Source organism: Paenibacillus sp. J31R34, assembly GCF_059383715.1.
The window spans coordinates 1-115343 of record NZ_JBXENU010000012.1; the positions used below are offsets into that span (position 1 = coordinate 1).

The 115343-nt window shown below is 48.5% G+C and carries 85 protein-coding genes and 2 pseudogenes (1 of these 87 running past the window's edge); 72 read left to right on the forward strand and 15 right to left on the reverse strand.

Annotated elements, in window-relative coordinates; translation table 11 throughout:
- The 3 genes and pseudogenes from AC50YG_RS26755 to AC50YG_RS26765 form a co-directional block, all read left to right on the forward strand.
- Positions 1 to 101 (forward strand): annotated as a pseudogene (locus tag AC50YG_RS26755) (IS30 family transposase); the annotation flags it as partial.
- Positions 79 to 1569 carry a DUF8426 domain-containing protein gene (locus AC50YG_RS26760; protein WP_494831348.1) on the forward strand — a complete coding sequence of 497 codons (1491 nt, stop codon included), beginning with the start codon at positions 79 to 81 and terminating at the stop codon, positions 1567 to 1569. The pseudogene AC50YG_RS26755 and the gene AC50YG_RS26760, both read left to right, overlap by 23 nt.
- Positions 1570 to 1573: 4 nt before the next feature.
- Entirely contained in the window at positions 1574 to 2869 is a 1296-nt protein-coding gene (locus tag AC50YG_RS26765) for an McrC family protein (RefSeq protein ID WP_494831350.1), read from the forward strand.
- Positions 2870 to 3067: 198 nt separating this feature from the next.
- On the opposite strand, the gene AC50YG_RS26770 is transcribed toward AC50YG_RS26765, so the two are convergent.
- Both AC50YG_RS26770 and AC50YG_RS26775 read right to left on the reverse strand, forming a co-directional pair.
- Positions 3068 to 6013, reverse strand: coding sequence for a hypothetical protein (locus tag AC50YG_RS26770; RefSeq protein WP_494831352.1), 2946 nt, complete (start codon positions 6011 to 6013; stop codon positions 3068 to 3070).
- A gap of 19 nt (positions 6014 to 6032) precedes the next feature.
- Entirely contained in the window at positions 6033 to 6998 is a 966-nt protein-coding gene (locus tag AC50YG_RS26775; RefSeq protein WP_494831354.1) for an RNA-dependent RNA polymerase family protein, read from the reverse strand.
- 405 nt (positions 6999 to 7403) lie between these two features.
- On the opposite strand from AC50YG_RS26775, the pseudogene AC50YG_RS26780 reads away from it, so the two are divergent.
- Positions 7404 to 7580, forward strand: a pseudogene (locus tag AC50YG_RS26780) (hypothetical protein); the annotation flags it as partial.
- A gap of 33 nt (positions 7581 to 7613) precedes the next feature.
- On the opposite strand, the gene AC50YG_RS26785 reads toward AC50YG_RS26780, so the two are convergent.
- A complete protein-coding gene (locus tag AC50YG_RS26785) occupies positions 7614 to 8390 on the reverse strand; it encodes an arylamine N-acetyltransferase family protein (RefSeq protein ID WP_494831356.1) in 777 nt (258 codons plus the stop codon).
- A 225-nt stretch (positions 8391 to 8615) separates the two neighbouring features.
- Here AC50YG_RS26785 and AC50YG_RS26790 point away from each other — a divergent pair, with 225 nt between their 5' ends.
- The gene (locus AC50YG_RS26790; protein WP_494831358.1) at positions 8616 to 9515 is read left to right on the forward strand and encodes a LysR substrate-binding domain-containing protein; all 900 of its coding nucleotides are present in this window, start codon (positions 8616 to 8618) and stop codon (positions 9513 to 9515) included.
- Positions 9516 to 9620: 105 nt separating this feature from the next.
- Here the strand turns inward: AC50YG_RS26790 and AC50YG_RS26795 are convergent, their stop codons facing one another.
- Positions 9621 to 10610 carry an aldo/keto reductase family protein gene (locus tag AC50YG_RS26795; RefSeq protein ID WP_494831360.1) on the reverse strand — a complete coding sequence of 330 codons (990 nt, stop codon included), beginning with the start codon at positions 10608 to 10610 and terminating at the stop codon, positions 9621 to 9623.
- 234 nt (positions 10611 to 10844) lie between these two features.
- On the opposite strand from AC50YG_RS26795, the gene AC50YG_RS26800 reads away from it, so the two are divergent.
- From AC50YG_RS26800 to AC50YG_RS26830, 7 genes are all read left to right on the forward strand, one after another.
- Positions 10845 to 13463, forward strand: a complete 2619-nt coding sequence (locus tag AC50YG_RS26800) for a winged helix-turn-helix domain-containing protein (RefSeq protein ID WP_494831362.1) — start codon at positions 10845 to 10847, stop codon at positions 13461 to 13463.
- A 32-nt stretch (positions 13464 to 13495) separates the two neighbouring features.
- Complete coding sequence (locus tag AC50YG_RS26805; protein WP_494831364.1) at positions 13496 to 14314, forward strand: helix-turn-helix transcriptional regulator; 819 nt, start codon at positions 13496 to 13498, stop codon at positions 14312 to 14314.
- Between the two features lie 119 nt (positions 14315 to 14433).
- Positions 14434 to 15387 (forward strand): aldo/keto reductase, encoded by a 954-nt coding sequence (locus tag AC50YG_RS26810; protein WP_494831366.1) that lies wholly within the window; start codon positions 14434 to 14436, stop codon positions 15385 to 15387.
- A 220-nt stretch (positions 15388 to 15607) separates the two neighbouring features.
- Complete coding sequence (locus AC50YG_RS26815) at positions 15608 to 16519, forward strand: NAD(P)-dependent alcohol dehydrogenase (protein ID WP_494831555.1); 912 nt, start codon at positions 15608 to 15610, stop codon at positions 16517 to 16519.
- A 99-nt stretch (positions 16520 to 16618) separates the two neighbouring features.
- Positions 16619 to 18235 (forward strand): helix-turn-helix domain-containing protein, encoded by a 1617-nt coding sequence (locus tag AC50YG_RS26820; protein ID WP_494831368.1) that lies wholly within the window; start codon positions 16619 to 16621, stop codon positions 18233 to 18235.
- A gap of 122 nt (positions 18236 to 18357) precedes the next feature.
- Positions 18358 to 19347, forward strand: a complete 990-nt coding sequence (locus AC50YG_RS26825) for an ABC transporter substrate-binding protein (protein WP_494831370.1) — start codon at positions 18358 to 18360, stop codon at positions 19345 to 19347.
- Positions 19344 to 20396, forward strand: coding sequence for an NAD(P)/FAD-dependent oxidoreductase (locus AC50YG_RS26830; protein WP_473761217.1), 1053 nt, complete (start codon positions 19344 to 19346; stop codon positions 20394 to 20396). Before AC50YG_RS26825 ends, AC50YG_RS26830 begins: the two co-directional genes overlap by 4 nt.
- A 176-nt stretch (positions 20397 to 20572) precedes the next feature.
- On the opposite strand, the gene AC50YG_RS26835 is transcribed toward AC50YG_RS26830, so the two are convergent.
- Together AC50YG_RS26835 and AC50YG_RS26840 are read right to left on the reverse strand one after the other, a co-directional pair.
- The gene (locus AC50YG_RS26835) at positions 20573 to 22033 is read right to left on the reverse strand and encodes an MFS transporter (protein ID WP_494831372.1); all 1461 of its coding nucleotides are present in this window, start codon (positions 22031 to 22033) and stop codon (positions 20573 to 20575) included.
- 128 nt (positions 22034 to 22161) lie between these two features.
- Positions 22162 to 22506, reverse strand: a complete 345-nt coding sequence (locus tag AC50YG_RS26840; protein ID WP_494831374.1) for a ribosomal protein L7/L12 — start codon at positions 22504 to 22506, stop codon at positions 22162 to 22164.
- Between the two features lie 318 nt (positions 22507 to 22824).
- Between AC50YG_RS26840 and AC50YG_RS26845 the strand changes: the two genes are divergently transcribed.
- The 6 genes from AC50YG_RS26845 (at position 22825) to AC50YG_RS26870 (ending at position 30933) form a co-directional block, all read left to right on the forward strand.
- Entirely contained in the window at positions 22825 to 26259 is a 3435-nt protein-coding gene (locus AC50YG_RS26845; RefSeq protein WP_494831376.1) for an S-layer homology domain-containing protein, read from the forward strand.
- Positions 26260 to 26577: 318 nt separating this feature from the next.
- Complete coding sequence (locus AC50YG_RS26850; protein ID WP_494831378.1) at positions 26578 to 28242, forward strand: AAA family ATPase; 1665 nt, start codon at positions 26578 to 26580, stop codon at positions 28240 to 28242.
- Positions 28243 to 28269: 27 nt separating this feature from the next.
- Positions 28270 to 28485 (forward strand): DUF2997 domain-containing protein, encoded by a 216-nt coding sequence (locus AC50YG_RS26855; protein ID WP_494831380.1) that lies wholly within the window; start codon positions 28270 to 28272, stop codon positions 28483 to 28485.
- Positions 28486 to 28506: 21 nt separating this feature from the next.
- The gene (locus AC50YG_RS26860; RefSeq protein WP_494831382.1) at positions 28507 to 29253 is read left to right on the forward strand and encodes a hypothetical protein; all 747 of its coding nucleotides are present in this window, start codon (positions 28507 to 28509) and stop codon (positions 29251 to 29253) included.
- A gap of 5 nt (positions 29254 to 29258) precedes the next feature.
- Complete coding sequence (locus AC50YG_RS26865) at positions 29259 to 30263, forward strand: helix-hairpin-helix domain-containing protein (RefSeq protein ID WP_494831384.1); 1005 nt, start codon at positions 29259 to 29261, stop codon at positions 30261 to 30263.
- A gap of 79 nt (positions 30264 to 30342) precedes the next feature.
- Entirely contained in the window at positions 30343 to 30933 is a 591-nt protein-coding gene (locus AC50YG_RS26870) for a 4Fe-4S single cluster domain-containing protein (protein ID WP_494831386.1), read from the forward strand.
- Positions 30934 to 31324: 391 nt separating this feature from the next.
- Here the strand turns inward: AC50YG_RS26870 and AC50YG_RS26875 are convergent, their stop codons facing one another.
- Genes AC50YG_RS26875 through AC50YG_RS26885 form a run of 3 tightly spaced genes read right to left on the reverse strand, consistent with a single transcriptional unit; the run spans position 31325 to position 36336 of the window.
- The gene (locus AC50YG_RS26875) at positions 31325 to 31666 is read right to left on the reverse strand and encodes an alpha/beta fold hydrolase (RefSeq protein WP_494831388.1); all 342 of its coding nucleotides are present in this window, start codon (positions 31664 to 31666) and stop codon (positions 31325 to 31327) included.
- A gap of 3 nt (positions 31667 to 31669) precedes the next feature.
- Positions 31670 to 31792, reverse strand: a complete 123-nt coding sequence (locus AC50YG_RS26880; protein WP_494831390.1) for a hypothetical protein — start codon at positions 31790 to 31792, stop codon at positions 31670 to 31672.
- Between the two features lie 53 nt (positions 31793 to 31845).
- Positions 31846 to 36336: a helix-turn-helix transcriptional regulator gene (locus AC50YG_RS26885; protein ID WP_494831392.1), complete on the reverse strand. Its 4491-nt coding sequence runs from the start codon at positions 36334 to 36336 to the stop codon at positions 31846 to 31848.
- Between the two features lie 201 nt (positions 36337 to 36537).
- On the opposite strand from AC50YG_RS26885, the gene AC50YG_RS26890 reads away from it, so the two are divergent.
- Positions 36538 to 39840 (forward strand): invasin domain 3-containing protein, encoded by a 3303-nt coding sequence (locus tag AC50YG_RS26890; RefSeq protein ID WP_494831394.1) that lies wholly within the window; start codon positions 36538 to 36540, stop codon positions 39838 to 39840.
- Between the two features lie 163 nt (positions 39841 to 40003).
- Here AC50YG_RS26890 and AC50YG_RS26895 read toward each other — a convergent pair whose 3' ends face one another.
- Positions 40004 to 40723 (reverse strand): response regulator transcription factor, encoded by a 720-nt coding sequence (locus AC50YG_RS26895; protein WP_494831396.1) that lies wholly within the window; start codon positions 40721 to 40723, stop codon positions 40004 to 40006.
- Between the two features lie 283 nt (positions 40724 to 41006).
- Here AC50YG_RS26895 and AC50YG_RS26900 point away from each other — a divergent pair, with 283 nt between their 5' ends.
- From AC50YG_RS26900 to AC50YG_RS26980, 17 genes are all read left to right on the forward strand, one after another.
- Entirely contained in the window at positions 41007 to 42197 is a 1191-nt protein-coding gene (locus tag AC50YG_RS26900) for an ABC transporter substrate-binding protein (RefSeq protein ID WP_494831398.1), read from the forward strand.
- A gap of 41 nt (positions 42198 to 42238) precedes the next feature.
- The gene (locus tag AC50YG_RS26905; RefSeq protein ID WP_494831400.1) at positions 42239 to 43198 is read left to right on the forward strand and encodes an NHLP bacteriocin system secretion protein; all 960 of its coding nucleotides are present in this window, start codon (positions 42239 to 42241) and stop codon (positions 43196 to 43198) included.
- Between the two features lie 195 nt (positions 43199 to 43393).
- A complete protein-coding gene (locus tag AC50YG_RS26910) occupies positions 43394 to 45550 on the forward strand; it encodes an NHLP family bacteriocin export ABC transporter peptidase/permease/ATPase subunit (RefSeq protein ID WP_494831402.1) in 2157 nt (718 codons plus the stop codon).
- A 26-nt stretch (positions 45551 to 45576) separates the two neighbouring features.
- On the forward strand, positions 45577 to 48495 hold the full coding sequence (locus AC50YG_RS26915) for an NHLP bacteriocin export ABC transporter permease/ATPase subunit (RefSeq protein WP_494831404.1): 2919 nt from the start codon (positions 45577 to 45579) through the stop codon (positions 48493 to 48495).
- A gap of 100 nt (positions 48496 to 48595) precedes the next feature.
- A complete protein-coding gene (locus tag AC50YG_RS26920; RefSeq protein WP_494831406.1) occupies positions 48596 to 48973 on the forward strand; it encodes a hypothetical protein in 378 nt (125 codons plus the stop codon).
- 110 nt (positions 48974 to 49083) lie between these two features.
- Positions 49084 to 49467, forward strand: a complete 384-nt coding sequence (locus AC50YG_RS26925) for a hypothetical protein (protein WP_494831408.1) — start codon at positions 49084 to 49086, stop codon at positions 49465 to 49467.
- 169 nt (positions 49468 to 49636) lie between these two features.
- Positions 49637 to 50920 carry a dicarboxylate/amino acid:cation symporter gene (locus tag AC50YG_RS26930; protein WP_494831410.1) on the forward strand — a complete coding sequence of 428 codons (1284 nt, stop codon included), beginning with the start codon at positions 49637 to 49639 and terminating at the stop codon, positions 50918 to 50920.
- Positions 50892 to 51782, forward strand: coding sequence for a GNAT family N-acetyltransferase (locus AC50YG_RS26935; RefSeq protein ID WP_494831412.1), 891 nt, complete (start codon positions 50892 to 50894; stop codon positions 51780 to 51782). The genes AC50YG_RS26930 and AC50YG_RS26935 overlap by 29 nt, the downstream gene beginning before the upstream one ends.
- An 18-nt stretch (positions 51783 to 51800) precedes the next feature.
- The gene (locus tag AC50YG_RS26940) at positions 51801 to 54182 is read left to right on the forward strand and encodes a beta-ketoacyl synthase N-terminal-like domain-containing protein (protein WP_494831414.1); all 2382 of its coding nucleotides are present in this window, start codon (positions 51801 to 51803) and stop codon (positions 54180 to 54182) included.
- A gap of 66 nt (positions 54183 to 54248) precedes the next feature.
- Positions 54249 to 54554: a phosphopantetheine-binding protein gene (locus AC50YG_RS26945; protein WP_494831416.1), complete on the forward strand. Its 306-nt coding sequence runs from the start codon at positions 54249 to 54251 to the stop codon at positions 54552 to 54554.
- The gene (locus tag AC50YG_RS26950) at positions 54551 to 55294 is read left to right on the forward strand and encodes an SDR family NAD(P)-dependent oxidoreductase (protein ID WP_494831418.1); all 744 of its coding nucleotides are present in this window, start codon (positions 54551 to 54553) and stop codon (positions 55292 to 55294) included. The genes AC50YG_RS26945 and AC50YG_RS26950 overlap by 4 nt, the downstream gene beginning before the upstream one ends.
- A gap of 29 nt (positions 55295 to 55323) precedes the next feature.
- A complete protein-coding gene (locus tag AC50YG_RS26955) occupies positions 55324 to 56055 on the forward strand; it encodes an SDR family NAD(P)-dependent oxidoreductase (RefSeq protein ID WP_494831420.1) in 732 nt (243 codons plus the stop codon).
- A gap of 57 nt (positions 56056 to 56112) precedes the next feature.
- Entirely contained in the window at positions 56113 to 56334 is a 222-nt protein-coding gene (locus AC50YG_RS26960) for a hypothetical protein (RefSeq protein WP_341279226.1), read from the forward strand.
- Positions 56331 to 57293 carry an ABC transporter substrate-binding protein gene (locus AC50YG_RS26965; protein ID WP_473761184.1) on the forward strand — a complete coding sequence of 321 codons (963 nt, stop codon included), beginning with the start codon at positions 56331 to 56333 and terminating at the stop codon, positions 57291 to 57293. The genes AC50YG_RS26960 and AC50YG_RS26965 overlap by 4 nt, the downstream gene beginning before the upstream one ends.
- Positions 57294 to 57434: 141 nt before the next feature.
- A complete protein-coding gene (locus tag AC50YG_RS26970; RefSeq protein WP_494831423.1) occupies positions 57435 to 60788 on the forward strand; it encodes an ATP-binding protein in 3354 nt (1117 codons plus the stop codon).
- Positions 60789 to 60982: 194 nt separating this feature from the next.
- Entirely contained in the window at positions 60983 to 61963 is a 981-nt protein-coding gene (locus tag AC50YG_RS26975; RefSeq protein WP_494831425.1) for a cell wall hydrolase, read from the forward strand.
- A gap of 222 nt (positions 61964 to 62185) precedes the next feature.
- Positions 62186 to 62563 carry a VOC family protein gene (locus AC50YG_RS26980; protein ID WP_494831427.1) on the forward strand — a complete coding sequence of 126 codons (378 nt, stop codon included), beginning with the start codon at positions 62186 to 62188 and terminating at the stop codon, positions 62561 to 62563.
- A 114-nt stretch (positions 62564 to 62677) separates the two neighbouring features.
- On the opposite strand, the gene AC50YG_RS26985 is transcribed toward AC50YG_RS26980, so the two are convergent.
- Positions 62678 to 63715, reverse strand: a complete 1038-nt coding sequence (locus AC50YG_RS26985) for an NAD(P)/FAD-dependent oxidoreductase (RefSeq protein WP_494831429.1) — start codon at positions 63713 to 63715, stop codon at positions 62678 to 62680.
- A gap of 199 nt (positions 63716 to 63914) precedes the next feature.
- Between AC50YG_RS26985 and AC50YG_RS26990 the strand changes: the two genes are divergently transcribed.
- Positions 63915 to 64403: a SitI3 family protein gene (locus tag AC50YG_RS26990; protein WP_494831431.1), complete on the forward strand. Its 489-nt coding sequence runs from the start codon at positions 63915 to 63917 to the stop codon at positions 64401 to 64403.
- Positions 64404 to 64507: 104 nt separating this feature from the next.
- On the opposite strand, the gene AC50YG_RS26995 is transcribed toward AC50YG_RS26990, so the two are convergent.
- Entirely contained in the window at positions 64508 to 66019 is a 1512-nt protein-coding gene (locus AC50YG_RS26995) for a methyl-accepting chemotaxis protein (protein WP_494831433.1), read from the reverse strand.
- Between the two features lie 279 nt (positions 66020 to 66298).
- Here AC50YG_RS26995 and AC50YG_RS27000 point away from each other — a divergent pair, with 279 nt between their 5' ends.
- From AC50YG_RS27000 to AC50YG_RS27050, 11 genes are all read left to right on the forward strand, one after another.
- Complete coding sequence (locus tag AC50YG_RS27000) at positions 66299 to 68062, forward strand: sensor histidine kinase (protein WP_494831435.1); 1764 nt, start codon at positions 66299 to 66301, stop codon at positions 68060 to 68062.
- Positions 68055 to 69662, forward strand: a complete 1608-nt coding sequence (locus tag AC50YG_RS27005) for a helix-turn-helix domain-containing protein (RefSeq protein ID WP_341279217.1) — start codon at positions 68055 to 68057, stop codon at positions 69660 to 69662. Before AC50YG_RS27000 ends, AC50YG_RS27005 begins: the two co-directional genes overlap by 8 nt.
- Before the next feature lie 275 nt (positions 69663 to 69937).
- Positions 69938 to 70852, forward strand: a complete 915-nt coding sequence (locus AC50YG_RS27010; protein ID WP_046232877.1) for an ABC transporter permease — start codon at positions 69938 to 69940, stop codon at positions 70850 to 70852.
- A gap of 32 nt (positions 70853 to 70884) precedes the next feature.
- Entirely contained in the window at positions 70885 to 71814 is a 930-nt protein-coding gene (locus tag AC50YG_RS27015; protein ID WP_341279216.1) for a carbohydrate ABC transporter permease, read from the forward strand.
- 88 nt (positions 71815 to 71902) lie between these two features.
- Entirely contained in the window at positions 71903 to 73471 is a 1569-nt protein-coding gene (locus AC50YG_RS27020; protein ID WP_494831443.1) for an ABC transporter substrate-binding protein, read from the forward strand.
- Between the two features lie 391 nt (positions 73472 to 73862).
- Positions 73863 to 74159 carry a LiaF transmembrane domain-containing protein gene (locus AC50YG_RS27025; RefSeq protein ID WP_341279214.1) on the forward strand — a complete coding sequence of 99 codons (297 nt, stop codon included), beginning with the start codon at positions 73863 to 73865 and terminating at the stop codon, positions 74157 to 74159.
- Between the two features lie 33 nt (positions 74160 to 74192).
- On the forward strand, positions 74193 to 74867 hold the full coding sequence (locus tag AC50YG_RS27030; protein ID WP_046232873.1) for a PspA/IM30 family protein: 675 nt from the start codon (positions 74193 to 74195) through the stop codon (positions 74865 to 74867).
- A gap of 5 nt (positions 74868 to 74872) precedes the next feature.
- On the forward strand, positions 74873 to 75379 hold the full coding sequence (locus AC50YG_RS27035) for a PspC domain-containing protein (RefSeq protein WP_494831448.1): 507 nt from the start codon (positions 74873 to 74875) through the stop codon (positions 75377 to 75379).
- Positions 75380 to 75381: 2 nt separating this feature from the next.
- Positions 75382 to 76074 carry a PspA/IM30 family protein gene (locus AC50YG_RS27040; protein WP_473761164.1) on the forward strand — a complete coding sequence of 231 codons (693 nt, stop codon included), beginning with the start codon at positions 75382 to 75384 and terminating at the stop codon, positions 76072 to 76074.
- A gap of 80 nt (positions 76075 to 76154) precedes the next feature.
- A complete protein-coding gene (locus AC50YG_RS27045; protein WP_494831452.1) occupies positions 76155 to 77234 on the forward strand; it encodes a sensor histidine kinase in 1080 nt (359 codons plus the stop codon).
- Positions 77235 to 77273: 39 nt separating this feature from the next.
- Positions 77274 to 77933, forward strand: a complete 660-nt coding sequence (locus AC50YG_RS27050; protein ID WP_473761269.1) for a response regulator — start codon at positions 77274 to 77276, stop codon at positions 77931 to 77933.
- A 65-nt stretch (positions 77934 to 77998) separates the two neighbouring features.
- On the opposite strand, the gene AC50YG_RS27055 is transcribed toward AC50YG_RS27050, so the two are convergent.
- On the reverse strand, positions 77999 to 78682 hold the full coding sequence (locus tag AC50YG_RS27055; RefSeq protein WP_494831455.1) for a hypothetical protein: 684 nt from the start codon (positions 78680 to 78682) through the stop codon (positions 77999 to 78001).
- Between the two features lie 90 nt (positions 78683 to 78772).
- Positions 78773 to 79144 carry a hypothetical protein gene (locus tag AC50YG_RS27060; RefSeq protein WP_494831457.1) on the reverse strand — a complete coding sequence of 124 codons (372 nt, stop codon included), beginning with the start codon at positions 79142 to 79144 and terminating at the stop codon, positions 78773 to 78775.
- A 308-nt stretch (positions 79145 to 79452) separates the two neighbouring features.
- Here AC50YG_RS27060 and AC50YG_RS27065 point away from each other — a divergent pair, with 308 nt between their 5' ends.
- The 10 genes from AC50YG_RS27065 (at position 79453) to AC50YG_RS27110 (ending at position 91602) form a co-directional block, all read left to right on the forward strand.
- Positions 79453 to 80223 (forward strand): YwmB family TATA-box binding protein, encoded by a 771-nt coding sequence (locus tag AC50YG_RS27065; protein WP_494831459.1) that lies wholly within the window; start codon positions 79453 to 79455, stop codon positions 80221 to 80223.
- A 143-nt stretch (positions 80224 to 80366) separates the two neighbouring features.
- Positions 80367 to 81923 (forward strand): glucose-6-phosphate dehydrogenase, encoded by a 1557-nt coding sequence (gene zwf, locus AC50YG_RS27070; RefSeq protein WP_494831463.1) that lies wholly within the window; start codon positions 80367 to 80369, stop codon positions 81921 to 81923.
- A gap of 100 nt (positions 81924 to 82023) precedes the next feature.
- Positions 82024 to 83610, forward strand: coding sequence for a peptide chain release factor 3 (locus tag AC50YG_RS27075; RefSeq protein WP_473761157.1), 1587 nt, complete (start codon positions 82024 to 82026; stop codon positions 83608 to 83610).
- A 268-nt stretch (positions 83611 to 83878) separates the two neighbouring features.
- Complete coding sequence (locus AC50YG_RS27080) at positions 83879 to 84211, forward strand: hypothetical protein (RefSeq protein WP_494831468.1); 333 nt, start codon at positions 83879 to 83881, stop codon at positions 84209 to 84211.
- 217 nt (positions 84212 to 84428) lie between these two features.
- Positions 84429 to 85457: a LacI family DNA-binding transcriptional regulator gene (locus tag AC50YG_RS27085; protein ID WP_494831470.1), complete on the forward strand. Its 1029-nt coding sequence runs from the start codon at positions 84429 to 84431 to the stop codon at positions 85455 to 85457.
- A 21-nt stretch (positions 85458 to 85478) separates the two neighbouring features.
- Positions 85479 to 86648: a Gfo/Idh/MocA family protein gene (locus tag AC50YG_RS27090; RefSeq protein WP_494831472.1), complete on the forward strand. Its 1170-nt coding sequence runs from the start codon at positions 85479 to 85481 to the stop codon at positions 86646 to 86648.
- A gap of 18 nt (positions 86649 to 86666) precedes the next feature.
- On the forward strand, positions 86667 to 87368 hold the full coding sequence (locus AC50YG_RS27095) for a ThuA domain-containing protein (RefSeq protein WP_341279200.1): 702 nt from the start codon (positions 86667 to 86669) through the stop codon (positions 87366 to 87368).
- Entirely contained in the window at positions 87361 to 88464 is a 1104-nt protein-coding gene (locus tag AC50YG_RS27100; RefSeq protein WP_494831474.1) for a Gfo/Idh/MocA family protein, read from the forward strand. Before AC50YG_RS27095 ends, AC50YG_RS27100 begins: the two co-directional genes overlap by 8 nt.
- A gap of 344 nt (positions 88465 to 88808) precedes the next feature.
- Complete coding sequence (locus tag AC50YG_RS27105; RefSeq protein ID WP_494831476.1) at positions 88809 to 89912, forward strand: M24 family metallopeptidase; 1104 nt, start codon at positions 88809 to 88811, stop codon at positions 89910 to 89912.
- A 436-nt stretch (positions 89913 to 90348) separates the two neighbouring features.
- The gene (locus tag AC50YG_RS27110) at positions 90349 to 91602 is read left to right on the forward strand and encodes an alpha-D-ribose 1-methylphosphonate 5-triphosphate diphosphatase (RefSeq protein ID WP_494831478.1); all 1254 of its coding nucleotides are present in this window, start codon (positions 90349 to 90351) and stop codon (positions 91600 to 91602) included.
- Between the two features lie 6 nt (positions 91603 to 91608).
- Here the strand turns inward: AC50YG_RS27110 and sspI are convergent, their stop codons facing one another.
- Positions 91609 to 91839: a small acid-soluble spore protein SspI gene (sspI, locus tag AC50YG_RS27115; protein WP_341279196.1), complete on the reverse strand. Its 231-nt coding sequence runs from the start codon at positions 91837 to 91839 to the stop codon at positions 91609 to 91611.
- Positions 91840 to 92025: 186 nt separating this feature from the next.
- Between sspI and AC50YG_RS27120 the strand changes: the two genes are divergently transcribed.
- The 14 genes from AC50YG_RS27120 to AC50YG_RS27185 form a co-directional block, all read left to right on the forward strand.
- Complete coding sequence (locus tag AC50YG_RS27120) at positions 92026 to 92691, forward strand: potassium channel family protein (protein ID WP_494831481.1); 666 nt, start codon at positions 92026 to 92028, stop codon at positions 92689 to 92691.
- Between the two features lie 9 nt (positions 92692 to 92700).
- Positions 92701 to 93558, forward strand: a complete 858-nt coding sequence (locus AC50YG_RS27125; protein WP_494831483.1) for a TrmH family RNA methyltransferase — start codon at positions 92701 to 92703, stop codon at positions 93556 to 93558.
- Positions 93559 to 94206: 648 nt separating this feature from the next.
- Positions 94207 to 94854 carry a TetR/AcrR family transcriptional regulator gene (locus AC50YG_RS27130; protein ID WP_494831485.1) on the forward strand — a complete coding sequence of 216 codons (648 nt, stop codon included), beginning with the start codon at positions 94207 to 94209 and terminating at the stop codon, positions 94852 to 94854.
- Positions 94855 to 95070: 216 nt separating this feature from the next.
- Positions 95071 to 96003, forward strand: a complete 933-nt coding sequence (locus tag AC50YG_RS27135; protein WP_494831487.1) for an ABC transporter permease — start codon at positions 95071 to 95073, stop codon at positions 96001 to 96003.
- 14 nt (positions 96004 to 96017) lie between these two features.
- The gene (locus AC50YG_RS27140) at positions 96018 to 96905 is read left to right on the forward strand and encodes a carbohydrate ABC transporter permease (protein WP_494831489.1); all 888 of its coding nucleotides are present in this window, start codon (positions 96018 to 96020) and stop codon (positions 96903 to 96905) included.
- A gap of 60 nt (positions 96906 to 96965) precedes the next feature.
- Positions 96966 to 98492, forward strand: a complete 1527-nt coding sequence (locus AC50YG_RS27145; protein ID WP_494831491.1) for an ABC transporter substrate-binding protein — start codon at positions 96966 to 96968, stop codon at positions 98490 to 98492.
- 39 nt (positions 98493 to 98531) lie between these two features.
- Entirely contained in the window at positions 98532 to 99416 is an 885-nt protein-coding gene (locus AC50YG_RS27150; protein WP_494831493.1) for a tyrosine-protein phosphatase, read from the forward strand.
- A 13-nt stretch (positions 99417 to 99429) separates the two neighbouring features.
- On the forward strand, positions 99430 to 101127 hold the full coding sequence (locus AC50YG_RS27155; RefSeq protein ID WP_494831495.1) for a glycoside hydrolase family 3 protein: 1698 nt from the start codon (positions 99430 to 99432) through the stop codon (positions 101125 to 101127).
- Positions 101128 to 101149: 22 nt separating this feature from the next.
- Positions 101150 to 101797, forward strand: coding sequence for a beta-phosphoglucomutase (gene pgmB, locus AC50YG_RS27160; RefSeq protein WP_494831497.1), 648 nt, complete (start codon positions 101150 to 101152; stop codon positions 101795 to 101797).
- A gap of 29 nt (positions 101798 to 101826) precedes the next feature.
- Positions 101827 to 103461, forward strand: a complete 1635-nt coding sequence (locus AC50YG_RS27165; RefSeq protein ID WP_494831499.1) for a sulfatase family protein — start codon at positions 101827 to 101829, stop codon at positions 103459 to 103461.
- Positions 103462 to 103523: 62 nt separating this feature from the next.
- Positions 103524 to 105284: a sulfatase gene (locus tag AC50YG_RS27170; RefSeq protein ID WP_494831501.1), complete on the forward strand. Its 1761-nt coding sequence runs from the start codon at positions 103524 to 103526 to the stop codon at positions 105282 to 105284.
- 86 nt (positions 105285 to 105370) lie between these two features.
- The gene (locus tag AC50YG_RS27175; RefSeq protein ID WP_494831557.1) at positions 105371 to 106360 is read left to right on the forward strand and encodes a formylglycine-generating enzyme family protein; all 990 of its coding nucleotides are present in this window, start codon (positions 105371 to 105373) and stop codon (positions 106358 to 106360) included.
- A gap of 406 nt (positions 106361 to 106766) precedes the next feature.
- On the forward strand, positions 106767 to 107195 hold the full coding sequence (locus tag AC50YG_RS27180; RefSeq protein ID WP_494831503.1) for a hypothetical protein: 429 nt from the start codon (positions 106767 to 106769) through the stop codon (positions 107193 to 107195).
- 1907 nt (positions 107196 to 109102) lie between these two features.
- Positions 109103 to 115343 carry the 5' portion of a non-ribosomal peptide synthetase gene (locus tag AC50YG_RS27185; RefSeq protein WP_494831505.1) on the forward strand. 5147 nt of this gene lie beyond the right edge of the window, so 6241 of the gene's 11388 nt are visible here — the first part of the coding sequence; it begins with the start codon at positions 109103 to 109105; its stop codon lies off the right edge, out of view.

The following is a 115343-nucleotide window of genomic DNA, read 5'->3' on the forward strand; positions in this document are numbered from 1 at the left end:
TAGCGTGCGCTTTGTTCCTTATTAATAACCGTCCTCGAAAGTGTCTAGGATGGAAAACCGCACACGAAGCTTTTCAGGTTGAAGTGTCGCACTTGGCTTGACAATCTGTCTATTGAAAACAAACCATTAATTGTTATCCAGCAAGAAGCCGAGGCAGATGGATATGAGAATATTAAGCAAAGATATATACAATACAAGGAAAAGGGTCAAATTGAGTTTACAACCTTTCACCCTTCCTACGGGTATGAAGAGTTTATTGAGGGTATTAAACCAAAAATTTTGTCTGCGGATGAGACTGAAGATGAAACGGGTGAGATTTCCTATGAAATCAAATCGGGTATATTTAAGCATTTTTGCAATACCGCGCAAACGCCCATCATTCAGGAAAGTAATGATTATGGTATTCGTCCTGAACCGACTATTTGGAAGATATCGCTTGGGGGCTCTGGGGAGAATCTAGTTAAGCGGGATTGCTTCAATAACAACCGTATACGAATCGGATGGGATTCCTACGGGAAATTCGTCAATGAAGAAACGGATTATAGAGATTATGGCGGACAAATGATTCTGACCAGATTTATTAATGAAATGTTAATCGGAGATATTGTCTTGGTGCTTCAAGACGAAAAAACGATTGATGCTATTGGTGTGGTTACAGGCGAATATGACTGGCTAGAGCAGGTGGAGAATTACAAGCGGTCTCGTCAGGTGAGGTGGCTGGTCAAGGACATTAGGGAAAGTATTTTCGAGCTGAATGGTAATAAAGTAATGACGTTGGGTTCCGTTTACCGCCTGAATCGAATTACACTCGCAGATGTACTTACAATTCTGCAAAAACAGAATAAGACGTTAGCGCCTATTATTCAAAAAAATGAAAACAACTACGTGTTCATTATTGACGAAATCAACAGGGGTAATATTTCCAAAATATTTGGTGAACTTATTACATTAATCGAGCCTGTTAAAAGAATCGGTATGACTGAAGAAATCAAGTTGAAGCTTCCCTATTCACAGGAAATTTTTGGTGTGCCGTCTAATGTATATTTACTGGCAACGATGAATACAGCGGATCGTTCGATTGCAAGACTAGACATAGCTTTGCGTCGTCGATTTTATTTTGCGGAAATGATTCCTGATCCTGGTTGTCTCTCATCCCTTGTTATTGCAGGAGAATTATTAAACCTTTCGGAAATGCTGTCAGTTATGAACCAAAGAATTGAAGCATTATACGATAGAGAGCATATGATTGGCCATGCTTATTTTATGGACTTGCTGTCGTCGCCTTCGCTGGATAAGTTAGGAAATCTTTTTGAACATACGATTATTCCATTACTGCAAGAGTATTTCTATGATGACTATGAGAAAATTCATCTCGTCTTGGGAGACAATAATAAGCCGGCACTAGAACAGTTTGTGGTTGTAAAGCAGGTAAACATGCGTCAATTATTTGGAAATAAAGGGAATATAGATCTTGATGACGGAATTGCTTATGAAATCAATACCGGAGCATTTAATAGGATGGAATCTTATCTGAAAATTTACAATACTAGCATTAGTGAGCTAGGGTGAGTAGATGAGTACAAAATATATATTGAAAGAGTATGAATTTCTATGTAAAAATGCCGATGGTACTGCGTTTGGCTACCAATGCATACCCGAGAACGTATTTGACCGTCTTGAACAGTTCGTTCTTACCTACAATAAATCGGGTACTACAGATGCACTTGAGCTCATGCAGGTATCGAGTAGACGAGGTTGCGGTAAAGTCATTGGCGCCAAAAATTACGTTGGCTTAATTGCAATGGCTGATGGAACGCAAATCGAAATTTTGCCCAAAATTTACGCTTCAAAGGAAGAAAGCTCGGAAGGTCAAACTAAAAAGATTTTTCTTGATATGCTGAGGTTTATAAAAGAAATCCCTCACAAGCATTTTAATAATGCCAGTGTGGATGTGGACAAGGATAGCATACTTGAAATTTTTATTCGGATGTTTATTAATGAGGTTACATCATTGGTTAAACGGGGTTTGAAGTCAGACTACAATGCAGTTGAGAACAATGAATTTTACTTTAAGGGAAAATTGAATTTTTCACAGCATATTAAGCATAATGCAGCCCATAAGGAACGTTTCTATATCGAATATGATCTGTATAGTGTTGATCGCCCTGAAAATCGACTTATTAAAACGACTATTGAATTGTTGATGAGAATTAGTGAGAGCTCAAAAAAACAGAAAAGCCTTTATTCGCTATCAATGGCTTTTGAAATGGTAGCTGCATCGACGGAGTTGGAAAAGGATTGGGCGAAAGTAGTCTCGGATCGAACGATGCGTGAGTATCAACCGGTTCTGGAATGGTGCCGTGTTTTTCTTTCAGGAAATAGTTTTACTCCTTTTAGAGGAGATGGTGTAGCCTATGCTTTGCTATTTCCGATGGAGAAGGTGTTTGAGAAATATGTAGCGGGGCAGTTAAGAAAGAAGCTGGCGCATACAAACTTTAGTATAAAAACACAGGATAGAGCTTTTCATTTGTTTGCTTCACCAAAGCGATTTCAGCTTAAACCTGATATTGTTGTGCATAAGGATCAAACCGTTGTGATTTTGGATACCAAGTGGAAGCTGCTCTCATCCAAGCGGGACTATGGAATATCCCAAGCGGATATGTACCAAGCGTATGCTTATGGCAAAAAATATGGAGCAAAGACAGTATTTCTACTATACCCCTTTACGCTAGGTCATTCTGAAATTAATCAGCCTATTGTATTTGATAGCGGGGATGGAGTTAAAGTGCAGATTGGATTTGTTGATTTGAGTTTGAGGGACGAATGTGTAAAAACTCTGGCAGAAGAGCTTGATAAATTGCTTGGTTAAATTTTTATTCAAGTCCTTTTTTAAAAATCAATAATTAATTCTAATACTGCACAAGACTTTATTATCACTATTGGGAAAATAGAAGGTTGTACAAAATTAGCTTTAATTCTTCAATTCTATTTTGGATGAAATAAGTATTTAAATAGCCCATGGACGAACAATTCTGTTCGATATTCCATGGGCTATACTATTTTTTAATTACCGTCCTTCAAATCCCGCAGGTGATGACTTCACTTTTTTTCCAGATTTTTCTGTTGATTTTGAGGTATGTTTAAACAATGAAGGATCAATATCAAACATGCTGATTGCTAGCTGGTTGCTGCCATGTACATGTGCAATTAATTTGTCATGTCCCTTGAATGGGGCGTAAGCAGCGGAACCACCATACTCACCTATATTTGCAAGAACAACTGGCTGGTACATGTGATAGTTTAGTGCTGTGATCATATGGTCAAATGTGTCGATATCTTTATTCATTGCAGCTATGACGAACATATCTGAAGTTTCACGTAGATCGGCTGCGAGCATCAGATCAGTAGAATCATAGCATATCGCACCAGCCACGCGTATTGTCCGGTTTTTTGCTTTTCGAAATTCAATAAGCAACTGATATGGACGATATCCCTGAATATTCATTTCTTTTTCGTGAGCGGTCATATGCTGCTTTCCCTGCCATACGACAACATTTGGGCCTTCCTCAGAATACAAAATCCAGACGGCCTGATTAATTAGCGCATTATCATTACTCCTCTCCTGAAAGCAGATTCCCGCAAAAATGCTGGCGCGGGTTTCCCTCGATAATCTTTGTAACAAATCAATATCGTCTGCTTGTACTGAAAGTTCCGGGAAAACAATAAGATCTACAGCATTTGCTGCCTTTCTCTGGCTTGTAACAGCTTGTGACGATGCCGCTTGCCATGTAGCCAAATGTTTAGTCACCAAACTGCAAACATCATAAATATGACCACGATGTTTCTTTTTGAATTCAGGCGTCCAGTATAGTGGGGCTTTGATATTAAATTCGTTGCTATTAGGAAGCAACGACTGCACAATGACTACTCTGAACTGCTCATCTTCTTCCCTCTTGCGATTAATTACAGGCAGTACGTAGGCAGGGGTTTTAGAAATCTCCCCATATATATCTTTTTGTTCCTGTATCCGTTTTCGAATAATCTTCAGTAATTCTTCACGATTTGGAGCATCGGAAAACCCTTGCAAATGCTTCTGAAAAGGGTAGATGCCAGGCCATTGCAGCATACTTAGCAGAAGTTCGCTAAGCCAAGGAGACAAGGGCAAAGGCTCCGTGAATATGCCTTGTGGAAAAACAGACATACCAAAACGTCGGGTAAACCAAGTAGATTTTAAACCTTTGTAGCCATTGGAAATATTATGATCCTGTCTAATTAAAAAAGAGTGGGTTGTAAAATCATATTCACCCGTAATGCACGATCTCAAAATACTACCCAGATTGTATAGCCAACGATGCTCTTTATTGATCCAAGAGGTGTCATAGAAACGGTCCAATGGTATTTTTGGTATAGAAGAATTTGAAAACCTTAGCTCGAACGAATCTTCACGACTCGGGTTTTGAATAGAATCATAATGATTTAACTTGATTTGTATCTCTTCAATGGAGAGGCCTTCTTCAGATATTAATCTTTCATAAAGATCTGAACTCAATAATTTTCCCATCAGGAGCAAAAGTGCATTTTCCTGTTGAAAAGGATTATCCGCACTGATAATGACGGTGGCAAGATTATAATGTTTTTTATTTGTGGAGTTTAGTGAAATTGGCTTTTTGGATTTTTCTTTAAAAGAATTTCTATAAGAAATTGAAGAAAGTTCTGGGACCGCTTCATACATTTCTTTTTCAAGCTGGATGATTTTTATCAACTCAGAGACTAAGTCTGGGCGGTTCATGGATAGTAATCTTAAGGTTGTTATTTTTTGTTCCTTTGTCAGATCAGCATAGAATCCCGAAATCCAAACAGCGAAACGCGATGAGTTTGGTTTGAGTTGCTGTGCAACAAGGGCAGTAACCAAACGACTCTCGAAATTGATTGGATCTTTGTTTGTAATTGATTCATAAAGCAACGATTGATGCAGCAGAGAATAGTGACCCAATTCATTATGATTTAATAATCTTATAGGGGAATAGGGTTGATCAATTGAAGCCAAATAAAGGGCTGCTTGCTGACCTAGATACCAAGGTATAATGGTATCTTGATCAAGTATTTTTCGAGCGAACAGAGCAAGTGTTTCTCTGAAACTCACAATATCCAAATTTTGTTGATAAGTTTGCTTTTGACGGTAACCAATCCAAACTGAGCAGGAGCAGAGAAGGTCCGCTGCTACATATTCCATTGCAAGCTTGTGGCGTTTTATATTTTGATCGTTAGATGTTAGATTGAAAATTTTAGACTCTAGAGCATCAAGAACAATTTTTAGAAGAGGGGCATGCGGATAGAGATCCAATCCGAATTTCAGCAAGGAGGACAAAGCCGGATTTCTCGACCAGTTTGAAATAAGTCTACGTGCATAGAGTTCAAAATCGTGATCGATCATGTTATCGTTCTGCTGTTCCTTATGCTGAATAACGCCAAGGATGTTACTGTCAGGAATGGTTATTCCCTTCTGCATTCTCAGCGCATCAACAAGTCTCTTGGCAGCAAAGCGTTTAAGCGTGTCAGAGTTGACATCAACGTTTGTCAAGGCAACTGCTGATAGTGCAAGACTGTTCCTGGAGTATTTAGGCCTATCATTTAATTCTTCCGAGAGCTGGAGCAGACTATCAAGGTCGCTGATGACTTGTCTAATAGAGTCAATATCCGGAGTGCCACTGATTACATGTTGAATCATATTCATGCGGGCAGAAAGGTCATTTTGGCTTGAGATCTCCAGATAGCTTTGGATTTTTGTTTTCTCATCATTAATACAAAGTGGTTCGCATTTTTTATCAGCTTTAATTGTGGAAAGATGTTCTGCAAGACTCTGCTTGATTTGTTCAAGGACTCCTTTAGTCAGAGTTTCAGGGGAACAATCTTCGGTTGCTTCAACAACGAGTCGCATGTCGTCCACATATCGACAATAATCGCGGATCATAAATCGACATGTGGAATCTTTAGATTCCAATTCCTCATGCAAAAGCTCTCCGACTTTTTGGTCAAACCGATGCATATATATTCGCAAAAAAACCTGCAGCGACAAGTCCCTGCGGGATACCGTGAGGAAGATCGGCTACATCAAATATGTCCATAGATTGCGTACTGTCCTCTGTGTTCCATTTCCAAGAAAAAATCTTGCTCAGAGTCTTCCAAAAAGATGCGTCATCTTTTAAGGAACTATTAATAGCGTAGCTATCTATATATTTTTTGTATAACTTTTTTGCTTCATTGATTAATGCTTTTTTGTCAATGCGGTCATAAAATTTCTTCAAATCCAATGTTATGACATAATGTTTGGTGGTAGGTTGTGCGACAGAACTGTAATAATGACACATAGATTTAGGACGCTTCAGAAATTGCTCATAGTCATCATAGTACATCCGATAGCATTTAGAGTTTCCCCAGCCGAATTTTGCAATCTGTTTTCCTTCAACCGATTCCCACTGACATTGTAAACGGTTACCATAACTGAATACTCTTCTTTCCTGAGCGTCCAAAAAGTCAGTTATCTCAGTTGATCCCTGAAGGGTTTCAATGGCATTGGCCAAACAGAGCATGGCAGCTGTGGCGATAGACTGATCTTTAATGTTGATGTGGGCTAGCGGGCGGAGGCTAAAGTCTTCTTCAGGATCAGACATGTCAGAATGATTTTTATCAGTGTCTTTGTCTTTTGGTCTCCAATATATTGGACCTTCTTCTGGGAAGAACCAAGTTGACGTCTTTGGCGCTGGTACTAGCCGTAATTCCCTGGGCTTGTAAAGGTTTTTTAATAGATCTTTACTCCATAAGTTAAGATTGTTCTCTAGATTAATGGTGGAAAGGTCAAGCTCTAATACATCAGCATACCAATTATGTCTTCTGATGTAATTATGTGATTTCTTCCAAGCTTGTGCTAAAACAACAGGATCAGCAAGATATTCGTTTCTGGGAGCTAAGGTTACATATTTTTCGTTGATGATAGACATAATGCCTCCAACTTTAAGCAGAGTATACAAATGATATTAATATCTATATTATACTCATGGCATTGGAATTTATAAATAATATTTTTCAATTGTGACAAAAGATGATTCGATAGTATGGGAATGTAATAAGATTTAGCTATCATTCGAAAAGAATATGTGAAATTTCTCTACTTTTATATTCCGGGGCACTCTCTTGTTTTACTGGATTTTTTTATTTAGCAATATAATAAGCACATAATCGTTGTCATAATTAACTAATCCGTTGTTAAGAATCAGTTGAATTTTTCGCATCTAAAACAGTCACACCGAGCTCCGGCAGAGTAACCGACGACTTCCCATTTTCCTGAAGGTTTCCATAATAAACAGCGCAATCTCGCATAAAAAAAGCACAGGCAGCAGTGTTTTTCTGCCCAAATTGGGATTGACTCCTGTCTGATTGAAGGCTTCAACTGGGATATCATTCACGGCATATTGAAGGAGGAGGGCTTGCTGGAGAGCGACGTATGGGATATTTGGGTTATGGCTGCTTTTGGGTACCGAGCAGTAGTGGTCATTTATCCACCGTTGCCCGTTTTTTCTTAGCCGCTTCTCCAGCAAATAACCGCATCATTTATTCTACATTCCAAAATGCTGCTTCAGCAGCCTTTCGTAACTCTCCATATCGATTTGCTCTTTTGTTAAGACGCCATCCTTCCATACCGTAAAGGATGTATTTGTTAAAGTTACGCTCCCATCATCTGTTATTTGTGTAATTAACGGATGCTTATTAAATCGGGATTCCGGATGCTCGAATACGATTTTGCGAATGGCATTGCATTCCGTTAGGTCGGTTAGCTGCTTTTGAGAATCGAAGGCGTAGCCGATTTTCCAATCGGTATCCTTATGCATGAGCTTCATCTCAAAAATGTAGTCTCCGTGCTCGCTATGTTCTTTTTTAATGCGAAATTGTCCATTGCTCGACGTTACCGTTTCGCCTGATAAAGGAACAGGCTTTAAGGGCAAATTTCCTCCAAAGCCCGAATCCAGCAGATAGGTTTGCCCTTCGTAAGTGAGCAGAATCGTTAAATGCGTTCTTCCCAGCGTGAAATACGCTTGCGTATCATGATTGTAGACAACCCCGCGCGTTAGAACAGCGTTAAAGCCATTTTCGATTAAAAAAAGGTAAAGAAGCGCGTTTATTTCATAGCAAAGCCCGCCTTCTTGATCCCTCAATATTTTTTGAACGATATATTCTTTAGAAACAACAGCAGCGGTCTTGCTAATGATATTAAAATTTTCAAAAGGCACGGTTTTTGCCGTTCTCTCGAGTACATCGGCTAAGCGATCGAAAGGAATAGCTTCGCTTTCAGCGAGACCTACTCTTTTGCGAAATAAAGCGTTAAGTTCATTCATCGTCCATGCCTCCAAAAGATTTCTCAAGCGCTGGCGCAGCTTGGAAGTGGGGGATTATGTTCACGAGCCTTAATCCGTTATTTGAAGGATAAACCTAAATCGCGGCCAGAACAATATGGAATGCTGCAAACTGTATGAATACAGTATTTCTGGATTCGCATTGTGCCGGAAATGTCCCTATACTTATAGATTAATAGATGGGTTAGAGCAGAGGAGGGAAAGCAGATGGATATTCGTAAACTGCAATACTTTGTTGCAGTAGCGGAGGAGCTTCATTTCAGTCGTGCCGCACAAAAGTTGAATATGACGCAGCCGCCGTTAAGCCAGCAAATGAAGGAGCTGGAAGAGGAAATAGGCGTAAAGCTGCTCGAACGCAATAAGAGACAGGTCCGACTTACGCCAGCGGGAGCCGTCTTTTTAGAGGAAGCCAAAATGATTTTAGCCCAATTAGAGCAGTCTATTAAAACGACCCAGCTGACCAGCCAAGGCATAATCGGACAGCTAGTCATTGGTTTTGTGGATTCAGCGGCGGGAGATAGCTTGGTGCATATATTGAAAGTGTTCAGGAGCCAATACCCGAGAATCAAGCTTACTTTACGCGAAATGACGTCCGCTGAGCAATGGCTGGCACTGCGTGACGGAACGATTCATATCGGCTTTCTGCGTTTTATAGAACCGGCTCAGCATATTAGCTATCGTACGCTAGCAAGCGAGTCGCTTGTTGCCGTATTGCCTGAAGAGCATCCATTAGCGAAGCTTCCGGAAATTACTATCCGTGCCTTGGAATTAGAGCCATTTATTTTGTTTCCGCGACAGCTCGGCGCTGCTTTTTATGATTTGATTCATGAATTTTGTGCAAAACATGGCGTTTATCCGAATGTTGTACAGGAAGCTACTCAGATGTACACGATCGTCAATTTAGTTGCTGCGAATTTGGGCATTTCCATCGTTCCGTCTTCTGTTTCTGTCTTTCAGCGCAGTGGTGTCGTATACCGCTCCTTCAAGGAAAGTGTGCCGCCGATTCCCCTCTATACCGCTTGGAGAACCGACGTGAACAAGGCTGCCTTATCGGCCTTTCATCGAACGATGGAAGAAGTGGCACCGATCCAGCATGAATCGATATAAGTGGAACAAAAGGTTAGAAAACGGTAGCAAGGAACTCGCTTTGAGGATGCTCACTCCACCAAAAGAAACCTATCTGAGCTAATGGCAAAATATGATTAAAGGAAGTCAACCCGTTTTTGACGGATCGCGCTCAATTAGCCCCTCTAGTATCGCGTCGATTTGTTTGAGTAAATCAGGGGCTAGACGAATGCCGGCGGCCTTGACGTTTTCTTTGATCTGTCCCGGATTCGATGCTCCAATAATCGCGGCGGAAACTTGTGGATTTTGCAGCACCCAAGCGATGGCAAGCTGCGGCAATGTCAGTCCGGCTTCTTGTGCAGTAGTGGCGAGCTTGGAAACCGCCTGTAATACTTCGGTGCTCAGCCATTGACCTGCTAATTTATCGAAAAAGGGAGCACCCGCCGATGTCGCTGCACGCGAACCTTGCGGCAATGGCTCACCCGGTGAATATTTCCCCGTAAGAATGCCTTGGGCAAGAGGAGACCAGACGACCTGTCCAATGCCTTCCCGTTCGCAGGCTTGAACGACTTCCGCTTCGATAACGCGCCATAACATGGAATATTGGGGCTGGCTGGCCACCAATGGAACGCGCAGCTCCCTAGCGAGTGCAGCACCTTTGCTAATTTGCTCGGCTGTCCACTCGCTGACGCCTACATATAACACTTTGCCTTGGCGCACCAAGTCCGAAAAAGCAAGAAACGTCTCTTCAAGCGATACTTCCGGATCAAAGCGATGGGCGTAATAGACATCGATGTAATCCGTCTGCAAACGGTTTAGAGAAGCGTTACAAGCCTCCATCATATGTTTACGGGACAGTCCTCTGTCGTTAGGGCCCGTTCCTGTCGGATGGTACACCTTGGTGCATAGCTCGATGCCTTCTCGGCGAATGCCTTTCAGAGCTTGCCCGAGTACCGTTTCCGCCCTCGTCTCCGAATAAACATCCGCTGTGTCAAACGTCGTAATTCCCGCATCCCATGCGGCATGAACACAGGCGCTAGCCGTCTCATTATCTACTTGCGCTCCATGAGTGATCCAGTTTCCTAAAGCCATTTCACTTACGACTAGGCCGCTTGCGCCTAATTTTCGATAGTTCATTTTTCATGCCTCCTTTACATCATGCTGCAATCGTAGCAGACCTGAATAAATAGGTGAAATATGACTTTCCCTTGCTTTTGATTCGAAAAAAATATAACAGGATCGTTGCGTTCCAGCAGGAGCAGCTTACGGGATAGACACAGCAAACCTCCATCATCTAATGGATTGACGATGCAGGAATGTGATTATTATAATTGAGCTATGATAACCCCAATAATAGCTACAAAATTATATATGCCTGCGCTGCGCTCCAATGCCGTACTGCGCCCCCGCCTCATTAAACGGTTGAATCAAGGCCTGCACCGCAAGCTGACGGTCATCTCAGCCGCTGCCGGCTTTGGCAAAACAACGCTGGCAAGCGAATGGATTAGAAGCTGCGGAAGGCCTGCATGCTGGCTGTCGCTGGATGAAGGCGACGACGATCCGGCCGCTTTTATGATTTATTTGCATGCTGCTTTAATGACGGCTGCGCCAAATGTTGGCGTCGGCATGCTAAAGCTGCTCCAAGCTCCCAAGCCTCCGCCAATTGCAACGCTGATTAAGGCGCTGCTGAGTGAAATCGCCTCGATAACTCACCCCTTCCTTATTGTACTTGATGATTTTCACGTGATAGAAAATAAATCGATTCATCAGGCTGTTACTCTACTTATTGAACATTTGCCGCCACAGATGCATCTTGTCATCGTTGCTCGTGAGCTTCAGCAGCTGCCCTTGGCCCAGCTTCGTGTCCGGGATCAATTAACCGAGGTGCGAGCCGCAGATTTGCGGTTTACGCTATCGGAGGCAGCTGAGTTTTTTGAACAGGTTATGAGTCTGAGCCTGACGACTGAGCATGTTGCGATGCTCGAGGAACGAACAGAAGGCTGGATTGCAGGGATGCAGCTCGCGGGGCTGTCGATGCAGGGACACGGCGATACAGCCAGCTTTATCCGCTCATTTACAGGCAGCCATATATTTGTGCTGGATTATTTGGTAGAAGAAGTGCTGCAGAAGCAGCCTGCTGACATTCAGGCTTTTTTGCTGAGAACCTCCATGCTCGACCGTTTTTGCGGTCCGCTTTGTGATGCCGTGCTTCACTTAGAAAACGGGCAAGCGACTTTAGAATATTTGGAACGGGCGAATTTGTTTATTGTTCCGCTCGACAATGAGCGTCGGTGGTATCGCTACCATCATCTGTTTGGTGATTTGCTGCGGCAGCGGCTTGCCCAAAAGGAGCAAGTGAGCTCTTCCTTGGGTGCGGCAGGCGAGGGCTTAAATGAATGGCATCGACGTGCGAGCCAGTGGTATGAGCAGCATGGCTTTGTGCTGGAAGCCTTTCACCATGCAGCAGCCGCGCAGGATATTGAAGGTGCCGCCAGACTGCTGGAGGGAGAAGGTGTCTCCCTTATTTTTCGAGGGATGGTAGCACCTGCGCTGAAATGGCTGAATTCGCTGCCGGAAAAGGAGCTTAAGGCACGTCCTTCGCTATTCGTGCTCCATGCTTCGGCGCTGCTGATGGCAGGACAAATAAGCGGTGTTGAGCAGAAGCTGCTAGCTGCTGAACAACTTCTACAAGCGGATGCTTGCCAAGATATGAAAACTCGGGATTTAATCGGCCATACAGCATCGATCCGCGCTACGCTAGCGTTGAGCAAGCATCAGCCAGACATGATTTTAGCTCAGTCGCGGCGTGCGCTGGAGTATTTGCACCCAGATAACCATCCTGTTCGCACAGCTACCATTTGGACGCTCGGATATGCGCATCAGCTTCAGGGAGACAATGGCGCTGCGGGCAAAGCTTATGCCAAAGCTTTGGCAAGCAGCGAGCGAATCGGGCATGTCATCATTTCGTTTATGGCGGCTATAGGTCTTGCTAGCATACAAGAAGCGGATAACCTGCTTGTTACAGCGGCCGAAACTTATCGTTACGCACTAAAGCTTGCAGGGGAGCCGCCGCTGCCCGCAGCAGGTGTTGCCTATTTGGGCTTGGCCCGCATTTATTACCAACGAAATGAACTGAATGCCGCTGAGCAGTATGCTCAAATAGCTCTCCCCCTTTCGCAGCAGTTGGAACAGACAGATCGTGCCATTGAGGTGGAGGTATTTCTTGCACGCTTAATGCTGGTGAGAGGAGACATAAGCGGCGCGGCCGTGCTGCTGGCGAAGGCGGAGCATGTCGCACGCCAGCAGCAGCATGTTTTGCAAATGCCGGCCATTGCAGAAGCACAAGTGCTATTGCTGCTTCGCCAAGGCAGCACTGAAGCGGCGGCGCGGCTAGCGGCAAAAAATGAGCTTGCGATCAGCGGGGCGAAATGTGAATTAGCGCAAGGAAATTCAGCTGCTGCGCTTGCGATTTTGGAGCAATGGCGGGAGCGCGCGGAAGCAAAAGGGTTGCCTTATGGACGGCTTCAGGCATGTGTGGCACAAGCCGTCGCATGGTTTGAATACGGCGATAAGGACAAAGCCACGGTCATGTTAAGCGAAGCGCTGGTGCTTGCTGAGCCTGGCGGCATCATTCGCATTTTTGTAGATGAAGGGCTGTCTATTCGCAAGCTGCTGCGGGAAATCGTTGCCCGAGGAGCAGGGTCGAGCTATCGAGCACAGGTGCTGGCTGCATGTGAAGCCGGGGAGCAAGCGAAGCCTCGGCTTCATCAAGCCACCGAGCCGCTGATTGAGCCATTAACCGGAAGAGAGCTTGAGGTGCTGCAGTTGATTGAGCAAGGGCTCTCGAACCGTCAAATTAGCGAGCAGTTACATCTCGCCCTAAGCTCAGTCAAAGGCCATAACCGAAACATATTCGACAAGCTGCAGGTCAAGCGGCGAACTGAAGCAGTAGCCCGCGCCCGCGAGTTAGGACTATTTGAGGTAGAATAGCTGTAACCATTTTACTAGAAAAGAGGTAAACGATGTCTAATGCAACGAGCAAAGCCAAAACACTCGGTCATTATTTGAAGTCGCGGCGCGACCGGATTTTGCCCGAGCAGGCGGGCTTTAGCGAAACACATAATCGGCGCAGAACGCAGGGACTTCGGCGGGAGGAAGTGGCGATGCTAGCTGGTGTCAGCACCACTTATTATACGTGGCTGGAGCAAGGACGGGACGTTACAGCGTCCAAGGAAATCATCGAAAGCATAGGAAGAGCACTTCAGCTTACGTCGGACGAGGAAACCTATTTGATGGAACTCTGGAATCCCCATGTGCCGGAAGCCGTTTCCTCGCTGACTACGACGCTTAATCCGCAGTGGCAGGATATTATTGGACAACTGTCGTATCCGTCCTTTATTAGCAATGAGAAAACGCAGGTGCTTGCTTGGAATGAGGCGGCAAGCGTTACGATTGCGGATTTTGCATCATGGCCAGACTCGGAGCGTATTATGCTCCGCTTGATGTTTTTGGATGAAGGCTTTCGACGCCGCTTGGTCAACTGGGAGGAGTTCGCACGCTTCTCAGTGGCTGTGTTTCGAACCTATTATGACAAACATCAAGGCGACCCGTGGTTTAAACAGCTAGTAGCGGAGCTCATGGAGGAGAGTAAGCTATTTGAGGAGATGTGGGAGGAACACCATATTCAGCTCAAAAAAGCAAAACGTGTTACGATCCAGACGCCGGGCGCAAAGTCTCCGATAACCTATGATATCCTTTCGATTGCCAGCATTGCTGATCAGCCTGGACTATTCATGTGTATTTATGCGCCGATTGTGCCAGCTTCCCTTACGTCAACCTAGTATTAATCTTACTAGCATAATCCTACTGTGGTTGCCTCTACTCAGGTTAATTACAATGAGAGCATGTCAAGTCACTCATGCTGTTCATTATGACGAAGAAAAGAGGTTATCGACCGATTATGCAAACAAGAAAACTGGGAAGCGAAGGGCTTGAGGTATCCGCCCTAGGCCTTGGTACGATGATGATGCCGGATAATGAGGAATCAGTAAATACGATTTTGGGAGCACTGGAGCTTGGGGTAACTCTTTTTGACACAGCGGATATTTACGGGCAGTTCGAGCAGCAGCGCTTCGGCGGCAATGAGAAGCTGGTTGGCCGGGCGCTCAAAGGGCGGCGTGATGAGGCTATCATTGCAACCAAGTTTGGGATTACCCATACGCATGGTCCCAAGGGAGATCCGGCTTATATAAAAAAATCCGTGGATGCGAGTCTGTATCAGCTCGGCATTGATTATATCGATCTCTACTATCAGCATCGCATAGATCCAAATACCCCAATTGAAGAGACGGTGGGTACGATGTCTGAGCTGGTCAAGGAGGGCAAAATCCGTTATATTGGCTTGTCGGAAGCGCCGCCTGAGCTCATTGCCCGTGCCCATGCTGTACATCCCATTACGGCAGTGGAAACGGAATATTCGCTTTGGAGCAGAGAGGTAGAAGGCGAAATACTGCCGCTCGTTAAGGAGCTCGGCATTGGATTTGTTCCGTATAGTCCGCTCGGCCGCGGCTTTCTGACCGGACAAATAAAAAGCCTGGCCGACTTGCCTGCAGGTGATTATCGCCACCACTATCCACGCTTTCAGGGCGACAATTTCGCCAAAAATGTGGAGGTGGTTGCGCTGATTGAGAAGCTGGCTGCGGAAAAAGGCTGCGCTCCGTCCCAACTCGCGCTTGCATGGCTTCTAGCGCAAGGGGAGCATATTGTGCCGATACCGGGCACGAAGCGGCTCGATCGCGTGAAGGAGAACCAAGGTGCCCTTCATGTTGCCTTGTCGGCATCTGAGCTTACGGAAATTGAACGCATTTCGCCAAAAGACATCGCCGCTGGCGGCCGTTTTCCCGGTCTAACGTAATGCTGGCTCAGCCGCACCGCAGTACGTGAGCAACCCCTCGAAAGCCCTCGATCTCATTCGAGGGCTTTTTGTCTTTTGGCGATAAGGCGTTCAAGTCACCCAGCGTTATTTTCACAACCATACTTAAGTAGCTACCTGTCAGGCTCCGCTGCACCTATACTTATGGCAAAAGAATGCGCAGGAGGATGTCTATATGGAACCATTAAACGCTACGAAAACGATGAAAGCTGTATTTTGCACAAAGTATGGAGCACCGGAGGTTTTACAAGTCAAAGAAGTGAATAAGCCGGCTCCGCAGGACGATGAAATTTTAATCAAGGTGTATGCGACCTCTGTGACATCAGGGGATTGCCGAGTTCGCGGCTCTAAAAGTCCGTTTTTATATCGGCTCCCCATGCGGCTCTTCCTTGGAATAACGCGACCAAGACAGCCGATTTTAGGCGTGGAGCTTGCCGGAGAGGTTGAAGCGGTCGGCAAGCACGTGACAAAATTCAATATCGGCGATACCGTGTATGCGTTCACAGGTATGCGTTTTGGCGCCCATGCGCAATATGTCTGTCTCTCGGAAATGGACCTGGTTACGCATAAGCCAGCCAACATTTCTTATGAGGAAGCTGCTGCTGTCCTATTTGGCGGATCGACGGCGCTGCATTTTTTTCGCAAGGGGCATTTGCAAAGCGGTCAAAAGGTGCTGATTTATGGTGCTTCCGGAGCGGTAGGTACGTCCGCAGTGCAGCTTGCCAAGCATTTTGGAGCCGAAGTGACAGCCGTATGCAGCACCGCTAATGTGGAATGGGTGCGGGCACTCGGCGCAGATTATGTCATTGATTATGCGTCGCAGGATTTTACAAAAACAGGCGAGCGTTACGCTATCATCCTTGATGCGGTGGGCAAAACCTCGAAGACGCATGCCAGAAAAGCGCTGGCGCCGAATGGCAAATTCGTATCGGTAGAAGGTCAGGGAGTTGCGAGGGTGCGTGTGGAGGATTTGCTGTTTCTGAAGGAATTAATTGAAGACGGCGAGCTCAAAGGCGTAGTCGACCGGAGCTACCCGCTGGAGCAAATCGCCGAGGCGCATCGCTATGTGGATCAAGGACATAAAAAAGGCAATGTGGTCATCGCTATGCAGTAGGCGGAGAAAATGGACTAAGCGAGCTAAGCGCGGCAAGGCAGTTGTTTTACTTCCCTATTCCTTGTACATTGGTTAAAAAGGAAGGGGAGGGCTATGGCTATGGAATCCGAGCAAAATGTGCTATATGCGTTTAAATCCATTCAACAGCTGGCTTGCGGTCCGAGCCAGCCCGAGCACTTATTCCAAACCCATTTTCATTGGATGCTGATTGGCATGGCAGGGGCTGGAGCTGTGAGCATGGAGCATGGCCGAATGGAGCTGGCCCCAGGCACGGCTATTTTAGGCAATCCGGGGGATTGCATTTTACAAGCCGAAACTAAAAATGGAGACTGCCGTGTCTTTTTTATAGAGTTTATGCCCCTTTCTATTAGGATGTCGGTGCAGGATGGCAGCTTAGTGGAGGCCGGCGCCGTTTATTTGCAAATGCGCAAGCATGCTTCCAATGCAAGCGAGCTTATCGCACTGGCAGAGCAGCTGTTTTCAACTGCAATCACGCATCCTGAAGTGCCACAGCGCAGCTTAACGGCACACACGCTCATTCAGCAGATGATGCTTTGGTGGGAAAGGGATCATCAAGTGGGCCTTGATCGGCGCTGGACAACCGAGCAGTCGGTTTTGGCTGCTTTGCGTTTTATGGAGTCGCATTACACCGAAGCGCTGACGAGAGAGCAATTAGCTGAAAAAGCCGGAATTGCCAGCACCTATTTCTCTGTATTATGCAAAAAAGTGTCGGGACTCAGCCCTTCTGATTATTTGGAGCGGCTTCGTGTGCATCGCGTGTCTGAGCTGCTGCTGCGAGAGCACGGGCAAAAAAGCAAGCTTGATGAATTGGCGCATCGTTCCGGCTTCCGTGATGCCTGGTATATGAGCAAGCGATTTCGCAAGGTGCAAGGGATGAGCCCGACAATGTACAAGCAAGCTTTTGTTCCAGAGCGTATAGCTTCCCTTGAGTATCCCTATACCTACCATTTCATTGCCCTCGGGGTTATGCCCTGCATCGCCCGTTTCAGCAGCAGCAGCCATGAGGTTATCCCGTCTGCCGTTCGCGTTAAGGTGACGGAGCTACCTATACTTGCCTCGATCGAAAGCCAGAAAAAATGGCTGGAAATAAGCAAGCCCCAGCTCATTGTGACCAGCAGCATGGAGAGCGTGCAGGAGAGATTTCGCTCGCTGGCGCCAGTTGTTCATATTCCTTGGCTAACGTTGAGCTGGCGGGAGCATTTGAAATGGATTGCACGTCTGGTTGCAAAGGAAGCCGCAGCAATTCGTTATATCGAGTCATTGGATCAGCAGGCCGAGCTGCTTCGCGAAAAGCTGCTCGGCAGGGTTGCTCCAGGTATGACGGTCAGCCTGTTCAAGATCGAAAATAACCGCTGCTACTTATATGGTATAAGGGATGCCGGATGCATTTTTTATGAGTTTCTCCGCCTGCTGCCGCATCCCGTCATTCAGCAGCGTTTGGCCCAAAATCCTAACTTTCACAGCATGGAAATCTCGATGCGGCAAATGGCCGATTTTGCTGGCGATATCAATTTTATTATTTTGGTGCCCGATGTGGGCGAGCAAAATGATTTGCTGCGAATGAATGAGCATTGGCGGCAGTTTGAACTGAAAAATGAGAGACCGGTTATTTATTTGGATTACCGCGAGTGGCTGCACTATGATCCCGTTCATATCGCCGATCAACTCACGAAAGTGATGCCATTGTTTCAATGAGCAGCATACTCGTTAACAATATGACCAACAGCTTTTAATAATCGGATATAGCGATTCTCCTTATTCCTCCTTATAATTAAGAATGATTATCGATATCACAAACATAGAGGGGAATATGAGAGATGCGCACAAAAATGATTTTCATCGCCAGCCTGCTGGTGATTATGATGGCAGTATCGGCATGTGGACAGAGCGGGGCGGCTAATCAGAGCAATCCTGCACAAACGGCGGAGACGGCGGCTCCTGTAGAAGAAGCGAAAACCCGCAAGGTGGCCACCGTAAATGGCGAGGTGGAAATACCCGTTAACCCGCAGCGGGTTGTAGCAACCTATTATCTTGGCGAATTGGCAGCACTCGGCATTAAGCCCGTTGGTGCAGTGGAACGCCAGCTTGGAGAAGCAAGTCCCAATCTGGCTCCGTATTCGGAAGGAATTACGGGCATAGGCGATTTTCCACCGAATTTGGAAGCCATTGCCGCGTTGGAGCCAGATTTAATTATCGCAACGGATTTTGACAATATTGCATATGCGGATTATTCCAAAATCGCTCCTACTATCGTCATCCCATGGAGTACCGATGATGTGGCAACGAAGCTGCGCGTGATTGCCTCATTTTTGGACAAGGATGCCGAGGCAGAGGCCTATATTCAGGAAATGGACGCCAAGGCGGCTAAAGCAAGAGAGGCGATAAAGGATGATATTTCTAAAGAGGAGACGGTAGCCATTGTCCGCTTTTTTGGCAAATCCATTCGAGTATATGGCGGTCGCGATATTGGTCATGCTCTATATCACAGCTTGGAATTGACCCCAACGCCGCTGATCAAACAAGCGATGGAACAAAATCCAAACTTCACGAGCACGGAGGATGTATCACTGGAGAAAATCCCGGAATATGCAGCAGATCGTATTTTTGTACTAGTGTCCGATGAAGAGGCCGACAGCCAGTATAATGAATTGCAGAAATCAGCCATTTGGGCTAATCTTCCGGCTGTGAAAAATAACAAAGTATACAAAATTCAAGCTGACAAATGGTTTGCTTATGACCCTATCTCAATAAACGTCGCAGTTGAGGATGCTGTTCGAATATTGACTGGGGAAGGCGATAAAAAATGACAAAGGAACTGGAGTTATATGATGTCACGATTATCGGCGGCGGGCCGGCAGGTTTGTATGCCTCATTTTATAGTGGAATGCGGGATATGAAGACGAAGCTGATCGAGGCGAAGGGGGAGCTTGGCGGAAGGCTGCTGATTTACCCGGAAAAAATGATTTGGGATGTCGGCGGGCTGAAGCCTACCCGTTGCGAGCAATTGATTGCTCAGCTTATCGAGCAAGCACAAACCTTTGATCCAACCATTGTGCTCGGCCAGCAAATTACGAATCTCGAGCGGCTGGAAGACGGGACGATGATCGTTACTTCGGACACGGGGGAACAGCATCATACGCGTACGCTTATTTTGGCGCTTGGGTATGGAGTAGCAAAAGTGGCAAAGCTGGAACTGGAAGGCGTGAGTCGCTTCGAGGTGACGAATTTGCACTATACGGTGACGGATTTGCAAAGCTTTCAAGGCAAACGCGTGCTGCTCTCCGGTGGCGGCGATACAGCGGTGGATTGGGCGATGGAGCTTGAGTCTATTGCTGCCAGCGTTACAGTGGTACACCGGCGCGAGCGTCTCGGCGGACATGAGAAAAATGCGAGATACGTAGAGGAGTCCTCCATTCATGTATTCAAGCCATTTGCTATTGCGCAGCTGCATGGCCATGGGGATGCGATTGAAGCGGTCACTATCGCACGTGCAGATGCAAATGGCGAGCTGACGGAGGATACGCAGCGCTTAGAAGTCGATGCTGTCATCGTCAATCATGGCCAGCTCAGCGATTTTGGACCCATTGTAGACTGGGGCCTGGATATGGGGCAATGGAGCATTGCGGTCGACGAGAAAATGGGGACGAATTTGCCCGGCATTTTTGCAGCGGGAGATACTGCGAGCTTTCCAAATAAGCTGTATTTAATTGCTGGAGCTTTTAATGATGCGGCGATTGCAGTCAATGGAGCAAAGCTTTATTTGGAGCCGAAGGCGCCTTCTATGGCCTATGTTTCTTCGCATAACGCAAAGTTTAATGAGCGGAATAAAGCGCTTCTGAATAAAGAGTGCGATTAGAAAATAAGGAACGAATATAAAAAATCGTATGCTCACAGTGGGAGGAACACATCCCTTTTGTGAGCATACGATTTTTTTGAATATAAGCCGATGATAAGTTTCACCCTCGAAACGGAAGCTTTGCCGCCAAAGGACGTCTACAGCCGTTTACGCTTGGTGCAGACTCTGTTCCGCCGCTAGTAGCTCAACGCACGATCTTTTTTGCCACTCAACGAAACAAAAGCTGCAAAAAGCAGCAGGACGGCTCCTGTGAACATAAATCCTTGAAGGGTGCCAAAGGGCAGCCAGCCCAGCAAGGAAGATCCGACCACGACTCCTAAGGAGAAGCAGGCGTAGAAGTAGCCGTACGCTTTGCCGCGCAGCTCAGCTGGCGTGGCTCTAATAAGCATTGTGTTTATCGATGGAAACAGGAAGGCGAAGCCTACTCCGTATAGGCCGAGCACGCTATAAAGCGTTAGTGTCGTCGTTGATTGGCTAATGAGCAGCTGGCTTATTCCCATTAAACCAATGCCTAGCGCCATCGTGATGGACGGGGCAACGCGGTCAAAAATACGGTTGGTCGGAAGCACAAAGATAAGTACCGCAATGATGCCGAATGTGCTCATTAATGTGCCGCTTAATCTTGAATCATAGCCTAAGGACTGCACATGCAAAGGCAGCAAGTAAGCGATGACGCCTTGGGAGAACATGAGGAAAAAGGCGCCGCCATACGCTTTGATCACTCCAGCATTCCAAACCGAGCCTGATAACGGAACCGGAGCCTCGCCCTTCTCTTTCTTCGGAATTTTGTATTTGCTAAGAAAAATGGCCGACAAAATCGCAAGAGCAAAGCCAAGTACAGCTACGCATGTAAAAACGAAGGGCACGGACGTTTTGCTAGCCATGATGCCGCTAAAAGCAGGGCCGATAATAGCAGCTAGCCCAACAAAGGTACCGGTAAAGGCGACCTTTTTGCCTTGTTGATCATTGATCGTCGTATTGGCCGAGAAGGTGAAGGCAGCAGGGACGATTAATCCGGCGACAAAGCCGTGAATAATTCGAACGATGATCAGGAATAAGGGTTCTTCTACAAAATGATAAAGCAGCAGCGCACAGCTGGATAACACGAGCCCGGCCATTAATAGCTTGAAGGGCCCAATCCGATCCGTCATAATGCCCGATAAAATGTTGCCGAGCGTATTGGATAACGAATATAGCCCAATGACGAAGCCTACAATAAACGAGCTGGCGCCGACGGAGGCCGCAAATGTGCTCATGACCGGAAGCTGGGAAAATAAATCGAAGAAGGAAAAAAACACAATGCTGTATACGAGCACGGCGTAGTTAAACGTCCGTAAGCTGTAATTAGCCTGGACCTTCTTCAGTTTCCAGTCGAGCACAAAGTTGCCGAATGGCACAAAAGCGGCGATGACGGCTGCGGCAGACCATAGCAGGCTCCACTTCACCCGAATGGCGGCATAAAGGATAGCTGCTGCATATAAACAGAAAATCCCCCCGTGAATGCTTCCCACTATCGTGACGGCTTTATCGAACCCCCAAATATATTTCAAGGGCATGGCGATGCCTAGCAATACTAATAAAGAAATACCATCTAACAAACCTGTCATACGTAAAAAATAGATTGGATGTGACCGCACTTGTCATACTCCTCATTTATATATTGAACGGAATACTCTATTCTACCACTTTAGGAGGGCAGTAAAATAGGATAGTCACTAAAGATTCAAAATTGGAAAAGAGGAGATGAAGCTGGAAATGAAGCGGATCAATATTGCCTCCGCTCCAAATCATCGACATAATCTTTGGCTTCCTTGAGGCCAACATTGTGTACTTCCCGGTATTCCTTAATGGCCTGAATTCTTTTTCCTGCGGAAATCAGCATAAGCAAGCGTTCATCTATATTTGCAGCGGGACTAACAGGGGACATAAACGGAGATGATGGGGGCTTTGTCAGGTTTGGCCGCGGTAAATCTGCGATTCCCTCTCGGCTGTTCGACCATTGAAGCTCCGATTTGATTTCATTAAGCTGCCTCTGCAGGCTGAATACTTTCAGCAGAAGCAAGAGTGACAGGATCAAGGCGCTGACAGCGATTATTTCCACAGTTTCCACTTGAAATCCCTCCTTCTCATATGATTATTCATTATAGCACAACATCTGAATGCTCTTTTTAGCAGCAGGATATGACGCAAGGACAGCGACATGACTGGGAGGAGCGCTTCAGTCAAATCCCCGTTTCTATTGAGGGGGAAGTGGATATTCAGGAGTTTGGCACGAGAGGAACGAAGCGGAGAAAATATAAATACCCCTCTCACTTTATGGTAGAATTGTCGATAATAATATAGCTTAGTATAATGGTACATAAAGAGCGTCAGAATCTATCATTATTTTGAGTGATAAGCTATAGCGATATAATCGAGGGGGATTTTTGTGAAAAGATGGCTTGCTGCACTGATGGTTGTTATCTTATTTGTACATCCGATGCTGCTGCCACCAAAAGCATCGGCAGCTGGCACGATGTTCACATCCGTTGCTTCACAACTGAGCACGACGATGGCACTGGATGCAAACGGCCAAATTTGGGCGTGGGGCAGCAACATTTCTGGTCAATTTGGAGACGGGACAAACGTTTCCACGCGTACTCCCAAAAAGATTACGGTCATGGATAATGGAGCACCTGTGACGTTCAAGGAAGTGAAGCCAGGCTTCAATTCCGCACTTGCCTTGGACACGAGCGGTCAGATATGGTCGGCAGGAGATAATGGAAATGGTCAATTGGGACTTGGCGCTGGGACTGCGAGTACGATGGTCTGGACAAAGGTTGAAGTGATGGACGGCGGTACGGCTGTCACCTTTAAGAAAATCGCCTCCCTGCGCTTTACTTCGCTTGCTTTGGACAGCGATGGAACGCTTTGGATATGGGGCTTTAGAACGTCGACGCCTGATCCTTATGTCCCTACTAAAAAGGAATTGACGGACGGCAACGGAGACCCTGTCGTATTTGAAACGCTGGAGGGAAATGAGGAGAACGGAATCGCAATCGATTCGACGCAGCATATTTGGGAGATTTTCCATGTCCAGTACATGCCCGCGCGATTATCGGTGATGGATGGCGCGGTGGAAGCCGAATTTCAATCCATCGCAGCTGGAGCAGGCTATGGTACGGGTACGTTTCTGATGCTAGCCATCGACAGCATTGGCAGCGTATGGACCTGGGGAGGAAACGATCAAGGGCAGCTTGGTGATGGACAAATCTCCGGCGATAGATGGTTCCCAGAGAAAAATCCGGTGCTAGACAACGGGACCCCGGTCAAGTTCGCACAAGTTTCAGGAGGCAACAAGCATGTTTTGGCACTCGATGAAAACGGTGATATGTGGACATGGGGAATGAATGATTTTGGGCAGCTTGGAGACGGTACAACACTCAATTCCGCTCCCCATAAAGTAACCGTGTCGGATAATGGAACGTCTATTCAATTTGTCTCTCTAACTGCTGGCTTTGAAGTGTCATATGGGCTTGACCAAGACGGCCGCCTATGGTCATGGGGAAAACAAAATATGCTCGGTGATGGGGGAAATGGCAACGGGGCGCAAGCAACGCCTGAGAAAATATTTTTGCAGCCTACGGTAACGCTGCAAACGTCGGTAGCATCGTCTACCTATCTCCAGCCCATTACTTTGACCGCTTCCCTTACCGGTGATCTCGACATTCCGACAGGGAACGTTGAGTTCAGGGACGGGGGCTTGCTGCTCGGCTCCTCTTCACTTGCTGCGAACGGAACGGCAACCTTAACGGTTTCGTCACTGCAGCCGAGAACTCATAATTTCACTGTACATTATGCAGGTGATGACTATTATTTAGCGAGAACAACGAGCAACCAGACCTTTCAGGTGACGATGCCGGATGCGCCGGTTATTTCTATAATCCCATCAACGACCGCACAAACGAATGATCCGGTAACGCTGAACGTGACCACTTCTACCTACGGCATTGGCAATTCGCTGTACAGCTTGAAATGGCTGCCGGGCGATCATAATGCTTCCGCATTTGCGGGTGCTGGAACCGACATATTGGCTTCCGGAAGCTTTGATGTAGCTATCAATGGCAGCTATACGGTGTATGCCAAGGATTTAGCGGGCAATGAAACGGTGAAAAAAATAGAAGTAGTGAACATTGTTCCACTACCAAATGACAGCCTCATCAGCCCAGTGGCTGCCAGCTTCGATAAATATACGGGAGCGGCGGCGAATGCTGATGTATCAACAGGGCTGACGCTGAACGGCAACACGCTTAGCAGCGTTGCTAACGGCGCAGCGGCGCTCGCTCAAGGAACGGATTATACCGTAACAGGCAGCACTGTAACGATTTTGAAATCATACATGATGACGCAGCCTGTTGGTACAACGAGCCTGACGTTTGCGTTCAGTGGAGGAGCAGATCAGACGCTGACGATAGCGGTAGGTGATTCTACGCCAAGCCCGACACCGACACCGACACCGAGTGCAACACCAAGCCCTACTCCAACAGCAACACCGATTTCGTCACCAAATCCAGCTTCGACTTCTTCTAATGTACAGCCTAACTATCAAATTATAACGGATTCGTCAGGCAGAGTTGTGGTCATCGTTGATCCTACATTACTGGTAACCGAGAAGAAACCGGATGGAACGAATGTTCAAAAGCTAATGGTCCCGGAAAGTATTTTGAATCAGGCTGCTGGCCAGTTAAAGGACACAGCAAGCCCGATTATTATAATTAGAATCGACAATAAGGAAAGCGCCGTTCAGGTGCAGCTTCCGGCTTCATCGCTTGCGGCTATTGGGAAGTCTTTCCCGAATGCTGTAATCGAGGTCGAATTAAAAGGCTCCAGCATGCAGCTTACGGCTAGCGTACTTGATTTGGAGAAGCTGGCGAAGCGGCTTGGCGTTTCCGTATCCGAATTAAAAATCAATTCGACGATGGAGCAAGTCAGCGATACAGTGCGCAATGAGCTATTGCGTGTTGGAAATGACAAAGGGTTCAGTCTGCTAGGGAGCGTCGTTGATTTCAAAGTAACGGCTGAGGCGAACGGGCAAACTATTGATATTGGCGATTTTGGTGGGACGTATATGGTTCAAGCCATTGTGATTGATCAGGCAGTTTCGGGAGATTTGGTTTTTGCCGTGCATTATGATCCTGCGACTAAACAGGTTTCATACATTCCAACCCAAATGGGCGCAAGAAACGATGGCAGCAAGCAGGCCGTCATGAGAACCCCTCATCATAGCATCTATGCTGTAATCAGGAAGGATAATCCTTCTTTTGCCGATATGCAAGAACACTGGGCGAAAGTGGAGGTTGAGCAGCTTGCAGCGAGATTCATTATAAATGGCATATCCGATGAGCGTTTTGCACCGAATGACAGCATTACGCGAGCTGAATTTGCTTCCTTGCTTGTGCGTTCAATGGGGATATCTTTAGAGCATGACTCCGCGTATCAAGGTTTTACGGATATAGCCTCGACTGCATGGTATGCTTCTACTGTAGAAGCAGCAGTAAGAGCGGGGCTCGTTCAGGGACTAACCTCGGAGCGCTTTGGGCCCAACGAGCAGATCAGCCGGGAACAGATGGCGGTTATGCTTGCCAGAGCGTTGACGATTGTCTCCAAAGATGGAACTGAGCCAGTAGATAGCGGGGCGCAGCCTGCATTTACCGATCAGGATCAGATATCTCCATGGGCCGAGGCCGCAGTTGCCGAGACAGCTAAAGCTGGAATTATTACCGGAATGGCAGGCCAAACATTCGCGCCTAAAGACTTTGCAACTAGAGCGCAGGCGGCAGTGATGCTGAATCGTTTTTTGCAAGCAGTAGGATTTATTGGCTAGGACGATTCTAAAACGTTTCAGAATAACGACTAGGCAAAGGCACCTGTAACTTACAGGTGTTTTTTGTTGTTTTTTGACTTTTCATAGCTGCCTGGAAAGCGAAATAACGAACTGAAACACCAAATAGGGCAGGAAACAAGCCGAATTATGTCGAACTTTTTAAAATATAAGCATGTATAAGTTTTCCACTCATACTCCGCTTATATTTAACCGCTAAACGTTAGCTTTACCGCCAGAGAACGGCTTTCGGCCGTTTACGCTTGTGTAGAAGGTTTTGTTAAACAAGTATCCTAGTTTCATAGAGGGGCCAATAAACATATGGGAGAAACATCATTATTGGAGTTTAAAAGGCATTTGTCGAATTTGATGCGGGCACGATTTCCGTTTATATACATACCGACATGGGAAGAGGAACGGGCGCTTTCTGTCATAGATTCTGCGGTGAAAAATGAAGCTTTAATTAAAACGGTTCGTAAAGTATTTATATGGAGCATGACCGATGGCCTGGCTGAGGAGGGGCAACGTGGCAGGGAGGAATCCAAATCCCCACTCCGGTGTTTGGAAATGATCGAGGCCTCCGAGGAGCCAGCTGTTTTTGTACTTAAAGATTTTCATGTCTTTCTTGGAGGCGGGGGTAAGCCGGCAGATCATCAGATCATCCGAAAAATTCGCGATCTCATTCCGGCATTGAAGAGAAGTATAAATCCGAAAAATGTCATTATCCTTAGCCCAACACTCACCCTGCCTTCGGATCTGCAAAAGGAAATAACGATTGTTGATTTTGAATTGCCGACCTTTGTGGAAATGAAAAGCATGCTAATTGAAATGGTCGAGGCTAATCAGGCTAGCGGACGCATCGTAATCGATTTAACGCCGGAGGACGTAGAACGGCTGGCAAAGGCGGCGCTCGGTTTAACACTGCATGAGGCGGAAAATGCTTTTGCTCTGGCCATGGTTGAGGATGGCAAGCTCGATAAGCATGATGTGGAAATTATTTTGGAAGAGAAACGCCAAATTATTAAAAAGTCCGAGATATTGGAATTTATCAAATCGGATTTGAAAATCGAGGACGTTGGCGGGCTGGAAAATTTAAAGCGCTGGCTGCTGAAGCGCAATAAATCCTGGCTGGATTCGGCCGCAGAATATGGACTGCCCGCACCGAAGGGCGTGCTGATTACAGGCGTGCCTGGCTGTGGAAAAAGCTTGATTGCCAAAGCAATCAGCGCCATGTGGAAGCTGCCGCTGCTGCGTCTGGATGTAGGTCAAATATTTAGTGGAATTGTTGGCAGCAGTGAGGAAAACATGCGCAAAGCGATCAAAACGGTCGAGGCGATTTCTCCGTCTATTCTATGGATTGATGAAATTGAAAAGGGTTTTAGCGGCATGACTGGAAGCGGCGACAGCGGGACATCGAATCGAGTATTTGGCACCTTTCTAACCTGGATGCAGGAGAAAACAAAGCCGGTGTTCGTCATTGCCACCGCTAACAACATTCAAGCACTGCCCGCAGAAATGCTGCGTAAGGGCCGTTTTGATGAAATTTTTTTCGTGGATATTCCAACTTATAAAGAGCGGAAAGATATTTTTAGGCTGCATATCGTGAAGAGACTTAAATCTCCTAAATCGGTGGGCGACTTTCAGCTAACGGATGAGCTTCTTGACCATTTGGCGAGCATGACCGAGGGGTATGTCGGTGCGGAAGTGGAGCAGATCGTCATTAGCGCCATGTTTGAGGCTTTTTCAGAGGATCGAAGCATTCAGTTTGAAGATTTCAGGAAATCGATTCAAACGATGGTGCCGTTATCGATTACGCAAGCAGAACAAATTCAAGGCATACGCGAATGGGCGAACGTCCGCGCTGTTGCTGCAACACCGCAGGAGGATCGGGAGGAATACAGGCTGGAGCTGGACAAGCCGGAAGCGCCTGCACCGAAGGAAGAGGATGTAAAGCTGAAGCGTGGCGGCAGAGCGATCGATTTTTAAGATTAATATGAGAAGGAGGCTGGCCGAATGTCATCCAAACAAATTCGCGTTCGCATTTACCCCGACGGTAAAATCGAGGCAGACGTATTGGGAATCAAGGGAAAGGGATGCACCGACTACATTAGCATTCTTGAACAGCTGCTCGATGCAGAAACGGTAGATTCCGAATATACAGCCGAATATTATGAGTCCGAGCAGACGGTCACTGAGCAAAAGCAAAACCATTCGACAGAGCAAATTTAAAAGAAATAAGGGGGCATACAGATGTCAGTCTCTCTCGCGCTTATCCCTGTTGCATTAACACTGCGGGTTGTCATGGGAAAGAAAAACTTTGAAAATTTTGCGAACTCGATGCAGGTGAAGGAGCCGACGAACTTTCAAAATGAATTGGAAATTGTGCGGACTGTACGAAAAGCAGGCTATGATGCGGAGAAATGGATGGGTGTCATTAAAACCCATATCATCGGGGACAAGCAATTTATAACCTGGGAGCATGTGGATGGAAAATGGACTGCCATATTTTCAAAATTGGATTTAAGAGAATTGATTGAATCGTTTATGTACAGCATCAACGAAGCCGCTGGACGTAACGTGTTTGATTCCACTGACTCTGGTTATTCTGTGAGCCCCATCGAGCAACTGCCTTCAGTAACACAGCCGTCCTCCTATCCAACGAATTTCCGTGACGGTGAGCTATTGTTCCGTACCCTTAAAGAATTTGGAGTGAATCCGCTTCGTCAAGACGACGCTATTATTTGCAAGGTGGAGCAATCCGTACTAACCTTTCGCCAGTTCGATGATCATCCATTTCAAGTAGAGATTCAAAACGCTCCAGACTTGCAAAAGATATATGAATATTTATCAGATGTGGATGAGGATTACAAGCGCTGCTTGCAGGATATGGTATATCAAAAGCTCATGCAGCGTGCAGCGGAGAAAAAGATGTCTGTTGAAAGTGAACAGGTGCTGGAGGACAACTCGATTGTGATTACACTGAATGTTGAGAGGTGACCAGCTTGAGAGATATAGACATTAATCATCTAATCGATATTTGTGCAGGGTATTCAGGGGCAAGCTATTATGTAGCGGAAATGATTCCTGAGAAAAAATTAAAGAATGCACGTACGCATATTCCAATTCCGGCTAATGAGTATGTGATCGCACTTATGGATACGTCTCTTTTTGGAAGCGGTAAAAGAGGTATGGCTATCGGTCTTAATGGCGTTTACTGGAGAAATGATTGGACCGTCAAATCCCATCGATCAAGCCTAGGCTGGACGGAGTTTCTTCATGCCAATATAAAAAAGATCAGTAAGTATGAAATGGAATTTGGCAGGGGAGATATTTTTAGTGTGTTGGGAGGGGCAATCAAACTTGAGGATTTATTTCAACTGCTGCAGCGTTTGCAAGCCTACATTGGAAGAGAAGCCGATCCTTTTTTGGTGACAGGAAGTGAAGTCAGTTCCTCGCTACTCTCTGATCCAGGTGAGGTGTGGATGGTAGCCGCCGCTGGGCAGCAGTACGGACCATATAGTGCTCTCGAACTGAAAAATACAATAGAAGAAAAGCAGCTGCAGCTATCAGAAACGTTCGTATGGAAGCAAGGGATGGCGCAATGGGTACCCCTATTGAAGCATAAGGAGTTAATGGTCTTATTTGTGCCCGTTATGCTTGCTTCGCTGTCCGTAACCATACCTCAAGCTCCAGCTCTGGATGTAGACAAAGTAGTAGAACAGGCGCTGGATACAAGTTCATTGTTAAATAGTAAAGAGTCCTCGGAACGTATTGATGTCAATAGGGCATCGATGGAGCAACTGCTAGATCTTCCAGCCATTGGCGTTGTAGGTGCGAAACGTATTATGCATGAACGAGAGCGGAATGGCGGCTTTGAAAACGTAGAGCAATTAGGCCAGCTGCTCGATTTAAAACCGCATCATGTTGAACGTATACGTCCAATGACCCTATTTCGCCCTTTGCAGCAACGCACAAGCACAAGTACGGGAAGGATTGTGGATTATTAAAGGGAGGAGCAAGTGAAATGGTAGAGCTTGATTGGATGCATAAGAAGCCTGTCGCCGTTAGCCGCTTGGAGCAGCGCTAATGGTGCTGCGCGTGCATCGTTTTCTTCCCTCGACAGCCGTTGAGGGACCCGGTATTCGTGCCTGCCTTCAAGTGCAAGGCTGCCCGATTCATTGCCCTGGCTGCGCTGTACCGTTCACATGGCGGGAAGACGGCGGCATGACGATGGAGGTTGAACAGCTGGCGGCACAAATTTTAAATGGACCCCAAGTAGAGGGAATTACTTTCCTGGGCGGAGAGCCGTTCGAGCAGGCGGGCGAATTAGCGCGGCTTGCCCGTATTTTGCGGGCTTCCGGCTTGTCGGTGATGACGTTTACTGGCTATTTATTGGAAAATTTACGGAGTGCAGGCAGGGCGGATTGGCTGGAGCTGCTTGCCGTTACCGACTTGCTCATTGACGGGCCTTTCATGCGGGAGCGTCTCGATACGAGCAGGCCGTGGGTTGGCTCGGCCAATCAACGCTATCATTTTCTCACCGATCGCTACATCGACCTCAAAGAAAAATTAACAGACATTCCAAACCGTCTGGAAGTACGCATTACACCGGATGGCAGAGTGATGATCAACGGCTTGGCCGAGCTGAAGGATTTAAGGGCTTTATTGGATCTGTGAGCTATAGTGTACAAACTCGCAACGCTTGGTTTTCCGAGCGTTTTTTTGTATTCACAAGTACAATGGAGCGAAGCATCACTTATTTGGAAACCTAATTTAATGAAAAAATAACGCGGGAGCAGTTGACCACAATATCGTTGATCCTGACGGTATTCCTGCAACTTGGCATCATCACGAGAAGCCCTGCTCCATGTGAAAGAGACTCCACTGGAACATGGCTTTTTCTGCATGAATCCATTCAAATTCATTTATACGCTCATCTTCAAAATTTCTTCAACAATTATCGCTGGATCGGTGAACATGACGAGATGGCCAGACCCAGGAGCCTCGACAAATCTGCCGCGCGGCATGGAAGCTGCGGTGTCGCGATGGGCGGCTATAATAGCCGTCCTTATTTTTTGTTCCGATCGTATCGGCTTTGTTCAGATTTGTCAAAGTACATCGCACAATTTTCGTCGGATTGGTCGACCAATACAACTCCGCGTATGCGTGACGGATTTGCCGCCGCTGCGACGCGAACGATCGGGCCGCCCCAGCTGTGGCCCACGAGAATGAAGGGACCGAGACCGAGCGCATCAAGCAAAACGCCGAGATCATCAGCGATTCTGCGAAGCGTACGTGGAGCGGTATCAGCATCGCTGCGTCCGGTGCCCGAACGGTCGTAAACGACGGCGCGGGCATGCTCGGCAACGATGGGGTGGACTAGACCCCAGCAAGACCGGGAAAATCCCATTCCTTATTCGAATACGACGGTCAGCTTGCCGCTTCCTTTGACCATATAATGAAGCCTGCATCCATCGCCAGTGGTGACATATGCACTTGATCCAAATGAATGGGAGGGTTGAGCGTTAACGTTCATATAGACCTCCATTTATTGAAGTTGTATTGTTTTTATCCTTTACAATAGGAGCTTTACCCGAGCAGCTTAAGCTCCTTCGCTTGAGCGACTGCTTTTGTACGCCGATTAACCTTGAGCTTGGCAAAAATATTTTTCACATGCACCTTTACCGTGCTTAGCGCGATAATGAGGTGGTCAGCAATCTCTTTATTGGATAAGCCTGCGGCAAGCAGGGCAAGCACCTCCAGCTCTCGCTCCGTAAGCGGCTCCGCGATCATGCTGGGTAGCGGCTGCATATCATCTGCTCCCTTGCTGATCTGAGGCCCGTCTTGCTCCGGCAAGCTTTGCAGAACACACATTAATAAACCGTATGATGCCATAGCGAGCAGTACCGGTATGCGATCAGATGTGAACACGCCGCTTGCCAGTTTATTTTCAAGATAAAGCACGCCGAGCATATTGCCGTGAACAGCGACGGGGATGCATATAACCGACTGGGGCCGATGTCTTGCCATATAAGGGTTATGGATAAGCCAGCTTTCTTCTGCGCCAGCATAATGAACCGTCTCTTGTGTACGCAGCACATAGCGGAGAATGCCCTCTGGCAGCAGGGAGCTGTCATTCAGCTCGAAAGGAGACGGGACCGTAGGCTCCTCCAAGGCAGCATAAACCTGAACATAAAGGACATCATGGCTGCCCGTAAGCAAGGCTCCCTTGCTTGCACCAGCGTGCTTCAATAGCGTTTTCATGATTTCCGCAAGCACCGCGTCCATATCGAGCGGGTTCGCGATTGCTTGTGTGGTTTGCAATATAGCGGCGAGATCGAGGCTCTCCGTTGATAGCGACTCGCTGCTGGGGGAGCTGATTGGAGCAGCCGACTGTTCTTTTTTGCTCCCGTTCGTCTCTGCAGATACAGGCTGGCTATATAAGGACATTCGTGCAGAGGCTGTATCTCCTTGTTGCCACTCTTGCCGCTGCAAGCCCAGCAACTGTTTCTCCAATTGCTCTGATTTTACGTATACTTCCCACTGCATATACCCGTCGAATGCGGTCTGCATATAAAATAAAGCTGTCTTGTTCATGGATCGAGCCAGGTAGTAGTTCGCTGCGAGCTCGGCTGCAAGGCTTGTTGCCTGAATATCGCCCAGCTCTCTGGCTTGGCGCAGCGCCTTGTCATAAAGCTCCTCCGCTTCGCTTCGCTTATTGCAGGCGCGAGCATATTCAGCGTGAAGAATGTTGGATCTGGCCTGATAAAAATCCGGGCTCCATACGGCCCATTTTCGGAAACGCCCAAGATTGCGCAGCAGGCTTTTTCTCATAGCCGGATGTTTGCGCAGCTCGGGATAGGCCGCCATGATGGCTAGCGATTCATAAAACAGGCATTCTGGCAAATGGGGCAAATGGGTGGCGTAGGCTTCATGCCTCTTCGCTTGGCGTGCCCACCCAATCGCATCCTGATAGCGCCCGAGAAGGCAGCACAGCTGCGTTTTATAGGCGCTGAATTGAAATAAGGTTGTGGCTGCGGTTTCCTCTTGTCGAATTTGCTTTAAGAAATGCTCCTCATCAAAGCCAAATCCACTGAAGGAGTCCGGTGCAGCCGTCCTGCCTTGAAGAGCGAGAAAAAACTGCTGATAAAGGAAAAAATTTTGCCGCACAAATTCGTCCTTCGTCGTATCAAGCACAACCATATAGTCGGCTATTCTCCGGTTTAAATCGCTTAGCGGCGCTCTAGCGTATAAGGCGTTTATATGGGCTCCGATTGCATAGCTGGCAAACACATAATCGCCAGAGTCCATCCCCAGACGCATCGCTTTGGATACATAGGCGTCGCCTTCCCCAGCCTTGCCGGCAAATTGGCACAATACTCCGCCGTAGATCGTATAGGTTTTGCTTTTAACCGAAGAAATATTGTATTGCTCGGAAAGCACCACTCCTACCTTACCAATAGCATAACCCTTGTTGAATTTACCCATCGAATTGCCCAAAGCCATGCCGTAAGCCGAATAGGCAGCGGCAGAAACCGGCGTGTTTCCATATTTAAGCGACAGCTGAATCGCCCGACACATGAGCAGAAAATAGACCTTTTTATTCGTAAAAAAGGTGGAGGGCGCCATCGCTAAAATTAAATTCATCGCTGCAATACGGTCGGAATCGGTCATTTCCTTCAACTGAGCAAGCTTGTCATAGCGATTGCGCAGCAGCACTTCAATCCGCAAGCCTTCAATCATAAGCATGAGGCTTCCAGGATCAGGATCAATAATAATATGATGCTCTCTCAAGCTTTGCAGTCCGAGAGCAGTAGCTTCCAAATATTTGCCCTGATTGACATATTGCATAATTCGGATCATAAATACTCTGCTTCGTTCAGCAGGGCTGCGTGCATAGCTGAGCAGCAGCTCTATGTCTCTGCCGGATATCTCGTAATTGCCGCACATATATTCACATTCCGCTTTTTGGGCGTGGAGGTCAAAGCAAAGCTCAAAAGACGTCGTCCAATCGTCTGCATTCAGCTGCTCGACTCCATTGTGGAAATAGCCCAAGGCTACATCATAGGCGGAAGAGGCTTTGGCCCTTGTTCCTGCCTCCAGATTCAGCTTCACAAGCTGAAGCCGTTCCACTGGATCTGCGACTAGCTTTGCGCCCCTATTCAAGTGATTGACCGCATCAAACGCATGCTCCCCGGCTCCGGCTTCCGATTCAGCCTCGTGCTGCCCGTTCAAAAAACGGCCGATTTGGACATGCAGGGTCTGCTTCGCTGAATCGTCCAATTGGTTGTAAATCAGCTTCTGTATGCTGTCGTGGGCAAAACGGTATTGATGCTTTTGTGATGCGGGAATAAGGATTCCTTCAGCTTCAATAGCGGACCATTCAGCGGACATTCCCTCGATATTCTGATGCGCAACCTGGGCAATAACATGCGGCGAAAAGGTGCTTCCTACACAGGAAGCGATCTGGAGCAGCTTCTGCGCGGTGGATGACAGTCGGCTCAATCTATACGTCATTAAATCATGAATAGCAAAGCTGGGCTCCCGCTCAATCATTTGCTCCCAATCCCACTGCCAGCTGCGTTTTTCATAGTTATACCTTAAGCTGCCGTCATCCTGCATGCGGAGCAAAATTTGCTTGAAATGAAATGGATTGCCGCCAGATTTATGATAAAGCAGCTCCGTTAAAGACGATGTTGTCTCAGCCGGGCTGTTCAGCGCCTCCATGACAAACCGCTGAATCGGCTCAATATCGAGCGGCGACAGATGAAGATGGCGAACGACTGCTTGCTCAGCGACACTCCCATCCGGCTCATACCCGGGCAGCTTGCTAGGGTCGGTTTCCAGATGGCGATATGCGCATACAAAAAGCAGGTACTGGCATTCTGGATCGCAGACCAGAGCATGAATAAGCTGCAGCGACGATAAATTTGCCCATTGCAAATCATCGATAAACAGCACGATGGGCTGTTCTTTTGAAGCCAACGCCTGCACAAATTTGCGGAAAACGTAAATGAATCGTTTATGCGATTCATGGGTGGGCAGCTCCTCTGTTATAGGCATATCACCCAGCAGCAGGGCAGCCTCAGGGATAATGGCGGTTATGACGCCAATGCCTGCGCCGAGCGCCTCCCGCAGCCTAAGCTTCCATTGCTCCGATTTGTCCTTGTGCTCCCCAAGTAAATGGCGAATCAGTCCACGAAACGCCTGAATAATCGGATGATAAGGGCTTTCATTCGCAAGCTGCTCAAACTTCCCCGTTATGTAGAAAAAATCTCGTGCCTGCAGCTGCTTGCGAAACACTTCATCAATGAGGCTGGTTTTGCCAATACCGGCTTCCCCCGAAATATAGACTAATTCCGTTGAGCCGAAGCAGGCGGAATAGAAGGCCTGAGTGAGCATCGAAAGCTCATACTCCCTGCCGTGAAAGCCTGGCTCCAATATAAAAGCTGGCTGGGAATGTCCAACCTTTTCCAAATCAGCCAGCAGAAGGGCAGCATTAGGATAGCGTTTGTCCGGATTTTTTTCAAGCAGCTTCATAATGATTGCTTCCAGCCCATCAGGCAATGCCTGATGCTGATCCATTATCGGCGGAGGGCTCTGCACTAGATGCATGTACACCCATTCAAGAGGGTTGTCAGCCACGAAGGGTAGGCGCTTTGCCAGCATTTCGTAGAAAATAATGCCCAGTGAATAAAGATCGCTTCGCTCGTCGATAGCCCGTAGCATGCGCCCAGTGTTTTCCGGTGAGCAGTAGGGCAGAGACGGCTCGGAGACTAGATGTCCGGCCGGGCGAATATAGCGGTAATCGGTACGCTGTACGGCAAATCCGCAGTCATTAGCGGCAGCACTATTTTTATCTGGAAAAATAGTGATTCGCTCCGGCCGCAAATCGAGATGAATGATGTGCTGCTGATGGAGCTCACCTATGTTTGCCACAATCGTTTTCGCCCACGGAAGAAAAGTCTCAGGCGGCATCGCCTCCCATTCGCCCATATATTGTCTAAGGGACATGGCGGAGGCAGATAGACTAGGCTCCAATTGCCCGGTTTGATTATCGAAAGGCTTCATTCCTGTCATTACCTAACACCTCTGGGCTCAATTTGCTCGTTCATTCCTTCTATTATAATAAATGATCCCCCTTTTACGTGTGATTTCAGTGAAAATACTCCTTTAGAGGTATAGGGTTATATCGGTTTTTACACTAATTTGGTAGTTACATAGCATGTGCAGAAAGGCTTGGGTTAAAGCTAGACTGAATTTATCTATTGGGGGATTAAGATGAAAGCATGGAAATGGAATAAACGATGGATTGCTTTATTTCTTGCAGTTGCCGTTTTGCTGGAGCTGCCATCTGTACGTTTAGCGAAGGCGGCGGGAACTGCTGTATTGGATCAGGAGAGTGCGGATATTTACGGAAACATATGGGTTAGCGCTGGAAGCCCACGCTTTCAGACCTTTACCCCATCCGTAACGGGATATCTTGATGCCATTCAATTAAATATTTTTGATTTTCTTGGTTTTCCTGGCGCTCTTCGAATTAGCGTTTATAAGGAAGACGACCTGTCGACGCCGCTTGGATCTGCGCAATCAGCGACGCTTGGGGCAGGCTGGAACGTAGTTGATTTTTCCGGGACATCGCTTTATTTGACAAAGGAAACGATGTATCGAATGGTTGCTACAACGGAAAATGGGGGTGGCGCGGGTTTTGCATGGTATAACAGCCCCTCCGATTTTTACACAAGAGGTTATTCAAATGTTGGCGCTCGTGATTTTTCATTCAGAACGTATATGGTTGCAGATTATTCCTTCTCTTCAGCTTTGAGCAGCGTTTCAAGCGGTCAGGCCAGTCTCATTGCCGATGGTGTAAGCCAGACAACCGTGAGTGTGCTGCTGAGAGATGCGCAAGGAACGGTAATGGCGTCGGGAGGAGAGTCGGTTGTGATTTCGGCGACCAAGGGATCGGTAAGCACTGTAACGGATAACGGTGACGGAAGCTATGCGGCGATGCTTACTTCGTCAACTGCAGCGGGCACCGCTATAGTTAGCGCCAGCGTTGGCGGGCAGGCAATAGCAGCAACAGCAAGTGTATCCTTTACTCCAGGACCTCCGTCCGTATTAACGAGCAGAATTCAAGCATCAGATGGGTCCCTAACCGCTGACGGAGCAAGCCAGACAACGATTCGTGTCAGGCTGAGCGATGCACGGGAGAACAGTTTGAGAACCGGAGGGGACACGGTAGCAATTGCTGCGACGCTAGGAACGGTTAGTACAGTAACGGATAACGGTGACGGCACGTATACAGCAACGCTGACTGCTCCCACTACGTTGGGCCAAGCGATCGTGAGCGCAACCGTTGGCGGCCAGACCATACAGATGACCGAAGAAATCGAGTTCATCGCTGGGGAGGCAAGCCCCTCCAAATCCACCGTCACCACGAGCGGGACCGTTGTTCGAGCAGACGGCAGCAGCAGCGCCCTGATTTCCGTGAAGCTGATGGATGACTATAACCATCCGATTGAAGGACAAACGTTGCGGCTTCAAGCAAGTGGCGGGCACTCCCAGATTGCCCAGCCATCTGCCGTGACCGATGCAGATGGAATCGCTGCCTTTGCGGTGAGCAATACGACAGCGGAGGACGTCACTTATTATGTCAAGGAGGAGACAAGCGGAGCTATGCTGGACCAAACCGTAAATGTGTCCTTCGTCTATAATCAGTCTCCGACTATTGCCCTGCAAGCAGACCCTGCTGCAGCAACTTTTGGAGCAGTGACCGTTCATGCAGCAGCAACTGCTATAGGGGAATTCAACCACATTTCTTTGATAAAATGGGCGGAAGGAAGCCGTGCTGTCTCCTATTTTGACACAGCTGGCGTGGAAATAACGGACCAGTTTGCCGTACAGGCAAACGGAATATATTCCGTCTACGCTCTGGATGCCGCAGGCAATGCATCTGTTGCTGCGATTCATATTCAAAATATCGTCCCTATAAGCAGTAATGCGGATTTGTCGGAATGGGAACTAGCGGCAGCTGGAGGCACGGTGGGCTTCGATTTTGCTCCGGCGATTATGGACTATACCGTTCAAGTAGGTCAGACGACAGCTGCTCTGAAAATGACATTAACTACGTCGGATGCTTATTCCAAGGTTTACGTAAACGGTACACAGGTGACGAGCGGCGCGGCGACCGATGAATATTCGCTTGCTACGGGAAACAATACGTTTGAGGTTCGGATTGAGGCACAGGATGGCACGATTAAAAAGTATGGGCTAAACGTTATTCGTGCAGCCGCCGCTAGTTCCAATTCAGGCGGCTCCTCGAGCACGACTGCTCCTGCATCATCGGACACTTCGATTGTGATTCGAATTAATGATAAAGAGATAACTGGCGTGGCCTCGCTCCAGATGGATGCGAACGGTGCAAAGCATATCAATGCCCAATTAGATGCTGCTACCATCAGCAAGGCGACGGCTTCTTTATCCTCTGCATCAGAGCAGACCATTTCTATTTTTATCGAAAAAGAGGCGGACCAAGTCATCTTGCAGCTTACGGCTGATGCAGTGTTCATGCTTGCCCAAAAGGCTTCAATTGTTACATTAAAGACGAAGTATGGACAGTATCGTTTGCCTATGGCCGAGCTGACAAGCAAGGAATCCGGCTGGAGCACTGCAATGGACCTTCGCATTAGGATAGGAATTGAAAAAAGTAAAACGCTAGCCAGCTTACAGCATGAGGCAGAAAAAGGCGGTTTTCAGCTCGTGGGCAGTCCCCTCCACTTTAAAGTAGAACAGATCACCCCGAGCGGGCTAAAAGAGCTTGTCATCTTCAATCGTTACGTGGAAAGGGTCATTTATTTGCCAAAGAACGATTCTGAAAAAGCGTCAACAGCAATGGTGTGGGATGAGACGTTTGGCGCACGCCCAGCGCCGACGGTGTTTATGGAGCTGGATGGACGACAGGCCGCCATCATTCAAGGTTTTGCAAACAGCACCTATGCACTTGCATTCAAAAAATCTGATTTATCGGACATTCAAGGACATTGGGCTGCTGCAGAAATTTCCAGCATGAATAGCAGAATGATTGTAAATGGTCAGGATGAAAGCCAGTTTAATCCGGAAGCTGTCATTACCCGTGCTGAAATAGCCGCATTGCTTGCAAGAGCATTAGGCTTGCCGAACGTAGGAAATCATACCGACTTCCACGACGTAAACGAGTCGAGCTGGTATAGTGGAGCGGTAGCTTCTGTAAAGGCCAATGGTATTATGGATGGGTTTAAAGACGGAACGTTTAGGCCTAATGGGCAGGTATCGAGGCAAGAAGCTATTGTCATAATCGTACGTGCGCTGAGACTTGCAAATGCGGCTTCGCTTGCAATTAATAACTATACAACAGTGGATTTATCCGAATACGCTGATGTTAATCAAATGGGGGAGTGGGCGCGTGAAGCGATACAGACCGCTATAAAGGAAGGTTTGGTAAAGGGCTATGGCAATAAGCTGCAACCGCAAAAATCATTGACACGCGCTGAGACGACCGTGCTGATTTATCGAATGCTGCTTCATGCAGAGCTAATCAACGAATAATTTTCAGTGAAAAAACGTGAAAAGAAACTGCCATGCAAGGCATGTTTCTTTTCACGTTTTATATTTGCCACATGTCCTGTATACAAAATTGGAGCCTATTCATTTGCTCAGCAAAAAGAATAACGGAAACGCTTATTGCAGACACCTTCGTTGTAGGCGAATTTTACTCAGTGGCTTCGGCAGGCTTGTCATTAAATTTATAGCCGACGCCGCGAATCGTGCGGATATAATGCGGCTTTGCCGGATTCTTCTCCAGTTTTTTTCGTAAATTATAAATATGTACCATGACCGTATGGGTATCTCCCATATGGACATCATCCCAGAGCAGCGAAAAAAGCTGCTCGTTTTTGTATACCCGGTTTGGATTTTTAGCGAGATGAAACAGCAGCTTGAATTCCTTGGCTGATAGGGAAACGGGTTTGTTGTCCACAAGCACAAGGTGGGTGGCGGGATCAATAAGCAATTGATCAAATTTTAACGTTTTATCGGTTACCTCTTCGTGTTTATGCAGCAAATTGCTTCTTCGGATATGCGCCTTCACTCTGGCAATCAGCTCAATCGGACTAAACGGCTTCGAAATGAAGTCATCCCCTCCAAGGCCAAGCCCCAACACTTTATCAATATCCTCGTCCTTGCAGCTGACGAACAAAATCGGCACATTGCTCGTTTTGCGAATTTCGCTGCAAATTTGAAAACCGTCCATGCCCGGCAGCAGCACATCCAGCAGCACCAGATCAGGAGCATGCTCCTGCGCCGCTTTAAGTGCATCGACGCCATTGTAGGCCGACAGCGTATGAAACCCTTCCCTTTTTAGAGACATGGTCAGCAGTTCATTGATTTCTTGGTCATCATCCACAATCAAAATCGTATTTTTAGAAGACATAGGATAGCCATTCTCCTCTTGTATAGCTTGCTGTAAGAGAGCGAGTAGATTTCCCTTGTCTAGCAGCGGAATACCGTGCCGAAAGTCTCAAAAACGCTCTGTCTTAAGTATCGCATGTTCGCCAAAATAAGTCGATTGGATAAATCAGATTTTAAATGAAATTGAGGTTATCTTGACTTTGAATTGATGGTTTAACATTTTGGGCTATTTTATAATGTAGGGGCAGTAGGACTTGATAGGTATAAAGGTTTAGTAAGGTTTAGTTCTGAAGGGAGATAGCCTAGTGAATGTTATTGGGGGAATACGCCGGAAGGGGCTGCTGTGGAAAATCGCAATGCTCGGAATCGCGCTGACGATAAGCGGATGCGCTTCGGCCTCGGGGCCCGAGCAGGCTCGGGAACGGGCGCTTAGCAGCTCATCTGGCGAGGTGGTCATTGGAGCGGTATGGCCATTTGAGCAGCAGAACGATCAATTCCATGAAGGTCTTCAATTGGCGCTTGAGCAAATCAATCTGAAAGGCGTCCTGGGCGGAAAGAAAATCCAGCTGATGGAAATGGATGATGAAGCCTCTATAACAAAAGGCATGGCGATTGCACAGCAATTTGCCGATAATCCTGCTGTCAGTGCAGTCATCGGCCATCGTGGTTCTTCCGTTACGGTACCGGCATCACGCATTTATGCGCATGCGGGCATTGTGCTGCTTACGCCGGCATCGACATCGCCGAAGCTGACTGATGTGAACAGCTCTTATATTTTCCGCAATATTCCTAATGATAATCAGCTTGGACAGGCGCTTGCCATGTATGCAGGAGGAACGAAGCACCGGAATATAGCGATTTATTATACGGATGACGAGTACGGAAGAGGACTGGCGAATGCGTTTGAAGATCAGGCATCCCAGTCGGGACTTCGCGTCATTGATCGTCTATCAGGCTATAAGGATACGGCTGATATTATGCGTATTGTCGATAAATGGAAAACGCTAGATAGCGATCTTATCATGGTAGCCACGAGGGCAAGCGAAGGAATCGCCTTCGTAAAAGCCATTCGCGCCGCTGGCATGACGATTCCCGTTATTGGCGGAGATGCTCTGGATTCAGCGGAATTTGCCCAAGCGGGCGAAGCGGTAGAAGGAACGATAGTCGCTTCGGTTTACCATGAGCTTGGAGCTTCCGAGGTTAATCAAAGCTTCCGGCAGCGGTATATCGACAAATATGGGAAGGAGCCGGGCAAATGGGCTGCGCAGGCTTACGATTCGCTGAGGCTGCTCGCTGACGGCATCGAGAAAGCAGGCTCCCGCAGCCCGCAAGCAATAGCTTCCGCATTGTCCGAGCTGAAGAACTGGGAAGGGGTTACGGGCCAGCATTCTTTCGATGCTCAGGGCGACGTCCAGGGAATGAGCATTGTTATGAAAAAGCTGGAGGCAGGAACCTTCAAGCGTCTGGATGAAGTGCTTATTCCGAATCCGTTGTAAGGGATGTGGCAACGTTAGGCTTCAACACTTGGGAGGTAGCGATGAATAATCATGTTTTTCGTAAAGTGGCGGTTGAGCGGCTGTCTTCTCCGGAGCAGCTCGACAATTTGGTTAGGGTAACCTCGCCTCGCGGCTGGCTTATGCTCACGGGTGTAGGCTTGCTCATTGTCGCCGCCTTGTATTGGGGGATCTTCGGCACGATGACCGTCAAAGCGGATGGACCGGGTGTACTCATTCGCCCAGGCGGACTGAAGACGGTTCATGCCTCCGCAGCAGGAGCGATATCCGATATTCGCGTTGTCGAAAATGATACGGTGACGCAGGGTGAGGTCATTGGCCGGATGGAGCAGCCGGAGCTGCTGGAGCAGATCAAGCAGACTAAGCTCGCCATAGTGAACCTTGAAGGAGCGGCGGCTGAAGACAGGGCGGGCCGCGTAGCGGAGCTTAAAAGCTTGAAGCAGCAGCTCGAGCAGCAGCAGCTCGGCTATGAATACAGCACAAGAGTGATAAGCCCGTACACGGGCAAAGTGAAAGAGGTTTTGGTGAAAACCGGCAATTACATTGGGGATGGCTCCGATATTATTCGGCTGGAAACGTATGGCGTGCAGACGGATGAATTGATTGCTGTGCTATATGTGCCGGTCAGTCAGGGCAGGCAGCTGCTTCCGGGCATGGAGGTACGCGTTTCGCCAGGCTCCATTAACCGCGAAGAGTTTGGCTCGCTGGTTGGTCAGGTCGTCTCGGTATCCGAGTTTCCAGTAACGGTACAGGGCATGATGTCTACGCTTGGCAATGAAGGTCTTGTACAGCAAATGGCATCGCAGGGCGTATCGCTGGAAATTCGCGTCAATCTCTCCCCTAACTCCGAGATGGCAAGCGGCTACAGCTGGACGACAGAGCAAGGTCCGCCCGTTCGGCTCAACAGCGGCATGATGGTCGATGGTTCCATCACGGTCAGCTCACAGCGCCCGATCGCGACCGTCATTCCATATTATAAATAAATAAAAGCGTGGTGAAAAAGGCGTAGCGGAATGAAAGGGTTGGGTTGGAGAAACGCAAGTGTTCGCTTTTAGCCTTGAATTTCCCCGGACACGGGTATATTCATAGAAATTCAAGGCTAATGGCGATCGGAAGCCCAATCTTTTCATGCAGCGCAGCCTTATTTTTCTCCAAGCCCAATAGAGGAGAGCGGATTCGTGGCCTCAAAAAGAGTAAAGACGCCAACCGTATTGCAAATGGAGGCCGTAGAATGCGGAGCGGCATCACTTGCTATCGTGCTCGGCTATTATAAAAGCTTCATTCCGCTTGAGGAGCTGCGGATTGCCTGCGGTGTCTCCCGGGATGGAAGCAAGGCCAGCAATGTGCTCAAGGCAGCACGCCAATACGGCATGGAAGCGAAAGGTTATCGCAAAAATCCGGAAGATCTAAAAAAGATGGAATGGCCGCTGATCATCCATTGGAATTTCAATCATTTCCTTGTGCTGGAGGGCATCCATAACGATCGTGTTTTTTTGAATGATCCGGTCACGGGTCCCCGTGAAATCACATTCGAGGAGTTTGATCAATCCTTTACCGGCGTTGCTATTGCGATTAAGCCATCCCCTACGTATGTCCGTCAAGGGAAAGCGCCAAGTGTGCTTAGCTCGCTGTCCAGTCGCATTAAAGGGTCGGAAAAAGCGCTCATCTTCGCCATTCTGGCTGGATTGTTTCTCGTGCTGCCGGGATTGGTTATTCCGGTGTTCAGTAAAGTGTTTATCGATCAGGTGCTGTTGGGCCACTTGGATAATTGGCTGTTTCCGCTGCTTATCGGAATGGGGCTGACCGCTTTGCTTCGGGCGTTTCTGACGTGGCTGCAGCGTTATTACTTGCTCAGGCTGGAAATGAAGCTTGCTCTAAGCTCATCCAGCCGTTTTTTCTGGCATGTGCTGCGGCTGCCCATAGAGTTTTTCTCCCAGCGGTTTAGCGGAGATATTGCCGCAAGGGTCGCCATTAATGACCGTGTCGCCCAACTGCTTTCCGGGCAGCTTGCTGTAGCGGCGCTCAACTGCGTCATGATCGTGTTTTATTTGCTGCTGATGCTGCAATACAGCTTAGCACTGACGGGCATCGCGGTTGGGGCCTCGCTGCTCAATCTTGTATTCATGCGGTTTATTACGCGCAAACGCAACGATCAAAATTTGCGCCTGCTGCAGGAGGCTGGCAAGATGCAAGGCGTGTCCATGAATGGGCTTCAAGTGATTGAGACGTTGAAATCGAACAGCTCCGAGGCGGATTTTTTCGTCAAATGGTCGGGCTATCAGGCGAAGCTGCTTAATTCCACTCAGCAATTCGGCGTATCGAACCAATTTCTAATGGCCGTTCCCGCTTTGCTGACGAGTCTGAGCGCTGTTGCGATTTTGTTTCTTGGCGGCTTTCAGGTTATGGATGGGGCGCTGACCATCGGCTCGCTAGTCGCCTTCCAAAGTCTTGCTGCAAGCTTCAGCCAGCCGGTCAACGAGATGGTTGCACTGGCCGGCTCTATTCAGGAAGCGGGGGGAAGCATGAAGCGGCTGGACGATGTGCTGCAATATCCGATTGATAGACAAATACAGCAAAACCCAGAGCAGACTTCCGAAACAGAGGGCACAGCGAAGCTCTCGGGGCAGATTGAAATTAGCAATTTGACGTATGGCTACAGCAAGCTGGAGGGCCCGCTGATTGACCGGTTTAATTTATCGATTCAGCCGGGTATGAAGGTCGCTCTCGTCGGAGGCTCCGGTAGTGGGAAATCGACGATTGCGAAGCTGATTGCCGGCATTTACGAGCCGTGGGACGGTGATATCCGCTTTGACGGCTTGAAGCGCGATGAAATTTCCCGCAATCGGATGGGCAATTCGCTTGCCGTTGTCGATCAGGATATTGTGCTGCTGGAAGGAACGATCAAAGAAAATATTACATTTTGGGATTCTACGATACCAGAGATCGATGTTGTCAGGGCTGCGAAGGATGCGGTGATCCATGATCATATTGCGGAACGCAGCGGCGGCTATGAGCATATGATTTCGGAAAATGGCGGCAATTTCAGCGGTGGCCAGCGCCAGCGTCTGGAAATTGCACGGGCGCTGGCTGGCAATCCATCGATCGTTATTTTAGATGAGGCGACAAGCGCGTTGGACCCGGCAACGGAGAAAAAGGTAGATGATAGTCTAAGACGTCGAGGCTTGACCTGTATTACGGTGGCCCACCGACTCAGCACCATTCGGGATGCGGATGAAATCGTTGTGCTGGAGCGTGGGAAAATCATTGAACGGGGCACGCATACTTCTCTCATGGAACGAAATGGCTATTATACCCGTCTCATTCAAAATCAGTAGACATGGTGCGAAAAGGAGGTGGAAAAGTGGCTGAAGCGGTACAATTCAACCTGCATTCATTTTTTGAAGGTTACGGAACTTGTCATGAGGTGGAAGGCAACAGGCCAATTCTAGTAACCAATCAAAATGATGTATGGTATGTCGATTCCGGTTATGTGGATGTTTTCGCCGTGACCCTTGAGCTTGACAATGGCGGGACAAAAAACAAGCGGCGCTATTTATTCAGTTTGGAGGAAGGGGCTCTCCTATTCGGCTTTGAGGATTATGTAGGAGTAGAGAGAGCAGGCTTGCTGCTGACGGCATCCGTGGGCACGAAGGTATCCCAATTGAACCGAGATGTATTTATTAGCCGCAGGGCGGAATACGGGCTGAGCGACGAGAAGCTTGCCCCTCTGATTGATCAATGGGTAGGCTGCTGGTCTGCGGCGCTGAGTGTGCGAAATGCCCCGCCGGAGTTTGAGCTGCTGGAGCAAAGCGAGCATCTTGAGCTGGCAGAAGGTCAAACCTGGAGGTCTCTGCAAACGGTCTGGGTGAAAATACGTGACGGCGTCGTCTACTGGGTATCCGAGCATCCGATTACAGCGGAGGAGCCCTATTACATACCGGTAACCTCCTCCAGTTGGCTGGAAACGAAGCAGGCTGCCGAGCTCGAATTGCGCAGCACGCTCCATTGGCTGCAAAATGATCAGCAACTGCAAGGTTTATATGCATTTCATCAATTAATCGCCAGCCGCTTGGCTGCCTTATTGACCAAGGAGCGGCTGCAGGAGCATGAACGCCTGCTCCGGCGGACGGAGCATGACGATTCGCTAATGGATCATGCGCTCAAGCGATTGCTTGCCGTTACAGGGCCGGAAGATCAACGAGCTGCTGCTTTTCATTCAACGGATCCGCTATTTATGGCCTGCCGCGTCGTCGGCGAATATGCCAGCATCGTCATTAAGCCTGTAGGCAGAAAGCTTAAAAAGCATTCGCAGCGTTCGCCTATTCAGGAAATTGCCGAAGCTTCTGGCGTCCGCTCCCGCAAGGTTGTACTCAAAGGGGAATGGTGGAAGGCGGACAATGGGCCGCTGGTCGCATTCATGGAGCTATCCCGCGAGCCTGTTGCCCTGATACCGGCTTCTGCGGGCTCCTACACATGGGAAAATCCGCTTAACGGCGAAAAAGGCATCGTAAATGCCGAAATGGCGGCGGGCATCGAGCCGATGGCTCATATGTTTTATCGGACCTTTCCGGCTCGAGCGCTTGGCGTAAAGGATATTTTGCAGTTTGGCACGCATCATTCGATTCGGCGGGATCTCATCATGGTTCTGCTCATGGGAGCGGTAGCGGGCTTGCTCGGCATTATGCTGCCGGTTGCTACCGGTATTTTGGTAGATACGATTATTCCTGAATCGTATCGTGGGCCGCTCGTCCAGATGGCGCTGATTCTCGTCTCCGCCGTCGTGTCGATTGCCTTGTTCCGCCTAGCGGGATCGCTCGCCTCCATGCGAATGGAGGGCCGGGTAGAAAGCTCCGTTCAGGCGGCGATTTGGGATCGGCTGCTGAATTTGCCGGTGTCCTTTTTCCGCAACTATACGGCGGGCGATTTGGCTTCCAGAGCGAGCAGCATTAATACGATTAGGCAGCTTTTATCAGGTGCGGTTCTAGGCTCGCTGCTGACGGGCGTATTTTCCATTTTTCAATATGCTTTGCTGTTCCGTTACAGTCCAAGTCTTGCTTTAGTGGCCGGAGGCCTTGTGCTCATTTCCATGTCATTTACAGTCGGCATTGGCCTGCTGCAAATTCGTTACCAGCGCAGGCTGCTGGATATTCAGGGACGCATTTCCGGTACGGTGCTCCAGCTGCTGAACGGCATTAGCAAATTTCGCATGGCGGCGGCGGAAAATCGCGCATTCTTCTTATGGGCAAGAGCGTTTGCCGAGCAGAAGAAATTGTCCTTCAAGGTCAGAATGCTGGATAACTACTCCAGCGTGTTTCAATCCTTTTTTCCCTTGGTCGCTTCCATGGTGCTGTTTTACTTGGTCGTTTCCAGCAATTCCGCGCTGTCAGCGGGACAATTTATCGCTTTCTTCTCCGCCTTCTCCAGCTTTCTAATGGCGATGCTGGCGATGGCTTCTGCGCTGCTGTCGGTCGTGCATATCGTGCCGCTTTATGAGCGGGCGAAACCGATTTTAAAGACGCTGCCTGAAATGCATGACCAGCTCGAGGATCCGGGTGAAGTGAGCGGGGCGATTGAAATTCGGCATATCCAGTTTCGCTACGCTGAGGATCAGCCGCTCGTGCTGAATGATCTGTCGATGAACATTAAAGCAGGGCAGTATGTCGCCTTCGTCGGCGCTTCTGGCTGCGGCAAGTCCACGCTTATGCGGCTATTGCTTGGTTTTGAGCAGCCTCAGAGCGGCTCGGTTTATTTTGATGGGCAGGATTTGCGCTCGCTTGATGTGGGGCTGCTGAGGAGCCAGTTTGGCGTCGTTTTGCAAAACAGCAAGCTGATGTCTGGCGATATTTTCACCAATATTATTGGCACCTCCGATTTGACGCTTCAGGATGCCTGGGAAGCAGCGGAGATGGCAGGCTTTGATGAGGATATCCGCAGCATGCCGATGGCGATGCATACGGTGATATCCGAAGGCGGCGGCACGCTTTCCGGCGGGCAGCGCCAGCGCCTAATGATTGCGAGAGCGATTGCCAAACGGCCGAAAATTCTCTTTTTTGACGAAGCTACAAGCGCTCTGGATAACCGGACGCAAAGCATCGTCAGCCAAAGCTTGACCAAATTGCAGGTGACGAGGATCGTCATTGCCCATCGTTTAAGTACGATTACGCAGGCTGATCACATTTATGTGTTTGATAAGGGGCGGATTATTCAATCCGGCACCTATGAGGAGCTGCTGCAGCAGCATGGTCTGTTCGCGGAGCTTGCCAGCCGCCAATTGGCGTAACAATTGAACTAAAATTGACTGAAAGTTGAAGGCAGCTTGAAGCTGGGCTTTTATTCTAAAAGGTGTAAGTAGAAACGGAGAATTGGGGAGGAATTGAAACATGAGTTGGACGCAGGAGCAGTTTAATGAAACGGTGCATGCCGTCATTGCAAAAGCGAATTCGGATGCGGAGTTTCGCGCACTTGCAATAAGCGATATTTATGCAGCCATCAAAGCAGCCACCGGGCATGAGGTACCGCAGCAATTTAAAATCAATATCGTTGACGCAACAGGCTACCACAGCACAATCGTATTGCCAGAAGTGCGTAGAGCGGCAGACGAACTGACAGAAACGGAGCTTGAAGCTGTTGCCGGCGGCAGCAAAACAGGGTTCCCAGAGGGTGTTACGCCATTCATTGAACCATCCTTTCATAACGATACAATGCCGGTTGGCCCAATCACTTCACTTCCTGTGAATGGCGGCATCATCTCAAAATAAGGGCTGCAACATTTGAACTAAAATTGAACGAGAGTTGAGAGCAGATTGAAGCTGGGCTGTTATTCTAATACCTGTAAGAAACAACACTACATTATTGGAGGAATTAAATCATGAGTTGGAATGAACAGCAAGTTACGGATACGGTAAACGCAGTAATCACGAAAGCGGCTTCGGATGCAGAATTCCGCGCGCTTGCAGTAAGCGACATCTACGCAGCGATTAAAGCAGCGACAGGTCATGAAGTACCGCAAGAATTTAAAATCAACATCGTTGATGCAACTGGCTACCACGCGACAATCGTATTGCCAGAAGTACGCGGTGCGGCTGATGAGCTGACAGAAACAGAACTGGAATCCGTTGCTGGCGGCAGCAAATCGGGAGCTAATGATTTCTTTAATGGCGTAGGCTCAATTGCCGAAAACGCAGCTAACACGGCTATCCGCGTTGGCGAAAATATCGGTAATGCAACAGCTGACCAAATCAGAAATTCCTAATTCCTTTCATACTTAAATAGAGCTTGCATTGGAGTGATATCCGCCGCTGAGGCACGATGTCGCTCCAAATTTATAGAGAAGCGATGAGAGGGACAGCTGCTTGCTAGCCATTGCCCGCGTTTTCCAGCGGAAGCTGCTTCGTCCCAATGCCTAACAAGAGGGTGCTTGTGTGTCGGTTGTGTCTGTTTTGTCATTCAAATGGGTCAAATCTTTCTGGATGATTATGCTGTGCATGTTGTCAGGTATTGCTACTGGCTTGTATGCGCCGGGAATCGCTCATTCGGTAGCGGATTTCGGCGATCTTTATTTATCCTTTTTGAAAATGTGTGTCATTCCGATTATGATGACCGCCATTATTTCCAGCATCGGCAGCTTATTCATTAATAGCGGCGCCATGAAAACAATTGGACGCATGTGCCTCGTCTATGCCGCTGCACTCATCATTTCCGGCATGTTCGGGCTGATTTTTGGAGAGGTGGGCCATCCGGGGGCAGGCTTGCCAGAACAATCGAAGCAGGTGCTGGGTGCGATTGTCAATGATTCCAGTTCCAATGGAGCGCCAGTGGAAGAGGAGAAATCGCAAGGCATTTTGTTGTTTTTGCTCGACATGATCCCGTCCAATATTTTTACAGCCCTAATGGAAAATAATACGCTGCAAATTTTATTTTTCTCCGTCATCGTCGGCGTAGCCGTCGGCATGATGCGAACGAGACAAGGGGAAGATGTGCTGCAGCTTGCAGACGTTTTGTTCCGTGCTTTTCAGAAGGCGATTTCCTGGTCGATGTACGCGCTGCCGTTTGCTTTATTCTGCATGATGGCCGGACAGTTTGCTACTTTGAACTTGGACATTTTGCCTGCCATGCTGAAGCTGATTATGATGTTTTATCTCGTTAGCATCGTACTAATTATCGTTTCCGTCGCCGTACTGTCCCTGCAATTGCGCCAGCCTGTCAGGGTGGTCATCGGCGCTTTAAAGGAGTCGCTCATTTTAGCATTTGGCACGAGAAACAGCATTGCTACCGTTCCATCCTGTATGCATGCTTTAAGCAAAGAGCTCCATTTGCAGTCGCACGCGATTCAACTGGTTGTACCGATTGGCATGATTATGTGCCGTTACAGCATGGTGCTTATCTATACGCTGGGCATTGCATTTACCGCTCAATTGTATGAATACGATTTTACGATCATGCAGTGGATGCTGGTGCTGTTGGGGGCTGTATTGACTTCTATCGCAGGTGCCGGTTCTCCGGGCGTCGTATCGATTGGCATGATTGCCATTATAGCAGGGATGCTGAAGCTTCCCGCCGAAGTAACGATCATTTTATTGTTGGCGATCAACCCGATTATCGATCCCATTATTACGGCGGCTAATGTATCCATTAACTGCGCTACGGCTTCACTTCTGTCAGCCAGAAAGGAAACACATGTACAAGATCAAGAGATTAGTGCCTGATGACAGATTGAAATACAAGCCGCTCATGTTTCAGTGGCTTTATTTGCAATTGGAGCAGAGTATCAGGAGCGGCCAAGGGCAAAGCCGCTTTATGCTGATTGGGGCGGAAGTGGGAGATGCTCCGGTAGGCTTGGCTGTGCTGGAGCTGCGGGAAGGGGCAGGTGCACAGTATGCGATGCTGCAATGCCTGTTCGTTGACAAACGTTGGCGCAGGAAGGGAATCGCCTCCTCCATCATGGAAGAAGTACGGAGCTTATGCCTCGAGAAGCAAGCCCAAAGCCTTGAGGTTTATTATTATTCCGGAAAGTCCTCTACGGAGACGATAGAAGCGTGGCTGCAAAAAGAAGGCTGGACACAGCCGTTATGCGATGCGGTTGTTTTCCATATCAATAGCGATATTGCCCGCGCAAGCTGGCTGCGGGAACGTCCTTTGCCAAGCGGCTTGGAGCTGTTTCTATGGGCGGAAAAGAAGGAACACGAGCTTAAACAAGCGATTGAAGCCGCCGCCGCTGTTTTTCCGGATTTTCTATCGCCGTTCAAAACCTTTGCGCCTCTGGAGCCGAGCAACAGTCTCGGACTAATGTCGGAGCAGGGGATTAAGGGCTGGTCGATGACGTATCGGTTGACCGAGGATACGATATTGTACGATGCGGTCTACATTGCTCCTGAATATCAGCAGGTAGGCTTAGCTTTCCAGATGCTGGCGAGGTCGATCCGGCTTCAATTGGAAGCGGGCATTCCTTACGGCATTTTTACGGTCAACCGGGGGACACCTGTCATGATGAAGCTCGCGCGGCAATGGCTTGGGCCTTATTCATGGAAGACGAGCGAGAAACGGATTTGTTATTTGCCATTGAAGTAAGGATTCGGGGGAAAAAGCATGAAGGACAATGAACAGGCTCATCGTATAGCCGTAACGGGCATAGGTGTATTGTGTGCGCTGGGCAATGAGCCACAGGCCGTTTTTGAGCGGATGTTTGCGTCAGAGACAGGGATTGGGAAAGTCACTCGCTTCAATACGGATGCGTTGTTAAGCTCGCTTGCCGGACAATTGGACGAATCGTGGCGGGAAGCGGCCTTCGCGGATACCGCAGAACAGTCGATGGACTGGTGTGCGCGATATGCGATTGCGGCTGCCAAGCAGGCACTCCATAGCAGCGGGCTTGCTATAGCGCAAGGAGATGCCGCTGCGCATCAGATCCCAGCTTCAAGAATTGGGCTGTCGCTTGGTACGTGCAACGGCGGCATATTATCGCTGGAGAAGCAGTGGGATTTGTCGGCGCTGGATGAGGAGAATACAGCGAACTATCCTTTTTATCAGCAAGGGGATGATACTGCACGGCAGCTCGGCGTGCAGGGACCGGTGGCGACGTTAAATACGGCATGTGCCGCTAGTGGCAATGCAATCGGCTATGCCAGCGACATGATTCGCTGGGGATATGCCGATGTCATGCTCGCAGGCGGCTCAGATCCGCTGTCGCATAGTGTATATGCCGGATTTAATGTACTCCGGGCGCTTAATCCGCTGCCATCCTCGCCGTTTGGCAGCCGCTTTGGACTGAATCTGGGCGAAGGCGCGGCATTCGTTGTGCTGGAGCGGCTGGATGCCGCCGCTGCGCGAGGGGCGACTATTTATGCGGAGCTGTGCGCATATGGGCTGAGTAATGATGCCCATCATATGACAGCGCCGCACCCGGAGGGCGCTGGGATGCAGCGGGCAGTAGATATGGCTCTGAGCCTGGCGCAGGTTGCCAAACAGGAAATTGGATACGTGAATGCGCATGGCACCGGAACACAGGCGAATGACCGCGCTGAAATTAGCGGTTTGAAACGCAGCTTTGGCGAGCAGCTGACCGTTCCGGTCAGCTCAAGCAAAGCGTATTTTGGGCACAGCCTAGGTACTGCTGCCGCACTAGAGCTTGTGACCTCGCTTTATGCGATCAAGCAAGGCTATGTGCCAGCAACGCTGCATTTTGACACAGCGCGCGAAGGCTGCGAAGAGGCAGATATCATTCAGCACAGCATGCGCCCCATGCGTCCAAAGTATATCGTCAGCAATAATGCTGCCTTTGGTGGACACAACGTTTCATTAGTGCTGCGTACTGACTTGAGCGAAGCCGCGGCGCCGCATACGGAAAGCCCGGCGCAGCTCGCCAAGCGGAAGGTTGTCATTACTGGTCTTGGTGCTGTTGGCGGCGGCCATATCCATCAGGGAAGCATCGTGAGTTGGCTTGCAGAGGACGCCTCCTCAGAAGCCTCGGGCGCTTCCTCCTTTTCCTTGAAGGAATATGACAAAAGCAAATATGAGCGCAGAATGAATCAGCTGTCGCAAAATACGATTGGCGCGGCACTTGCTGCACTGGAGGACGCACAAATAACCGAGGTGGAGAAGGAAGAGCTCGGCTTTATTTTTGGCACAGCCCGGGGCAGTACGGACAGTATTTCCCAATATTTGGAGTCGGTATTTGTGAAAGGGCCGGAATATGCGAGCAGCATCTATTTCCCCCATACCGTCATTAATTCAATTGCCGGGCAGACAGCGGAGAAGCTGAAGCTTCTGGGCTTCAACAGCTCCTTCAGCACGGGAGGCAATGAGGGCCTGACCGCTGCGCTGTATGCAGCAGGCAAAATCCGCGAGCGCACGTTATCCTCCTGCCTCATTGGAGCGGGAGATGAATGCTCAGTGCTATCGAGCGACATTGACCGTGCGAAAGGCTTGCAGGCGAGCCGCTTCCGCATGGTGGAGGGCAGTGTATGTATGGTGCTTTGTGATGCGGAGCAAGCCGTGCAAAGGCATTCCGGCATTTATGCCGAACTAAGCGGCTTTGGCACTGCTTTTGGAGCAGTGGCAGCTGGTCCCCAACTTGAAGCGACGCTTTGCAGGGCGGTAGCGGAAGCATTAAATGAAGCGGGAATTGCTATAGCGCAGCTGGACCTGATTTTGCTGAATACGGTCGGCAGGCCTGGCGAAACGGAGGGCGAGCGTCAAGCGCTATCCTCATTAAGTGCAGCTGATCAGTCGCCGCCAATCATTAGCTTCAATGAATACGCCGGCTTCGGCGAATCCTACAGCTCGATGCTGCATTTGGCGGCGGCCGCGGAGCTTGTGAGCCGTGCAGCTTCCGCAAGTGGAATAGCCAGCGGCGCATATGCCCGCCTTAATGTGCCGCAGCAAACGGCCCAGCTTCAGCATGTTTTAACGGTAAGCTCGACGGTCAACGGCAGTTACTGCGCGGCAGTTGTAAGCGCATGGAACGATTGACAGGCGCTTGCATCTAGCACTATTTTCAAAATTAAAAAAGGTTAATATCCAAGGAGGCGCATACGTATGAGCGTAGAGCAGATTTTAGACATGGACACCATTAAGCAGACGATTAAGCAAAAGCTGCTAATTGACAGGCTTAAGCTTGAGGATATTACGGCGGAGGAAATCACGGACGATATGATTTTATTCGGTGAAGGGCTGGGCCTGGATTCGGTAGAAGCGTTCGAGGTAATGGTGGGCATGGAGGAATTGTACGGGGTAATGGTGGAGCAAATTCCGGCAGATGAATTAAAAATTCATTTGAAAAATGTCCAGTCCATTGCTGAGTTGATTATGGCTAGCCAGCAGAAGGGAACGCAGGGCTCATGACCTTTCGTGATCACGTCATACTGATTACGGGCGTAACACGAGGCATTGGCCGGGCCATCGCTCTGCGATTCCTTGCAGAGGGAGCTGTCGTTGCCGGCATTTATGTGCGGGATGATGAAGCAGCGGAGCAGCTGCAAGGCGACGCTGAGAAAGCTGGCGGACGGATTAGCTTGTACAAAGGCTCTGTCAGCGATCAAGATTTTGTAGCCAATGTGATGAAGCAGGTATTCGAAACGTATGGACGTCTCGATGTGCTGGTCAACAATGCAGGACGCACGAATGATCAAATGGCGCTATTTATGGAAGAGCAGCAGTGGAATGAGGTGCTGGATACGAATTTTATCGGCACATGCTACTGTTCTCAGGAGGCGGTCAGCTATATGCTGCGCCTTGGGAAGGGCGCCATTATTAATATGGTGTCCGTCAGCGGCATCTACGGCCGGGAAGCCCAGACGAATTATGCGGCTTCCAAAGGCGCAATTATAGGCTTGACGAAACTGTATGCCCGGCTTTATGCCTCGAAAAATATTCAAGTGAGCGCCATTGCGCCCGGCATGATTGAAACCGAAATGGCTCAAGGCGTTCCCCCAGAGAAACTGGCGGATTTTTTAAAGCATACGGCAGCCGGCAGGCTCGGATCAGCCGAGGAGGTAGCGGATGCGGTTATGTATTTGGCGGGGCCTCTGGCTAGTTATCACACAGGCCAAACGTTGAAAATAGATGGCGGTTTTTTGCGTTAAGCTTGGTTGTAATAGAAGGGGGAACGAAGATGAAAAGCGCATTTTTGCATCATGCTGAAAGTGCCTCGGGCACAGCGATGGCGCTATATTTGCTGCAGCGGGGCATCCGGGTCACGGCGAGCTTCCAGCTAGCTGAGCAGGCGGAGCAGTTTAGGGTAGATGTGCCGCCGCAGTGGCAGGAACAAATTCAAACGATCGTTGCGCCAGACGTTCAAATGAAAGCAGTGGAGTCTGTGATAGCGGGCATTGCCGAGCAGATGCAAGGGCTTGACCTGTATATTCATGGCCATGATTGGGTGGACGAGCTGGAGGCGCTGCAGCATGATCCTGCCGAGTTCGCTTTGAAAAGCTACAGCCTTCTAAGCGAGCTGTTTGTATACAGCCGGGCGGCAGGGAGTGTGATGGCGCGTAAGCAGCGGGGGCAGATCATCGTGCCAATGCTGGCCGATTCGCTGCATTATGATGGCTTCCCTTCATCTCCAGTATATAACCAAGGAGCGCTGGCCTTTGTCAAAAGCTTCGCTAAGGAGCTATCCCCGTTCCGCGTCAGTGTAAATGCGCTGACTTTTGGGTATTTTCGATTGGAGAAAAAAGTGGCTGTTGGCCGAAATAACCGCAAGCCGTTTGATATTTATGCATTAAAACCGCCAGTGCCGGAATTGGAAGAGCTCGTCCACGGGCTCGGTCTGCTTCTTGATTATGGTCATGGCATGAGCGGTCAAAATACGACATGGGGTTACGGTATTCAGTCTGTTCTCTAGCAGGGGCATGAGGACGCGGCTTAAGGCTTAAGGTAACCTTTGAAAGAGGCGGGGCATATGGGATACCAGCAGGCTGATAACGATCAGAAAAAAGAAAATGGGCAAGCCGGTGAGCTCTTGGAAGAAGAGCTGGAAGAGGTTGTTGGAGGCTTGGCAACCGTCTCTATTCCGCGCTGCAAGCTATGCTATGTTCGTATCGCTGTGTATGACATGACCGTATGCGCAGTATGCTTTCGCAAAACTCAAGTTTCGCATGGAGGGGAGGATGGCCAGCAATGATCGGCAAATACGATCGCTTGGCCTTCTGCTTGCTTTTGGTGTTGGTAATAGGCATTTTTACGACATCATGTGCAAGCATGACACAACAGGCACATCAATTGGCACCAGAAAAGCAAGCTCATGCGGCAAGCCCAGCCGTCACTAGTCCAATTCCCGCAAGCTCTGCCGCTCCGGCTGATAAAGTGGAGCTACCCGTTTATACAGAGGAGCAATTAAAGACTTATCCGGAGGATATTCGGGACATTTTGAGCAGAGGCAAGCTGCGGGTAGCCCTCTATCAGGAGGATCGCTATCCGTTTTTCTATGCAGATGATCAGGGAGTGCTCCGCGGAAGCGATGTTGATCTTGCAAATGACATCGCTCTTAAGCTTGGCGTACAAGCCGAGTTTATCCGTACAGCAGCTTCCTTTAATGAAGTGATTAATCAAGTATCTACTGGAGAGGTGGATATCGGGGTTTCCAAGCTGAGCATGACCTTGGAACGGGCGAAGCGGGTTTTATTTTCCGATGCTTATTTGAATTTGAAACAAGCGCTATTGATTAACCGATTGCAGCTTGCAGCCATTGGCGAAAAAGGGGATGACGTTGATCCGCTAGCGCTCATCCAAGGGCGAGGAGAACGGATTGGCATTGTAGCGGGCACCTCCTATGCGGGCTTTGCGCGTGAGCTGTTCCCGAATCAAAATCAGGTGGGCTATCCAAACTCGGCTCAGCTTTTTGATGGCGTACGGCAGGGGGATGTGCTGGCCGCCGTGTATGATGCTTTTGAAATTTCGCGTTATTTGAAAAAATATCCTTCGTATTCGCTTCAGCTGCAATTCGTGCAATTGGACGATCACGATGATGATATCGCCATAGCCGTTGATCCGAAGCGCTATCATCTCCACCAGTGGATGAATACCTATCTCCATATGGAGAAGAAGGAAATTCAAAAAAGGCTTGAAAACTATGATATTTAAGAGTAAATGGCCGAAAGCCGTCCTCTGACGGCAAAGCTATCGTTTCGCTTAGAAATATAAGCTATGTTATGATGCAGAGGCGGGTGCTATTGCTCCGGCAATTTTATTGTGAAAAAAGGGGTAATCAGCGGTGAAGCTTCCATGAAGAAACGTGTGCCTTTCCTCTACTATTTCGTTCCGATAGCACTAGCTTCATTTATATTTATTATACTAATGACGTTTAATTCTGCACTAGATAAGGATAAACCTGAAGCGAGCAGGGGGAAGCTGTCCATTACAGCCCAGGATCAAATTGCTGGCACTGGCAGCTCGCTGGACGGCGAATGGGAATTTTACTGGAATCAGCTGCTGGAGCCTGATGATTTTACAGCGGGGAGCGCTGGCCAGGCTGGCTACATAAAAGTGCCAAGCTCATGGAGCCAGCATGAGGCTGATGGACAAAAGCATTCAAGCAAGGGCTATGCCACCTATCATCTTGTCGTACAATTGCCAGAGGCGGAAACCGAGCTGGGCCTTGTAGCAAAAGGGATAACAACGGCCCACCGCATGTGGATCAATGGGAAGCTCGTTTCTGAGAGCGGAGTTGTAGGCCGCAGCGAGACGGAGGCAGTGCCGTATATGGTGCCGTCCCTGATTCGCTTGGAAGCAGGTCAGACACAGGCAGACATTGTCATTCAAGTGTCCAACTACACCCAGCGAAAAGCAGGCTTGTTTGCTCCTTTAACTTTAGGGGAATACGACAGCCTGGATCAATATATGAAAAAGAAGCTCGTATTCGAGAGTATGTTGATTGGCTGCATGCTCATTATGGGGCTTTACCACATCGTTTTATTTATCCTCTTGCGTAAAAATTGGGAATCTTTATTTTTTGGCCTTATTTGTGTAGTGCTGGCTATGAAAAACAGCTCCCAATCCCAATACACGCTATCGGTCTTAATTCAAAGCCTAAATGATAATGTCTTAGTGAAAATCGAATATTTGGGCTTTCTCGGGAGCGCCCCGCTATTTGTGCTGTTTTTCTATTACAGCTTTCCGGGCCAAGTGACAAAACGGATGCGAAATATACTGTGGATTCCAGGCGGGCTGCTGACCTTGTTCATTGTTGTGACGCCGGTTCAAGTGTTTACGAAGCTGGCCATGGTGATGCAGGCCTATGCGATTGTGATTGGTTTTGTGCTCATTCAATATGTATTCAAGGCTGCCATTAGACGGCTGTCAGGCGCAAATTTAATGCTGATGGGCACCGTTGTCTTTTTCATAACGGTCGTCAATGATATTTTGATGAGCAATGACACGATTCGAACGGGCATCTATTTTCCATATGGGCTGCTGTTTTTAATTATTTGCTTATCCATTATTGTGTCGATCAAATTTTCCAATGCCATTAAAACGAATGAGCGCTTATCTGCGCGCCTGCTTGATTTGGATAAGGTAAAGGATGAGTTTTTGGCTAACACCTCTCACGAGCTGCGTACGCCGCTGAACGGCATTATTGGGCTGGCGCAGTCGCTGCTTCACAGCATGTATGATCGGATAGAAGACAGCCAGCGTGTGCATTTGAACATGATTGTATCGAGCGGTCAGCGTATGTCCTATTTAATTAATGATATATTGGACTATGCTCTATTAAAAAATAATGATATGCGCCTTCATCTAACGAAAATCGATTTGTACCAGCTGGCACAGGTGGTGCTTACGGTCGTCAAGCCGCTCGTAACCGGCAGAAATTTAGAGCTGCGCAATCAGATCCGCTCCGATTTCCCGCCTATTTTTGCCGATGAGAATCGGCTGCAGCAAATTTTGTTTAATTTAATAGGCAATGCGATCAAATATACGCCTTCCGGGCATGTGACGATAACCGCGCAGCATTTCCGCGACTATGTGGAAATACATGTGGAGGATACGGGAATTGGCATAGCTGAGGACAAGTTTGAAGTCATTTTCAACCCTTTTGAGAAGCTCGAATCGATTGATGATACGGGCACGGGGCTGGGCCTGAAAATTACGAAGCAGCTTGTCGAATTGCATGGTGGAGAAATTACGGTATGGTCGAAGGTCGGTCAAGGCTCATTGTTTAGCTTTACCATCCGTCATCTGGGGGTTAAGGGCCTGCCGGTATCGCTGCTTGAACAGCAACAGGAGCGGTTGAATGGGCATGAGCTCATCGCTGTTGAAAAAGAACAGACAGCAGTGGCCGCCCACGCAGGTACAGGGAATAGAGGCGGTTCAGAGCTGCCCATATCTTCACAGCGGCCTTACCGCGTGCTCATTGTGGACGATGAACCCGTGAATTTGCAGGTCGTTATTCAACAGCTGGCGCCGCTCAGCTGTGTATTCGAGTCTGCTACCAGTGGTGCTGAGGTGCTGGAGCGTATGGATGAGCTGCATGAAATGGATTTGGTTATTGCCGATTTGATGATGGTCGGCATGTCCGGCTATGAGCTATGCGGCCTGATTAGAGAAAAATACAACTTAATCGAGCTGCCCATATTGATTATGACGGCAAGCAGCAGGGATCATACGATTATGGCCTGCTTTAGCGCTGGAGCGAATGATTATATCTCGAAGCCGATTGGCCGCAATGAGCTCGTAAGCCGTGTCCGAACGCTGCTGTTGTTAAAAAGGTCCGTTCAGGAAGTAAGCCTCAATGCGCAGCAGCTTGCCGAGTTAAACGAGCAGCTTTCCGAGCTGAATACGAATCTGGAACATCGCATTCATGAGCGAACGGTGGAATTGGAGCGGAAAAACAAAGATTTAAGCCGGCTTGAGCTGTCCCGCAGGCGTCTGCTCAGCGATATTTCCCATGAGCTGCGTACGCCGATGACGGCGATTCAAGGCTATGTAGAAGCGATTGTATCCGGGCTTGTGGAGCAGGAAGCGGATAAAAAAAGGTACTTGCAAATGGTGCTCGTCAAAGCGCTTGGCCTAAACCGTTTGATCCATGATTTATTTGAGCTGTCGCGGCTAGAATCGGGCAAATCCGAAATGATCTTTCTCATGATGACGCTTCAGGAGCTGGTCGCCAAAATCGAGGATAAATTCATGCTCGATGTTGTGCGCGCCGGACTGCATTATGATTTTCAGCTGGCATTTGATTCAGCTAAGCTGTCCGAATACCATGTCGTTGTGGATATGGACCGAATTACGCAGGTGCTGACCAACCTCGTGTTTAATGCGATTCAGCACACGGGGGCCGAAGGGCAGATTCGCATTCATTGTGCAATCGAAGAATGGACAGGCGATGACGATTCCGTCGGTCAGCTCACCATACGTGTTCAGGATAATGGGGCAGGCATGCAGAAGGAGTCGCTGCCATTTGTATTTGACCGCTTCTTTAGAGAAAGGCATGATCGGCAGGCGGTTCAGGGGAGTGGAATCGGTCTTGCGATTGCCAAAGAAATCATCCATTATCATGAGGGAGAAATTCATGTGGAGAGCACGCTGGGAGTAGGAAGCACCTTCTATTTCACGCTTCCGCTGTACGTTTTAGAGTAGTGGGTGGAACAAGCTTCTTATTAATTCTGTGAAAATGTTAATCCTACAGACCTATTTAGCTGTGTTATAATTTTGCCCAGAGAAAGAATGCTGGGAGATTGCTCCAGCTAGGGCGTGTTTTATGGTGAGGCGCTGCAGCGGTTTGCTGTTATTGCTTCAAGTGAAATACGACCACAATATTCTGGGAGGTACGTATGATTAGAGAAAGCAGGCCGGTTAAACGGCTAATATTCGCTATGGTTTTGGGAATGCTTCTGCTATGCATCGGGCCCTTGGCAAGCGCTTCGGCTGCGGATGACGCGAAGATTAAACTCGACGGCAAGCAAGTAGTGCTGAATGATTCTACGTTTATACTGGATGGAAGATTGTATGTGCCTGTAGCTCGCATCGCTGAGCTGTTCAGTGCCAAGTCGAGCTGGGATAGTGACAATGAGGAAGTAACGATACATACGGCAGTGAATGATAAAATCGTCCTCGGAAACGGAGTGCCCGTTGTCTATTTCAACGATGAGCGGTATGTAATGGATGCGGCTCCCGTGTTCAAGGAAGGCAGACTGTATGCGTCCCTGCGCCAATTAGCAGAAATGCTGCATGCTGATCTGCAAGTAAATGCGGGATCAGGCGATATTGAGCTTGCTACAGTGAAGCCAGCAGTAATAACGGATAAATACGGTATTGACGAGATTAGCAAGGAAACGAGCAGCAGCAAGTCGGAGCTGCTTAAGCGCAACGGGCTGGATAGCAAGGCGAAGCTTAAAGCGGGTACGAAGCTTAAAGTGATCATTCCTTCGATCTTTGATCATGCTGCTGACCCGTTCACAGAAGCGGACTTGACGCTGCTTGCCAAGATTACAATGGTTGAGTCGGGTTATGAGTCATACCAAGGACAGCTTGCCTTGGCGAACGTCATATTGAACAGAGTGAAGGACTCCCGTTTTCCAAGCACGATTCGTGAAGTGATTTATTCGGGCAGACAGTTCCCGCCAGCTCACAATGGACTACTTGATAAAAGCAAGCCAAATGAAGGCTCCCTGCGCGCAGCTAAGGAAGCGCTGAATGGCAAAAACAACGTGCAAAATGCAATCTACTTCTTTAATCCCAATGTGTCTAAAGGCGCCTTCTGGGACAGCCTGGAAGTCATTACGACGATCGGCAATCATAGCTTCGCAAAATAGGAACCACACATATAGAGAAGTCCGTTATGGCGTAATCAGCCGTAACGGACTTTTTTTGAAATATAGGAAAGGATATGCGACCTAAGCTGATTGGAAGCATGATTATGCTAGTTTAGTTTACCGCATCAAAGTGGAAAAGGCTGGATTTTTATTGGAAATAGCGTTAAAATAGATTTATAAAATGAAACTATGTTTCACTATATGAAACAGGAGGCGAAATATATGGCTTATCATTTTTATGGCATTGACCATGTTCAGCTTGCAGCTCCGGAAGGCTGCGAAACAGAGGCAAGGAGTTTTTTTAACGGTATATTAGGTTGGACGGAAATTCCAAAGCCGGAGATGCTGAAAAAACGCGGCGGGGTCTGGTTTCAATGCGGCACCCATCAAGTGCACATTGGCGTGCAGCAGGATTTTGTCCCAGCAACGAAAGCCCATCCTGCCTTCCACGTACAGAGCCTAGAGGAATTGCACGATCATTTGCTTCAGCACCACATCCAAGTGATCGACGACGAGGCTAGGGCAGATGAAGGCGTCAAACGCTTCTACTTAAACGACCCTTTTGGAAATCGTCTTGAGTTTCTGGAGTGGCTTTCCTGATCATTTAATTAAGAAAAAGGCAGACGTTTATATGCAAAAGCCCCTATCCGGTCATAGAGCCGGATAGGGGCTTTTTAGCAAACGATAAGCATTCCGTTTATGCTATGGACAGCTTTACGATTTAAGTGATGCGATATGCAGCTGTTTATTACGTTCCTTGAAGCGTACATTATGGGAGGAAACGTAGGCGTAATGGTCCGCTTCCGGCTCCATGTATAGCTTGGCGCTGTTCAGGGCAAGCACGGCATCGGTAAACGTTCCGGCAATCAGTCTTACCTTGCTGTCGTAATGCACGCAGTCGCCAGCAGCGAAAATGCCCGGTACATTCGTCGCCAGACGGTTGCTGACGTTGATCGCCCACTCGCCCAGCTCAATACCCCATTCTGCAATCGGGCCGTAGTCGCTCGTATAGCCATGGTTGACGACTACCGCATCCACTTCGAGCACCTCCGTTTCGCCCGTCTCGGCGTTAGTAATCGTAACGCTGTGAATCGTCTCGCCTTGCCCGTTCAGCTGGCTGACGAAATAAGGCGTACGCACATCGGCGGTTGCCATCATATCCGCGACATGCTTCTCCATCGCTTTGAACTGATCGCGGCGGTGAATAACGATAACCTCTGCCCCGATGCCCGTAAGCTCATTCGCCCAATCGACTGCGGAATTGCCGCCACCGGAGATTAGCACTCTTTTGCCGCGGAACGATATCAGCTCTTGAATGGTGTAATGCAGATTCGTTACCTCGTAGCGGTCAGCGCCCTGAATATCAAGCTTCTGAATTTGCGTAATGCCTCGGCCTACGGTCACGATGACCGTACGCGATAGATGCTGCTCGCCAGTTGTCGAGGTAAGCAGGAAATTCCCGTCCGCTTGTTTTACCACTCCAACGATTTTTTGGTTGAACACGAGAGTGGGGTCAAATGTGCGCGCCTGCTGCTCCAGCCAGGCAATCAGCTTGTCACAGCGCATCGGTGGAATGCCGCCGACGTCCCAAATCATTTTCTCCGGGTACGTGTGCAGAAAGCCGCCAAGCTCATTTTGAGCTTCAATCAGCTTAGTTTTCAAATCGCGCATTCCGCTATAGAAAGCAGTGTACATGCCCGCAGGGCCTCCACCAATAATCGTTACATCAAATAATTCCAAGGATTCTGACATTTGAACAAGCCTCCAATTATAATGAAAATCATTATCAATTCACTATTTTCTATAGTAAAGGAGAATAAGGGAAGCGTCAACAACAGGTACGCTGGCAAAAGAAACTTTTTCCTATTGAAGTGCTTCGGTCAGAATCCGTTCAGAGCTATTTGATATGATGCATGTAGGATGCTGATATCAATAAAGCGGAGGGGAATTTATGGCACTGCAATATTCCTTAATGTTTGAGGAGCGGTTGTTGACACAGTCGATGGTAACAAAGGTTTTAAAGCAATTGGGCTTTGTAGCCGAGCAGCTGGTTCCGCTAACCAATGGATTTCGAATCGATGAGTTTAATGAAAGAATCGGATTTTCGGTGACCATAGTCGATACGCTCGATATGTCATTTGGATGGGACTCTGACTATTTGGAGGATGAATTCGTATACCAGCAGCATGTGAGCTTTAAGCTTTACAATTCGTACGATACAGAGCCGGAGGCTTGCGAGCTGATGCTCCAAATGGTGTTCAGCCTTCTCGAAACGGTGGGCTCGGATGCCCTTTTGACGTTTAGCGACTCGGAAATTTTTTATCGGAAAAATAACGCCCTTTATGTCAATAATGATTTCGGCTTCTGGGAGCATGACAGCGTGAAAGCTTTAATCGGCACGATGGAGTACCAGCCTTTTAGAGCTTTTGCCCATATATAAGCAGCTCAGATTAGTTATGCAGCCTATAAGCAGAAAAAAGACGATCCGTCCCCTTTAAAAAAAGGAGAGGGAATCGTCTTTTTATATTTATTAAAAATTTGAACCTACAACGTCTTCGCAATATCGACTAGCGACTGCGACATGTCGTTAATTTCATCCATCGATGCGTTGACCTGCTCGGTCAGGGCAGCCTGCGTTTGCGTTAAGCTAGCCATATTATGAATGTGCTGGAGAATTTCCTCGATATAATCCTTCATCGTGTTCAAGCTGTTTTCGATATTGACGGTTGCATCGGCGCTGTGGACGGCCAGCTTGCGCACTTCATTGGCCACGACCGAAAAGCCTTGGCCCAGCTCACCGGCACGTGCTGCCTCAATCGCGGCATTGAGGCCCAGTAGATTCGTTTGATTGGCGATTTCTTTAATGAAATTAGAAATATTTTTCGTCTCGTCGGCACTATTTTTGGCGTGATTGGCGGCTTCGGTCGATTGCTCTTGGGCAACGGCGAGCTCCTGCGCTTGGGTTGTGACATTGTTAATGCCTTTGACCATATCCAAAATCGATTGCGAAAGCTGCTGGGTTTTCTCATTCATCAGCTTGACGATATCATCTTTATTTTTCTCATAGGTAACATCCCGAATCGTGCCGGCAACCCGAAGCGGAACGCCTCTCGAATCCCGGACTGTTTCTCCACCTGCATGGAACCAGCGATACTCGCCACTTTTTAGCTTTAGACGATAGTCCAGGTCATATGGCGTTTTACCACTGTAATCGTTCATATGGTCCGCAAATCCTTTAATTGTCCGTTCCGCATCATCGGGATGAAGCCGGCTGCTCCAGCTGCTGAAGACGTTAGGGAAGTCGCTCTCGTCTTGAAAGCCAAGCGTTTTGCGGAATTGGGGCGACCACCAAAATTCATTATTTGGATTGACCACATCGCCAGCTACGACCGTCATATCCCAAGGAGCCTCGACTAAAGCACGGCTGATCAGATCGTAGCGCGTAACGAGAGCGGCAGTCTCCTGATCCTTCATTTTCTTGTCATGAATATCGAATAAAGCACCAGCAACGCGGAGCGGAACGCCCTTCGAGTCTCTTACCGTCGTGCCCGTTGCACGGAACCAGCGATATTGGCCGTTTTTCAGCAGCAAGCGGTATTCCAGATCATAAGGGACGGTCCCAGTTCGATCATTCAAATGGCTGGCAAAGGCAGCGAGTACCCAGTCATGATCCTCTTTGTGCAGCTTGGACGACCAGCTGTCCAGTACATTCGGGAAATCAGCCTCATTCTGATAGCCTAGCATTTTGCGAAAGGCATCGCTCCAAATGAACGTATTTTTCGGATTGACCGGATCTCCCGCAATGACCTGCATATCCCATAGTCCAACTTGGATAGCCGCTGTTACAAGCTGTAAACGAAGCTCTGCGTCTGCGGCCTGCTGGGTCATCATCTGAAGGGCAGCATTAAAATGCTCTATAATGGCTCTCGTCTCGTCCGAATTTATAGCAGGCACCTGGAATGGTGAAAAATCATGCTGTGAAAAAAGTGCAGAGCGTTTTCTAGCTTCTTCTAGCAAGGCTGTCATAGGTTTTGTCTGTGTGTCCTTGAGAAACATAAGGTTGTCCCCCTTAAATTTGTGAAACTTTTAATCAAAGTCCCAGGTTAACTCCACGATAACATTTAAAACGCCTTTTTTCTACAACATTCGACACACTTTCGACGGTTTATCTAGCTTCTTTTTTTCTAATTGATAGAAACGAATGATAACTAGGCTGCAAGTGGCGCCAGCAAGCAGAAGAGAGCTCTTTTCACCTTATAGATTATGATTCAAAGAAAAGCCTTTCAATGGTAATATAGGAGTAATTAGTAGATTAATTTGGGAGGATTGCGGCCTATGAGGTTTGGGCAATCGATTAAAACGAAGCTGATCATCGGCTTTATGGGCGTTATGCTCCCAATTGTCGTGTACATGCTCATTAACAATATGTATGCGAAAACAATTGTACGGGAGAAGGTTTCGGAGACGTATCGCAATACGCTGGATATATTCGGCGGCCAGATGGATCAGAATCTGGAGGAAATCAATGAATATTTGTATCAGATGTCGGTGCTTGATTCCGATGTCGGCCTGCTCACCTCGTTTCCGATGGACAGTGATTGGTATATGCTCACGAAGGTGCAGATCGATTCCAAGCTGAACCGGGACGTTGGGGTGTACAGCTTGCTGGACAGCATTTTCGTCTATCATGAGCGGGACATTATATTTGGCACGGATAATGCGGTGTATGAGGATGCGCGGCAAATCATTAAGCAAAATATGATCCAGATGACGAAGGGCGGCCAAGCGCCCCGCAATGATCCCGAAACGTGGGAGGTCAAATTTGACGAGCGAATGCCGGGGCATTATTTTCTCATTAACTTTATTGAAGTCAGAGATGGGCTCTACGTCGGCGGCATCATTCGAGTGAAGGATTTGGAGCGGCTGCTGGCGATTCAATGGAGTGATGGCGACATCGGCAACAATGGCATTTATTTGCGTGATGCCAATCAGTCCGCCCAGGCATTGACTGAACAAGCGCCGCGGCTTCTTAGTGAAAAGTCTGCTGCAGCTGCGGAGTCGCCGGGTTCCGTCGTCGATCCGGAGACGAAAGAGTCGTATTTGGTGCTGAACCGCGACAGCAGCTTGGCCAATATTGCGTATCGGGTACTGGTGCCGGAACAAACGCTGCTGAAAAGCCTAATTATTTTCCAAAATGCAGCCTTGCTTGCGCCGTTCGGCTTTCTGCTGCTGCTGGGCATTTATTTGCTGTTTATGCGCAATATGCTGTTCAAGCCGCTTCGCGAGCTGATGCTCGGGATGAAGAAAATCGCCATCGGCCAGCTCGATGTCCGCCTTGAGGCGAAGCAGTCGGGGCAGTCGCTGGAGTTTGCTTTTCTCGGCAACACCTTCAATAAAATGGCCGAGCAAATTACGACGCTCAAAATCGACGTTTACGAGGAGCAGCTGCGCGTCAAGCAGGGAGAGCTGCGGCAGCTGCAAGCGCAGATCAACCCGCATTTTTATATGAACAGTCTAAATATTGTTTATAATTTAGCGGCGCTGGGCGATACGGAATCGGTGAAAAAAATGTCCCTGCATCTCGCCGACTATTTCCGCTTCATTATGCGTTCGAACCGCGACATGATTTTGCTCAGCGAAGAGCTGGATCATATCGACAACTATATTACGATTCAGAAAATGCGGTTTCCGGATAAGCTGCAATTTACATATGACGTGCCGGAATTTGTGAAAAACTACAAGGTCGCGGCGCTGATTGTGCAGCCTTTTGTGGAAAATGCCATCATTCACGGATTCAAAAATCGCCGCAAGCCATTCATCATTCATATTGGAGTGGAGACGCAGAAGGATGGCGGATTTTATTTGACGATTACCGACAACGGAACGGGTTTCGCGGAACCGGTTCTGGAACAGCTGCAGCGCAAAATCCCGCTTGTTGAAGGGGAGACGAGCAGGCTCGGCATTATGAATGTCATCCATCGGCTGCAATTAATTTATGGCGAACGGGCAGCTATTACGTTCAAAAATATGGAAGAAGGCGGCGCTGCCGTTACCATTCGATTCCCGGTGGGGGAAGAGGAGCTAATTGCGAATGTATAATTTGCTAGTTGTAGATGATGAGGATATTGCCGTTCGCGGCATTGTACAGGGCATTAATTGGTCGGATGTGCCGATAGGCCAGCTGTTTACCGCCTGCGATGCGGAGGAAGCGAAGGAAGTGCTGCTGCAGGAGAAGGTGCATATTGTGCTGTCGGATATTGATATGCCTGATTTGAACGGCATTCAGCTATTGGAGTGGGTCAATGAGCATTCCCCTTCCTCCGTCACTGTGTTTTTGACAGGCCATGCGGATTTCAAATACGCGCAGCAGGCGGTGCAGCTCGATTGCTTCGATTATTTGCTGAAGCCAGTCGATCACGAGGTGCTGAAGACCTGCATTCATAACGCGATTGAGAAGGTTGTGGAGCTGGAGGAGCTTGAAGAAATCCGCAGCACCTACAGCCATTATTATGAGCAGTGGAACAAGCAGCGGCCTGCGCTTATTGAGCGTTTTTGGCAGGATATGCTGCATTACCGGGTTTCCGCTGCCCCCGTGCACTTGGACTCTTCAATGGAAACGTACGGCATACCGCTGCGCGCGGATAGCGAAATTCGAGCGGTGCTGATCAGCATTGAGCATTGGCGGGAAGAATGGTCGGCGCGCGATGAGGAAATTATGACCTATGGGGTGAAAAATGCAGCGGCCGAGCTTGTTCTAGGCGGCAAGCCCGGACATATTGTGCATGACGGAAACGGTATTTTGTATGCTCTCTTCTATAGTAATGAGGAGGACGAGCAGGCGATTGCCGATCGCTGCAAAAATTTTATCCAGCAGGCACGTGGTCTGCTGCATTGCCAGCTGTCTTGCTATATCGGCACCGCGACGGTTGCGCAGCAGCTTCGCGGCAGCGTACAGCGGCTGCTTGATCTGGAGCGCAGCAATGTGAATGCAGCCTGTGCCGTCATACACGAAAGCAGCCAGAGCGGCCAGGCGACGAGCACAGCGATAGCTTCGCAGCCGCTGCCCTTTACCGATTGGGCGATGCTGCTTGCGCCGGGCAAGCGGGCGGAGCTGCTGCTGCGAATAGATGAGCATTTTGATCATTTGCAGCACAGCAACGGTGATTATACGCAGCTTGCCTCGTTTTACTTCGGCTTTATGAATATGGTATTCCAGTGGCTCGGCAAACAGGGGGTCGCTATAACTGACGTGTTCGCCAAGCGTGAATGGGAAGCTGGTGAGCAAGTCATGAAGTCGCTGCCGCGCATGCGCAGCTGGACGCATCAAGTATGCATGCAGCTAACGGATTATGCCGGAACGGCTGGCAAGGACGTATCGCAGGTCGTTTCCAAAGTACAGCGTTATATGGAGGAGCACTTGGACGAGCAGTTCAGCCGCGAGCACGCGGCGGAGGCCGTCTATTTAAATCCTGCGTATTTGTCGCGGCTGTTCCGCCGGGAGACGGGGCATTCGCTGACGGATTATCTCGTCAGAATGCGAATCGCCCGCGCCCGGGAAGAGCTGGAGAAGACGAATACGAAAATTAGCGATATTGCGGTCATGATCGGCTATTCGAACTTTTCCCATTTTTCCAAGCTGTTCAAAAAAGAGACAGGCCTCACTCCGCAGGAATATCGCAAAAAGGTACAGCATATTTAGAAGCGTAGTGAAAAAAGGCTCCACTGCATGAAAAGCTTGGCTTACGATCGCTATTACCCTTGAATTTCTATGAATGAGCCATAGCTTGATGAAATTCAAGGGTAAAAACGAACGCTGCCGCTTCTCCAGCTCAACCTTTTCATTCCGCTTCACTTTTTCACTACACTACTAAAATAAGTCATTATAGCGTTAATACAGTCACGGAGCCGATAGATGAGAGGCTCCGTTTTTCATTACAATTTAAACATAGAGAGGGATGGAGAAAGGATGAAAATATGACGCTCGCTACCAACATGAGAAGATATTGGATCTTCTATGTCATGATGGCTCCAGGAGTATTGTTTTTGATTTTCAACAACTATATTCCGATGTTAGGAACCGTCATCGCATTCAAAAACGTCAATTATGCTGATGGGATTATTAATAGTCCTTGGGTCTGGTTCGACAATTTCAAGTATTTGTTTAAAACATCAGACGCCTGGATTATTACGAGAAATACGCTGCTTTACAACATTTCGTTCATTATTCTGAATATGATTGTGCCAGTCGCATTTGCGATTATGCTCAATGAGATGAAAAACAAGCTGATGGCGAAGTTTCATCAAGCGGTCATTTTCCTAGCTTATTTTTTATCGATGGTCGTAGTCAGTTATTTGGTCTACGGATTCCTGCATGATACGCATGGCTTCGTAAATACCTCCATTATGAAATGGCTTGGACTTGAGCCGCTGCAGTGGTATTTCGAGACGAAAATATGGCCGTTCCTGCTACCGATTATTAATACGTGGAAAAACGTCGGTTATTACACCGTGCTTTATTTAGCGGCTATTATCGGCATCGACGACGAATATTACGAAGCGGCAACGATAGACGGCGCCAGCAAATGGCAGCAAATCAAAAGTGTGACGATTCCGCTGCTTATGCCAACGATTATCGTACTGACGCTGCTGCAAATTGGACGGGTATTTTATGCGGATTTCGGTTTGTTCTTCCAAGTGCCGCGCGAGTCGGGTCCTTTGTTCCCGGTAACGAATGTTATTGACACGTACGTTTACCGTACCTTTATTGCAATGGGCGATATAGGCTTATCGTCAGCAGCTGGGCTGTACCAATCGTTGGTCGGCTTCATACTCGTATTCCTGTCGAACTGGTTCGTTCGCCGAGTCGACAAGGACAGCGCATTGTTTTAGAGCAAGGATAAGAATGGGAGGAAACAAACACTATGCAAACTGAAATGAGCAAATCGGGCTCGAACCCGTTCAACTCGATTTCGCCAACAGCAAATACGATTATCAACATTGGGTTCATGCTGTATACGATCGCTTGTCTACTGCCGATTCTTCTAATCGTTATGGTATCACTATCGAATGAGCAGGATGTGCTGACGAAAGGCTACAGCTTCATTCCGAATCAAATCGATTTTACCGCCTATAAGTTTCTGTTTACCGATTGGCAGCAAATTTTACGCTCTTACGGCGTTACGATCTTCGTAACGATCGCTGGTACCATTCTCAGCCTCATTATTATGGCGCTGTATGCGTATCCGATTTCGCGGACGGACTTTCCGCATCGCAAGTTTTTCACCTTCTTCATTTTCTTCACGATGCTGTTCAACGGCGGGCTGGTACCTTGGTATCTCGTTTACGTGAATATGCTGAATCTGAGGGATAACATTTGGGCACTTGTGCTGCCGCTGCTCGTCTCTGCGTTTTTCGTGCTCGTCATTCGCACGTTTTTCCAGTCGACGATCCCAGTAGCGATTCTCGAAGCGGCCAAAATCGACGGTGCGAGCGAGATGCTGATATTCTTCCGTATCGTCACACCGCTTTCGCTGCCCGTGCTGGCAACCGTTGCGCTCTTCAGCACCGTCAACTACTGGAATGATTGGTTCCTCAGCCTCGTCTTCATAACCGATGACAAGACGCTGAGTATCCAATATCTCATGTACAAAATGCTGCTCAACATCCAGTTTCTGGCGAGCAACAGCAACGCGGCGTCGGCTATTGCCGCAGCAGGGGGCCAAGTTTCGTTCCCGAATGAAACGGTGCGTATGGCTATGGCGATTATGGGTATTGGACCAATCGTATTCGCTTACCCGTTCTTCCAGAAGTATTTTGTAAAGGGTTTGACCGTCGGTGCTGTAAAAGGCTGACGGCAGGCTCTGCCTGCTAAGGGCTGTAACCGGATTAATGCCGGTGCAAGCATAGATTTATCATTTTTTTGGGGAGGTCAAAGGGAATATGATTAGAACAAATAAGGGAGTGCTTGGCGTTACCACCACGATGCTCACTTTTGCTTTATTGCTGAATGCTTGTTCCGGCGGCAGTGGTGCGACGAATGAAAATGCTTCACCAAGCAATGCAGGGGAAGCAGCGGCAAGCCCGGCAGCATCCGAGGCGGCAACACCAGCAGACAATGGAGCTGCGGCTTTGGAGCCGTATACGATTAAACTCGTGTACACAGGTGCTCCTCAGGCGGATGAAGCGAAAGTAGAAGCCAAGCTCAACGAATATTTGAAGGATAAAATCAATGCTTCCATTGATTTAATGCCAATCGATTGGGGTCCGTGGGATGATAAAATCAATCTAATGATCGCTTCGCGTCAAAAGGTTGATATTATTTTCACAGCGCAATGGAATAAGCATGCCGTTAACGTTGCAAAAGGCGCATTCATTGATTTGGGCGATCTGCTTAAAGAAAATGGCCAAGATATTTTGAAAACGCTTGATCCGGTATTTTTGGAAGGTGCGAAAATCAACGGCAAAAACTACGGCGTTCCAACGAATAAAGAGCTTGCGGCGCAAGGCGGCATCATTTACCGCAAAGACATTGCCGATGAACTGGGCATTGATATGACCGCAGTAAAAACGATCGCTGATCTTGACAACGTATACAAAGCTGTAAAAGAAAAGCACCCAGAATTGACACCACTTTATTTGAAAGACGGCGAGACGTTCAACTCGCATTATTTCGGCAATTATGACGCGCTGGGCGATACGTCCATCCCGGGCGTTATTTTGAAAGACGAAGATGGCACGACGGTTAAAGCTAACTATGACGTGGCACGTTATGTGGATACGCTTAAGCTGACTCGCGACTTTTTCAAAAAAGGCTATATTAACAGCGACGCAGCAACGAACCAAACGATGAACTACGATGCCATGAAAGCAGGCAATGTGTTCTCGATGACTTCGTCGCTGAAGCCGGGCAAGGATAAAGAGCTTGAAAACCAAACGGGCATGACTGGCAAGCTAGCACAGCTGGAGCTGAACACGAAGACGATTGCGACTTCGGAAACAGCCGGCTCGATGCTAGGTATCTCTTCCACTTCGGAAGATCCTGCTCGCGCTATGATGTTCATCAATCTGCTTCACTCGGACAAATATGTCAACAATCTGCTTAACTTCGGTATCGAGAATGACCACTATGCGAAGGTTAGCGATGAAGTGATTAAATCCACCGACAATACGAAAAACTACAACCCAGGCGCAGCTTGGATGTTCGGCAGCCAGTTCCTGAACTATGTGTGGGAAACAGAGGACCCGAACAAGTGGGAGAAATTCAAAGAGTTTAACCAAAATGCCAAAGTTTCCCCTGGCCTTGGCTTCGTCTTCGACGGCGAGTCTCTAAAAGCGGAAATCGGCGCAGTTGTCAACGTCGACAAACAGTATTTGACGGCGCTTGAAACAGGCTCGGTCGATGTCGATAAAGTACTGCCGGAATATACAGCGAAGCTGAAATCCGCAGGCATCGAAAAAATCATTGCTGAAAAGCAAAGCCAGTTTGACAAGTTTTTAGCTAGCAAATAAAGGTGAAACGGCCGAAAGCCGCCCTCTGGCGGCGCGGCGCGTTTCAGTCCGAGAAATACAGAGAAAGGATAGCGTTACGATATCCTTTCCTATATTTTAAAAAATACCGGCACACAACGTAATTCAAGCAAGCTGGCAGCCTCCTCAGGTCGAGGGGGCTGTTGGCTTGTTTTTGTATGAAAAACCGCACTAAGACTGTGGTACGGCATGCCTCCCCGACCAAGGTCTAGTGTGAAAACAGCCGCAGGTCCATTTTAGAAACATGCAAAACAACCTACAATAAGTACATAAGCAACACCGCAACAAACGAAGCAAGAAACGCAAGGAACTAACAAACGATTGGGTATTGCAGCATTTCACAAATCACAACCTGGAAGGCGGTGACAAACAAATGGCAAATCAAAAATTACTTGGTGTTATCCTGGCCGTAGTAGGAAGCTTCATCGTTCTCAAATTTCTCGGCGTACATCTTGGCGGATTAATCGGCTTCCTGTTCCCTTTCATTCTGATCGGCCTAGGTGTTCTCGGCTGGAGCAACAATAAGAAATGGATCGGAGGCATTCTCATAACGATCGGTGCACTCGGCGTGTTTGCAAAATTTTCAGGCTTGATCCTGCTGGTCTTGGCAGTTGGACTCGTTGTATATGGTGTTTCGCTTCTGAGAAAAAGCAGCTATCGCGGTTACTAATCAAATATAGATGGAGATTAAGGAGGGAAGCCAATGAGCATTATGCGTAGAGTTCGCGACATTACGGTTGCTACATTAAATGAACGATTGGAAAAAGCAGAGGATCCCGTTAAGCTGATTGACCAGTTTCTCTGGTCGACAAGGGAAGATATTTTGCAGGCGGAGCGCTTGTATGAGCAATATACAGGGCACACCAACCACTTGAAGATTCAATGGCTGCAAGCTGAGCAGCAGAAGGAAAAGCGTGAGCAGCAAGCGATGACTGCCTTGAAGGCAGGCGAGGAGCAGCTGGCAAGACTGGCGCTTCACGAGAAGGCAAGCAGCGAGGAGCGCGCAGCGCAATACCGCGATTTGTACGAGCAAAGCAGATTGAATACGCTCGGCCTTGAAGAACAGCTTCGTGAAATGCGCAGTGAATACCAATCGGTTTATGATAGACGTGAATATTATGCAGCAAGAATGGAATCGCTAAGGTTGCAGCAGCGAATGAATGCACGGTTTAGCGGAATTGGCGAGCAAGGCGCGCAGCCTGGCAGCATGTTCAGAAGGCTCGAAGACAGCATCAGCAACATGGAGCTGGAAGCGAAGAGCTTGCACGATTTGCGCCGAATGGGCAGAGAGTTCGCTACTGAAGCAGGCCATTCGATTCAATCGGCAATCGAGCAAGAGTTGGAGCAGCTCAAAAGGAAGCTGCAGAAGGAGGGCTGATTGATATGAAGAAACTATACCGTTCGACACGAGACAGCAAACTATTCGGCTTATGCGGCGGGATTGCCGAAGCCTACAATATAGATGCAACACTGCTCAGAATTTTACTCATTGTAGTGACCATCTTCTCGAGCGGAATCGTCATTTTTATCTACTTACTGGCTGGTCTGGTCGTTCCTAAAGAACCTCCTTATTACAATGGCGGCTTCGGAAATGGATTCGGCAACGGCTATGGAAATGGTTACGGAAATGGCGGACCAGGATCACAAGGCAATGGCCACGGTTATGGCAGCGGCGGTGGTGGTGGAAACCAAAACTTCGGCTCGCAATTCCAAGGCTCGTTCACGAAAGGCCCACAGCAGCAATGGAACGGCCCAAATGCACCGACAGCACCAAGCCCATCCTCGTCGCAATTTGACAGCATGTTTGAGGATTTGGAGAAAAAGGCACTTCGCAAAGAAATCGATGAGTTACGCGCAAAATTAGCCAAACACGAGAAGGGAGAGTTATAATTATGGGAATCTTCAAAAGAATGAAAGATATGACGAAAGCATCGGTGAATGAGGTATTGGACAAAATGGAGGATCCGGTTGTGATGCTCAATCAGTACCTGCGTGACATGGAAGCGGAAATTCATTCGGCAGAGGTTACAGTAGCGAAGCAAATCGCCAACGAGCGCCGCATGAAGCAGCGTTTGGAGGAAGCTGTTCGCAGCACAGCTGACCGTGAGTCGAAAGCAGAGGCGGCTATCCGCAATGACCAGGAGCAGCTTGCCCGCAAATTGCTGGAAGAGAAATTGTTCTTCGATCAAAAAGTAATTGAATACACGGATCTGTATGCTCAATCCAAAACGCAAGCAGAGGAGCTGACTCAGCAGCTGCATGCGCTGAAAGACGAGTTTTATCAGCTTCGCAACAAGCGTAATGAGCTGGCATCCCGTGCTCAAGTCGCGAAAGCGCAAAAGCATATTGCTCAATTGACGACGACGAATACCATTGATAAAGGTACAGCTTCCAGAGGCTTCAACCGTATGGAAGAGAAAATTTTGCAAATGGAAGCGGAAGCGGATGTACTGCGCACACCGTATTCCTACAGCGGTACGGCTGCACCATTTAATGCAGTAGAAGCCGAAAAACAGCTTAAAGTAGATGAGCAGCTGGATGCGCTCAAAAACAAGCTGAAGCTGGATAAAGCGCCACAGGAATAATAGAACCCGCAGGATGAGAAGAGAGCGGACCGGGCAACCCGGTCTGCTCCTTCTTGCTTGTCGTTTAAGGAGTGAGCAGGTTGCCCGAAGAGAAGCCCTTGCAAGGAGATCAGCCTATTGCGCACCAGCAACAGGATCATAGGCCCCAGCTGCGAGGCCACCATCAGCAGAAATTGGGCGGCCAGCATAATGGACGGGACGCAGCCAATCGGCGCAAAAACCTAACGGAATCCTTCCTCTGGCTGCTGATTATACTTAGCCTCGCAGTCATTATGCTGCAAGGCATCGGTTATGTGAATTTATATACGCTGCAGGCGAAATGGGCGGTTATTGGGCTCGCTGTTACGGGGGTGGCAATGGCGATTGTAGCTTTAAACAATTATTTGCAAAATTCGAAGCTGCGCGAGGTCATTAAGCGGCTTACCGAGCAGCAGCTTAGGCGAAACTATCCGGTGACCATTGATTCGGCTGAGCATGATGAGCATTCGGAAAGCCTAAAGCGTGAGGATCAGGACGATGCATGGACGGAGAAGGTTAAATTTTCTGCGGTCATTGAAGAACGCCAGCGGCTTGCGCGCGAGCTGCATGATGCGGTCAGCCAGCAGCTGTTTGCAATCTCGATGACGGCTACGGCGGTCAGCCGGACGATTGAGCGCGATTGGGAGCGGGCGCGCCGGCAGGTCCAGCTGATTGAAGAGATGGCTTCTGTTGCGCAGTCGGAGATGAGAGCGCTGCTGCTTCATTTGCGGCCCGTGCACCTCGATGGGAAAAATCTCGCTCAAGCACTGACGCTGCTCGTTGGAGAGCTTAAGGAAAAAGTGCCGATGACCATTGAATTGTCATTGGATGATTCCATAACGATGAAGCCGGCTGCGGAGGATCATTTGTTCCGGATTGCGCAGGAAGCTTTGTCCAATACACTTAGACATGCCAAAGCGGATACAATGAACATAAGACTTTATCGGGAAGATGGAGCTGTCTGCATGGTGCTTCAGGATAGCGGTGTAGGCTTTGATCTGGAGCAGAAGAAGAAGACCTCCTACGGCTTGCTGACGATGGAGGAGCGGATTAACGAGCTTCGCGGCAAGCTGTATATGTCATCACGCCTTGGAGAAGGCACGCTGATTCATATTACGGTGCCGCTGGACATAAATGGTTAAATATTGAAGAGGACGAAAGTGGGGAGCCAGGTGGAGTCGATGGAACAATTAGCTGTACCCGTAAAAGTGCTGCTGGTAGATGATCACGAGATGGTGAGAATTGGCCTTGCTGCCGTATTGGATACGGAAGATGGTATTGAAGTAGTCGGTGAAGCAAGCAACGGGTATGACGGTATACGTATGGCACAAGCATACAAACCGGATGTTGTGCTGATGGATTTGGTAATGGATGGCATGGATGGCGTGGAGACGACAGCGAAGCTGCTGGAATTGTACCCGGACTGCAAAGTCATCGTTCTTACGAGCTATCTTGATGACAGCAAGCTGTATCCGGTCATTGAAGCGGGTGCGTTCAGCTATTTATTGAAAACATCTCGCGCTAATGAAATTGCGGATGCGATCCGTGCGGCTGCACGCGGACAATCGGTGCTGGAATCGCAAGTAGCTGCCAAGATGATGAGCCGCATGCGCCAGCCTAAGCAGCCCGTCGTAGCTCCGCTGCACGATGATCTAACCGACCGCGAGATGGATGTGCTGAAGCGGGTCGCACAGGGGATGTCAAATCAGGAAATCGCGGATGAGCTGTTCATTGGGGTGAAAACCGTGAAGTTTCATATTACGAACATTTTCAATAAGCTGGACGTGGATGACCGGACACAGGCTGCCATATATGCACATAAGCAAGGAATTGCCGAATAGGGGGCAATTTCCTTGCTTATTTTTTTGGATTTATAGGTTGAAAATGATTGGATGAAATTAATTGGTTAGCCTTCATCGTTCAACAGCAGGCCGCTTGGGGGAAGCGGATAATGCATTTTCATCGAGCTGTAATAGGTGGCGTATGGCTGCGTGCGCTCAGCATTATTTTTCAAAAGATCAGTTGTCCGGATTTCGTCGCCGCCGAGCGACAAGGCCTGCAGCAGCGTCGTCATTAGTCCATAGGGGCCTAGAAGCTGGCGATACAAATGCTGGCCTGACAGCGGGTACTCGCGGAAGATGGAAGCGGCAATGGCAGGACGCAGCATCCAGCGGCTTGTGACGTCGTCGCGAATAAAGCCAACCAGCTCCGCCGCATGATGGTTCATGGCCTGCTGCGCACGATCCCATAGCGATGGCTTAATGTAGCGGGCTACCTGGACGAATGCTTGCTGCAGGCGATTCATGACGCCCGTCAGCTTAGTCAGCTGTTCGACAAGGCAGCGCTCGTTGAAATCATTGCGGATTTTGAGAGCAATGACTTGCACCTCTTTATGGGCTTGTCTATATTGTTCGAGCCAGACGGCCGCATGGCCGGCAGCTTCGCGATAAGGATCATTCCAGTCAAAATCGTGCTCGGGAGGCCGTTGAAACTCCATATCCCTGTAGGGATAACTGGCGTAAGGCGTGATGCGCTGTATAGGCTCGAAGACGGCTCTCCGGTTTGTGCGTTCGATAGGGCGGATGGACATTTCAATAACCTCCTTAAATCGGTTTCCTTAGCTAGCATAAGGGATGACAGCCGCAAATACTGCTGAAAATTGCTGTCGAATGTTGGTTAATTAAAAAAGCAGGAACAAAAAGGCAATCAGGGCAAGGTCGATGGCGAACGCGCCGCCAAACGGCGAATAGTACCCCGGGTTATAATTATAATAGTAGGGATCATAAGGATAAGCTTGGGTTTGAGCGACTTTTTCTTTCGTTTTTTTGCTTGCTTTGCCCTTGGGCTTGCCTTTGGCCTTCCCGGCTTTAGGTGATTCAGCTTCGGCTTCGGCCAGCGTCTGCGCACCAGGCTCTTCATTCAGCGTAAGCTTGCCGCCCCGGCAGTGGCTTAACACGCCGATATGCCTTGCGCCATCATGGGTCACTATGCAGACGGGCATTCCGCAAAAACGTGATATGACGCTTTCTTCAAGGGGATAAATCTGTTCCATGTACGAGTTCCCTCCTATAGGCTTCATGCTTTTGCAAGCAGTATATTCACCTAAAGGCGGATGTGTATGGATGTTTACCCAGATGAGAAGAAAACAGCCTATCTTCTATAAATTCCCCTTTTTCTGCCTAAATCAAACAGCAATCGCGATTTTATATGAATGGCAGTCGGAATCGTAAGGCTAGAGGCTCAAGGAAAGGCAGGCAAAAATAAATATATCGTTCCTGTTCTTTTATGGAATTTCATGTAAAATGGAAGCGTTACCCATCATTTGGCAGGTTATGTAGGCCAAGGAGGCTGATGTGATCGATGGCAAAGCTGAACAGGTACACGGAATCGGAAAAAATAAAACGGCGCAGCAGGATCGGCGTGCTGGCAGCAGCATTGGTACTGATTTTTGGCGCGATATGGGCGCTCATTAATCAGGACAAGCTGACGACGGAAGGGCAAGAGGAGGGCAGCTTGCTTCAGCATGACATGAAGCAAATGTGGAGCTGGAGCGAGGGGCTGCTGGAGTCGGGGGCGCCGGGGGCAGGCTGGACGCTGCGCTGGTACGCCAGCGGAGAGGCGGCTAAACTGCGGGAGCAGCTATTTCCAAGCTACGAAGGGGATGCGGAAGGTGAGCTGAGCATCCTGCTGCCGGAATTAGGCGGCAAGCTGTCCATGAGTGTGACGGCGTCTGCGGGGCAAGGGCAGCAGCAGATGCTTGTGCTTTTTTTCCCAGAACGAAGCAAACAAGCGGATCAGCATAAACTGCTTTCAGCTATTGATCATATTGAGTCCGCTATGAGAAGGACAAATATTTCTTATGATGGAGGAATAACCATCAGAGGCTTGACAGAATATAATAATGTGGCGGAGAGGCTTGCGCAGCTTGCAGCTGCCCAGCAGGTGGACCGGTATGATGATGCCGGGACGGTAAGCGAAAGCTTTTTCACTGGAGGGCTTAAAGCTTCTGTAAAGACCGGCGGCAAGGAGGCGAATATGCAGGTCGCGGTGCATAAAGGAACGGATACGGGAAAGCTGGAGGTCGTGATCGGAATCCCGCTGATTTCAGGCGATTACAGCGCCTCGCAATAGATGAAATATTGTGATGAAATCAGGAGAAATAACGATCGTTATTAGTTTTTTTTATGGTGGATTGCGTAGCAGTTTCAGGATTAATATGTTAAACTACATACCATGCAAAGACGTATAAAAATTCATAGGAAAGAATGAGGAATATGGAGCAAAATACGAATCCCGAAACGCTATCGCCGCAAGGCGCCGTATATTATTTGTTTGGAGCAACAGGCGATCTAGCTAAGCGCAAATTGTTCCCTGCCCTGTTCAGCTTATATAAAGAAGGAAAATTGTCTGAAAAATTTGCGGTCGTGGGCCTTGCCCGCAGACCTCGCACGAACGAGCAGTTCCGTTCGGATGTTTATGATTCTATCGTGGAATTTTGCCGCTACAAGGCAGATGATGCGGAGCTTTGGAATCGTTTTGCCGAGCATTTTGAATATATGTCGCTTGATATTAACACCGTGGATGGCTTCCGCGAGCTGAGCAAGCTTTCGGAGCAGCTGGAAGCGAAATTTGATATTCCAGGCAACCGCTTGTTCTACTTAGCCCTAGCGCCTGCGCTGTTCGGACCGGTGTCCTTCAACCTGCGCGACGGCGGGCTGTTGGAATGCAAAGGCTGGAGCCGCGTCGTTATTGAGAAGCCTTTCGGCTACGATCTTCCATCCGCACAAAAGCTGAACGACCAGCTGAGCCAAGTGTTCAAGGAAGAGGAAATTTTCCGGATCGATCACTACTTGGGTAAAGAAATGGTGCAAAATATTCAGGTTATTCGTTTTGCTAATGCATTTTTCGAGCCATTGTGGAATAATAATCATATCGCCAATGTGCAAATCACGCTATCGGAAACGGTTGGCGTAGAGGATCGCGGCGGCTATTATGACAAATCGGGTGCATTAAGAGACATGGGTCAAAACCATATGCTGCAAATGCTCACGATGATTGCAATGGAGCCGCCTAGCCGTCTGCATGGCGAAGATATTCGCGATGAGAAGGTTAAAGTGCTGCGCTCGCTGCGCAACTACAAATCAAGCGGCGAGGTTCGCGAGAACGTCGTTCGCGCTCAATACAGCGAAGGCTCTGCTCGCGGCAAGGAACTGACAGGCTATCGTCAAGAGGATTCCGTTAATCCGGAATCCACAACGGAAACGTATTTCGCTGCTAAAGTAGCGGTAGACAACTTCCGTTGGGCTGGCGTTCCGTTCTACATCCGTACAGGCAAACGCCTGCCGGTGAAGACGACTGAGGTTGTTATTGAATTCAAGTCGATGCCTCAAAACGTCTTGTTCGCGCAGCGTCATGATCTTGCGCCGAATTTGCTCGTCATTCGGGTTAACCCGATGGAAGGCATCTACATTAAAGTCAATGCCAAGACGCCTGGTGCCGATAATTCGGTACAGCCCGTGGCTATGGAGTTTTGCCAAAGCTGCCAAATCGGCCTGAATACGCCTGAAGCGTATGAGCGTCTGATTCACGATGCGGTGCGCGGCGATTCTACGTATTTCACCCGTTGGGATGAAGTAGCTCAGGCATGGGAGTTTGTTGACAAAATCGCTCAAGCATGGGGCGAGGACAAGAAGGATCTTGGGTCTTATCCTGCTGGCTCATGGGGTCCGGAAGCGGCGGATAAGCTGCTTGCAGAGGATGGCTTCCACTGGTGGCCGGTTAATGGACAGGAAGAAGACAAAGTGATCTGGATTACGAACAGCGGCAAGTAAGCAGCAGGCTGGACGTCAATTTCGCATAATTTCAAATGAAGATATTCCACAGCGCACCGCCTTTAGGCCGTGCGCTGTATGAATGAAGGGAAGGCAAGCAATGAGCAAAACGCTAAACAATGAATTGCAGCTGGAAGTCGATAAGCGCCGCACCTTTGCGATTATCTCTCACCCGGATGCCGGAAAAACGACGCTAACCGAGAAGCTCCTCCTGTTCGGAGGAGCTATTCGTCTGGCAGGCTCCGTTAAGGCGCGGAAAGCGAGCCGACACGCGACCTCCGACTGGATGGAAATTGAGAAGCAGCGGGGAATTTCCGTTACTTCCAGCGTCATGCAGTTCGATTATGACGGTCATCGGGTCAACATTTTGGATACGCCTGGTCACCAGGATTTCAGTGAGGACACGTACCGGACGCTGACGGCAGCGGATAGCGCGGTCATGCTGATTGACGTTGCCAAAGGCGTCGAGGCACAGACGATCAAGCTGTTCCAAGTTTGCCGTAAACGCGGCATTCCGATTTTTACATTCATCAACAAGCTGGACCGTGAAGGTCAAAGTCCGTTTGAGCTGATGGAGGAGCTGGAGCGCGTGCTTGGCATCCGTTCGGTTCCAATGAACTGGCCGATTGGCATGGGCCGCGAGCTTTGCGGGGTTTATGATCGGATGAAAAATCAGGTCGAGCTATTCCAAGGCAATGATCACAGCACCATCGAAGTGCGCAAGACGGATGATTACAACGATCCGATTATTCGCGAGATGGCAGGCGATTATTTGCACGATCAGCTCGTAGCGGATCTAGAGCTGCTTGATGTAGCTGGCGATCAGTTCGATATTGAGAAAGTACGTGCTGGAGAGCTGACACCGATTTTCTTCGGCAGTGCGGTTAACAATTTCGGCGTGCAAACGTTTTTGGATAACTTCCTTGAGCTGGCGCCAAAACCGACAGAGCGCATGAGTAAATCGGGCCCAGTTGAACCGACGAATGAGAAGTTCACGGGCTATGTCTTTAAAATTCAAGCAAATATGAACCCGGCTCACCGCGACCGGATTGCCTTTTTGCGCATTTGCTCCGGGCGCTTTGAGCGCGGGATGAGCGTTCGCCATGTCCGTGCGGGCAAAGATATTAAGCTGGCGCAGCCGCAGCAGTTTTTGGCACAGGATCGCGACATTGTGGAGACGGCTTATCCGGGCGATATTATCGGCTTGTTCGATCCGGGCATTTTCCGTATTGGCGATTCGCTGTCGCAAAACTCGGAAGTCGTATTTGACGAGCTGCCGACGTTCTCGCCAGAGATTTTTGCCAAAGTAACGGTTAAAAACGCGCTCAAGCATAAGCAGTACCAGAAGGGCGTTGACCAACTGACGGAGGAAGGCACGATTCAGGTGTTTCGTTCGGTTGGCGGGTTTGATGAAACGATTTTGGGCGTCGTTGGGCATTTGCAATTCGAGGTGTTCGAATATCGGATGCGCGCGGAGTATGGCGTAGAAATTCAATTGCACCGCATGACGTTCCAGTTCGCACGCTGGATTGTAGACGATAAGATCGACCCAGCGAAATTCCGGATTAACTCTACACTCGTTCAAGACAAGAAAGGCAATTATGTCGTCTTGTTCGAGAATGAATATGCAATGAGAACGGCGATGGACAAAAATCCTACGTCGAAATTTCTTGAAACAGCGCCTTAATCACGCTGGAAACGTCAGGGCAGGCAAGCTGCTCTGGCGTTTTTTTGAAAATATAAGAATTTATAAGTTTCACACTTATAAATGGGCTTATATTTCTCCGACAAAGCTCTTCATCGCCATAGAAGGACGACGAAGTCGTTTTTGCTTGAAGATAAGCATTGTCAGACCTAGTCGAATTGGAATACAATAGGAGAGTATATGAAGAGGAAGCTTGTATTTGTTTTCCTTGCGTGATGACAATTACATCGAAGTAGGGGGTTAAAGGAAAATGAGCAATGTAAAAACATTGTTATTGATTACAGGAATTTTTGAAATTATTATTGGGGTTCCAGTTATGGGCGGCCTAATTGTGATGGGTCTTTCTTATATTCCGTTGGTTGTAATGCTGGCTCTGCATATTGTGACGTTAGTGCTGGCTTCCCAGCATAATGCCGATAAGCACGGCAGTATTTTGGGTATAGTTACGTCTGTCATTGCGATTATTCCGGTTGTAGGCATGATCATGCATTTAATTACAGGAGTTTTGCTGCTTGTGAGTGCGTCTAAGTCAGACCGCAACCAGTCGTCGTATTCGCCGCCGCCGCCGCCGTCAAGCTTCTAAAGGAATCCTTTATAAGCAGCGGTAGAGAACAGCAAAGAAGCAAATAACAAAGAGCAGTGCAGACCTTTAGGGGCCAGCACTGCTCTTTGTTGTTTATGCTTTTATTTTGCGATATGCGGAGAAAATGGACAGTCTTATTTTTGCTATTGACGGGCTTCCACATTCATGAAATAATGTACGCGTGTACATTGATTGAATTTGCTTGTGAATCAGGAGGATGCTTGCTTTGGTCAGTAGAAAAGAAGTTGCGTCACTTGCGGGCGTATCCGAAGCCACAGTATCCAGAGTGCTTAATAAGGTAGGGCCTATCCGGGAAGAAACTCGTCTTCGGGTAGAGGAAGCGGCACAACAGCTTGGTTACGTGCCAAGTGCGCTGGCACAGCAGTTCGCCAGAAGCCGGAGCGGGAATTTGGGCGTTATCTTGCCATTTGTTCCTAAAGTTCATTTGTTTTCCACGTATTATTTTGCAGAAATTTTGAGCGGCATTGGCGAGGCGGCTAAGCAATATGGGTATGATGTGCTGTTGATATTCCGGGAGCCGAGCGGCTCGCGAGATTATGCCAGACTGTTTTTGGCACAGAAGATTGATGCCTGCATTGTGTTAGGCGCACAAAATGTGCCGGAAGAGAAGAAAGCGCTTGCGGAGCTTCAGGAGAAGGGGTATCCATTCTGCCTCGTTAACCAGCGGTTTGCGGAGGAAGGATATTTATCCGTCGATGCGGATCATCATGCGGGGAGCTATGAGGCGGTCAAGCATCTCATTGACGGTGGGAGCCGTAGGATTGCTTTTCTCAATGGACCGGATGTGTTTTCAAGCAGTATGGACCGGATGTCGGGCTACAAGCAGGCGCTTGAGCATGCGGGACTCACTTACGATCCTTCATTGACACTGCTGGGCAACTACAGCCGCAAGAGTGGGGTTGAAGCAGCGGAAGCTGTCGCAGCGCTCATCCGCAGCGGGCAGGCGGATGCGGTATTTGCCGCTAATGACCGGATGGCTATTGGCCTGATGGATGGCTTGCGCGCACATGGAATCGAGGCTGGAATTGATGTAAAGCTCGTCGGCTACGATGATTCAGAAGGCTCGGTTATCGTGAGCCCGAAGCTGACGACGGTAGCAGTGCCTTTTTACGAAATGGGAAGAAGGGCGGCACAGCGGCTGCTCGCTCCTGAGAAGGACGGGCCCAAGCAGGTGGATGAAGGGCTGCTGCCGGTGCATTTGGTTAAGCGGGAAACATCTTCATAAATCGGGAGGCGGAGATTGAATATGGGGAAGAAAGTACGTGTGGGAATGGTCGGCTATAAGTTTATGGGAAAAGCGCACAGCAACGCTTATCGGGCTTTGCCGATGTTTTTTCCAAAGACGCCAGCACTGCCAGAGATGAAAGCAATCTGTGGACGCAACGCCGAGGCGCTGGAGCAAGCTAGAAGCCAGTTCGGCTGGGAAAGCGCAGAGACGGATTGGCGCAAGCTGATTGAACGCAGCGACATCGATGTAATCGACATTAATGCGCCAAGCGATGCGCATAAGGAGATTGCGCTGGCGGCTGCCGCTGCTGGCAAGCATCTGTTCTGCGAAAAGCCGCTGGCGCTCAATGTAGCGGATGCGAAGGAAATGCTGGATGCGGCAGAAGAAGCCGGAATCAAGCATATGGTTGGCTTTAACTATCGATTCGCACCAGCGGTGCAGCTGGCGAAGAAGCTTGTCAGCGATGGCCGCTTGGGAGAAATCTATCATTTCCGCGCTGTGTTTCTTCAGGATTGGATCATCGATCCAACGTTTCCGCTCGTCTGGCGCCTGCAGAAGGAAGTTGCCGGTTCAGGCTCGCATGGCGACCTTGGCGCCCATCTGATTGACTTGGCGCGCTTCCTTGTTGGCGAGTTTGACGAGGTCATCGGCATGAGCGAGACGTTCATCAAAGAGCGCCCGCTGCCATCTGAAATGATGGGGCTTAGCGCCAAAGGGGACGCTTCCGGTGCTCGCGGCAAAGTAACGGTGGATGATGCGACGCTGTTTATGACTCGTTTTGAAAATGGTGCGCTCGGCAGCTTCGAAGCGACGCGCTTCGCGGCAGGACATCGTTCTACGAATGCTTTCGAAATTAACGGGAGCAAGGGCAGTGTTAAATTTGATTTTGAGCGTCTGAATGAGCTGGAGGTTTATTTTACCGACGATGCTGACGATGTTCAAGGCTTCCGCCGCGTGCTGGCGACCGATCCGGCTCATGCTTACATGGATGCCTGGTGGCCGGCGGGACATACGATTGGCTATGAGCATACGTTTACGCATGAAATGCAGGAGCTGATGCTGGCGATTCACGAGGATCGTCAACCTGTGCCGAATTTCCATGATGGCCTTCGGTGCCAAGAGGTGCTAGAGGCAGTTGAGCAGTCCATTACAGAGCGCCGCTGGGTCAAGCTGGCAGAGTACAAATAGAGGAGATGCAATAAGACGATGAGCAAACCTAAGGCATTAATCGTATGGGGCGGCTGGGACGGACATCAGCCCAAAGAGGTAGCGGCTATTTTTGAAGCCGTGCTTGCGGGAGAAGGGTTCGAGGTTGAGGTTTCGGATACGCTGGAGGCTTTTGAGGATGGGGAGAAGCTGAAGGCGCTGGACCTGATCGTTCCGGTATGGACGATGGGGAAAATTTCAGACGATCAGTTGAAAAATGTATCCGAAGCGGTTCAGAGCGGCGTTGGATTGGCAGGCTGTCACGGCGGCATGTGCGACTCCTTCCGCGAAAGCGTGGAATGGCAGTTCATGACGGGCGGTCAGTGGGTGTCGCATCCCGGCAATGACGGTGTGGAATATGTGGTCAATGTGACCAACACCTCCAGCCTGCTGACCGAAGGCATTGAGGACTTTACGGTTAGCAGCGAGCAGTATTACATGCATGTAGATCCGGCGGTTGAAGTGCTGGCGACGACACGTTTCCCGGTTGCCGACGGCCCGCATGTGCTGAATAAAGCGGTTGATATGCCGGTGGCTTGGACGAAGCGCTGGGGTGTAGGCCGCGTCTATTACAATTCGCTTGGGCATCAAGCCAATATTGTGGACATTCCGGTTGTAAAGGAAATGATGCGTCGCGGGTTTAACTGGTGTGCGGAAGGCAAAGCAGCTGCAGCAGGCAGAGACGGAGGCAAACATGAGTAAAGTCAAGGTTGGGATCATCGGGACAGGCAATATTAGCCGCATTTATTTGGAAAATGGTTCAAAATTCAGCTCCATGGAAATTGTCGCATGTGCTGATCTGGATGTGGAGCGCGCCAAGGAGAAAGGCGCGGAGTATGGCATTCGCGGCTGCTCGGTCGAGGAGCTGCTTGCTGACCCGGAAGTGCAGCTGGTCATCAATCTGACAATTCCAGCCGCGCATGCTCCGGTGTGCTTGCAGGCGCTGGAAGCTGGCAAGCATGTGTACGTAGAAAAGCCGCTCGCGGTTACGCGCGAAGAGGGCAAGCAGGTGCTGGAGCTGGCGGCTGCGAAAGGGCTGCTCGTAGGCAGCGCGCCGGATACGTTTCTGGGCGGCGGTCTCCAGACGTGTATTAAAATCATTGAAGACGGCTGGATTGGTACGCCAATCGGCGCTACCGCTTTTATGATGTCAGGCGGACATGAGAGCTGGCATCCAGCTCCGGAGTTCTATTACCAGCAAGGCGGCGGCCCGATGTTCGATATGGGACCTTATTATTTGACGGCGCTTATTGCAATGCTAGGACCGATTGCCCGTGTAACGGGTTCGACCCGCATTACCTTCCCAGAGAGAACGATTACGAGCGCGCCGAAGCATGGGCAAAAAATTGAGGTTGAAGTGCCGACGCATGTGGCCGGCATTATGGAATTTGCCGCTGGCCCAATCGCTACCCTGCTCACTAGCTTTGATGTAAAGGGCGGCTCAACGCTGCCATTCATTGAAGTGTACGGCAACCAAGGTACGCTTCAGGTGACGAACCCGAATAATTTCGGCGGAGAAATCAAGCTGCGCCGCGGCGGGTCTTCGGAATGGTCGACGATTCCACTGGCTTACGGCCATTCGGAAAATGGCAGAGGCATTGGCGCAGCCGATATGGCTCAAGCCATTCTGACGGGCCGCAAGCACCGGGCTAATGGCGAGCTTGCCTATCATGTGCTTGAAGCGATGCATGGCTTCCACGATGCGGCTGAGCAAGGCAAGCATTATGTGATGCAAAGCAGCTGTGAGAAGCCGGCGTTATTTCCGCTTGGTTTGGCGGAATATACACTGGACAAATAGGCTAGTCAAAGACAGTTGGAGTAGGCTCGTTAATCCGCGCAAGTTGCGGGTTGGCGGGCCTTTTTTAAAATATAAGCGATTAAAAGTACCCCCTTATAATGGGCGTATATTTCATCCTCGAAACGGTAGCTTTTCCACTAGTGGCCGGCGACAGCCGTTTACGCTTGTATCTGCAAGCAGCTGGATTAGTAGGGGGAGGTGCTGCCCCGGGGTTACCGCACTATTTTTTACGAAAAGCTCTTGCTTGCCTTGCATCGTGTGCTTCCAGTTTCAGGCTTATTTGAGGTATGATAGAGCTATTGGTTTTAGAAATTGGTGCATGAGATGGAGGAGGAGAGTGAAACATGTATAACCCTTATGAGCTTCGAAAATCGAGCTTGATCGCCGAGCTTTCCGCTGCTGGAATGGAGGCTGCTCTCGTTACGTCGCCGGGCAGTGTTTTTTATTTGACGGGCTTTCATTGCGACCCGCATGAGCGTTTTATGGGATTGCTCATTAACCCGAAGGAGTCGACGTATACGCTGTTTGTCCCGGCTTTGGATCAGGAGAGCGCAAGCGGAGCGGCGATGGTATCGAAGCTGGTTGCGATTTCGGATACCGACAATGCCTATGAGCTGCTTGGCAAAGAAGCTGATAAAAGCGCCGCAGCCATTGGCATAGAAAAGCGGCATTTAAATGTAGCAACCTATGAGCAGTTGGCTGGTGTGTTTGCTAAGGCAGCCTTCCGGGATGTGGAGCCGCTGCTTATGGTTTTGCGCCTTCGCAAGTCGCCGGAGGAAATTCAGCGGGTTCATGCCGCAGTAGTCATTGCCGAGAAGGTGCTGCATGAAGTGGCAGCCAAGGCGGCCGTTGGCGTGTCCGAGCTTGAGCTGAATGCGGAGATTGAATATCGGCTGCGCGTGCTGGGCGGCGATAAGCCGGCATTCGAGACGAGTGTGCTGGGCGGCGCTCGCTCCGCATTGCCGCATGGCAGGTCGGGTGAGTATCGACTGAAGGAAAATGATTTTCTGCTCATTGATATGGGCGTGTACAAGGATGGTTATTGCTCGGATATTACGCGTACGTTTGTGATCGGTGAAGGTACAGCCGAGCAGGCGCGTATTTATGACGCGGTGCTTGCGGCGAACCGTAAAGCGATTGCGGCCGCAGAAGCGGGGAAACCGCTCGCTGTAGTAGATCGTGCTGCTCGCGAGACGATTGAGGCACAGGGCTATGGTGAATTTTTCAACCATCGCGTAGGTCACGGCTTCGGCATTGATATTCATGAGCTGCCTTCCGTTCACGGAAGCAATGAAGCACTGATTGAAACGGGGCTGCTGTTCACCGTAGAGCCGGGCATCTATGTTCCGGGGCTTGGCGGCGTGCGCATCGAAGACGATATTTATATCGGCGAGGATGGCAAGCCGCAGGTGCTGACGAGCTTTCCGAAGGAGCTTCAGCGCCTGTAGCTGCGGATGAGCAGTATAGGCGTAAAGGTGTAAATGGCAGGACTAGAGCGGTGATAGAGTGGCAACAGAGCGGTAAAAGAGCTGCAAAAGTGCTGTAAAAGAACTGAAAAAGAACTGAAAAAGTGCAGGAATATGAACGGGTTTACGCAAGTGCATGGTCCTCTTGTCCTCATGGACGAGGGGATTTTTTTATTTTTCACCTGCTAATTGAGTATTGGAACCCCTTTGTACAAATATAGGAAAGTATATGATTTCGCCATCCTTTCTCTATATTTCTCGGACTGAACTCGCCGCGCCGCCAAAGGACGGCGACAGCCGTTTCACCTTGCTGCCTGCAAAAATGGTATGTTAAGATTTAATAAAGTCAGTCCAACAGCTTAGTAGCTTTTACATAATCACTTTATATTTTTGGTAAAACTATAAAGGGGTGTGTACGATGAAGTCAGAGATGGTGCAATCGGTTGTGATGGTAAAGGGGATGCTTGTGCTGCCGGAAACGGTAGCGGAGGGCGCTGTTATTATAAAAGCAGGCATCATTGCGGAAGTGTTGATTGGCGCAGAGCAGATTCAAAGCTGGCTGGCGCGCACAGGTGAAAATGCCAGGCAGGCAGCTAGAGACAGCGGTGAGAACGTGGAAAGCTATCGCTCCGCAGCGCTTGAAATCATTGAAGAGGATAGCTGCTATGTATTGCCGGGGCTTATTGATGTGCATTGCGATGCGATCGAAAAAGAAGTTCAGCCTCGTCCAAATACGCTGTTTCCGCTGGATATGTCATTGCTGGAGTTCGAACGTAAGCTTCCGCTCCATGGCATTACGACGATGTATCATTCATTATCGCTGGGTGTTGGGCTCAGTCTGCGGGGCGAGCATTTGCTGACGCAAATGGTGGAGCTCATTCGCAGCTACCGCGAGCAGCGCTCTGTCGTGCGCAATCGCATTCATTTAAGATATGAAATATCGTATTTGCCGGGCTTGCCCATTGTGAAGCGATATGTGGATGAAGGCGCCATTGATTATTTGTCCTTCATGGATCATTCGCCAGGCCAAGGGCAGTACAGGGAACCAGGTTCCTTCGAGCGTTATGTGATGAAAAATCAATCGGTCAGCGTCGATGAGGTACGCACTATCGTGGCAGAGCTGATGGAAAATAGGCGCCAAATTGACTGGACCGGCTTAGAGGAGCTTGGTCAGCTGGCCGTGCAGCGCGGCATTGCAGTTGCTTCGCATGATGATGATTCGAGCCAGCGGGTAGATCAGTTAAGGGGCTGCGGCGTCAGTGTCTCCGAATTTCCAATTACGATGGAAACGGCTTTATATGCCGTTCAGCAGGGGCTGCATGTATGCGTGGGAGCGCCTAATATTGTTCGTGGCGGCTCGCATGATAAAAATTTGTCAGCGACTGAGGCGATTGCCGCAGGAGCGGCTGACATCATTTGCTCAGATTATCATCCTTCGGCGTTGCTGAACGCGATTTTCAAGCTAGCGGATGAAGGAATAACCGCTTTGCCAGCCGCAGTTCGGACCGCTACGCTTGCTCCAGCGGAAGCGCTGGGAATAGCAAGTGAAGTCGGTTCGCTGGAACGGGGCAAAGCGGCAGACCTTGTCATTGTCGATCGTTATAAAGGCCATCCATGGGTCAAACGGACAATCGTTGGCGGCAAAACGGTATATACCGCGTTGACCCGTTAAAGCATTTTAACGCGTAGCGGGCTGGGCGAATCGTGCTAGCTGCGTATGCAGCGCAGTTACCAGCCGAGCTTGCTCTTGCTCGTCGATTTGCTTCCAAATCATTTCGAACAATACGCCAAGGCCGGGCAGTGCACGCTCGTCATTGCCGATCGAGCTTTCGATCACTTCGGTTAGTTCATTAAGCGGCTTATCTTGAACCCGCCTTATAATGGCTTGACGCAAATCCAGATTATCCAACCGGATTCCCTCCAAGTCGTCGTTATTACGCGCAGCTGCTGATTTTTAAGCGAGGTCGCTAAAAACCGGCAAGTCGGCGTGCCTGATTAATATGTCCGTGGCGGTGTTTTTTCATTCTGCATGAGCTCGTATGTTATAATGGCAGATAGCTGTTTTTTGTTGCATAAGGGAAGGGAGAGGTGCTGCTTGCCGAAAAAACAATATGCCGTTATCGGCATCGGCCGATTCGGTCTTAGCGTTGCTTCATCGCTCACGGACATGGGCTTTGAGGTGCTGGCGATTGATACGAGTGAGGATCGCGTACAGGATGCGGTTAACCATGTGACGCATGCCGTTGTTGCCGATTCAACCGATGAGGAAGCGCTGCGGGCGCTGGGCATACGCAATTTTGACGTTGTGGTCGTGGCCATTGGTCAGGATATTCAGTCGAGTATTTTGACGACGCTGATCTTGAAGGACATGGGCGTCGGACTCATTATCGTCAAGGCGCAAAATGAGCTGCACGGCAAGGTGCTCAGCCGAATCGGCGCCGACAAGGTTGTATATCCCGAGCGGGATATGGGGCTGCGTGTCGCGCATCATCTAATCTCGCCTAATATTTTGGACTACATCGAAATTTCCGAGGATTACAGCATTATTGAAATTAAAGCGCCTGAGGCGATGATTGGCAAAAGCTTGAAGGAGCTCGACATTCGTGCGAAGTTCAAATGCAACGTCATGGCGATCAAAACAGGTTCGAACATGAACATTGCGCCTTACGCCGATGATCTCATTCGCGATATCGACATTTTAGTAATTGTAGGAAAAAATTCAGACTTATCCAATTTGGAAATTGCTTATTCGGAAGGTTGAGTAATAGAGATGAACAATCATAGCCTTTTAACCTCGATTCAAAATGACCGCGTCAAGCAGTGGGCCTCCCTGCTGGACAAAAAATACCGCGACCGCCTCGGTAAGTTTATTATAGAAGGCGTTCATTTGGTGAAGGAAGCTTTCGCCGCAGGAGCGGAAGTCGAAGCGGTCCTGTACGATGCGGAGCGCGGATTGCCGGAAGAACTGCGAGAGCTTGCAGAGCAGACTGGCCGCGGAAACAGATATGGGGGCAATGCTGCTGCGGATAACGCGGAAGCGAGCGCTGGTGTCGAATGGATTCAGGCGACACGTCCCGTTATGGCGAAATGCTCGGGGACGGATACGCCGCCTCCGGTTTTTGCTGTCGTGCGCAAGCTGGAAGCGGCGGACGATGCATTATTTTCAGAAGGTGGACTAGTCGTCGTGCTGGATGGCGTAAGGGACCCGGGCAATGTCGGGACGATTATTCGCAGCGCGGATGCGGTTGGCGCGAACGGTGTTGTGCTGGGCAGAGGCTGTGCTGATCTGTACAATCCGAAGACGGTGCGCTCCACGATGGGCTCGTTGTTCCACTTGCCGATAATTGAGGCGGACTTGACGGAGCTGCTGCCTGCGGCGCAGGATCGCGGCTTTGCGCTGGTGGGGACAAGCCTCGAAGCCTCGCATACTTGCTATTCATATGATTGGACAACGCCGACTTGGCTGCTGCTTGGCAATGAGTCGGAAGGGCTGTCGGCAAGCTCGCTTGAAGCAGCCGATGAGACGGTTATTATACCGATGCACGGGCGGGCGGAATCGCTGAATGTGGCGATGGCGGCGACCGTGCTGCTGCATGAGGCGATGCGGCAGCGACGTTTTAACAAATAAAAAATTCCTGTCCAATTTCAAATTAACCGACACTGAATAAAAACAACTGTCCCCAAACCCCTAAAGACTGGAAGCAGGTTGCATCTTTTCGCTAACCACGCCTCCAGTCTTTTTCTCACTCATTTCACCATCACGGCAGGGTTTTCTCAAGCAAATCTCGAATAGGTAATCAAGCAGAAACCCAGGATAATCAAGGCTTTTGGGGTAAGCGGAGACAGTTTTACACTGGTATTTCCCAGGCTCTTACCTATCTATTATTACTGCCTATCCCTGCTTTTCTCAGGCATTTCTCTGCCCCTTCCAGGACACGAATTATTAGTCGTTTCCGTTCACAATTGAACCAGTTTTCTTCCAGTTTTCATGTCTTTTTCTCAGCGATTTTGGGACAGGAATCTTTATCTCGGAATTGGGAAGGGTTGGAGGAAGAAGGATTTGGTTACAGTTATTTTTATTTTTCTACAGACAGGAATAGCCAGCAGACCGCGAATTTTTTATCGCAAAGCGAGTCAGAAATACTGACAAACATGACAGCATGTTAGTGTCGTTTACAAAATATTAACCTTTTAATTATAAGAGACGACTTGGTTCATAATTGCTCAACATGCTAAAATGACGAAATACTCAATGTTTCAAGGAGGGAGGATTTTCGTGGATCCGAAGTGGAAGGAACAATTGGATCAGCATAGAAACAAGCGACGTGAAGATATTATTCAAAGCGCGCAGCAGTTGTTTTTGGAAAGGGGCTTGTCCTCCGTAACGCTCAAAGATGTTGTGGAACTCTGCGGTATTAGTAAAGTAACACTATATAAATATTTCCGATCCCTTGACGAAATTATTTTTGAAGTGCAAATCAACGTTTTAAGCGCTTCTTGGCAGGATGACAGCCTCCATTCTCCCAAGGGCAACAACGGTTTTGAAAAGATTCGCTACCTGCTGGAACATATGATAAGCGTTTCGGAACAACAAGCAAGCTCTATTCGGTTCATTGCCATGTTTGATGCTTTTTATCGGGAAAATTATGTGAATGCGGAGCTTGAAGCCAAATATATAAACTTCTTGAGACAAGGTACTCATCCATTTTACGCTCTGCTTGATGAAGGGATATCGGACGGATCGATTCGCAGCGATATCGATATTAATATTTTGACATTCACATTAAGTAATGTTGTTACTGCTACCTTGCAGCGTATGATTGTAAGAGGTAAGGTGCTGCAGTTGGACCAAGGCGTTGAACCGGCTTCCGTTTTGGAACATATGGTGGACATGCTACTCACTTATCTGAAACCGCTAGGATAATAATAATCAGGATGCTCTTCTCAAATAGAGAGCATCTTTTTTATTGTCCAGGAATTTTAAGAAGTGATACTGCCCTACTTCATAATATCTTTACATGTATTTGATAATGCACAAACAATTTAATTTTATAATTCAAGGTGTTTACTAGTGGTAAACCAGTATTTATTTCGAGTAAATATGTAGTAATCATAAAAACATCAGGAAAGGACAAGTCACATGAAAACAATACCTGTAGGGAAGAGGATAGGGAGGTATCGGGAATATAGAGCGCTTTTTCTGATGATGCTGCCTGGAATTCTCTATATCGTCATTAATAATTATTTGCCCATGTTCGGCGTAGTCATTGCCTTCAAAGATTTCAACTACTCCAAAGGGATTTTCGGCAGCGATTGGATAGGGTTCAAAAATTTCGAGTATCTGTTCAAGACGACGGACGCTCTTCTCATTACCAGAAACACCATCCTATATAATGTTGTCTTCATTTTTCTTAACTTGGTCATTGCGTTGGGAGTGGCCATACTTCTGAATGAGGTGAAGAAACGGTTCCTATCGCGATTGTATCAAAGCGTTATTCTGCTTCCTTACTTGATTTCCATGGTCATCGTGGGTTATCTGGTGTTTGCGATGCTCAATTTGGAAACAGGCTTCGTCAATAAGACGATCTTGCCGATGCTCGGAATACAGGAAATTTCGTGGTATAGCGAAGCGAAATATTGGCCTTACATTTTGACGCTCGTCAACATCTGGAAAAGTGCAGGCTATTTATGCGTCATTTATTTGGCCGCAATTATTGGAATCGATCCGGAATATTACGAGGCAGCAACCATTGACGGGGCAAGCAAATGGCAGCAGATCAAGAGCATTACGATTCCGCTCATCATACCGGTAATCACGGTCATGACACTGCTTCAGATTGGACGCATCTTTTACTCGGACTTCGGCCTGTTCTATCAAGTACCGCTTAATGCGGGAGCGCTGCAATCGACAACGAACGTCATCGACACATACGTCTACCGCGCCCTTATGACGCTTGGCGATGTTGGCATGTCTTCAGCAGCCGGATTATATCAATCGTTCGTCGGCTTCGTGCTCGTCTTGTTGTCAAACTATATCGTTAGGAAAAAGAACAGCGACAACGCTTTATTTTAAGGGAGAGAACCTACTTGAAAACGAAATATTCGATATGGCAATGGTTCGTCAATATTATTCTGCTCGTCATCGGGGTCTTTTGCATCCTCCCATTTATCTTGCTGTTTATTTCTTCCGTAACGGATGAGCAGTCGATTATTCGAAACGGTTATTCCTTCTTTCCAGAGTCGTACAGCTTATCCGCATACCGGTATTTGTGGCATGACGCCGAAAGAGTTTTTCGCGCATACGGAATTACGATCGTCATCACGGTAATCGGGACGGCTGTCAGCCTGATCATCACCTCGCTGCTTGCATACCCTTTGTCACGCAAGGATATGCCCATGATTAAGTTTTGGTCGTTTTTAGTCTTCTTCACGATGCTGTTTAACGGCGGGCTCGTGCCTAACTATTTGGTGTACACCCAATTGTTCGATTTGAAAAACACACTGCTAGCACTCATCGTGCCCGGGCTGTTGACAAACGCATTTTATGTCATGTTGATGCGAACATTTTTTGCTACTTCGATTCCTGCTCCCGTCATTGAATCGGCCAAAATAGACGGTGCTGGCGAATTCAAGACGTTCGTTCAGATCGTGCTGCCGCTCTCGCTTCCGATACTGGCGACCGTCGGTTTATTCCAAACGATCCACTATTGGAACGATTGGTTTAACGGCATGATCTACGTTACGGACAGCAAGCTGTTTAGTCTGCAAAACTTGCTAAACCGGATTTTGCTCGATATTCAATTTTTGACCAGCAGTAATTTCGCAGGGAATCAGAGCGATTCAGCCGCAAATATTCCGACGGAAACGGTGCGTATGGCGATGGCCGTTGTCGGGATCATCCCGATTCTGGTCGCGTATCCGTTCTTTCAAAAGTTTTTCGTGAAAGGACTTACGATAGGGGCGGTAAAAGGGTAGGGCTTTATCCAGTATTTCACTGGTTAGCATAAGCAGCAAACTTTGAGGAGGGCTTCAAGAATGAACAAGAAAAGTAAGATGATCCAATCATGTTTGGCATTGGTAGTTGCGATGGGCACGCTGCTGGCAGGCTGCGGTGCAAAAAATGAAGGCGGAGTGACCGATTCAAAGACCCCGGCCGGGACGAAGAGCGTTAAAGACTTGGCGCCTTATGAAGTGACGATGGCTTTCTTTGGCAATGATCAAAAAGACCTGGAAGCCGTACAGGACGAGATGAACAAAATTCTGAAAGAGAAAATCAACGCGACCGTCAAATTGACCCCAATCAGTATCAGCGCATGGCAGCAGCAAACGAATCTGATGCTTGCAGGCAACGAGAAAGTTGATCTGATGTTCACGTCAGTCGGATTCAATTACGGCACGCAAGTGGCGAAAGGGCAGTTAGTTCAACTGGACGATCTGGTTGAAAAATACGGTGCTGGCATTAAAAAAGCGCTTGAGCCTTATCAGCTTTCGGCCGCCAAAATAAACGGAAAGAGCTATGCGATACCGGCCGTAAAAGACATGGCATCTGACTATGGCGTCCTGATGCGCCAAGATCTCGTCGAAAAATACAAAATTGATTTGAGCAAAATCAAAACGATCAACGATTTGGACGCTGTCTTCCATACGATTAAAGACAACGAACCGGATATGGTGCCGCTTGTTGCCAAAAACCCCGGAACCGGTCCATTCTACGCTGGTTATGTCCCTTATGACAGTTTGAGCGGCGGTGTTGGCGTATTACCGGACTACGACAATAACATGAAGGTGGTCAACTGGTATGAAACCCCGCAATATGCGGACCAATTGAATGTGCTCAGAAAATGGTATCAAGCCGGTTATTTGCTGAAAGACGCCTCCACTAGCAAGACGGATGGCAGGGAGCTCGTAAAGTCAGGAAAAGCATTTGCCTATTTCTCGAATTTGAAGCCTGACTCTGATGTGGAAGCTTCTAGAAAAAGCGGCAAAAAAATGACGGTAGTGCGGTTGACGCCAGCGTATGCGACCACGGACATGATTACGAGCATGATGTGGTCGATTCCGAAAAATTCGAAGGACCCGGACAGAGCGATGATGGTTCTCGACCTGCTCTACTCGGATAAACAACTGTACAATCTCTTCGCTTGGGGAATCGAAGGAAAGCATTACGTGAAAAAGTCCGACAATGTCATCGATTACCCGGCAGGCGTTGATATCACGAATAGTGGCTATAACTTTAACACCCCTTATATGTTCGGCAATCAATTTCTGTCCTACACGTGGTCGACGGGAGATCCGGATATTTGGAAGAAAATAGACCAGTTCAACAAGGGCGCAAAAAAATCGAAAGCGCTGGGCTTTATTTTCGACGTGGAAAAGGTGAAAACGGAAATGGCCGCGGTCAATAACGTGCTAAACGAATACGTCACAGGTTTAGAAACAGGGACGCTTGATCCTGCGGAATATCTGCCGAAGTTTAATGCGAAATTGAAGTCTGCTGGCGTCGATAAAATCATAAGCGAGAAACAGAATCAGCTTGACGAGTGGGCGAAAACCCAGAAATAACGGTCAGGAGCAGCATCATGAATTTTTCCAAACCGGAAATTGGCCGAAGGCTGCCACTTGGGCTTGAAGCCGAATTTCCGGCATTCTTTTACCAAAAATCATAATGAGGTGTCGGGTATGCAACGAGTCATTCCTTTTGAAGGAACACATAATTTCCGGGATATGGGAGGCTATCTAGCTACAGATGGCAGGAAGGTCAAATATGGTCTCTTCTTTCGTTCTGATGAATTGACCGGTCTGTCAGAGCAGGATTTAGCGGCTTTTCAAGCCTTGAACATCAAAACGATCTTTGACTACCGCGATGACTATGAAGCGCAAAAAAAACCGGATCCGCTTTTTGCTGGGGCAAAAAATATTCGCATATCGGCAATTAAATTGGATCAAGCATCTCAAATCAACATGCCGGGAAATGCGGAAAACGCCGATCGAAAAACTCATATGATTGTAGATATGGTCAAAAGTGGGTTCTTCAAACAATTTCGCGCAGATACAATGTTGATGGAATTGTATACGAAGCTTCCGATCGACAATCTATCCTATAAGCGGTTAATGGAAATCATCCAGCATTCTGACAACCTGGGACTTCTGCATCATTGCACGGCGGGCAAGGACCGTACGGGAGTCGGGGCTGCCTTGATCTTGCTTGCGCTCGGCGTTCCGGAAGAAACGGTAATGGAAGACTATTTGTTGACCAATGAAACGATGAAAGCATTCAACGGGAAACTGCTGACCCAGATTGCCGAGCATGTGAAAGAAGAGGAATTGCAAAATGTTGAACACCTATTAGGAGTAAAAGAAGAATTTATGGAAGCTGTTTTCAGATCGATCAAAAAGACGTATGGCAATGTTGACACTTACTTTGCTGAAGAATTCGGCTTAACGAAGCAAAAACGGGAAGCACTGCAAAACAGGTGCTTGGAATAAGGGGGAAACAATCATGGTTGACTTGGCGGCTAAACCGTTTAATTTGCAGGAAGCGGATATGGAGTGGGTCCATAAAACGTTGGCCGCGATGGACGTGGGTGAGAAAATCGGGCAGCTGTTTTGTATGATCGGGATGACGGATGATCAACAGCAGTTGAAAATGCTAATCGAGACTTTTAAGCCGGGGGGTATGCTGTTCCGGACGGGTTCGGCTAAGAACATGCAGGACGTGCACCGCTTTTTGCAGGAGCATTCCAAGGTGCCGTTGCTCATTTCCGCCAATCTCGAATCCGGGGGCAACGGAATTACCGCCGAAGGCACCTACTTCGGCAAACAGCTTCAGGTTGCGGCGACGGACAAAGAAGAAATGGCGTACAAATTGGGTCTTGTAGCAGGCAGAGAAGGACGGGCCGTTGGCTGCAATTGGTCGTTTGCGCCGGTTGTCGACATCGATTTCAATTTCCGCAATCCGATCACGAATGTTCGATCGTTCGGTTCCGATCCGGCTAGAGTGGCAAGGATGGCCAAAGCGTACACCGAAGGCATTCAAAAGAGCGGACTGGCCGTATCGGTTAAGCATTTTCCGGGTGATGGCGTAGACGAGCGCGACCAGCATTTGTTGACGACTGTCAATTCGCTTTCCGTGGACGAATGGGAAGCGGCGTTCGGTATGGTGTACCGGGAGCTGATCGAAGCGGGAGCCGAGACCGTCATGGTTGGCCATATTATGCTGCCTGCCTATTCGCGTAAACTCGTGCCCGGCATCGCCGATGAGGAACTTATGCCTGCCACGCTGGCGCCTGAATTAATCGGAACGCTGCTTCGGAAGCAGCTCGGTTTCAACGGCCTCATCGTCACGGACGCTACGCCAATGGCCGGCTTTATGATGGCGGAGAAACGAGAAATCGCCGTGCCGAAATCAATCGCCGCCGGATGCGACATGTTCCTATTCAATAAGAATATACAGGAAGATTTCCTTTATATGATGAGTGGGCTCGAGAGCGGTATTTTGACAATGGAAAGACTGGATGAAGCGGTCACTCGCATTTTAGCGCTCAAAGCTTCTCTCGGCTTGCATAAGCAGCAACAGAATGGAACGCTTGTGCCGGGGCCGGATGAACTGGCGATATTGCAATGCGAAGAACATAAACAATGGGCGAAGGAATGTGCCGATCAAGCGGTTACACTCGTTAAAGATACGCAGCAGCTGCTGCCGATCGCCGTCGATTCGCATAAGCGGATGCTAGTATACGTGCTTGGAGATGATGGAGGCCATCGCAGTTCCCCTGTTTCTCCCTATCTCATAGCCAAATTAAAAGCGGAAGGCTTCGACATCACCGTTTTCGACAACAAAAATGTGGACTTCCGAACGGTGTTTAGCAGGGTAGGAGAACTGTCCGTACAATACGATTTGGCGTTATACGTAGCCAACATCGAAACGGCAAGCAACCGAACTACGGTACGCATCGATTGGGAACCGCTGCTCGCCGCGGATGTTCCTTGGTTTGTCCGGGAGCTCCCGACCGTGTTCATCTCCGTCGCTAGCCCTTATCATTTGCAGGATGTTCCGCGGGTTCAAACATACATTAACGCGTATTCGGGCAGCGAAACAATCATTGACGCGGTTGTCGACAAACTGCTCGGCAGATCCAATTTCAAGGGAATAAGCCCTGTTGACCCTTTCTGCGGTTGCTGGGAAGCGAAGCTGTGATAACGATGAGGCGGTGGGAACTATGAACGTAGAAGCGGTTATTTTCGATTTGGACGGCGTGCTCGTAAACACCGACCATCATCACTATTTGGCATGGAAACGGATGTGCGACGAGGAGTGCATACCGTTCGACGAGACGATAAACCACAGGCTGCGGGGCGTAAGCCGAATGGCTTGCTTGAACATCATTTTGGAGAAGGCAGTACGCATATATTCGCATCAGGAGCAAATGCATTTGGCCGAGCGAAAAAACGAGTATTATAAGGAAATGTTGCTGACTTTATCGGCTGAAGACTTGCCTTCCGGGGTTGTGGAGACACTGGACCTATTACGGGCAAAGCAAATCAAACTGGCTATCGGTTCCTCTAGCAAAAACGCCCCATACATTTTGGAGCGACTCGAACTTTTGCACAAGTTCGATGCCATAGCGGATGGTAATGAAATTCGTAGCAGCAAACCGGATCCTGAAGTATTTTTGCTGGCGGCAGGCAAATTGGGGGTGCCCCCGTATCATTGCTTGGTCGTGGAGGACGCGGTAGCCGGGGTGGAAGCGGCGATCAGAGGCGGAATGTGGGTCGCTGCCATCGGCGATGCCTGTTTATGTGGCATGGCGGATTATCATATCAGCAAAATCGAAGAATTGCTATCGATTATAGATTTCAAGTTATAGTTACAAGAATCAAACGGGGGTGTCTTATAATGAGCCATACAGCAGCAAGACCGAATATTTTATGGATTACACTAGAAGATACGAGCCCGAGAATGGGCTGCTATGGAGATGCCTTGGCACGTACGCCCCACATCGACAAGCTGGCCGGTGAAGGCATGCTGTACCGAAATGCGTTTGCTGTAGCAGGCGTGTGCGCCCCCAGTCGTTCAGCAGTTATTACGGGGATGTACCCTACTTCTATCGGTACACATCACATGCGTACCACACATACGAACCCATTGACGCCGGAGCTTCCAACGCCCTATTATGCGGTTCCTCCCGCTCATGTCAGGATGATTCCCGAAATAATGCGCGCGAACGGCTATTATTGCACAAATAACTGGAAGATGGATTACCAGTTCGAGGCACCTTTAACGGCGTGGGACGAAAACGGGATGGATGCGCATTGGCGGAGACGGGAACCCGGACAGCCTTTTTTCTCCGTATTCAACTGTATGTTTACCCATGAAAGCGGCATTTGGAGGGAGGAGATAACGGAAGCAATCCGGAAAATCCATGGCGAGAAGCCGCTCCTTACCGATCCGGACCAGGTTATCATTCCTCCGTATATTCCTGATACACCCAAATCGCGTCTGGCGCTTGCCAAACATTATGACCTTGTGGCAAACGCGGACGAGTACGTCGGCCGACTCCTTAAGCAACTTGAAGAGGATGGTTTGACGGACAATACGGTCGTCATGTTGTGGAGCGATCACGGTGAAGGATTGCCGCGTGCCAAGCGCTGGACGTACGATGCTGGAATCCGCGTTCCGCTCATCGTACGATGGCCGGGCCATGTGAGTCGAGGACAAATCAGCGAACAAATGGTCAGCATGATTGATCTGGGCCCGACGGTGCTTTCATTGGCAGGACTATCCGTCCCAAGATATATGCAAGGCCGACCGTTCATAGGGAAATACGCCGAACCGAGAGTCTGCATTTTCGCAACCCGCGACCGTTACGACGAAGCTTACGACAAGGTCCGCGCGGTCCGCGATAGGAGATTTAAATACATTCGCAACGATTATCCGCTGCAGCCTTATCTGCAGTGGATCCCTTTCAGTCATGATCACCCTATGTGGCAGGAGCTTTGGAGACTGAATTTGGCAGGCGAATTGACTGGCGATCAACGGTTGCTCTTGCAAAACTGTCGTCCTCCGGAAGAAATGTACGATTGTTTGAACGATCCTTACGAATTGCGCAATTTGGCTGACGATCCGACTTACCAAGAGCCATTGCTTCGACTGCGAAAGCTGCTCGACGATTGGTGCGACCAATACGATATTTGGGGAGATATTCCCGAAGAGCAGATGGTTGGCCGCATGTGGCCGAACGGGGTTCAGCCACAAACCGCCAAACCGCTTATTATCCCGATCAACAGTCGGATGCAGGGCAAGGATGCCGTTAATAATGGAACCTTTGACGAGCCGACCGCGGTCATGCTTCACTCGGCGACGCAAGGGGCTTCCATCGCTTATACGATCGATGAAGACCCGAGTCCCTGTTGGAAGCTGTATACCGGACCGATAATGGTAAGCGCCGGTACTACTCGCATTTTAGCTAAAGCGGTTCGAATCGGATATCGAGATAGCGAGGAGGCAACCGCTGCGTTTGTTGTAGAATAGGTAGTTGGTAAAAGAGCACGCTGAGATTATGGATCCGTTTAACGAAAGGGTGGTTGACAGAAATGCGAGTGGTCATGCTTATGTTCGATTCGTTGAATAAGCGGATGCTTCCGAATTACGGATGCGATTGGATCAAGGCTCCAAACTTTGAGAGGCTCTCGGAAAAAACGGTTACGTTCGATAAGTGCTACGCCGGCAGTTTGCCTTGCATGCCCGCACGCAGAGAGCTGCATACGGGTCGATACAATTTTTTACACCGAAGCTGGGGACCCTTGGAACCGTATGATGTTTCGGCGATTGAATTGTTGAAAAAAAACAAGGTATACACGCATCTTACGACGGATCATAACCATTATTTCGAAGATGGCGGAGCCACCTACCATACAAAATATAACTCATGGGAGTTTGCAAGAGGACAAGAAGGCGATGCGTGGAAAGGGCAGGTGGAAGCGCCGCCTATTCCGGAAACGTTAAGCAACCCGAAGCCGGGCAATCTATGGCAACAAGACTGGGTAAACCGTCAATTTTTGAAGGAAGAGGACGACATGCCTCTCGCAGTTACGGTAATGAGAGGAATCGAATTCATCGAGAGAAATCACAAGCAGGATCGATGGTTCTTGCAGATTGAAGCTTTCGATCCTCATGAGCCTTTTTTCACCCAACAAAAATATAAGGACTTGTATCCGCATATGTACGACGGGAAGCATTACGATTGGCCGGATTATGCGAAAGTGACACAAAAGCCGGAAGAAATCCAACATATGATCTTTGAATATGCGGCATTAGTAAGTATGTGCGATGCTTATTTAGGAAAAGTGTTGGATGCGTTCGATCGTTATGATCTGTGGAAGGATACGATGCTGATTGTCAATACCGATCATGGTTTCCTGCTGGGTGAACATCAATGGTGGGGCAAAAATATCCAGTCTTTTTACAATGAGATTGTAAATATTCCCTTCTTTTTGTGGGACCCGAGATGCGGGGGCAAAAATAAACGTAATGACGCTTTGGTTCAGACGATTGACTTGGCGCCTACGCTGCTTCATTTCTTCGATATTCCGGTACCGGATTCCATGCAAGGTCAATCGCTGCATGCCGTGATCGAAAGCGACGCCTGCATCAGGGATGGAGCATTGTTCGGTATGCACGGCGGTCATATCAACTGTACGGATGGACGATATGTCTACATGCGGGGACCAAAGGACGTGAATAACGGCCCCTTGTACGAGTATACCTTGATGCCAACACATATGAATAGGATGTTTGATGTCCAAGAATTGAAAGGGATGGAATTAGTGGGGCCATTACCTTTTAGCAATGGGTGTCCAGTCTTGAAAATTAAGGGTAATACCTTCGTCAATCCTTATCTGTACGGTAATTTATTGTTTGATCTTGAGAAAGACCCCCAGCAGGAAAACGCGATCGACGATCCGGAAGCGGAGCTCAGAATGATCCGGTTTTTGGCAAAGCTGATGCTGGAGCATAATGCTACAAGTGAACAGTTCGAGCGTATCGGCATTCCTGTGGATGGAATTGCAAGTATTGCCGATTTGGAGCAAGGCAAAGCACTCAGACAGCAGCGATTAAAGGTGAGTTTGGAGCAAGGCGAGGAGTGGACAGGTAAATCAGCAGAAATATTCTTCACTCTGCAATGCCTTGCGCCAGCTCCGATTCGAGCCATATTAAACGATAAGCTGGACGAAATGATACGCAACAAAGCGGCGAATGAAGTACGCGAAGAGGATGTCTTTCAACTCGTGAACGAACTGTTCGGCGGTCGCGCTCCCATGTTGATAGGATTTTTAAGAATGTTTGCTATGTAAGTAAAGGATGGAAAAGTCTTGCTTGCAGAGGGCTGTGCGTGGATAGCCGACAACTCAGGGCTTACTGCAATGCCGTCTACGGCAGGATGCACAATTCGACATTGGGGGTTAGGCAGTTGGACAAACAACCATTCTGCTGCACAGCAGCCAGGGAAGCATCGCAAGCAAGGGACGAAAAGTTGCAAATGCAGGTGAATAAGACGAAAGAGGTAGTAAAGCCTTCTTGGGAAGAAATGATAACGATTCCAAAGGGGACATTCACGATGGGAACGGATTCCCGAGACGGTTTTCCTGCGGACGGAGAAGGGCCGACACGTCAGGTAACGGTCGATGAATTCAAAATAATGCCGTACGCGGTTACAAACGCGGATTTTCAGATTTTCGTCGATGCCACGGGGTATGTGACAGAAGCGGAGCGTTTTGGCTGGTCGTACGTTTTTCATTTACTGGCATCACAAGAAACCAAAGAACGTGTGATTGATGTGCCGCATGCTGTCCCTTGGTGGTTGGTAGTCGAGGGCGCATATTGGGCAGCACCTGAGGGTCCCGACTCCAGCATTGTTGACCGATTCGATCACCCGGTCGTTCATGTATCCTGGAACGATGCTGATGCTTATTGCCGCTGGGCGGGTGGGCGATTGCCGACTGAAGCGGAGTGGGAGTATGCGGCGCGCGGTGGATTGGAGCGAAAAACATATCCATGGGGCGACTTACTGAAGAAGGACAACGAGCATCAATGCAATATTTGGCAAGGGGAATTTCCGACCAAGAATAATGCAAGCGATGGCTATGTGGGTACTGCTCCCGTACACGCCTATTATCCGAACGGATATGGACTTTATAACATGTCCGGTAATGTGTGGGAGTGGTGCGAGGATTGGTTTAGTCCTGCATACCACCGGCAAACCTCTGAGTTGAATCCGAAATTTACTCAACCGACGGGCAAACATTCGATTCGAGGGGGTTCGTACCTTTGCCACCGTTCTTATTGCAACCGCTACCGGGTAGCAGCCCGAAGCTCGAATACACCAGATAGCTCGACAGGCAATTGCGGATTTCGTGTCGTTCGTCAGTGAATAAAAGGACACCACATCTATACGTATCCGACACCTGATGTCCATGACAACGGGGCATGCGGTAGATACGACGCCCTATATGGTGCAACTGGATCATTGGGCGAAAGCCCTTTTTGAAACGGAGATCATCCATGAGCCAGGCACGTTTTTCTTATACGACACTGGAGCTAAGTACATGTTGTCCGCGATTATTCATAAGGTTTAGGGGCAGCATCTATTGGACTATCTTCAACAGCGTCTGTTTGAGCCGCTTGGATTGATTGGAATTACTACGGAGAACTGCCCACTCGGCACTCATATCGGAGGCTTCGGCATAAACGTTAAGACTGAGAATATCGCTAAATTTGGGGTATTGTACTTACAGAACGGTCGGTGGAACGGGTGAAAAATATTATCTGCTCAATAGTTGAAAGAAGCTTCAACTGCACATATTTCAAATGGAACGGACCTAAACAGCGATTGGGCTCAAGAGTATGGCTTTCAGTTTTGGTGCTGCCAGCAAGGCGCTTATCGTGGAGTCGGTGTGTTTGGGCAATTTTGTATTGTCATGGCCGAGCAGAACGCTATCATAGTGATGACAGGCGACTTGATGGAGATGCAGTACGTTTTGGATGCTATGTGGCAGCATTTAATATCTGGCATGGATAAGGCTGCTTACAAGAATCGGGAACGACAGGTGGAATTGGAGAAGAAGCTTGCTACACTTGACTATCCGGTTCCCGTAGGTAAAGCAGAGTCGCTTTCGCTGACGAAGCAGATATATTCGAATATAAATACCAGAGTGGCGCACTGCGTATTCGCATCGGCAAACAGGAGTGGGTGGACAATCAGGTAGAAATTTCCGGATCGTTCCTAAAAGCGAATGTAACAGGCTCATTGCAAAAAGAAATAAGTTTGCTAGCGTTCTGCGATTCGTTGAAACTCCTTTTATTGATACATGGATATGCCATTTCGTCAACAAAAGCGTTAATATTAGCGTCGAACGAAATATATGGGTCATTCCGGGATTGACAACTGTTGGAGTGCTTCCCGAGTTAACGGGATATCGCTATGCAGATCGGAAACGGGCTTGGACTCGGGGAACAGTCTCCGGAATAACTGCAGGATCACATTACTACTACAACCCCGAGTCCCCGGCATAGTAAAAAAGAACCGCCTTAACTCCGAGCATTTTGGGAGTTGGGCGGTTCGTTGTTATGCGAGAGATATTTTGTTGTTTCTGGGATTGCGGTTGTTTTTTGCATCGCATGGTTGGGAACGAGTAAATATGCTGGATTCTCCCTTTGGAAGATGCCCGGAATTGTGCTGGTGACCATTCTGAGTATGGCAGCGGGGAGAAGCGACGCCAACGACATGATCGGTGATATGTGATGAAATCTGATTGGAAGACATCATCAACGGAGCGTCAATTTGGGAGCCATCTTACTGGAAAGTAAACTTGCCAAGGTTATTGGCGCTAAGTGACTTATTCTCATAACCTCATGAAGCTTTGCCTTCAGCACATAAGTAGAGTCCATGACGATTGTCTTTGAGTCAAAACAGCTGAAGAAAAAATAGTCGATCAACACCATGTGTAGAAAACGGCTTCCCGACTTTTATACTTTAGAGACCAAGCAGAAAGAGTATAACAGCTCAAACTGAATGCTGGTTAACTTACAATCTGTTAACTACTCAGATTCTAGTTTATTTTCTTGTGTACAATATAGCACCTGAGAAGCTGACAGACAAGTTAGCATAAGAACAACGACCCCGTAAAAAACAAGAGTTCTACTACCAATAACACTCACACAAAAAATCCTCGACTAGGCAATAATTTCTACGGGGTCTCTCAAACTATCAATATTGACAAGGTAAGGAAATGCGATAAAAATAGGAGGGGACAATATTTTGTTAATAATTGTAAATAAAAATTAAATAAAAATAATTTAAAAGGGTCAGTTAATAATCTACTAATAGGTTAATAAAGTATATGATGTAATTATGATACTTTATTTACTAATAGTTTTTTTTGATTTAAATAGTAATTACAATTAATTTTTAATATAAAAAAGTTTAAATATAATTTAAAAAGGTCATTTTCAACTATTTAAGTTTAGTAAAAATATGTATAAATATATTATTCGACATAATTCTACTTTTTTAGCTATATACAGCAATGTTATGAAAGGGTTATAATTGAAAAATTATTGGTAATATAGACCTGGTAATTACAACCTATCTCGAGAGGTTCTTTACATTAGGCTGTTGCAAAAGACATCTGAATCAAGCGAAGTTTCAAAAATGTGCTGAATCATTCGTAGTATTGTAATGGAAATTAATGAATGGCCACGTGCTACTGCAAGTATGACTCATGTAACAGTATTAATTCGGTGGCCTCCTAATAGAAATGACTATTCATCTATACTCAATGATGAGTGTTCTTATGCTGTTAACTAAAGTGCTTATATGGTTATTTATACGGATATTCAATTGGCATCATGTTCTTTTGATTGAGTGATTTAAACACGTAAATTATAAACTTCTCCAAGGAAAGTGGTGTTTACTTTGGCTAGGACCGAAAAAAATACTGCAAATGCAAGGTTAGACGAGAAAGTCTTGGAACAGCATATTAAGAAAGCAATTGAGCTTGGTATTAATAATGTTAAGGTTTTTCAAGAGAGTGTAATCCCTGAAACGTATTATCATTTTTCTGATTTATTTCCTGTATCCGAGATAAGTCACACTGTAAATAAGCAGAAGGAAATGGATCATTCAACGGTGATCAAGCAGGAACAGAGTGACAATATTAAAAAATCCTATGTGTCCACTAAGTCTTTGTCGGTAAGTCCAGATGCTCCGAAATCCCTGCAGAAAATTTTGGAAAATATTCCGAAAGGTAGTTCAAGCCGTACGTTGACCTTTTTTAATCAGGAAGGAAAAGAGGAAACTTGGACATACGAAGAGATGCTTTTGGAAGCGGAGAGTATTTTTGCTGGGCTAAAGGCAAACGGAATAGCAGGCGGCGATTATGTCATTTTTCAGTTCGCAAGCAATCGTTCTTTTATTGCTACTTTGTGGGCATGCATAATCGGGGGTTTTTTGCCCGCTCCGCTCGGGGCAGCTCGTGATTATATAAGCTGGAACAATGATGTTGAAAAGCTCAAAAATATTTGGAACCTACTCGATCAAGCAATAATAGTTACGGACTTGGAACTGCTGCCTTCACTTTCAAAATTATCTGAACTGTGGAATGTGGAAGAAATAAAGGTGTTGGATATACAAACACTGTTAACCTATGAGGCTGACCATAATTGGAATGAGAGCAAGGAAGACGATCTTGTTCTGAATATTTTCACTTCCGGCAGCACAGGCGTTCCGAAATGTGTGCAACATACGAATAAAAGCGTACTAAGCATGATTCATTCTTCATCGACGGTATTGGGCATTACGAGTGAGGATATATTTTTGAATTGGATGCCCTTGGATCATGTGGGAGGCCTTATCCTCTCGCATCTGCAAAGCACTTATTACTACTGCAGTCAAGTTCATCCTCAAATCGAGCAATTTATCTCCCGACCGCTTAACTGGTTGGATTGGATGGATCGTTATCAGGTGTCCGTCACGTGGGGACCAAACTTTGCCTTCGCTCTTATTAACAGCTTAGAAGAGGAGCTTCAAGCGGGGTCTTGGAATTTACAGTCGGTACGCCATATCATTAACGGTGCGGAATCAATTGTTCCCCAGACGACTCAAAAGTATTTAAACCTACTTGAACCGCATGCTTTGCGAGAAAGCGCTATTACGGCTGCTTTCGGAATGTCCGAATTTTGCTCAGTCATTACCTATTCCAAAAGCATTATACGCGGGGACTTACATAGCGGCATCAATACGATGACGCAAGAATCATTGACAGGCGCGCTGGAATTTGTCGATCCGGATAGTCCGGATGCGGCATCAATGACTGAATTAGGAGCTCCCCTGCCAGGTGTCTCACTGCGCATTGTTGGCCGCGACAACGAGCTATTGCCTGAATGTATGATCGGCCGATTCCAGGTGAAAACGGATCAACTCATGAAAGGCTATTACAGAAACCAAGCAGCGAACGATGAAGTCATGCTTGATGACGGTTGGTTCGATACCGGTGATTTGGCATTTCTCAAGGAAGGGATATTGACGATCACAGGACGCGATAAAGATGTAATTATTGTGAACGGAAAAAACTATCATAATTATGAAATCGAATCTTGCGTCGAGAGTGTAAATGGGGTAAGCGTGACCTATGCAGCCGCATGCGGAATAAGAGACGACGCTAATTCAGTGGAGAGACTGGTGATCTTTTTTGTTCCGGCGGATGACCAATTCGAGTATGTTCTAACCGTAATCAATAAAATACAAGAAGAGATTGTTCACAAGATTGGAATTATGCCGGAAGTCATCATTCCTGTCGCTAAACAATTGTTTCCGAAAACCAATTCAGGAAAGATTCAGCGTAATGAGCTTAGCAACAAGTATAAGGCGGGACATTATAGCGGCATTATCCAAAAGATCGAAAAGGCTACAGGTCATGCCAATGTCATTCCGCATTGGTTCTTTCAACCGGAATGGAAGCAGCAGAAATTGCAAGAGCACTCCAGCGATGTGGCGAGCATTTCCCGTTGTTATGTGCTGTTTGCAGACGAGCATGGACTATATAAGAAGATCGCCGATAATGTCATTCTGGTTGAAGCGGGCGTTTCATTCGAGCAAGTCGATGCCAATCGTTATAAGCTGAACCCAGCTAAACCGGAAGATTATAAGGAATTGCTGCAAGCGCTTGCTCTTCGTCAAGCCAATATCACTGATATTGTGCATATGTGGAATTATTCTGAACCCGCATCGGCAGCGCATACGTTAGCAACGCTACGAGATTCGCAAGTCCAGGGTAGCCATAGCCTGTTGCTGCTAATCAAGGGATTGTCGGAGCTGATGCTGTCATCGGTTACTGTGACGGTCGTTACGACAAATGCGCTTCTCGTTAATGAGGACGATCGGATCGCTTACGACAAATCAACTATGATCGGGTTGGTAAAGACGGTAAAGCACGAGTATTCAAATATGCGCTGCCGCTTGGTGGATTTTGATTCGGTCTTGCCTGAGCTTCACGGCGCAGTAGTTATGCGGGAGATCGGGTGTGTCGAGGCGCCAGCTCTCGTTGCTTATCGGAAGGGCAAGCGGCATATCGAAAGCTTGCGACAGCTGATCCCGGAGCATGTACACGAGCCGAAAATTCCGTTTGAACATGGGGGGATGTATGTCATCACCGGGCTGGGAGGCATTGCGAAGCTTGTCGCTTCCCACTTGCTGAATGTTTACCAAGCCAAGCTTGTCATCGTTGGGCGTACTTCGCTTGAAGAGCTTTCTGCAAACAAGAAAGAAATATGGTCACGGCTAATTGAACAATCTGTCCGCTCCGGGGGACAGATTGAATACCGTTATGCCCAGATTGAGAATGAGGATGAGATGAGCCGCATAGTCAGGGGACTTGAGGTGAAGTGGGAAACCCAGCTTCGAGGAATTATCCATCTGGCAGGCATTATTAGGGAACAATTGCTAGCAGACATGACCGTCGACAGCTTGGAAGAGCATTACACGGCTAAGCTGTACGGAACCTATGCGCTTCATCATATTGCATTGGAAAGAGCGGACTGTCTTTTCGTTGCAGCCTCCTCCGCGCGTACAATGACTTCGGGTATGACGGTTGGCGGCTATTGCTCGGCGAACAGCTTTGTTGAGGCATTCGTCCAGCATCAGCGGCAATGTGGTATCCAGGCGGTATGCTTGTCTTGGAGCTTTTGGGATGAAGTCGGGATGAGCCAAGGCTTAATTGCCAAGGAAGCTATGCTTGCAAAAGGGTATTCTGTGATTTCTGCAAAGCGCGGATTGGAATCGTTATTGACTGGAGTATCGGTTCGGCAGCCCATGCTATACGTGGGGTTGGACATCACTCATCACGATATTCGAGCGCGTACGGTTAATCCGCCGCCGTTGCAGCGAAATATACATGTCTTGCTGCAGACCAAGGATGGCAGAGGCGTATTTCCTACCAGGCTGTCAGAAGCTATTGCCGATTATCTCCAGGATATAGGCCAGAGCGGCGATTTTCGATTAGTAGTAGACGAGGTTCGGACGTGGCCAGAGCTTCCGGGAGGAGAGAGCGATACAGAAGCTTTATGGGCTCATTTGGCATCCAGATTAACGAGGTATCGATTCGTCGCTCCTCAGACCGAACTAGAGCATGAATTGGCGGGCATGTGGAAGGAGCTTCTTCATGCCGGCCGTGTTGGGCTAACCGACAGCTTTTTTGCTCTTGGAGGACATTCTTTGATCGCTACCCAGCTCGTGTCTAGACTGCGGGAGCGGTTCGGCGTGCCTATCAGCCTGCAGGATTTATTCGTCAACCCGACGATTAGCCAATTAGCCGAATGCATACAAGGAATGCAGGAGCAGTCCGTTATGCCGACTATTCGAGCAAGACCACGGCCTGCCCGCATTCCGATGTCCAATGCTCAGAAGCGGCAATGGTTTATTTACCAATGGGAGCCGGGCAACGTGTATTACCTTAACACGTTTTCATTGCGTATAACCGGCAGGCTAGACGTGGAGATGCTGCGACAAAGTATTCAAAGCGTCGTGGATCGACATGAAACGTTGCGTACTTCTTTCAGCGAGCTGGACGGAGAACTCGTCCAGATTGTGCACCCGTCATGCCGGCTAGACATTCCGCTCTTCGATATACGGCATGAGCCGGATATTGAAGCGGAGGCTCGGAGACGGAGCAAGCTAGAAGCAACGAGCCCGATCGATTTGGCTCAAGATCCGTTGATCCGGGCGCAATTGCTAAGAACTAGCGAATTTGGGCATCAGCTGCTCATTACCATTCATCATATCGTATCGGACGGCTGGTCGATTGGCGTATTTCTGCGAGAGCTGAATGAGCTGTATACCGCCCTGTCTCAGGGCACAGCACCTAATTTGGCACCGCTGTCCATTCAATATGTAGACTTTAGCCTGTGGCAAGAAGAGTGGCTTGACAGCCGCGAATGCCATGATCAGCTATCGTACTGGAAGCGGCAGCTTGACGGTGCGCCGCAAATGATGGAATTGCCAACGGATTTCGCAAGGCCGATTAATCAAACCTTCCATGGCAGACGCAAATATTGGACGCTTAACAAACCATTGTCCGACAGCATTCGAATGTTGACCCATAAGCATGAAGCGACGTTGTTCATGACATTAATTAGCGCATTTTCGACTCTGCTCTATCGGTATTCGGGTCAGAATGACCTCGTCATTGGGACGGCAATCGCGAACCGTAACCGGGTTGAGGTCGAGCAAGTTATCGGAATGTTTGTGAATACGTTGGCGCTGCGGTTTTCTTTTTCGAATAACCTTACATTCGGCGACCATCTGCAGCAGGTCAAGCAAATGATGCTGGATGCGTACGAGCATCAGGATATTCCATTCGAGTTGCTGCTTAACGAGCTTAAGGTGGATCGGGACCCAAGCACCCCGCCACTTGTTCAGGTTATGTTCATCGTACAAAATGAAAACTTGCACATTACAGGTCTCCATGACCTTGATATCGCGTTTCAAATCGAAGAGAATGATTCGTCGTACTTTGATATTATCGTCCACGTATTTGAACAACAGAACGGCGAACTAACTATACAGTTGGATTACAATGAGGATCTTTATCGGGATTCGACGATTGAGGCCATGTTAAAGCATTACGAGGCATTGTTGGAGCGTATGACAGGTAATGATAGACAGAGGCTGAATGCACTGCCGCTTCTTAGCGAAAAGGAGCTCGTTCAGTTGGAGTCGTTCCATGAATCCGCTACAGTTCGACCATACAAGGCATCTTCGCTTCATGAATGGTTTGAGCAGCAGGTGTTGAGATCGCCGGACCGGTACGCCTGTTCCGATGAAACGGAGCGTCTGTCCTATAAGGAGCTTAACGAGAGGGCCAACCAGTTGGCGCGCTCCTTGCGCAGCATGGGAGTGTCGCGCAATCGTCTGGTCATACTGCTTCATGAACGTTCGGTATCTATGCTTGTAGGAATGCTCGGCATATTAAAAGCAGGGGGCGCGTTCCTTCCGATTGATCCTGAACTTCCGCCTGAGCGTGTCGCATACCTGATTGAGGACAGCGGAGCGGAGTTTATGGTAACCCGCAAAGAGCTCGGGCTGTCTCGCTCCTTCACAGGCAACATGCTGCTGCTGGACGATGCAAGCGTGTATGAGGGAAGTTCGGATAATCTCGAGGTTGATAGCGGGAAGAATGATTTACTATATGTAATCTACACGTCCGGCACGACAGGGAAACCAAAGGGCGTTCAATTGGAGCATCGGACGCTGTTGAATCTGCTTGCCTACCAGCAGGCGCACACAGATCTTGTATTCGATCGAGTGCTTCAGTTTACAACGCTTAGCTTCGATGTGTGCTATCAGGAAATCTTCTCTACCTTATTAAGCGGTGGAGAATTGTACATGATAGACGACGAACGGAAGCGCGATGTGCAGCAACTGGCTGCATTCGTGAATAGACATCGCATTCAGACGATGTTTCTTCCTACGTCATTCTTGAAGCTTCTGGCTTCGGACCCGGCGTATTTTGAACCGCTTGCCGGACAGGTGAGGCAAATCGTGACAGCTGGGGAGCAGCTTGTTCTATCGAATACAATGCGCGAGATGCTTCGCCAATACCAGATTAAGCTATACAACCATTACGGACCTTCAGAAACGCATGTCGTTACGATTCATGAGGTTAATGCGGAACAAAGCAAGGAATTGCCTCCAATCGGCAAGCCGATATCCGATACCGAGATTTTAATATTGAATGATGCTGGTCTCTATCAACCGATTGGGGTTATCGGTGAAATGTATATCGCCGGCATTAGTCTGGCCCGCGGGTATCACAATCGGCCGGAGCTGACCGACGAGAAGTTTATTGCACACCCCTATC

Coding starts and splice junctions, on each gene's coding strand:
- AC50YG_RS26765 (WP_494831350.1), top strand. CDS start 1,574: ATGAGTACAAAATATATATTGAAAGAGTATGAATTTCTATGTAAAAAT.
- AC50YG_RS26775 (WP_494831354.1), bottom strand. CDS start 6,998: ATGTCTATCATCAACGAAAAATATGTAACCTTAGCTCCCAGAAACGAA.
- AC50YG_RS26785 (WP_494831356.1), bottom strand. CDS start 8,390: ATGAATGAACTTAACGCTTTATTTCGCAAAAGAGTAGGTCTCGCTGAA.
- AC50YG_RS26790 (WP_494831358.1), top strand. CDS start 8,616: ATGGATATTCGTAAACTGCAATACTTTGTTGCAGTAGCGGAGGAGCTT.
- AC50YG_RS26795 (WP_494831360.1), bottom strand. CDS start 10,610: ATGAACTATCGAAAATTAGGCGCAAGCGGCCTAGTCGTAAGTGAAATG.
- AC50YG_RS26800 (WP_494831362.1), top strand. CDS start 10,845: ATGCCTGCGCTGCGCTCCAATGCCGTACTGCGCCCCCGCCTCATTAAA.
- AC50YG_RS26805 (WP_494831364.1), top strand. CDS start 13,496: ATGTCTAATGCAACGAGCAAAGCCAAAACACTCGGTCATTATTTGAAG.
- AC50YG_RS26810 (WP_494831366.1), top strand. CDS start 14,434: ATGCAAACAAGAAAACTGGGAAGCGAAGGGCTTGAGGTATCCGCCCTA.
- AC50YG_RS26815 (WP_494831555.1), top strand. CDS start 15,608: ATGAAAGCTGTATTTTGCACAAAGTATGGAGCACCGGAGGTTTTACAA.
- AC50YG_RS26820 (WP_494831368.1), top strand. CDS start 16,619: ATGGAATCCGAGCAAAATGTGCTATATGCGTTTAAATCCATTCAACAG.
- AC50YG_RS26825 (WP_494831370.1), top strand. CDS start 18,358: ATGCGCACAAAAATGATTTTCATCGCCAGCCTGCTGGTGATTATGATG.
- AC50YG_RS26830 (WP_473761217.1), top strand. CDS start 19,344: ATGACAAAGGAACTGGAGTTATATGATGTCACGATTATCGGCGGCGGG.
- AC50YG_RS26850 (WP_494831378.1), top strand. CDS start 26,578: ATGGGAGAAACATCATTATTGGAGTTTAAAAGGCATTTGTCGAATTTG.
- AC50YG_RS26855 (WP_494831380.1), top strand. CDS start 28,270: ATGTCATCCAAACAAATTCGCGTTCGCATTTACCCCGACGGTAAAATC.
- AC50YG_RS26860 (WP_494831382.1), top strand. CDS start 28,507: ATGTCAGTCTCTCTCGCGCTTATCCCTGTTGCATTAACACTGCGGGTT.
- AC50YG_RS26870 (WP_494831386.1), top strand. CDS start 30,343: ATGGTGCTGCGCGTGCATCGTTTTCTTCCCTCGACAGCCGTTGAGGGA.
- AC50YG_RS26875 (WP_494831388.1), bottom strand. CDS start 31,666: ATGGGATTTTCCCGGTCTTGCTGGGGTCTAGTCCACCCCATCGTTGCC.
- AC50YG_RS26880 (WP_494831390.1), bottom strand. CDS start 31,792: ATGAACGTTAACGCTCAACCCTCCCATTCATTTGGATCAAGTGCATAT.
- AC50YG_RS26885 (WP_494831392.1), bottom strand. CDS start 36,336: ATGACAGGAATGAAGCCTTTCGATAATCAAACCGGGCAATTGGAGCCT.
- AC50YG_RS26890 (WP_494831394.1), top strand. CDS start 36,538: ATGAAAGCATGGAAATGGAATAAACGATGGATTGCTTTATTTCTTGCA.
- AC50YG_RS26895 (WP_494831396.1), bottom strand. CDS start 40,723: ATGTCTTCTAAAAATACGATTTTGATTGTGGATGATGACCAAGAAATC.
- AC50YG_RS26905 (WP_494831400.1), top strand. CDS start 42,239: ATGAATAATCATGTTTTTCGTAAAGTGGCGGTTGAGCGGCTGTCTTCT.
- AC50YG_RS26920 (WP_494831406.1), top strand. CDS start 48,596: ATGAGTTGGACGCAGGAGCAGTTTAATGAAACGGTGCATGCCGTCATT.
- AC50YG_RS26925 (WP_494831408.1), top strand. CDS start 49,084: ATGAGTTGGAATGAACAGCAAGTTACGGATACGGTAAACGCAGTAATC.
- AC50YG_RS26935 (WP_494831412.1), top strand. CDS start 50,892: ATGTACAAGATCAAGAGATTAGTGCCTGATGACAGATTGAAATACAAG.
- AC50YG_RS26940 (WP_494831414.1), top strand. CDS start 51,801: ATGAAGGACAATGAACAGGCTCATCGTATAGCCGTAACGGGCATAGGT.
- AC50YG_RS26945 (WP_494831416.1), top strand. CDS start 54,249: ATGAGCGTAGAGCAGATTTTAGACATGGACACCATTAAGCAGACGATT.
- AC50YG_RS26950 (WP_494831418.1), top strand. CDS start 54,551: ATGACCTTTCGTGATCACGTCATACTGATTACGGGCGTAACACGAGGC.
- AC50YG_RS26955 (WP_494831420.1), top strand. CDS start 55,324: ATGAAAAGCGCATTTTTGCATCATGCTGAAAGTGCCTCGGGCACAGCG.
- AC50YG_RS26960 (WP_341279226.1), top strand. CDS start 56,113: ATGGGATACCAGCAGGCTGATAACGATCAGAAAAAAGAAAATGGGCAA.
- AC50YG_RS26965 (WP_473761184.1), top strand. CDS start 56,331: ATGATCGGCAAATACGATCGCTTGGCCTTCTGCTTGCTTTTGGTGTTG.
- AC50YG_RS26970 (WP_494831423.1), top strand. CDS start 57,435: ATGAAGAAACGTGTGCCTTTCCTCTACTATTTCGTTCCGATAGCACTA.
- AC50YG_RS26975 (WP_494831425.1), top strand. CDS start 60,983: ATGATTAGAGAAAGCAGGCCGGTTAAACGGCTAATATTCGCTATGGTT.
- AC50YG_RS26980 (WP_494831427.1), top strand. CDS start 62,186: ATGGCTTATCATTTTTATGGCATTGACCATGTTCAGCTTGCAGCTCCG.
- AC50YG_RS26985 (WP_494831429.1), bottom strand. CDS start 63,715: ATGTCAGAATCCTTGGAATTATTTGATGTAACGATTATTGGTGGAGGC.
- AC50YG_RS26990 (WP_494831431.1), top strand. CDS start 63,915: ATGGCACTGCAATATTCCTTAATGTTTGAGGAGCGGTTGTTGACACAG.
- AC50YG_RS26995 (WP_494831433.1), bottom strand. CDS start 66,019: ATGTTTCTCAAGGACACACAGACAAAACCTATGACAGCCTTGCTAGAA.
- AC50YG_RS27000 (WP_494831435.1), top strand. CDS start 66,299: ATGAGGTTTGGGCAATCGATTAAAACGAAGCTGATCATCGGCTTTATG.
- AC50YG_RS27005 (WP_341279217.1), top strand. CDS start 68,055: ATGTATAATTTGCTAGTTGTAGATGATGAGGATATTGCCGTTCGCGGC.
- AC50YG_RS27010 (WP_046232877.1), top strand. CDS start 69,938: ATGACGCTCGCTACCAACATGAGAAGATATTGGATCTTCTATGTCATG.
- AC50YG_RS27015 (WP_341279216.1), top strand. CDS start 70,885: ATGCAAACTGAAATGAGCAAATCGGGCTCGAACCCGTTCAACTCGATT.
- AC50YG_RS27020 (WP_494831443.1), top strand. CDS start 71,903: ATGATTAGAACAAATAAGGGAGTGCTTGGCGTTACCACCACGATGCTC.
- AC50YG_RS27025 (WP_341279214.1), top strand. CDS start 73,863: ATGGCAAATCAAAAATTACTTGGTGTTATCCTGGCCGTAGTAGGAAGC.
- AC50YG_RS27030 (WP_046232873.1), top strand. CDS start 74,193: ATGAGCATTATGCGTAGAGTTCGCGACATTACGGTTGCTACATTAAAT.
- AC50YG_RS27035 (WP_494831448.1), top strand. CDS start 74,873: ATGAAGAAACTATACCGTTCGACACGAGACAGCAAACTATTCGGCTTA.
- AC50YG_RS27040 (WP_473761164.1), top strand. CDS start 75,382: ATGGGAATCTTCAAAAGAATGAAAGATATGACGAAAGCATCGGTGAAT.
- AC50YG_RS27050 (WP_473761269.1), top strand. CDS start 77,274: ATGGAACAATTAGCTGTACCCGTAAAAGTGCTGCTGGTAGATGATCAC.
- AC50YG_RS27055 (WP_494831455.1), bottom strand. CDS start 78,682: ATGTCCATCCGCCCTATCGAACGCACAAACCGGAGAGCCGTCTTCGAG.
- AC50YG_RS27060 (WP_494831457.1), bottom strand. CDS start 79,144: ATGGAACAGATTTATCCCCTTGAAGAAAGCGTCATATCACGTTTTTGC.
- AC50YG_RS27065 (WP_494831459.1), top strand. CDS start 79,453: ATGGCAAAGCTGAACAGGTACACGGAATCGGAAAAAATAAAACGGCGC.
- zwf (WP_494831463.1), top strand. CDS start 80,367: ATGGAGCAAAATACGAATCCCGAAACGCTATCGCCGCAAGGCGCCGTA.
- AC50YG_RS27075 (WP_473761157.1), top strand. CDS start 82,024: ATGAGCAAAACGCTAAACAATGAATTGCAGCTGGAAGTCGATAAGCGC.
- AC50YG_RS27080 (WP_494831468.1), top strand. CDS start 83,879: ATGAGCAATGTAAAAACATTGTTATTGATTACAGGAATTTTTGAAATT.
- AC50YG_RS27085 (WP_494831470.1), top strand. CDS start 84,429: ATGCTTGCTTTGGTCAGTAGAAAAGAAGTTGCGTCACTTGCGGGCGTA.
- AC50YG_RS27090 (WP_494831472.1), top strand. CDS start 85,479: ATGGGGAAGAAAGTACGTGTGGGAATGGTCGGCTATAAGTTTATGGGA.
- AC50YG_RS27095 (WP_341279200.1), top strand. CDS start 86,667: ATGAGCAAACCTAAGGCATTAATCGTATGGGGCGGCTGGGACGGACAT.
- AC50YG_RS27100 (WP_494831474.1), top strand. CDS start 87,361: ATGAGTAAAGTCAAGGTTGGGATCATCGGGACAGGCAATATTAGCCGC.
- AC50YG_RS27105 (WP_494831476.1), top strand. CDS start 88,809: ATGTATAACCCTTATGAGCTTCGAAAATCGAGCTTGATCGCCGAGCTT.
- AC50YG_RS27110 (WP_494831478.1), top strand. CDS start 90,349: ATGAAGTCAGAGATGGTGCAATCGGTTGTGATGGTAAAGGGGATGCTT.
- AC50YG_RS27125 (WP_494831483.1), top strand. CDS start 92,701: ATGAACAATCATAGCCTTTTAACCTCGATTCAAAATGACCGCGTCAAG.
- AC50YG_RS27135 (WP_494831487.1), top strand. CDS start 95,071: ATGAAAACAATACCTGTAGGGAAGAGGATAGGGAGGTATCGGGAATAT.
- AC50YG_RS27145 (WP_494831491.1), top strand. CDS start 96,966: ATGAACAAGAAAAGTAAGATGATCCAATCATGTTTGGCATTGGTAGTT.
- AC50YG_RS27155 (WP_494831495.1), top strand. CDS start 99,430: ATGGTTGACTTGGCGGCTAAACCGTTTAATTTGCAGGAAGCGGATATG.
- pgmB (WP_494831497.1), top strand. CDS start 101,150: ATGAACGTAGAAGCGGTTATTTTCGATTTGGACGGCGTGCTCGTAAAC.
- AC50YG_RS27165 (WP_494831499.1), top strand. CDS start 101,827: ATGAGCCATACAGCAGCAAGACCGAATATTTTATGGATTACACTAGAA.
- AC50YG_RS27170 (WP_494831501.1), top strand. CDS start 103,524: ATGCGAGTGGTCATGCTTATGTTCGATTCGTTGAATAAGCGGATGCTT.
- AC50YG_RS27175 (WP_494831557.1), top strand. CDS start 105,371: ATGCACAATTCGACATTGGGGGTTAGGCAGTTGGACAAACAACCATTC.